The organism is Mycobacterium sp. MS1601 (genome assembly GCF_001984215.1).
Lineage (GTDB): Bacteria > Actinomycetota > Actinomycetes > Mycobacteriales > Mycobacteriaceae > Mycobacterium.
In genome coordinates, this window is record NZ_CP019420.1 from 5,412,463 (window position 1) to 5,527,805 (window position 115,343).

A 115,343-nucleotide genomic window follows, 5' to 3' on the forward strand; every position below is an offset into this window, starting at 1 on the left:
TGCGCTCCACCGGCCTACCCCATGATCTGCGCAAGACACAGCCCTACTGCGGATACCAGGACTACGAGTTCGACGTCATCACCGACGACGCCTGCGACTGCTACGGCCGCTATGTGATCCGGGTCGACGAGATGGCCGAATCGCTGCGCATCGTGTCCCAGTGCGTCGCGCGGCTCGAAGGCCTGGCCGGGGCCCCGGTGATGATCACCGACAAGAAACTCGCCTGGCCCGCCGATCTGGAGCTGGGGCCCGACGGCCTGGGCAACAGCCCGGATCACATCGCCAAGATCATGGGTCGCTCCATGGAAGGCCTGATCCACCACTTCAAGATCGTCACCGAGGGTTTCCGGGTCCCACCCGGGCAGTGCTATGTCGCTGTCGAGTCGCCGCGCGGTGAGTTGGGTGTGCACATGGTCTCCGACGGCGGCACCCGCCCGTATCGGGCGCACTACCGCGACCCGTCGTTCACCAACCTGCAGGCCGTCGCCGCCATGTGTGAAGGCGGCATGGTCGCCGACGTCATCTCCGCGGTGGCCTCCATCGATCCCGTCATGGGAGGCGTCGACAGATGACCCTGGTCGATCTCGCGCTGGGTCCACGCCCCGACGAACCCGGACCGCCCCTGCACGGACCCGCCGCCTACCCGGCCGACGTCGAGACCCGCCTGGCCGCCGACGCCGCCACCATCCTGGGTAAGTATCCGCACCGGCGTTCGGCGTTGCTGCCGCTGCTGCACCTGGTGCAGGCCGAGGACGGGTACGTCAGCACCGCAGGCATCCGCTTCTGCGCCGCTCAGCTGAACCTCACCGACGCCGAGGTGTCGGCGGTGGCGACGTTCTACTCGATGTACCGACGCACTCCCACCGGAACGTATCTGGTCGGGGTGTGCACCAACACCCTGTGCGCCGTGATGGGCGGCGATGCCATCCTGGCCACCCTCGAGGAGCATCTCGGCATCGGCCCGGGCGAGACCACCGGTGACGGTGCGGTCACGCTGGAACACCTCGAGTGCAACGCCGCCTGCGACTACGCACCCGTCATCATGGTCAACTGGCAGTTCTACGACAACCAAACCCCCACCACAGCAACCACACTCGCCAACTCACTACGCACCCCCACCCCCAACACCCCACCCGCGGCACCCCACTACCCACCTTCACCACCACCTGCCGCGCCCTGGCCGGATTACCTGCAGAGGGGGAGTGAGATGCCGCTCGTTTCAGTGCTGACTCGTCATTGGAAGGAACCGCAGTCCTGGACGCTGACCGGCTATCTGCGGCATGCGGGGTACCAGGCGCTGGAAAAGGCACTGGCACTGACCCCCGGCGAGGTGATCACCCTGGTCAAGGAATCCGGTCTGCGGGGGCGGGGCGGTGCAGGCTTCCCGACGGGAGTGAAGTGGTCCTTCATCCCCAAGGACAACAATGCTCCGCACTACCTGGTGGTCAATGCCGATGAGTCGGAACCCGGTACGTGCAAGGATATTCCGCTGATGTATGCGAGCCCGCATGCGCTCATCGAGGGCGCGATCATTGCGGCCTACGCCATTCGGGCGCGGCACGCGTTCATCTACGTTCGCGGTGAGGTGGTGCCGGTGCTGCGACGGTTGCAGCAGGCGGTGGCCGAGGCGTATGAGGCCGGGTACCTGGGCAGCGACATCCTGGGCTCCGGGTTCGATCTGGACCTGATCGTGCACGCCGGGGCCGGGGCCTACATCTGCGGTGAGGAGACCGCGCTGCTGGACTCCCTGGAAGGCCGCCGCGGCCAACCCCGTTTGCGCCCACCGTTTCCTGCCGTCGCAGGCCTGTACGCCTGCCCGACGGTGATCAACAATGTCGAGTCGCTGGCGAGCGTCCCACCGATCCTGGTCAACGGTGTCGAGTGGTTCACCGCAATGGGTTCAGACGACAGCCCCGGGTTCACGTTGTACTCGTTGTCCGGCCACGTGACACAACCCGGTCAATACGAGGCCGAACTGGGCATCACACTGCGGGAGCTCCTGGATCATGCCGGGGGTGTACGCGCCGGGCACGAGTTGAAGTTCTGGACCCCCGGCGGGTCCTCGACGCCGCTGCTGACCGCCGACCATCTCGACGTGCCACTGGATTACGAGGGTGTGGCCAAAGCGGGGTCGATGCTGGGCACCAAAGCTCTGCAGATCTTCGACGAGACCACCTGCGTGGTGCGCGCCGTGCGCCGCTGGATCCAGTTCTACGCCCACGAATCGTGCGGCAAATGCACCCCCTGCCGCGAAGGCACCTACTGGTTGACCCAGATCTATCAAGGCCTGGAAGAGGGAACGGGAACAGCCGAGGATCTGCAGACCCTGCTCGATATTGCGGACACCATGCTGGGGAAGTCGTTCTGTGCCTTGGGAGATGGGGCGACCAGTCCGATCACGTCCTCGCTGAGGCATTTCCGCGACGAGTACGAGGCCCACCTGGGCGGTGGGTGTCCCTTCGACCCCGCTGCCTCCACCCTGTTCGCCGCCGAGGAGGTGCCCGCGTGACCGTCACCGAACCGGAGCGCCAGACCCCTACCGTCGAGATGGTGTCGCTGACCATCGACGACACGCCTATCTCGGTACCCAAGGGCACCTTGGTGATCCGCGCTGCCGAACTGCTCGGGGTGCAGATCCCCCGCTTCTGCGACCATCCCCTGCTCGACCCGGTGGGCGCCTGCCGGCAGTGCCTGGTGGAAGTCGAAGGCCAACGCAAACCCATGGCGTCGTGTACCACCACGGTGTCCCCCGACATGGTGGTGCGCACGCAACTCACCAGCCCCTCCGCCGACAAGGCGCAGCACGGCGTGATGGAACTGCTGCTGATCAACCACCCGCTGGACTGTCCGGTGTGCGACAAGGGCGGCGAATGCCCCCTACAAAACCAGGCGATGGTGTCAGGACGCTCCGAATCACGATTCGACAAGGTGAAACGCACGTACCCGAAGCCGATCCCGTTGTCACCGCAGGTGTTGTTGGATCGGGAACGCTGTGTGCTGTGCGCCCGCTGCACCCGCTTCTCCACCCAGATCGCCGGCGATCCGTTCATCGAATTGCTCGAACGCGGCGCCCTGCAGCAGGTCGGCATCGCCACCGGTGAACCGTTCGATTCGTACTTCTCCGGCAACACCGTCCAGATTTGCCCCGTGGGCGCGCTGACCGGCTCCGCCTACCGCTTCCGGGCCCGGCCCTTCGACCTGGTGTCCACCCCCAGCGTGTGCGAACACTGCGCGTCGGGCTGCGCGCAACGCACCGACCACCGCCGCGGCACCGTCCTGCGTCGGCTGGCCGGCGATGATCCGGACGTCAACGAGGAATGGAACTGCGACAAAGGCCGCTGGGCCTTCGCCTACCCCCGCACCGACGACCGCATCCTCACCCCCCTCATCCGTCACAACGGCCAACTGCAACCCGCATCCTGGCCCGAGGCCATTGCCGCGGCGGCAACCGGACTCGCGGGCGCTGCCGGTGTGCTCACCGGCGGACGTGCCACCGTCGAGGACGCCTACTCCTACAGCGAGTTCGCCCGGAAAGCGCTGCACACCAATGACATCGACTTCCGAATCAGAGCGCATTCGGACGAGGAGCTGGAGTTCCTCGCCACCCGGGTTGCCGGACACGCCATGGAGGTCACCTACGCAGACCTCGAAGACGCCTCGGTGGTGGTGCTGGCGGGGTTCGAACCAGAGGAGGAGGCACCCATCATCTTCCTACGGTTACGCAAAGCGGCTCGCACCCACGGCGTGCCGATCCTGGCCGTCGCACCTTTCGCTTCCCGAGGTGCGGCCAAGCTGGGCGCACAGCTGGTCATGACGACGCCCGGCGACGAAGCCGCCGCACTGTCCAGTCTGGACCTGCCGCTTGGGGCCATCATCCTGGCCGGTGAGCGGCTGGCCGCGGCACCCGGAGCACTCACTGCGGCGGCTCGACTCGCGGACCGGTCCGGTGCTCGCCTGGCCTGGGTTCCCCGTCGGGCCGGTGATCGTGGGGCACTGGAAGCCGGCTGCCTGCCCAATCTGCTGCCAGGGGGGCGCCCTGTTGACAGCTCCCGAGCACGGGACCAGGTGGCGACCGCCTGGCACACCGACCTTCCGGCCACGCCCGGTCGTGACACTGCAGGAATCCTGGCCGCAGCCGCCGCGGGGGAGCTCGAGGCTGTGTTGCTAGGTGCAGTTGACCCCGAGGATCTGCCTGATCCCGCTGGTGCACTGGCCGCATTGGACGTCGCGGCATTCGTCGTGAGCCTCGAGATGCGACACAGCGCTGTTACTGCGCTGGCTGATGTGGTGTTCCCGGTGGCTCCAGTTGCGGAGAAAGCAGGGTCCTTCCTCACCTGGGAGGGGCGCAGCCGGCCGTTCCCGTCAGCGCTGGCGTCTGAGGCGTTGACTGATGCCGAGGTGCTCGCTGCCATCGCCGCTGCCATGGGATATCGACTGACCAAGCCCAACTCGGTTGTCGGAGTGTGGAATGGGCGCCGGCCGTCAATCACCGACCGGTTCTCCGCGCCAACCGGACCGGGTTTCGGTGAAGCCGTGCTGGCGACGTGGAAACCGCTGCTGGATGACGGGCTGATGCAGGACGGAGCAGCACATTTGGCGCAGACTGCGCGCCCGGTGGTGGCGCGGCTGTCGGCGGCCACCGCTGCCGAGATCGGTGTTGGCAACGGTGATCCGTTGAGGGTATCCACTCCAGCAGGCGGCATCATGGCGCCCACGGACATCACCACAATGCCCGACCGGGTGGTCTGGTTACCGACGAATTCGCGACATTGCCACGTGCACCGCGAACTGCGGGTCGGTGCGGGAGCGCTCGTGACACTGAGCCGTGGGGTCCCCTCATGACCTACCCGGATCTGAGTGTGTTCGGTCAGGATCCGTGGTGGTTGATGTTGGGCAAGGCGCTGGTGATTTTTGTGTTCCTGCTGCTGACGGTGCTGGTGGCGATCCTGGCGGAACGAAAGATCTTGGGCCGCATGCAGATGCGCTTCGGCCCGAACCGGGTGGGCCCGTTCGGTTTGCTGCAGAGCCTGGCCGACGGGGTGAAACTCGCCCTCAAGGAGGGTTTGGTGCCGGCGGGTGTGGACAAGCCGATCTATCTGATGGCGCCGGTGATCGCCGTGATCCCCGCGATCATGGCCTTTGCCGTGATCCCGCTGGGTCCGATGGTGTCGGTGTTCGGTCACCCCACGCCCCTGCAGCTGACCGACCTGCCGGTGGCTGTGCTCTACGTGCTGGCGGTGACGTCGGTGGGGGTGTACGGAATTGTGTTGGCCGGGTGGGCATCCGGGTCCACCTATCCTCTGCTGGGCGGGTTGCGGTCCTCGGCGCAGGTGGTGTCCTACGAGATCGCGATGGCGTTGTCGTTTGTGGCGGTGTTCCTCTACGCCGGGACCATGTCCACCTCCGGCATCGTCGCCGCGCAGGCCCAGACGTGGTTTGTGGTCCTGCTGCTGCCCTCGTTCCTGGTCTATGTGACGGCGATGGTCGGTGAGACCAACCGCGCCCCGTTCGACCTGCCCGAAGCCGAAGGTGAGTTGGTGGGTGGCTTCCACACCGAGTACTCCTCGCTGAAGTTCGCGATGTTCATGCTCGCGGAGTACGTGAATATGACCACGGTCTCCGCGCTGGCGACCACCATGTTCCTGGGCGGGTGGCAGGCCCCGTGGCCGCTGAGCATGATCGACGGGGCCAATTCCGGGTGGTGGCCGGTGCTCTGGTTCGTGGCCAAGGTGTGGGGCTTCCTGTTCCTGTACATGTGGCTGCGGGCCACGCTGCCGCGGCTGCGCTACGACCAGTTCATGGCCCTGGGATGGAAACTGCTGATCCCGGTCTCCCTGGCCTGGATCATGACCGTCGCGGTGATGCGGACAGCAGGTGCAGGGGGTGTCTTTCCTGCGCTGATCGCGGGAGTTGTTGTGCTGGGCATTGTTTGGGCAGTTGTACGCCACCGCGCGGCTACGAAGTCGAAGGAGAACTACTATGCGTGAGTATTTGGGAGCGGTAGCGGGTTTTGGGGTGACGTTCTCCTCGATGTTCACCAAGCCGATGACTCAGCAGTATCCCGATACCGACAAGGCCACCGAGCCCCGCTACCACGGGCGTCACCAACTCAATCGGTATGCCGACGGTCTGGAGAAGTGCATCGGCTGCGAACTGTGCGCCTGGGCCTGCCCGGCGGACGCCATCTACGTCGAAGGCGCCGACAACACCGCCGAGGAACGGTTCTCCCCCGGGGAACGCTACGGGCGGGTGTATCAGATCAATTATCTGCGCTGCATCGGCTGCGGGCTGTGCATCGAGGCCTGCCCCACCCGGGCGCTGACCATGACCAACGACTATGAAATGGCCGGCGCCTTCCGCGCCGACCTCATCTACGGCAAAGACAAGCTCTTGGTGGCGCAACCGACTCCCGGATCCGAGGCTTCGTGATGGAGCCGGCCGTGTTCTGGACCACAGCGTCGCTGGTGGTTGCGTGTGCCCTCGGTGTTGTGGTCTCCGCGAAGGCGGTGTACTCAGCGCTGTTCCTGGCCATGACGATGATCCTGCTGGCCGTGCTGTATGTGGGGCAGGATGCGTTGTTCTTGGGGGTGGTGCAGGTGGTGGTGTACACGGGTGCGGTGATGATGCTGTTCCTGTTCGTATTGATGCTGATCGGGGTGGATTCATCGGAGTCACTGGTGGAAACCATTCGTGGACAACGCATCGCCGCAGTAACGGTGGGACTGGGGTTCGGAGCACTGCTTGCGGCGGCGATCGGCAACGTCGCGGTGGGCGGTGTCCATGGGTTGTCACACCGCGACAATGTGGAAGGTCTTGCGGCGCTGATCTTCACCAAGTATCTGTGGGCGTTCGAGATCACCAGCGCCCTGTTGATCACCGCGGCGCTGGGGGCGATGGTGCTGGCGCACCGTGAACGCTTCGAACCCAGGAAGAGTCAACGTGAACTGGCGATCGCGCGATTCCGATCCGGTGCGTACCCGGGAACGCCCCCCGGATCCGGGGTGTACGCGTTGCACAACTCAGTGGACACACCGGCATTGTTGCCCGACGGGCGATTCAGCGAGCTGTCCGTCATCCGGACTCTGGAGCGTGGCGACGTGGTTCTGCGGCTACTCGCGGCGGACGCCACGTCGGGGGAGAGGGCTGCCGGTGAATCCTGAGAATTGTTTGTATCTGTCGGCGTTGTTGTTCACCATCGGTGCCGCCGGGGTGTTGTTGCGGCGCAACGCCATTGTCATGTTCATGTGTGTGGAGCTGATGCTCAACGCGTGCAATCTGGCGTTTGTCACCTTCTCCCGGATGCACGGACAACTCGACGGCCAGGTGGTCGCGTTCTTCACCATGGTGGTCGCCGCCTGTGAGGTGGTGGTCGGGCTGGCCATCATTATGACCATCTACCGCACCCGCCAGTCCGCCAATGTCGATGACGCGAACCTCTTGAGGGGCTGAGGCACCGATGGACCTGCTGTGGTTGATCCTGGCGCCGTTGGCCGGCGCCGCGGTGCTGCTGCTCGGCGGGCGCGCCACCGACGCGTGGGGGCATCTGCTGGGATGTGCCACCATGGCGGCCGCCTTCGGCTGGGCGGTGGTGCAGTTCGTGGCGCTGCTCGCGCGGGCGCCGCAGGACCGGGTGATCCATCAGGTGCTGTTCTCCTGGATACCGGTCGCGGGGCTGCAGCTGGACTTCGGCCTGCAACTCGACGCGCTGAGTGTGTGTTTCGTGCTGCTGATCACCGGGGTCGGCCTGCTCATCCACGTCTATTCCGTCGGCTACATGGCCGACGACCCCGACCGCCGACGGTTTTTCGCCTACCTGAACCTGTTTGTCGCCGCCATGCTGCTGCTGGTGCTGGCCGACAACTTCCTCGGCCTGTACATGGGCTGGGAAGGGGTGGGCCTGGCCTCCTACCTGCTGATCGGGTTCTGGTCGCACAAACCGTCGGCAGCGACCGCGGCCAAAAAGGCCTTCGTGGTCAACCGCGTCGGCGACATCGGCCTGGCGGTGGCGCTGATGGTGATGTGGGCCGATGCCGGCACCCTGTCCTACGCCGGAGTGTTCAACGCAGTACCCGGACTCTCCGATGGCACCGTCACCGCCATCGGACTGCTGCTGCTGTTGGCGGCCTGCGGGAAGTCGGCGCAGTTTCCGTTGCAGTCGTGGCTCGGTGACGCGATGGAGGGCCCCACCCCGGTCAGTGCGCTCATCCACGCCGCCACCATGGTGACCGCGGGGGTCTACCTGATCGTGCGCTGCGGCCCGATCTACAACGCCGCCCCCATCGCCCAAGGCGCGGTGGTGACCATCGGCGCGATCACCCTGTTGTTCGGCGCCGTCATCGGCTGCGCCAAAGACGACATCAAGAAGGCGCTCGCGGCGTCGACCATGTCGCAGATCGGGTACATGGTGCTCGCCGCCGGCCTGGGCCCGGCCGGCTACGCCATCGCGATCATGCACCTGCTGACCCACGGATTCTTCAAAGCCGGACTGTTCCTGGGGGCCGGCTCGGTGATGCACGCCATGGGCGACGAGACCGACATGCGCCGCTACGGCGGACTGCGGACGTACATGCCGGTCACCTTCGTGACCTTCGGCCTGGGATACCTCGCGATCATCGGCGTGCCGCCGCTGGCCGGCTTCTTCTCCAAAGACGCCATCATCGAGATCGCCTTCGCCGCAGGTGGACTCAAGGGTGCACTGCTGGGCGGGGCCACCCTGCTGGGGGCGGGCATCACCGCCTTCTACATGACGCGGGTCATGCTGCTGACCTTCTTCGGGAGAAGCGCTGGCACGCGCAAGCGCATCCGCACGAATCCCCCGCCCTGATGACCGCACCCATGATCATCCTCGCCCTGGGTTCCGTCGGGGCCGGCGCCGCCCTCGCCATCGGCGGCACCCTGACAACCTTCCTCGAACCCGTCGTCGGCACCCACGAAACCCACCACGTCATCCCCGTCTGGGCCATGACCACCCTCACCCTGGCTGTCGTCGCCACCGGCATCACCGTCGCCTACCGCATGTATCTCCGGGAAAAGGTGAGAACCATTGCTTCCGAGTGGGTCTCGGCGGGAACCATAGCCGCCCGCCACGACCTCTACGGCGACGCATTCAACGAGGCGGCGTTCATGCGACCCGGCCAACGGCTCACATCCGCGCTTGTGCGTCTAGACGGCAGCGGCGTTGACGGCGTTGTCGAGGGTATCGCGAGGCTGATCGTGTTGACATCGGCGAGGGTGCGCCGGCTGCAGACCGGGTTCGCCCGCTCCTACGCATTGTCGGTCCTGACGGGTGCCACCTTGGTGTTGGCGACACTGATCCTGATGAGGCCATGGTGAACGGTTTCCCGATCCTGAGTGTCTTGTGGTCGCTGCCGCTTGGCGGTGCCGCTGTGGTGGCCGCGGTGCGTCCCGCCATGGCGAAGTATGTCGCGACGGGGGTGGCGCTTCTGGTGCTGACCGTGGCCATCGTGTTGGCGATCAATTTCGACCCGGCTGGTGAGCGGTATCAATTCGTCGAAACACACAGATGGATACCGTCATTCGGTGCCGGATACCTGCTCGGTGTCGACGGCATCGCAGTGGTACTGGTGGTGCTGACCGCGGTCCTGATGCCGATCATCTTGGTGGCGGCGTGGCACGACACCCCGGCGCCGCAGGCCTATTGTGCGCTGATGCTCAGCGTGCAGGCTCTGGTGCTGGTGTCGTTCATCGCGCTGGACGTGTTGCTGTTCTTCGTGGTGTTCGAGGCGATGCTGATTCCGATGTACTTTCTCATCGGGCGCTACGGAGGTGCCGACGCTGGACGCGCAGCGCTGAAGTTCTTGCTGTACAGCTTGTTCGGTGGTCTCCTGATGCTTGCGGCGATGGTGGGTCTGTATGTCGTCACATCGGGAACCTTCGACTTCCGGGCCATCGTCGCGATGGTCTCTTCAGGAGACCTTCAGGTGAATCCCCTGATCTTGAACGGGATTTTCCTGGGCTTCATGGTGGCGTTCGCAATCAAGGCACCGCTGTGGCCATTTCACACCTGGTTGCCGGGCGCGGCAGCTGAGGCCACGCCGGCGACTGCCGTGTTGATGATGGCCATCGTCGACAAGGTGGGCACCTTCGGCATGCTGCGCTACTGCCTGCAGCTGTTCCCCGAACCCTCCACGCTGTTCCGTCCCTTCATCATCACGCTGGCCGTCATCGGCATCATCTACGGCGCCGTTGTCGCCATCGGCCAGACCGACATCCTGCGTCTGATCGCCTACACCTCCATCAGTCACTTCGGCTTCATCATCCTCGGCATCTTCGCCATGACCAGCCAAGGACAATCCGGCTCTACCCTCTACATGGTCAACCACGGTATCTCCACCGCCGCGCTGTTCCTCATCGCCGGATTCCTTATCTCCCAACGCGGCAGCCGACTAATCACCTCCTACGGCGGCGTACAGAAGGTAGCCCCCATACTGGCCGGCACCTTCCTGGTCGCCGGCCTGGCCACCCTCGCGCTGCCGGGCCTGGCACCGTTCATCAGCGAATTCCTGGTCCTCATCGGTACATTCACCCGCTACCCGGTGTTCGCGGTACTCGCCTCGGCCGCCTTGGTGCTCTCCGCCGTCTACATCCTCTGGCTCTACCAGCGCCTGATGACCGGACCCGTCACCGACGCGAACACCAACGTACGTGACCTCGTTCCCCGCGAAATCGCTGTCGTCGCACCACTGATCGCCCTGCTGCTGGCCCTTGGCATCTATCCCAAACCGGCACTCGACATCATCAACCCCGCTGTCGAACACACCCTCACCACCATCGACCAACAGGACCCCGCGATCGCCGAAGGGGCGGTGCCATGAACGCACCCAGTATCGAATACTCCTTGATCCTGCCGATGCTCATCGTGTTCGGCGCCGCGGTGACGAGTGTGGCTATCGAGGCGGCAGTAGGGCGGCGACGTCGCTACATCACGCAGCTGACGGTGTGCGCGGTAGCGCTCATCTCGGCATTGATGGCGGTGATTGTGTTGGCCGGGACCCGCCAGCAGGCCCTCATGGGCGCCGTCGCTGTGGACGGCCCTGCACTGTTCGCTCAGGGTGTGATTCTGGTGGTCAGCCTCTTGGCTGTTTCCTTGATCGCGGAGGGCCGTGTACGTGCGTTCACCGCACAAGGCGCGGCAGTGCCGGGCAGTGACGCTGAGTGTGCTGCCGAACGAGCCGGCGCGGTGCAGACGGCGGTGTTCCCGTTGCTGATGTTCACCATCGGCGGCATGTTGTTGTTCGCGGCGGCCGGTGATCTACTGACGATGTTCGTAGCCTTGGAGGTGTTCTCGCTTCCGCTGTACCTGCTGTGTGGGCTGGCTCGTCGTCGCCGTGTGCTGTCCCAGGAAGCAGCGTTGAAGTACTTTCTGCTGGGGGCATTCTCGTCGGCCATCTTTCTCTACGGCGTTGCGCTGCTCTACGGTGCCACGGGAGTTCTGTCGCTGACAGCGATTGGTGCGCTGGTGGATCGGACGCCGAGTGTCCTGGTCGGTGTGGGCCTGCTGGCGGTCGGTGTGTTGTTCAAGGTCGGTGCCATCCCGTTTCATTCCTGGGTACCCGACGTCTACCAGGGCGCCCCGACTGCCGTCGCCGCCTTCATGGCCGCCGCCACCAAAGTGGCCGCGTTCGCGGCGATGCTGCGGATGTTCTCGGTGGCACTGCCGGATCTACAGTCCGACTGGCGGCCGGTGTTATCGGCGATTGCAGTTCTCACCATGGTGATGGGCGCCGTATTGGCGGTCAGTCAGACAGACATCAAGAGGCTGCTGGCGTATTCGGCGGTGGCGCAGGCCGGCTTCCTGTTGTTGGGGGTGGTGGCCTTCAGTTCCTCGGGGGTGAGTTCGACGCTGGTTTACCTGGCGGTGTACGGCGTGTGCGTGCTCGGTGCGTTCGCCGTAGTGGGAGTGGTGGGTGAGACAACCGAGATCAGCCGGTGGGCTGGACTGGGGCGTCACTGTCCAGCCCTGGCCGGCTCGTTCGCACTCTTTCTCCTTGCCCTCGCCGGCATTCCACTGACAAGCGGGTTTGTCGGCAAGCTCGCGGTATTCCAGGCTGCGGCAGCCGGGGGAGCTGCCATGCTGGTAGTGGTTGGAGTGCTGGCCAGTGCTGTCGCGGCGTTCGTGTACGCCCGGGTGATCTTGCTCATGTTCTTCACCGAACCACCCTCCGATGCCCGACCGTGGTCCGTTGCAGTCGCATGACCGAGTTGACCATCACCGCCGCCGCAACCATCACAGTGGCGGTGGGGGTGTTGCCGCAGCCCTTGCTCGATCTCGCGGGCGGTGCGGGGGAGTTCCTCCGATAGATCTGTAATCACTTGTGCCGCTTGAGTATCGGCAGTAACATCGCGCGGAGTTTTGTCGGTGCCGCGGTCTAGTTTCGAGTTGTGGGTGAATCAGCGGTGCAGGACAGGGAGGCGATGCTGGCTGACCTGACGCTGATCGAAGCAGCGACCGCGCGGATGAACCGGTACTCCATTGACGGGTTCACCGGTGCCGAGCTGTTGGATGTGCAGCAGCGCCGCGAGGCGGTGGCGCGGTCGCAGCCGGTGCTCGATCACAAGGTCTATCAGAAACTGACCAGCGAAACCTCACCAACCGCTCTGGGCGCCAGCAGCTTCACAAAGGTACTGATGACTCGGTTGCGAGTCAGCAACGCCGAAGCGCAACGCCGGTTGGACGATGCCGAACAGCTCGGGTCGCGACGATCGATGACCGGGGAGTCCCTGGCGCCCAGGATGCCCACCGTCGCTTGCGGTCAGGTCCAGGGCTTGATCGGCGCCGAGCACGTCAAACACATCCGGTGGTTCTTCAACAAACTGCCCGTGAGCGTGGACTTCCAGACCCGCGAAAACGCCGAGGAGCAACTGGCCCACCACGCCTGCGAGCTCGGCCCGGAAGCATTCCGCAAGCTCGCCGCCCACCTGCTCTACCTGCTGAACCAGGACGGTGAGTTCTCCGATGAGGACCGCCAACAGCAGGCCTACCTACGCCGCGGGAGACAGCGTCCCGACGGCCTGATCCCAGTCGACGGGCTGTTGACCCCTGAACTGTGGGCCAGTCTGGAGCCGCTGCTGGAGAAGAACGCCGCCCCCGGGATGAACAATCCGGCCGATGAGTCACCGTGTGCGCAGGGTGAACCCAGCGAGGAGCAGCGGCAGGCCGATCATCGCTCCGCGGGGAAACGCACTCACGATGCGCTGTTGGCGTTGTGCCGCCAGCTCCTCACGACGGCGCCGACGGGCACCATCAACGGTTTCCCGGCGAACATCGTCATCACCGTGAGCCTCGCCGATTTGGAGAAGGGGATCGGGCACGGCTTGACGGCTGGCGGCACTCTGGTCCCAATCTGTGATGTGCTGAAGATCGCCGCGCATTCGCGGCCATGGTTGGCGATCTTCGACGGCAACGGAATCCCATTGCATCTCGGAAGGGCGCGGCGCACCGCGACCCTGGCACAGCGCCTGGTGTTGCTGGCGAAGCACCGGGGTTGCACGATGCCTGGCTGCACGGCGAGTGCCTACCGCTCGCAGGTCCATCACGCCAACAAGGACTGGAAAGCGGGCGGCGCCACCAACATCGAAGATCTGACCCTGGCCTGCGGCCCGGACAACCGCATGGTGGAGACCACCGGCTGGACCACCAGAAACCGAAAGACTGATGGTGTGACTGAATGGGTTCCGCCGCCTGAGTTGGACTGCGGGCAGTCCCGCACCAATCCGTATCACCATCCGGACCGGATCCTCGCCCCTGACGAGGACGACCCGTAACCGCGGGGCACAACACCACCTCGGCTGACGGACTCACGGAAGGTCCGCGGATACGGGTGCTCGCAGAAGCAACTAACGAGCCGAAAGTTCCGCTTTACGGCGCTCCAACAGCCGCAAGACCATCGGGGTGAAGATGAGCTGCATGGCCAGATCCATCTTGCCGCCTGGACAGACGATGGTATTGGGCCGCGACATGAACGAATCGTGCAGCATTGCCAACAGGTAGGGGAAATCGATGCCATGCGGATCGCGGAAGCGGATGATCAGCATCGACTCGTCGGCTGTCGGAATGGACCGGGCGACAAATGGATTCGAGGTGTCGACCACGGGCACCCGCTGGAAGTTGACATCGGTGTGGGAGAACTGGGTGCACATATAGTTCACGTAATCGGGCATCCGACGCAGAATCGTGTCGGTCACCGCTTCCGAGGTGTATCCACGAGAGGCTTTGTCGCGGTGGAGCTTCTGGATCCATTCGAGGTTGATCACCGGCACCACCCCGATCCGTAGATCGGCCTGGCCCGCGACGTCCACCTCATCGGTCACCACGGCTCCGTGCAGACCCTCGTAGAACAACAGGTCGGTGTCCTCAGGCACCGCTTCCCAGGGGGTGAAGGTGCCCGGCGGCTGGCCGTAGGGCTCGGCCTCCTTGTCATCATGCAGGTATCTGCGAATCTTTCCGGTACCGGTTTCACCGTAGGTGGCAAACAGCGTCTGCAGTTCCTCGAACAGGTTGGCATCGGGCCCGAAGTGGCTGAAGGTGTGGTCACCGCGGGCATGGGCGTCGGAGATCGCTGCCTTCATCTCAACCCGGTCGTAGCGGTGGAAGCTGTCGCCCTCGACGAAGGCCACGTGGATTTCCTCACGGCGAAAGATCTGGTCGAACGTGCGCATCACCGAGGTGGTGCCTGCGCCCGAGGAACCGGTGACCGAGATGATGGGGTGTAGACGGGACATCGGTGGTCTCCCTTGGGTTCAGCTGATGCCGGCGCGGAACAGGCCGCGGGTGCCGTACAGCGGTGAGGTGGACATGCCGCCGCTGTCCTCGTGGTGGTATCTCTCGATGCGTTCCACCTCGTCGGCGGCGCCGAAGATGAATGGAACCCGTTGGTGCAGAGACGAAGGCACGATGTCGAGTACGGCGCCGCGGCCGGTACTGGCCATACCGCCCGCCTGCTCGATCAGAAACGAGATTGGACTGGCTTCATAGAGCAACCTCAGCCGTCCCGGCTTCGCCGGATCCTTGGAATCCCGGGGATAGAGGAACACCCCACCGCGGGTCAGGATGCGATGCGTCTCGGCCACCAGCGACGCAACCCAACGCATGTTGAAGTCCAACCGACGCGGGCCCGTTCCGCCGGCCAGGCACTCGTCGATGTAGCGCTGCACCGCCGGCTCCCAGAACCGGCGATTCGACGCGTTGATGGCGAACTCGGTTGTTGCCCTGGGTATCCTGATCGACGGGCGGGTGAGGACGAATTCGCCGAGTCCGGGATCCAGAGTGAAGGCATGCACCCCGGTGCCCACAGTCAGCACCATCATGGTCGAGGGGCCGTAGATCGCGTAGCCTGCGCAGACCTGTCTGGCACCCGGTTGCAGGAAGTCGCCGGGAGCGGGATCGGCACCTGGTGTGGTGGCCCGCAAGATCGAGAAGATGCTGCCCACCGAGACGTTGACGTCGATATTGGACGAGCCGTCGAGTGGATCGAAGATCAGCAGATACTTGCCGCGCGGATAGTGCTCTGGCAGCAGATACGGGTGCTCGAGTTCCTCGGACGCCATCCCCGCCACCTGGCCGCTCCACTCATTGGCCCGCAGAAAGTACTCATTGGCCAGCACGTCCAGCTTCTGTTGAACCTCGCCCTGCACGTTGATCACGTCCGCGGCACCGAGCACACCGCCGAGTTCGCCCTGGGCCACCCGTTGGGCGATGGCTTTGCAGGCCAGCGCCACGCCGAGGATCAGTGCGTTGAGTTCGCCGCTGGCCTCGGGGTGGCGGCGGCGTTCCTCGATGAGGAACTGCACCAACGTGGTGCGATTGGTCAGCATGCGGGAGACTCCCTCGGACATCCACAACGAAAGCGGTTGTCTCACATGCTCCGACCGGGGCGGGGCAGATCCATCCCCGCGTGGGTGGCCCGGTGGGGGGATGCCGGAGATGTTGATGCCGACGGTCTCTCGCGCCCCTACCATCACCGCATGAAGAACACGGTGAACGTGGTGGTCTACAGCGACAACGCGGAGACGCGCAGACGTGTGGTCGACACCGTGGGTCCGCGCCCACACCCAGACCTGGGGACGTTGAGCTACCGTGAGATCGCCACGGCCGCTGCCCTGATCACATATCTGGACCACCACGGGGCCGCTCTGGTGATCCTCGACGGCGAGGCGGCACCTGCCGGAGGTCTGGGCATCGCACGTCAACTCAAGGATGAGCTGTCCGATTGTCCGCCGATCGTCGTGCTGCTCGGCAGGCCCCATGATGCCTGGCTGGCCAGGTGGTCACACGCTGACGCGGCTGTGCGGTGGCCCGCGGACCCGATGACGTTGAGCGCGGTGGTCAGCGGGACACTGCTGGAGCGCAGTGAGCGTGGAGTCCAGCCGGTGTGAGGAAGGTGCGCAACCATCGGTACCAGGCGTCCATGCCCTCGCCGGTGCGAGCGCTCACCGCCAGGATGGTGGCTGTCGGGTTCACTTCGCGGATGTGGGCGACATACTGGTCGACGTCGACGTCAAGATACGGAACCAGGTCGATCTTGTTCAGCAGCACCACGTCCACCGAGCGGAACATCACCGGGTACTTGAGCGGTTTGTCCTCACCCTCGGTCACCGAGTAGACCATTGCCTTGGCATGTTCGCCGACGTCGAATTCCGCCGGGCACACCAGGTTTCCCACGTTCTCGATGATCACCAGGTCGAGTGCGGAAAGGTCGAGGTCCTGCAGTGCCCGGTTGACCATCGGGGCGTCCAGATGGCATTCACCGCCGAACCCGTTGCTGGTGTTCAGCAAAGCGATTTGTGCGCCGCGCCCGTCGAGCTTCGCGGCATCCAGATCCGTGGCGATGTCGCCTTCTACGATGCCGACGGCCACGTCGGCGGCCAGGTGATCGAGAGTGGCCGCCAGGATGGTGGTCTTTCCGGAGCCGGGTGAGCTCATCAGATTCAGCGCACGAACGCCGTTGGCCTCGAACGCATTACGGTTGTAGTCGGCTCGCACATCATTCTCGGCGAAAATCGACTCCAGGACCTCGACGCGCTCGACGGCGGTGGTGTAGCCGCTGTGATCACCGTGGTCATGCGCGTGGTCATCGTCGTGGTCATGCGCGTGGTCGTGGGGATGGTCGTGATCGCCGTCCTCGTGGCGGTGAAATCTGCCCATTGCGACACCTCCTCCTGATCAGGTGACATCCAGTGACGTCACCAGGAATTCGTTTCCGCGCACCACGTCGACGTCGCCACTGCCGCAGTGCGGACAGCGTACCGAGAACCGTGACTCGATCACGCTGCGCTGCTTGCAGGGTCGGCAGATCACCTCCGCGGGCACCAGTTCGAGCCGCAGCTCGGCATCCGGCATGCTCTCGTGGTCGCGAACCAGCGACCAGCAGAACTCCAGAGACTCGGGGACCACCTGACGCAGGGCGCCTACCTGGACGTGCACCACATCAACACGTCGTCCGACGGCATGCGGTTTCACCACCCCGGCGATGGCGTGACACAGCGACAGTTCGTGCACCTGTCCATGCTCGCTTGTCTGCCCACCTCACCGCATCCCATTCGCCTCGGAAATGCGCAGAGTTTCTGTGCCAAATTGTGATTGTCGCCATAGGGGGGCCGGACTAGCCTTGAATTACCCGCTCGCCGTCACCAGCCCAGACGGCGGCGGGCGTTCTTGCTGCTCAGGAGGTTCATGAGGGGCATCAGGAGCGCGCCCGACGCGGTGCGCGTAAAACTCGACATCACGGGCGTGGTCCAGGGTGTCGGGTTCCGTCCTGCAGTTGTGCGAATCGCCGCCCGTTGCGGTGTCAGCGGTCACGTGTCCAACGATGCCGGATCGGTGCACTGCGAACTGCAAGGTGCTCCGTCCAGCGTTGACGCCGCCATCGACGAGATCCGCCGGCACAGTCCGCCCATGGCACGGATCGACGACATCCGGGTCACCGCTGTGCCCCCGCACGACGGCGACGACGGATTCCGGATCCTTGCCAGCGGCGCCGCCGACGACGGACGCACCCTGGTACCGCCGGACATTGCGGTGTGCGCGGACTGTCTCTACGAGATGCATGACCCGGCCGACCGCCGATTCGGCCACCCCTTCATCACCTGCACCAACTGTGGCCCGCGCTACACCGTGATCACCGACCTGCCCTACGACCGGCCCGCCACCACCATGGCCGGGTTTCCGATGTGCGCCGACTGCGCCGCCGAGTACCGCGATCCGCACGACCGCCGGTTCCACGCGCAGACCATCGCCTGCCCGGCCTGCGGGCCCAGCCTGTGGTGGCGCGGTCCCGGATCCGAGTCGAACCCGTTGGTCGCCGCAGTGCAGGCGCTGCGTGCCGGCCTGATCGTCGCCGTCAAGGGGATCGGGGGATACCACCTGGCCTGCCGGGCCGATGACAACTCCGCGGTGGACACATTGCGCAGGCGGAAGAACCGGCCCGCCAAGCCGTTTGCCGTGATGGTGGCCGATCTGGATGCGGCCCGAGCCGTGGTGGACGTCGGTGACGCCGCAGCAGCGGTGCTCACGTCGCCGGTGGCGCCCATTGTGCTGGCCCCACGCACCGGTCGTGGAGTGGCGGCGTCGGTGGCACCCGGTCTGGGCGATCTGGGTGTGATGTTGGCCTACACACCGTTGCATCATCTGCTGTTCGACCGGCTGGGGCCCGTGCCACTGGTGATGACCTCCGCCAATGCCGGCGGATCGCCCATCGTGTACCGCGAGCAGGATCTGGACTGGATCAACGACATGGCCGACGCGGTGCTGGGCCACGACCGCCCCATCCACGTGTCCTGCGAAGACTCGGTGGTGGTGGCCACGGCCGCCACGCAGGTGCTTCCGGTGCGCCGGTCCCGCGGTTACGCGCCGTTGCCGGTCGCCGTCGCCCATGCCGGAGCCGGACCGGTGATCCTGGCGACGGGTGGTGACCTCAAGACCACCTTCTGTCTGATGGGTTCCGACGGGCACGCACACATGTCGGCGCACCTGGGGGACATGGCCGATCCGCGTACCCAACGCAGCTTCGAGACGGCGCTGGAGCACCTGGCGCACATGACCGATCGTCACCCCGAGGTGCTCGCCACCGACCTGCATCCTGGTTATGCCACCACCGGGTGGGCGCAGCGCAGACACCAGCGCACCGTGTCCGTCCAGCATCACCATGCCCACGCGGTGTCTCTGCTCGCCGAACACGGCCGTCTCGGCACGCCGTTGCTGGCGGTGGCCTTCGACGGGACCGGATACGGCACCGACGGCAGCATCTGGGGCGGGGAACTGTTGGCCGTCACCGACCCCGCGACCTTCACCCGGGTGGGCCACCTGTCCGGGTTCTCGCTGCCCGGCGGTGACGGGGCAGTCCGCCACCCCGCGCGGATCGCACTGGATCTGCTGCACCGCGCCGGCATCGACTGGAGCCTGGACCTGGCGCCGGTCGAGGCGGTGGGGGCCGCGGGCCGACACATCCTGGCACAACAGATTCCCCGCGCCCTGGGCTGTGTCCCCACCACCAGCATGGGCCGGTTGTTCGATGCGGTGTCCAGCCTGCTCGGGGTGTGTCAGAACGTCACCTACGAAGGACAGGCAGCGGTGGAACTGGAACACCTGGCCCGCGTCGGTGATCCGCGACGGCGCCTCGAGTTCGGCGAACACCTGGACGTCAGCCCGGTGATCCGAGGTCTGGTGGACGGGCTGCGTGCGGGAGAATCGGCCGCCGACCTGGCGGCCGCCTTCCACCGGGCGGTCATCGATGCGGTGGTCTCGAGCGCCCACCGAGCCGGAATTCGCACCGTGGGGCTGACCGGCGGCGTCTGGGTGAACCGGCTGTTGCTCGACGGCACGCGGGAAGCACTGTTGGACGACGGATTCGAAGTACTGACCCATCGACTGCTGCCGTGCAACGACGGCGGCCTGGCGTTGGGGCAGGCGGTGATCGCGGCAGCCCTGATGGCGGCCGCCGACCAGGAAGGGAGCGGCGTATGTGCCTCGGTATCCCCGGCAAGGTGATCGAGATCTGGGACGAGGCGGGCACCCGGATGTGCACCGTGGACTTCAGCGGAACCACCAAGACGGTATGCCTGGCTTATCTGCCCGACATGGAGATCGGCGAATACACCATTGTGCATGCCGGATTCGCCATCACCCGGCTCGACGAGGCCTCGGCCAACGAGACACTGCAGATGTTCGCCGACCTCGGGGTGCTCGACGAGGAACTGGCAGGCACCGAAGGACAAGGGAGAAGGGAACCGGCATGAAGTACCTCGATGAGTTCCGCGACCCGGTGGCCGCCCGCGCCTTGGTCGACGCCATCAGCCGAACCGCCACCAAGACCTGGACAATCATGGAAGTCTGTGGTGGACAGACGCATTCGATCATCCGCAACGGGATCGATCAACTGCTGGGCGACGCCGTGGAGTTCATTCACGGACCGGGCTGCCCGGTGTGTGTGACGCCGCTGGAGATGATCGACCGGGCATTGGAGATCGCCGCCCGCGACGACGTCATCTTCTGCTCGTTCGGCGACATGCTGCGCGTTCCCGGCAGCAGACACGACCTGTTCAGCGTGCGTGCCCGCGGCGGCGACGTCCGAATCGTCTACTCGCCACTGGATGCCACCAGGATCGCTGCTGACAACCCGGACAAGCAGGTGGTGTTCTTCGGGGTGGGCTTCGAGACCACTGCTCCGGCGAACGCGATGGCGGTGGTGCACGCCCAACGGCTGGGGTTGACCAACTTCTCGCTGCTGGTGTCACACGTCCTGGTGCCGCCTGCGATGACCGCGATTCTCAGTTCGCCGACCAACCGGGTTCAGGGGTTCCTGGCCGCGGGCCACGTCTGCTCGGTGATGGGCACCCGGGAGTACGGGCCACTGGTCGAGCGGTTCGGGGTGCCGATCGTGGTCACCGGGTTCGAACCGCTCGATCTGCTCGAAGGAGTACGCCAACTCGTCGAACTCCTGGAATCCGGTGATGCCCAACTGCGTAACGCCTACCCCAGGGCCGTCAGTGCCGACGGCAACACCGTCGCTCAGCAGACCCTGTCCGACGTCTTCGTGGTGACCGACCGGCAGTGGCGCGGCATCGGGATGATCCCGCAATCCGGCTGGACGCTCTCACCCCGGTACGCCCAGTACGACGCCGAGGTGCGTTTCGGCGTGGGGGACATGCAGGTCCAGGAGTCCGCCGAGTGCCACGCCGGTGAAGTTCTGCAGGGGCTGCTCAAACCGAACGAGTGCCCGGCATTCGGCACCAGCTGCACACCGCGCACACCCCTGGGCGCCACCATGGTCTCCAGCGAAGGCGCCTGCGCCGCCTACTACCAGTTCCGTCGGCTCGGGACGCCTGCACATGTCTGAGACATCCTCCACCGTCGACCCTGCGGACTGGGTGTGTCCACTGCCGCTGCGGGAGACCAAGCGGATAGTGCTCGGGCACGGCGGCGGTGGGTTGCTGTCGGAGGAACTCATCGAGAACCTGTTCGTGCCGGCGTTCGGCTCGAGTTCGGGCCGCGACTCCGCGGTGCTGGCGGACCCGGGCGGTCGAATCGCGGTGAGCACCGATTCCTATGTGGTGCAGCCGCTGTTCTTCCCCGGTGGCAACATCGGTGACCTGGCCGTCAACGGCACGGTCAATGATCTGGCTTGCAGCGGTGCGCTGCCGCTGGCGCTGACGGCCGGGTTCATCATCGAAGAGGGCCTGGAGATCGAGGTCCTCGGCGCCATCGCCGCCACGATGGGCAAGGCGGCTGCCGACGCCGGCGTCCAGATCGTCACCGGTGACACCAAAGTTGTTCAGAAAGGCGGAGCAGACCAGCTTTTTGTGAACACCGCAGGAGTCGGGGTGATCCCCGCCGGAGTGGACATCGGGCCGGAACGGGTCAAGCCCGGTGACCATGTGCTGGTCTCGGGGAACCTGGGCGAACACGGTGTGGCCATCATGAGTGTGCGCGAAGGCATCGATTTCGGCACCGTCGTCACATCCGACAGTGCGCCGCTGCACCGGCTGGTCGCAGCCATGCTGGCCGCCACCTCAGCGGCGGGGAACATCGGCGCACTGCACGCATTGCGCGACCCCACCCGCGGTGGGCTGGTCGCCTCGGTGGTGGAGATAGCCAGGGCCGCCGGTGTCGGCATCGAACTCGACGAGGCGGCGATACCGGTACCCGAAGCGGTGTCCTCGGCCTGTTCGTTTCTCGGGTTGGACCCCTTGCAGGTGGCCAACGAAGGCAAGATGGTGGCGTTCGTGGACCCCGATCACAGCGACGCCGTTCTGGCGGCCATGCAGGCCTGCCCGGACGGGACACACGCTGCCCGCATCGGCACCGTGGTCGGCGCCCATCCCGGCATGGTGGTGGGCCGCACGCCGTTCGGTACCACCAGAGTCATCGAACGTGAGCTGGGCGAACAGCTTCCGCGGATCTGTTGAGCCGTAACAGCCCCCATCGCTGTAGTGCCTCGCCTGCCGCCGCGTCGCCGGCGTCGATGGTGGGGTGGTCTTCGGGATGCGCCCACACCGACGCGGCGGTGGCCCGCACGATCGACAGGTCATCGCAGCCGCGGTCCGCTCCGGTGCTCTCGACCACCACCTTGTGGCCCTCGACCGTCACCCGCCAGGCAGGATGCGGCGCGACGAGGCACTCTTCGGCATCGGTGTGCAACGCCCGCAGGTCGTGCCCGAGGTGGGTGGGCCGCTGATCGGGTGGTGCGTACACCACATCGGCTGCGGTGCCCACGCCGCTGAGCACCAGCAGACTGGGCAACCCTGCGGCATTGGCCCCGGCGACATCGGTGTCGAGGCGGTCGCCCACCACCAGCGGCGTGGTGAACCGACCACGTTGTAATGCACTGTCCAGCAGGGTGATCGACGGTTTTCCCGCCACCCTGGGGGTGCGGCCGGTGGCGGCCTGCAGCGCCGCCACCATCGAGCCGTTGCCGGGGACCAAGCCCTGTTCGGTGGGCAGGGTGCGGTCGGTGTTGGTAGCAATCCAGAGTGCGCCGGAGTTGATCGCCATGGTGGCCTCGGCCAATTCGGGCCACCCGGTGCGCCTGCTGTGTCCCTGCACCACCGCGACGGGCAGGTCGCCGCTGTGTCGCACGGGATGCAGGCCCACCGCACAGATCTCGGCGGCCAGGGCGTTGGTGCCGACCACCAGCACTGCGGAACCGGGGCGGAGCAGCTGCGCGAGCATGTGTGCGGCGGCCTGCGCGCTGGTGACGACATCGTTTGCGGCGGAGTCGAATCCGAGCTGGCACAGGTGTGCTGCCACGTCCGCCGCGGAGCGGGATGCGTTGTTGGTGACGAACAGTGTGCGGCTGTGCGTCCGCGCCAGCGCCTCGACTGCCCCTTCGGTGGGCAGTTGACCGCGAAACACCGTGCCGTCCAGGTCCAGGAGCAGGCAATCATGCTGTCGTGCAAGTGTTGTCACACCGGCCAAGGATACGAACGCCACACTGTGGCGACAATGTGCACTTCTGCGCGGTCGATGTGCGATCCTCACATCGACGTCGGTCAGAACTCCAGCAGGTGCTCCAGATGGCGGCGGGTGAATTCCGTCCGCCACTGCGCCACGATGCCCGACAGCCGCAGCAACCCGGGTTCAAAACGCACATCGGTGAGCTGCAGTCCGTGCGGCAACTCGGGTAGTTTGACGCGGTAGGCGGGGGTCCGGGCGGGCAACAGCCAGCGTCGGTGTCCCACGGTGACCGACCGGGCCGTCAACAGCAACGCCGAACCGTCCAGTTCGGCATCCACTTCGACGTGTCCCAACCCCGGACGACGGGCGAACCGGACACGGGCCACCCCGTCGTCACCGATGGTTCCCGCAAATCGCGGCACCACCCTCGGCAACAGGTCGTCGAGCGCCTCGGTGGGGACGTCGAGGGTCAGGTGCACGGGCGCGGCCATTACTGTCGGGGGAGTGCCGGGCCGGACGTGGACATTGTGCAGAACCGCCGTCGCATGGTCGAAATGAGTTGTCTGCCAATCGATATCGGTGGCAGAAACCCGCACGTCGTCCAGTTGGCCGACCGGCAGCCGTCGGACATCGAGGCTGGATTCCACCTCGGATACCCTCATGGTGATGGGACCGCTGCCGGCGTGCACGGTGACCCGGCGGCCCACCACCAGACGACGCAAGGTGATGAACACGGTGCGGTAGGCCGCGGCGGCTCCCGCGGACACCGGCGGCACCGCCACCGCCGTCGACCACAACGCCGAGACCATGTCCAGCGGCCGGAACGGGTCCCAGCGACGGATCGGGCTTTCTGTGCGCCGAGTGGGCTCCGTCATGGCCCCACTCTATGTTGAACGGTATGGAACACGTTCTAGTTGGCCGGGGCGCTGTGGTGGTCGGAGGCAGCCGCGGCGTCGGCTTGGCCGTCGCAAAGCTGCTGACACGTCTCGGTGCCGGGGTGGTGGTCAACGGCCGGGATGCCGACGCGGTGGCCGCAGCCGTCGACGCCATGGACGGAGCCGTGGGATTCTCCGGTTCGCCCACCGACGAGGCCACCGCGGAAGGCCTGATCGGTCTCTGCCTGAAGCATTTCGGGCAGATCGACATACTGGTCAACTGCGCCGGCATCGCCGAACCGACCGACTCGTCCATTCTGACCGTCACCGGGGCCCAGTTCGACGAGCTGATGGCCAGCCACATCGGGACCGCATTTCACACCTGCCGCGCCGCCGCGCCGCACATGGTGGGGCAGTCCTCCGGCGCGATCGTCAACACCAGCTCGTTCGCCTACTTGGGTGACTACGGCGGTACGGGATATCCGGCGGGAAAAGGGGCGGTGAACGGGTTCACCATGGCCATCGCGGCCGAACTCAAAGAACACGGGGTGCGGGCAAACGTGGTGTGCCCGGGTGCCAGGACACGGTTGTCCACCGGGGCGGACTACGAGGATCAGATCCGCGCTCTGCACCGTCGCGGTCTGCTCGACGAGGTGTCCATGCACGGAGCGCTGGACCCCGCGCCGCCGGACTACGTGGCAGCGCTGTACGGCTACCTGGTCAGTGACCTGGCCCGCGACGTGACCGGTCAGATCCTGATCGGTGCCGGGAACTTCGTCGGTCGTTTCGACAGGCCGCGCCCGGTGCTGCTGGGTTATCGCGATCACGCCTCCTCACCGCCGTGGAGCCTCGACGAACTCCATGCGATGGTTACCGGCTGATCAGCCCACCGGGCGCGGAGTGACGGTGACGGTGCCTGCGCCCGGGGTGGGGCGGCTGGGATCGACGGGAGTGGGAGCGCCGCTGGTACCGGTCTGGATGGAGCCCCCGGGCGGAACCAGCGAGTGGGTATTGGGGGCCTGCGGCTGCTCCTGGCCCGGGGCCAGATCGCAGTTCAGGCGAAGCCGCACGGAACGGCCCGAGGGCTGCTGTTCGATGACCGCACACTGCGACTGTGGAAGATCGTTGCCGATGGCGCCGCCGAAGACGGCCTTGTATCCGAGGTTCTTCAAGATGGCGACTGCACGGCCGTACGGCTCACCGGTGACATCGGGCACCTCGGCATTGGCCTGGCCCGTGCCCATCACGACCATCGTGAATGCGGCACTGGTGCCGCCGACGAAAAGAGCGAGCTTCTTCACATCAAGCTTCTTCAAGACGACCTCTTCTTCGGTGTGGCTGCGGTGTGAACCTATCGCAGTCGCTGATGCGGAGAAACTCCAACCACGACGCCGGGCTTATCGCCGCAACGTCGTCAAACGTTTCCACACCAGTCACAACTGCAGTTCAGCCGCCATTTCCGCGCAGAATGTCCTCGGCGCAGCGCAGCCTGCTGTGCCCGGTCTGCTCCATGCAGATCCGCACCGGTGATTCGGTCTCGAAGGGAACCGGGGTGGTGGGTGAGGTGCTCAGCACCGGGTTGGCGATCTGGCCCGGACTCGTCGACCACAGGTAGCGGTCGGTGTACTGCAGGTTGGCGCAGTACACCGTGGCCCCGTCCGCGGTGACGCCGGTGGCGCCCGCCTCCGAGCACTCGGCCCCCACCGCGGCGGTGGCAGCGGCCGCCGGGGTCGTGTTCGCCGTGCTGGTGGTTGCTGTCGTTGTGGTTGCTGTCGTGGTGGTCGCGGTGGCGGTCTCGGTTTCCGTCTCGGTCACCACATCGGTGTCGGTGGTCACCGGCGGAGGTGGTGGTAGCGGTGCCGTGGTGGTGCGCGCGTCGACTCCGGTCTCCTTGTCGGCGGTGAACTCGCCCACCGCGAACGCCACCGCGACCACCAACAGCAATGCCAGCACCACCGGAACCAGAACCGCGGGCCTGGCCCAGCCGCGCGCGGACGGTTGCTCCTGTGCCGCGGTGGCCAGCCGGGTTTCCTCGGTGGAGCCCGGCCCGCCACTGACGGCAGGCACCGGTGCGGATACCCCCACCTGGTGAGCCAGCGCACGTGCGAAATCCAGGCAGCGGGCGTACCGGTCGGCGGGATCCTTCGCCAGCGCCTTGCCCAGTGCGGAATCCAGGTGTGCCAGCTCGGGTTTGCGCTCGGATACGCTCGGCGGGCGGGCGGTCAGATGCTGGCTGATGACGACGGCCGGGTTGGTGTGCTGGAACGGAGGGGCGCCGGTCAGCAGGTGAAACGCCGTCGCGGCCAGCGCGTACTGATCGGCTCTGCCGTCCAGGGGATTACCCATCAGCTGTTCGGGCGCCGCGTAGGACACCGTGCCCACTGTCATATTGGTGGCGGTAAGGCCGCTGGCCTCATCGGCGCGTCGGGCAATACCGAAGTCCGCCAGCATGATTCGCCGATTTCCCGAATCCGGTGAGGTGATGAGGATGTTGGCCGGCTTCACGTCACGGTGAAGCAACTGTCGGTCGTGGGCGTAGTCGAGGGCATCGGCCACTGCGGAGACGATCGCCACCACGTGCTCCGGAGCCAGCCCGCCGGGTTGGCGGCGCAACAGCACGCCCGCGTCGGTGCCGTCGACGTAGTCCATCGAGATCCACAGCTGGCCCTCGAATTCGCCTCTGTCGTGCACACCGACGATGTGGGGGTGCCACAGTCCGGCAGCCAGGTCGGCTTCGCGTTCGAACCGCTCTCGGAACTCGCGGTCGGTGCTCACCGACGGGGGCAGCACCTTGAGCGCGTCCTCCCGGGGGAGACGCGGGTGCTGGGCGAGGTACACCTCGCCCATCCCTCCTGCACCGAGCAGGCGGATGATCGTGTAGCCAGCGAAGGTGGCACCGTCGGCCAACGGCATGTCGCGCATGGTACAGGTGAATCGACGTGTCTTCCGGGACGACGGTCAGTGCGCGACAAGCAGCCTGGCGGTGTGCTCCCGGACGGTGGTGATCGACTCGTCGGGTACGCCGAGGACCCGTAGGCAGGCGTCGGCCACGCGGTCGACGAGCAGAGACCCGGGTTCGGTGCGCTCACCTGCGTCCGCGGCGCGGATGTTCACCAGTGCCTCGACCAGCCGGAACGGCAGGTCGGCGGTGTCGTCGTCGACGGCAGTGGCGGCTCGGCTGAACTGCAGATAGTGCAGTCGCAGCCGTTCGCGATCGGACCAGAAGGACGCCAACCGGGCCTCGCGCAGTTCCGGCAGCAGATAGAGGGCGCCCAGGTTCCACCGGCCGGTCAGTAGCTGGGTGCCGTCGAAAACCGCCAGCGCATGCAACTGCTGGGCGGGCGTGAGTGCCGGTTGTCGTTCGGTCAGCTGCTCGGCGAAGCGCAGTGACGGCGTGACCGTCTGATGCAGCAGCGCGGAGAGGATGTCGTCCTTGGTCTTGAAGTAGTGGTACAGCGAGGCCTGCCGGACGCCGACGGCTTCGGCGATGGTGCGGGTGGATGTGTTGGCGTACCCGCGAGTGGTGAACAACTCGGCTGCGGCGTCCAGAATCTCGTCGCGGGCGCTGACACCGGGGCGGCGCCGCGAGCTGAGCCTGGGTCTGCCTCGCGTGGTGGTCACCGGTTCATCGTGGCTCAGCGGCACCCTCAAGTGGAGCCTCCCAGTTATCTGTCACACGACAGAAACACGCGCGACCGAAGCAGTTACCTGCGCTCACCGATTGGTTACGCCGGCGACACCAACCGCGTCACCACACTGTGAAAACTGTCAACCGACAGGCTCGCCGGCTCAGAGTTGTGCCACCCGCGCCTGGAACACCGAACCAGCGGGAGTTGATGGATGGCCAGTGCCACCTCCGAGATTCGTGCCACGGCTCCCGGAACCACCCCGGAATTGGTCGCCGACGTCGACGACCTGCGGGTGACGTTCCGGCGCGCAGGCAAGGACGTGCATGCCCTGCGCGGGGTGTCACTGCAGATACAGGCCGGCGAGATCATCGGCCTGGTCGGTGAATCCGGCTCGGGCAAAAGTGTTCTCGGCTTCAGCATGCTGGGGTTGCTGCCCGCCACCGCCCGCATCGACGGCTCGGTTCGGGTGGCCGGCTCCGACATGGTGCACGGCGAGGCCAAGCAACTGCGTGCGGTGCGACGCCTGGACCTCGGCGCCATCTTCCAGGACCCCATGACGTCGCTGAACCCGACCATGCGCATCGGCAAGCAGGTCGCCGAGGCGGCGGGTTCCGACGAAGAAGCACTGCGACTGCTCACGGCGGTGGGTATCCCGGACCCGGCCCGACGGATGCGGGCCTACCCGCACGAACTCTCCGGCGGTCTGCGGCAGCGAGTGATGATCGCCATCGCCATCGCCGGCGATCCCGAACTGATCATCGCCGACGAACCCACCACCGCTTTGGACGTCACCGTGCAGGCGCAGGTGCTGCGGCTGCTGCGTCGACTGCGTGACGAGATCGGCTGCAGCATCGTGCTGATCACCCACGACCTCGGTGTGGCCGCGCAAATCTCGGACCGCATCGCGGTGCTCTATGCCGGGCGGATCGCCGAGATCGGTCCCGCCGCCGACGTCCTGGCGCACCCGGTGCACCCGTACACCCACGGCCTGCTGCGATCGCGCCTGACCCTGCAGACCTCCCGCGAACACCGGCTGGCAGCGTTGGCCGGCGCCGTCCCGAGTGCGGTGACACCGCTGCCCGGCTGCGCCTTCGAACCCCGCTGTGTGTTGTCGACTCCCGAATGTACGAGCACGCCACCGGATCCCGTTGACGTGGCACCTGGACGGGTCAGCGCCTGCATCCTGTCCGGAGAGCAGGTGCAGACCGGCCTCGGCGATACCGCCACCACCACCGCCGAGAGCTTCCCCGAGGCCCCGCCCCACGCCGGTGGGGCGGCCGCGGTGTCGGTGCGCGACGCCACCAAGGTGTTCTCGGTCAAACGACACGGGAAACTGCATGCGCTGCGCGGAGTCTCGCTGGAAGTGGCCCAAGGTGAGGCCGTGGCGCTGGTGGGGGAGAGCGGCTCAGGCAAGTCGACACTGCTGCGGCTGATCGCCGGGCTGGACATCCCCACCACAGGCGCTGTCACCCTGACCGGTGAGACCGGACCCCAGATGGTGTTCCAGGACGCAGGCGCCTCGCTGACGCCGTGGCTGTCTGTCGGCGAGCTGATCGCCGAACGGCTCAAGCGCACCGGGATGTCCCGGCGTGAGCGCGCCGACGCGGTGGCGCAGGTGCTGGAGCGGGTGGGCCTGCCGCAGGATGTCGCGAAGTCCCGCTCGGCACAGTTGTCCGGCGGACAGCGCCAACGTGTTTCGCTGGCCAGGGCGACCGTGGTACCGCCGTCGGTGCTGCTGTGCGACGAGCCCACCAGCGCGCTGGACGTCTCGCTGGCAGCCTCGGTGCTGAACCTCATCGGCGACTTGCGCCGTGACCTGGACATGTCGGTGGTGTTCGTCACCCACGACCTGTCGGTGGCCCGGGTGGTCGCCGACCGGGTGGCCGTCATGTACCTCGGGCGCATCGTCGAGATCGGACCCGTGGACGAGGTCATCGCCCGGCCCACCCACCCTTACACGCAGGCTCTGGTGGACTCCATCCCCGACCTGGGCCGCGAAACCCGGCTGCTGGCAGGTGAACCCGCCAGTCCGCTGTCACCCCCGGACGGCTGCGCCTTCCACCCCCGCTGCCCCATCGCGATCGACGCCTGCAGCGATAGCGCGCTGGACGTCCGCCTCGAGGGGCGGCCGGGCGGAACCCACCAGCTGGCATGCATCGAGAGAAAGGCAAGCTGAATGGCCGTCATCACCGACGCCACCCTGCCCGCACCCGCGGTGGCCACCGGCAAGCCGCGGCGCGCGCTGGTGATGCCGACTTCCCGTGCGATGCTGGCCAACTGGGCCGGCTTCTCTCTGCTGTTCCTCGTGACTCTGGTGGCGCTCGCGGTCCCGCTGATCTCGCCGTACGACCCGCTGGTGCCCGCCGGTATGCCGCTGCAGCCTCCGGGGTCGGCTGACTTCCTGCTCGGCACCGACAACATCGGCCGCGACATCCTGTCCCGCGTGCTCTACGGCGTGCGCTCCAGCTGGTTCGCCGCACTCGTGGTGGTCGCCATCGGGTTGGCGATCGGCGGGCTGGTCGGACTGATCGCCGGCACGGCTGGTGGCTGGATCGACACCCTCCTGATGCGGATCACCGACGCGTTCCTGTCGCTGCCGGCCCCGGTGCTCGCCATCGCCGTGGTGGCCGCACTGGGTCCCGGTTTTGTGCACACCCTGATCGCGGTGTCGATCGTGTGGTGGCCGTTCTACGCGAGGCTGGTCCGCGGTGAGGTGGCCCGGCTGGCAGCGCGTCCGCATGTGGAAGCGGCTCGGCTGGCCGGTGTCGGTCCGTTCCGGTTGGCGTTTCGCCACTTGATGCCCGGCGCGGTGCCCAACGCGCTGGTGGCCGCCAGCCTCGACATCGGCACACTGATCCTGACGCTGGCCGCACTGTCCTTTCTGGGGCTCGGACAGTCCGCTCCCGCACCGGAACTCGGTGCCGACGCCGCCCGCAACCTGAGTTACTTCCTGCAGCAGTGGTGGATTCCGGTGATGCCGGGCCTTGGCGTCCTGGTACTGGCACTGATCGGCAACATCGCCGGCGACAGCCTGCGAAACCTGATGAAGACGGTGTAGTGATGAAATCCTTCGTGGCAACGCGGGTGGTGGCCATGATCGCCATCCTGATCGCGCTGGCGGGCGTGATGTTCATCCTGCAGAACATCTCACCACTGGACCCGGTCAAGGCCCAGCTTGGCGCGCAGGCCTCGGCCGACGCGGTGGCCGCCCGCCGGGAAGCCCTGGGTCTCAACGAACCCCTGCTCACACAGTTCTGGAATTATCTGACCTCCGCCGCCCAGGGCGATCTGGGCACGTCGTACCGGACCAGGCACCCCGTCGCCTCCGATCTGGGGGACTTCCTGCCCGCCACGTTGGAACTCGCCCTCTGCGGCATCGCGGTGGCATTGCTGCTGGCTGTGCTGCTTGCCTTCTCGACCACGCTGAAATGGCGTGGCTCGTCAGTGCTGCGGGCCGTGCTGTTCACCGGGGCGTCGGCGCCGATGTTCCTGCTGGGCATCCTCGGGCTGATCGTCTTCTACCAGCAGCTCGGCTGGGTGCCTGCCAACGGGCGGCTGAGCGTTGCGAATCCACCGACCGGGCCGACGGGGCTGTTGACCGTCGACGGCCTGCTCAGTTTCCGGTTCGACGTGGTGATCGACGCGCTGCACCATCTTTTGCTTCCCGCCTTCGTCATCGCGATCGGCCCCGCGGTGGCCATCGGTCGGGTGCTGCGCTCCAGCCTGCTGTCCGATATCGACAGTGACTACGCCAGAACCGCTCGGGCCAAGGGACTCTCGGAAAGCCGCATCATGGCCCGACACATCCTGCGGAACTCGGTGGGCGCGGCACTGTCGATGACCGGCCTGCAGATAGGCCTGATGTTCTCCGGAGTTCTTGTGGTGGAGCAGGTGTTCGGGTGGCCCGGGATCGGACAGTACATCGCGCAGAGCATCCCTGTGGCCGACTTCCCCGCGATCGCGGGTGTGACGCTGATGCTCGGAGCCCTCTATGTCTTCATCAACACCGCCGTCGATCTGCTGCAGGCCGCCGCGGATCCCCGTATCGCCGGTAACGGAAGTATCTGAAGGAGGGATGATGCCGAAACAGCCACTGATTGTGGGCAATCCGGTTCTGGTTGTCGTCGACATCCAGGAGGGCGGAGCGATGACCGCCGACGAGGCGGGCATCCCGGTGATGCCCGGCCATGCCGAGCGGGTCGAGGTGGCACAGCGCTTGCTGGCTGCTGCCCGCGCGGCCGACCTGCCGGTGGTGTTCTTCCAGGAGGTGCACCGCCCCAGCGGCGTGGATTTCGGGCGTGAACTCGACGGCACCGAGGGTGTGCACTGCGTGGAAGGACAACCCGGCACGGATCTCGAACCCAGCCTGCGGCCCATCCTCGACGGCAGCAGGCCGGAGTTCCATCTCGTCAAGCGCCGTTACTCCGGTTTCATCGGAACCGAATTCGATATCGTGCTGCGCGGTCTCAAAGCCGACACGCTGATCCTGATCGGCGGGCTGACCGACGTCTGTGTGCACTACACCTTCGCTGACGCCCACCAACGCGACTACTACGTCCGCGTGGTCTCCGACTGTGTGGGCGGATCGTCGCAGAAGCGTCACGACGCCTCGCTGGACGCCATGGAGTACCTGCAGACCGGAGCCGTTCGCAGCTCCGCCGAGTTCCTCGACGCATTCGCCAACCTCACCGTTCTCGAAGGAGCCGCTTCATGATCAACCGTCCCCGTGTTCTCGCGGCACTGGCCGCAGGTGCCGCTGTGGTGCTCACCCTCGCCGGGTGCGGCGGATCCGATTCCGGGTCAGGCGAACCCGCCGCTGCGCCCACCGACAAGGTGCTGCACCTGTCGTTTCTGCAGGACCCGGGGCAACCACCTGACCCGGATATCTTCTACGCCGGTCAGGGGCTGCTGCTGACCACCAACCTCTACGAGGGTCTGCTGCAGTACAAGGCGGGCACGGCGACCCCGGAGATCGAGCCGTTGCTGGCCACCGAGTGGACCGAGTCCCCGGACCACCGCGTCTTCACCTTCAAACTGCGCGAGGGCGTCACGTTCCACGACGGCACGCCGTTCACCTCCGCGGCGGTCAAGGCGTCCTTCGACCGCAGGCTGGCGGTGGCGCAGGGCCCGTCGTACATGGTGGCCGACATCGAATCCGTCACCGCCCAAGGCGACTACGACGTCACGGTCACGCTGAAAGCGCCCAACGCCGCGTTCCTCGACTACATCGCCTGCCCCTACGGGCCCCGGATGCTGAGCCCCACCGGGCTGGCCGAACACGGTGGTGACGACTTCGCCCAGAGCTACCTGACCACCAACGACCTCGGCACCGGCCCCTACACGTTGACCGCGGCCGAAGTGGGCTCGCGTTACGCCATGGCCGCCTACCCCGACTACTGGGGCGAGAAGCCGTATTTCGAATCCGTGGAGATCCCGGTGATCACCGATGTGTCGGCCCAGCAGTTGCAGTTCAACAACGGCCAGCTCGCTGCGATTCTGCACGACCTGCCGTCCTCGGCGGTGCAGGAGTACATCAACGACCCCAAGTACACGAACTACTCACTGCCCACCATGATGTCGAACTACCTGTACCTCAATGCGCAGAAGGGCATGCTCACCGATCAGGCCAACCGCACCGCGCTGCTGCAGGCCATCGACGCCGACGCACTGGTGGAGCAGACCTACTTCGGCCGGGGCAAGGTGGCCGAGCAGGTGTACCCGCCCAACATGATGGCGCCGGAGTTCGCCAAGCAGGAGATCACCCACGACCCGTCCAAGTTGTCCGAGATCGCCGCGGGGCTGCCCGCTGATCAGAAGACGGTGGTGATCGGCTACGACTCGTCCAACCCGGACAACCAGCTGATCAGCAACCTGATCCAGACCCAGCTTGCCGCAGCGGGCCTGACCGCGACCGTGCAGAGCTACCCCACCTCGGAGATCTACGGGTGGATCGGGACGGACGGCCAGTCGGCGCCGGACGTGTTCACCGCACTGGCCTGGCCGGATGCGCCATCGCCGTACACCTGGGGACACATCTCGTGGGATCCGGACGGCGGGCTGAACTATCTGGGCTGCTCGGCGCCGCCCATCACCGAAGCGCTGGCGCAGGGTCTGGTCTCGGGTGCGCCGGAGCCGTTCTCGACCGCTGCGCTGGAAGCCACCAAGACCGGCTGCTGGATGAACGTCGCCGATGTCGACGACTTCATGGTGGCGCAGCCCTGGCTCAAGGGTGTGGAGGAATCACACGTGGTGACCAACCCCAACACCCTGCGCATTGCGACGTTGAGCGCCGAGTGAGTCAGCGTCCGTCGGTGGGCCTCGTGCGGAAAAGCAAGGTGCGGCGCATCGTGCTGCTGACACTGGGATGGGAGGATCTGCCCAAATCGGTGTCGGTGCACGGTGCCCCGCACGACATCCGAATGCGGGAACCGGTGCCCGGCGTACTGCTACAGACCGACGGTGGCTGGGTGCTGCTGGATACCGGGTTCAACACCGCACTGATCCGGGATCCCTACCTGCGCAAGCGGTTCTTCCCGTCGGTCGAATACCAACCGCTGCTGCCCGGCCCCGGTGAACCCATCGAGGAGGGCCTGGCCGCGATCGGGGTCGACATCGACGACATCCACGTGGTGGGACTGTCGCATCTGCACGTGGACCATGCCGGCGGGCTGAAGCTGTTCTCCGGTCGGATACCCGTTCACCTGCAGCGACGTGAACTCGAATTCGGATTGTCCAATGACCCTGAGGTGGAAAAGCACGCGATCTTCCGGATCGACTTCGACGACCCGCGCATCGACTGGCAGTTGGCAGACGGGGAAGCCGAGGTGGCACCGGGGATCACGGCGGTGCCCACCTACGGCCACACTCCAGGGCACCAGAGCTTCGTGGTGGAACTCGACGAATCGGTGGCAGACGGCGGACCCGCGGGCTACGTGTTCGCGTTCGATGCCGCCGATCTCACCGAGAACATCGAACACGAGCTGGCCATCGGCGGATACGTTGGCGTCGAGCCGGAGGAGACGGTGGAGCCGATCCGCCGGCTCAAAGCCCTTGCCGCGAAGAAGGATTACCCGCTGATTCCCGGTCATGACCCGCACGTGTGGCCGGAAATGACACAGCACTTTCACCAGCGGTTCGGATGACACCCTTGGACGTCGTACTGCACGCCGAACGCGCCGTCGTCGACGGTGTGCTGCGTCCGGCGTCCGTCGGGGTGGCTGGGGGAGTGATCGTGGCGGTGGACCCCGAACCGGGTGGCCGCGTTGCCCGCGACGTGCACCTGCCGGCCGGGACGGTACTGATGCCCGGTCTGGTGGACACCCATGTGCACGTCAACGACCCCGGCACCGACTGGGAGGGCTTTGCGACCGCCACGGCCGCCGCGGCCGCGGGTGGGGTCACCACCGTGGTGGACATGCCGCTGGACAGCGATCCGGTGACCACCTCGGTGGCGGCGCTGTTGGTCAAACAGTCAGCGGCGCAGGGGCATTGCCGGGTGAATGTCGGCTTCTGGGGCGGAGTGGTGCCGCAGAACGCGGATGCCCCCGATGTGGCGGCCGATCTGCTGGCGGCGGGCTGCCTGGGCTTCAAGTGCTTCCTGGCCGACTCCGGCAATCCGGCGTTTCCGCCGTTGAACGTCGCCCAACTGGGCCGGGCGATGGAGACCGTGGCCACCCTGGGTTCGGTGCTGTTGGTGCACGCCGAGATCCTGTCCGGGAGATCCACGGCGCGGGGCGCGTCCTATCGATCGTTCCTGGACAGCCGGCCCGGTTCGGCCGAGGTGCAAGCGGTGCAACTGGTGATCGACGAGGTGCGGCGCACCGGCGCGCGTGCCCACATCGTGCATGTCTCCAGCGCCGATGTATTGCCGTTGCTGGCCGCGGCCAAGGCCGACGGGCTGCCCGTCACCGCGGAGACGTGCCCGCACTACCTGACGTTCGACGCATCGCAGATACCCGACGGCGCCACCGAATTCGCGGCCTGCCCGCCGATCCGTGGTGCCGACAACCGCGAGCAGCTGTGGCGGGCACTGGCTGATGGAGTGCTCGACATGGTGGTATCGGACCACTCGCCGTGCGCTGCGCACCTGAAGGCGACCGGTGACTTCGGATCTGCCTTCGGGGCATCAGTTCATTGCAGCTCGGGTTGCGGGCGGTCTGGACCCAGGCGAAGGCGCGGGGTGTTGGGTTGGAGCAGGTGTGCCGGTGGATGGCCGAACAACCGGCCGCGCTGGCCGGGCTGACCGACCGGGGGAGGATCGTGGTGGGAGCCAGGGCGGATCTGGTGGTGTTCGACCCGGCGTCATCCGACCGTGTTGATGCGGCACAGTTGCGTCACCGGCATCCGGTGACGCCGTATCACGGTGTGCAGTTGGACGGTTCGGTGCTCCAGACCTGGGTGTCGGGCCACCTGGTGGACAGCGCGGTGCCGGCGTGAAGATCCTGATACTGAACGTCAACATCTCGGCGGGTATGACGAGCGAGATCGATGCGGCCGCACGCTCGGCAGCCGCCATGGGTACCGAGATCGTCACCCGGGCGCCCCTGTTCGGCTCCGAGGCGGTGGATTCGGCGGCCGAGAGCTACCTGTCGGCCGTGGGCGCACTGGACCTGACTGCCCGACTGCTGGATGCGGGCACCTTCGATTTCGACGCGGTGATCCTCGCCGGTTTCGGCGAGCACGGCAAGGACGCACTGCAGGAATTGCTGACTGTTCCGGTGCTGGACATCGCCGAATCTGCCGCGCACATCGCCCATCTGGTCGGACGGCGCTACTCGGTGATCACCACACTGGCCCGCTCCATCCCGGCCATCGAGGACCGCCTGTTGCTGGCCGGGCTCTCCGCCCACTGCGCGTCGGTGCGCGCGTGTGGACTCGGCACCGCCGAGGTGGACGCCGACCTGTCCGGTGCGGTGGACGCGATTGTCGCCGAAGCGCAACGTGCCATCGAGGACGACGGCGCCGACGTGATCTGCCTCGGCTGTGCGGGGATGGCCGGGGTGACAGCGGCGATCTCGGCGCGGCTGGGCGTGCCCGCAATCGACGGGGTGGCCGCCGCGGTGGCACTGGCGCAGGCGGTGGTGGGACTGGGCCTGCACACCAGCAAGGTAGGTGCTTACGCGCCCGCGCCCCCGAACCTGCGCAGCCACTGGCCGGTGTCCGCCGCACTGGGGCTGGGCCTGTGACCGACTACGCGCGCACCGTCGATCTGGCTGCCCGTGCCCTCGGGGCAGCGTGATCGCGGCCAGCGACGAGTCCTTCGGCGCCAAGGAACTGCTGTTGTCGCCGGGGGACCCCGCATTTGTCCCCGGCACCTATGACCTGCGCGGTGAAGTCGTCGACGGCTGGGAAACCCGTCGCCACGCAGGTGCACAGGGGGACTGGGCCGTCGTACGCCTCGGCGCGCCCGGCCGGGTAGTGGCCGTCGACGTCGACACCCGCTTCTTCACCGGCAACCACCCCACCGGATGCCGCGTGCTCGGCGCGGTTTTGGACCAGTCCGCCGACGCCTGTTCCCCGGAGGTGGCATGGATTCCGTTGGTGGGTTCGACGGTGCTGAAACCGGATTCCCGCAATCTCCTCGCGGTGTCCGACCGGCGGCGCATCACGCATGTGAAGTTGCAGTTGGAATCCGACGGTGGAGTGGCCCGGCTGCGGGTCTACGGCGAGGTGATCGTGGACCCGGCGGACTGGGACGGCGTCACGGTGGAGATGTCCGGGATCGAGAACGGCGGCACCGTGGTGTGGTCGAGTGACACGTTCTACTCCGATGCCCGGTCTCTGATCGCTGCCGACCGCCCGGCCACCATGGGTGACGGCTGGGAAACCCGCAGGCGCCGCGACATCGGCCCCGACAGCCATGACGCGGTGATCATCGCCCTGGCAGCAGAGACCGACTTGTGCCGCATCGAGATCGACACCACCTGGTTTGTCTTCAACGCCTCCCGGCAAGTTTGTGTGCTCGGTTCCTGCGACGTACCGGCGGATGGATCATCCTGGTGGACAGTGTCGTTCGACGTCTTGGTGTTGGACCGAGTGGCGCTGCTGCCAGACATGCGCCGGCGGTTCCCGGTGGATGTCCGCGGTATCACCGCGCTGCGCATCCAGGCCTATCCGGACGGCGGCATAGCTCGGGTGCGAGCACTGGGTCGGCCCAGCGTGGCCGGTCTGGCCGCACAGAAACTGCGCTGGGCGGAGGGACTGTGACCGCGGTACGGATGTCGGAGTGCTGCGGTCTGTGGCGGCGCACCCTGCTGATCGACGTCGACGGATCCGAGGACGTCAGCACCGATGTGCGCTGGTTACAGGGCATCACCGCCTTTGTCGACCTGCGAAGACCCGTACCCGCCGCCCCTGATGCCCAGGACGGTTTCGCGGGCTGGTTGCACCAGAGCGGCGACGTGTTCACCTGGGAGCGGTTTGCCGGCCTCCAGCCACAGGGGGAGTTTCCCGACGAGGGCCGGATGCACTGGGAGGGACAGGTGTTGGTCGAGACCGGCGTGCATTCCGCCTACGTCGAACACTGGGTGCGGGAGCCCCTGGCCGGACCCTGCTGGGCGCTGACTCTGGCAGGTCCCAACGATGCGCAGGGCCTCTTGATCCGGGTCGGGGCATTGTTCGGCTGGGCTTCGTCCTCGCCGGCCGGTGTCGAGATCTCCCTGGGAACAGTCACCGACAACCGTTGGGAGATCACCGACTCATCCGAACCCGCGCGTACGGGAGCGGAACTCTTACCACGGGTCCGCGGCAACGAACTGACCGAATCATCAATGCAGACATGGACTGTCGTCGACAGCGAAGGAGATGTGAACCTATGACCGCCGCTTTCACCTCGGTGCCCATCATCGACATCAGCGGGTTGTATTCGGATCAGCGTTCCGACCGGGAAGCTGTGGCTGATCAACTGGGCCGCGCTGCCCGGGAGGTCGGGTTCTTCTACATCAGTGGCGCTCCGATCGACCCAGCGTGTTTTGATGCCTTGCTGGCGGCCACCAAGGAGTTCTTCGCGCTGCCCCTCGAGGAGAAGATGCGGTCCTACATCGGCCGGTCACGCTGTCACCGCGGCTACGTTCCCATGGGTGAGGAAGGGCTCAGCGGCGAGAAGCCGGATCTGAAGGAGGCCTTTGACACCGCACTGGATTTGCCCGCCGACGACCCCGACTATCTGGCGGGCAACCCGATGCTGGGCCCCAACACGTGGCCGGACCTGCCCGGGTTCGCCGACGCGGTCACCACCTACTACACCGCGGTGCTGGAGCTGGGGCAGAAGTTGTTGTGGGCCTTCGCTGTTGCACTGGGGGAGGACCCGGACACGTTCACCCGGCACGCCACCAAGACACCGAGCCAGCTGCGGTTGGTGCACTACCCGTACAACCCCGATGCCGAGGACGCGCTGGGCATCGGCGCGCACAGCGACTACGAGTGCTTCACGTTGCTCAAGCCCACCGCTCCAGGCCTGGAGGTGCTCAACGGCGCCGGTGAGTGGATCGACGTCCCGCCGGTGGAGGGAACCTATGTGGTCAACATCGGAGACATGCTCGAGCTGTGGACCAACGGTGCCTTTGTGGCGACCAGCCACCGGGTGCGCAAGGTGAAGCAGGAGCGGTACTCCTTCCCGCTGTTCTTCAACGTCGACTACGACACCGAGGTCAGGCCTCTGCCGCAGTTCGTCACTGCTGACGCCCCGGTTCGCGCGCCGTTGCGGGCCGGTGAGCACCTGTTCGCGCAGACCGCACAGACGTTCGCCTACCTACGTGCGCGGATCGACAGTGGTGAACTGGCGCTGCCCGAAGGCTCCCTCGCGGTGAATTCCTTCGGACAGCAGGCGCTGCAGGCGCAGGGCTAAGCGCCTGTGGGGACGAACTCCGGCTGGTCCAGGATGCGCAACCAGCTGCCGTCGGCCTGACGTCGAACCACCTGGGCGCGGGCACCCGCACCGTCGCGCGGCGGAGTCGAGGTCAACGCGATATCGCCGATGACCAGCGTCGGCAACGGCTCCTCCTGCTCGAAGTGCGGGCCCTGGTCCAGGACCTTCCGCCAGAGTTCCTGGATGGCGGACCGGCCGACGGTGGTGCTGCCGGGTGGGTAGGCCAGTACCGCGTGGTCTTCGTACAGGCCGGCGACGCCTTCTGCGTCGCCGGCATTGGAGAACTCGACGAACAACCGGGTGATGTCTTCGGGACGATGGGCTTTCGGTCGCATGGCGCGTCCTTTCTCGTAGTGTCTGTTTCCAGGCTGGTGGTTGCTGAATCAGAAGTCCAACAGATTGTTCTTCTGATAACTAGAATCCATGGTTATGGAACTTCGGCAGCTCGAATACTTCGTGGCAGTGGCCGAGGAGGCGAACTTCACCCGCGCCGCCGATCGTGTGCACATCAGCCAGCCTGGGATCAGCGCACAGATCAAGGCGCTGGAGGCCGAGATCGGCCAACCGCTGTTCGATCGGTCCGCGCGGGTGGCACGCCTCACCGCCGCCGGCAAGGCGGCGCTGGAGCCGGCGCGAGCCGCTTTGGCCGCAGCCACGGCGGTGCGTGATGCCGTGGATGCAGTGGCCGGCCTGCTGCGCGGCAACCTGAGCATCGGCATGGTGACCGGGTGCACCATCACCCCACTGTTCGTCGCCGTGGAAGCGTTTCGCGATGCCCACCCGGATGTGAGGTTGTCCATGCGGGAAAACGATTCTGCGACCATGCTTTCCGAGGTGCAGGCAGGTGATCTCGACGTGGCGATCGTCGGGACCGCGGGGGCGCCGCCGGAAGCGTTGGAATCGATGACAATCGTGAGCGAGCCTCTGGCGGCGCTGGTGCCCGGTGGCCATCGATGGTCTGGTCGTAGATCCTTGGACTACCCGGCGCTGGCGGGGCAGCCCCTGGTGACGATGCCCGACGGGACCGGTGTCCGGGCCACTCTCGAAACTGGATGTGCACAGCACGGTTTCATGCCGACGGTGGCAGTGCAGGCCAGCGCGGCTGACAGCATCGCCGACTTGTGCGCCCGCGGAGTCGGGATCGGTGTGCTGTCGGCGTCGATGGCGCAGGAGCACGCCGATCGGTTGGCGGTGGTGCCGATGCGGGGCAATCCGGTGCCTGCCGTACTGGCGGTGGTCTGGCGTCCTACGCCGAGTCCGGCGGTGGCGGCGTTTCTGCCACGGTTGGCCGCGGCGTTCGGGCGCTGACTGAGCTGGTGTGCAGGCGCACAGCGGCGCTGGTGCGGAAACGGTCGCCGGTGGCCAGCAGGTCGAGGAGTGCTCCCCGCAGTACCGCCAGGGCCAGGGTGCGTTCGGCTTCGGCGGCATCCGACGTCGGATCCGGTTGGTGTGCCGCGAGAACTGCAAGCCAGTCACCCACCGTGCTGTGTGCGAAACCTGACCACACCCCCTCTGGATCGACCAGTGAGCGGGTGTAGGCCTCGGCCCACAGTGTGAGAAGGGGGCGGTGGTGGTCGGAGGACAGCCACGTCCACAGTTCGTTGACAGCTCCGTTGAGTGAATCCACCGCATCGAGGTGGTGCAGCAGTTCGAGTTCGTCTTCGCGGGCCTGTGCCAGTAGGGCTTTGATCAGGCCGTCCTTGCTGCCGAAAAGGAACAGCAGTACCCGTGGGCTGGACCCGATGGCGGCGGCCAGTGGGCGCAGCGACAACTCGGCCAGGCCGTGTGTCAGCACGTACCGATAGGCGAGCTGCAGCAGTTCGGCCTGCCGAGCGGATGGGCTTGTGGCCTCCGATGTCACCTTGGTAGCGTAACTGAAACGAGTGTTTCAGTGGAGGTGCGGTGGCGAACGCGGTGAGTTCTCGGGTGTTGCTGCGCAGGGCAAACCAGCCCGGTGACCTGGGCTGGGTGGTGATGGCCAATGGCCAGGAATATCACCGACAGTTCGGCTGGAACACCGATTTCGAGGTGCTGGTGGCAGGCATCGTGGCTGATTTCGCTCGAAGCCACGACACACGGCGGGAAGCGGCATGGATCGCCGAAGTCGACGGTGAGCGGACCGGGTGTGTGTTCCTGGTTGAAGGGTCCAGTCCCGGCGTTGCGAAACTGCGAATCCTGTTGGTATGCCAGGGTGGCCGCGGGCTGGGCATCGGCACCCGGCTGGTGCAAGAGTGCCTGCAGTTCGCCAGGACTGCCGGCTATCGCCAGGTGGAGTTGTGGACCAACGACGTGTTGACCTCAGCGCGAAAAATCTATCAAAGCTTCGGGTTTCGGCTGGTCCGCGAAGAACCGCATCACAGTTATGGCCATCAGCTCACCGGGCAGGACTGGGTACTGGACCTCTGAGCGACGGGGTCTGATCGGCCGCTGACTTGTCTTGTCAACGACCGGCTTTCGCGGCATCTGGGTTGGGGTTGTCGGGGCCGAGGGTGCGTTCTGGGAAGTGCATGGTGTTGGTGCGGGGTTGTCCGCAGTCAGATTCCGGGGGCCGGGCCACGGTCTCCCGGCGTTGCTGAAGCTCCAACAATTCCCCATACGAGAACACCCGGGCGGTCGTTTTCAGCGTTCGATGGGGCGTCATGTCGTGCGGAGTGATACTCAGGTTCGCGGCGTGATGATCAAGTGCATGGCCTCGCTCAACGCAGCCGCCCGCGGATCGGTGAACACCTTCTCCAGTAGCAGCGGCTTGCCCTTCGGATCGCTCAGCGGCACACGCCAATTCGGGTACTCGTTGGTGGTGCCGGGCTGATTCTGTGTTCGTCGATCACCCACGGCGTCGGTGAGTGCGACCGACAACAGCCGCGATGGTGTGCGTCCCAGATAGCGGTACAGCGCAAGGATCGTCTCTTCGACGCTCGGCGGTTCGGTGCCGGGGCCGCTCGGCAGCAGGCCGACCCGTTGTAGCTCGGCGATCCACGCGGCGTTCTCCGCCTTGTCGGCCTCCAGTTCCTCCTCGACCGGCCGTGTCAGCAGCCCAAGCGAATCTCGAAGGTGCACATGGTCCCCGGCGAGGTACCCCGCGGTCGGTGGCAGGTCGTGCGTGGTCACCGAGGACAGGCAGTACTCACGCCACTGCTCGGCGGGCAGCGGACCGCCTGCGCCTTGGTGGTCCATCTCGAACCACAGGATCGACGTGCCGAGCAGTCCGCGATCACGAAGGTAATCACGTACCCAGGGCTCGACGGTTCCCAGATCTTCGCCGACAACGACGGCGTCGGCCCGATGTGCCTCCAACGCGACGATCCCGATCATCGCCTCGTGGTCGTAGCGCACATATGTGCCTTCGGTGGGTAACGCGCCCTTGGGGATCCACCACAGCCGGAACAGGCCGATGATGTGGTCGATGCGCACGCCGCCGGCGTGGCGCAGCACCGCCTGGATGAGCGCCCGGAACGGCTGGTATTCCGATTCGGCCAGCTGGTCGGGCCGCCACGGCGGCTGTGACCAGTCCTGGCCCAGTTGGTTGTACTCGTCCGGCGGCGCACCGGCCGTCACGCCGAGCGCCAGGATGTCCTGTAGTGCCCACGCGTCGGCACCGTTGGGGTGCACGCCCACCGCGAGATCGGCCATTATGCCCAACGCCATCCCCGCCCGCACCGCGGCGGACTGGGCGCCGGCCAGCTGATCATCGAGCTGCCACTGCAGCCAACGGTGGAAATCGACTGCCTCGGAATGTTTTTCAGCAAAAGCGGCGACCTCGGGGGAGCCGGGGTGACGCAGCTCGGCCGGCCATTCGTGCCAGTCGGCGCCGTACTTGTCGGCCAGCGCACACCAGGTCGCGAAGTCGTCCAGCGCGTCGCCCTCGCGGTCCCGGAACGCCTGATACGCGAGCTCACGCCCGGCGGTTCGCTTCACGCCGTGAATCAGCTTGAGCGCCTTGCGTTTCGCCGACCACGAAGCGTCACGGTCGATACCATCGTGCTTACGGGCCCGCTTGCGGACGGCGTCACGCAGCTCGCGCACCTTGCTGCGCTTGCTCAGATCGACGTACTCCGGAATGGCCTCCACCCGCAGATACAGCGGATTCACAAAACGCCGTGACGTGGGCAGGTACGGCGAAGGCTCCATCGGCTTGGTGGGCTCGGCGGCATGCAACGGATTCACCAGCACATAGCCGGCCCCATGCTGGGCGCCGGACCACACCGCGAGATCGGTGAGGTCCGTGAGATCACCGACGCCCCACGACCGGGTGGACCGCACGCTGTACAACTGGGTGGCCAAACCCCAGGTCCGTCGGTTACCCATCCGGGCTGGAAGGCCCAGCCAGCGGGGCGTCATGATCAGGGCGGTGCTCGTCTCGGTGCTGCCGGAACGCAAGTGCACTCGGTGATAGCCCAGCGGCAGATCACCGGGCAACACAAAGGTAGCCTCGCCGATCAACCCGCCGTCGAGGTCGAACGGGGGAGTGAAGTTGTCCACTTGCCGCACGCCGGTACGCACCGTGCCGTCCTCGAGACGCACCCACACGTGGGCGTCGGCGCCGTGGGTGACGTGTGCCCAGAAGGTGGTGTCCGACCCGGCACGCCCGACGATGGTCGCAGGCAGCGACTTGGACCAGTACGCGCGTTCTTGTTCGGTGACGGCCGCCGCGCGTTGCTCTGGAGAGCTGACGTCGACGCCCAGGGCGCCGAGCACCGCCACCAAGGTGGATTCGGGGACGTCGACCATCCGGCCGGTCCAGTCGGCGTAGGCGGTGGCGACACCGAAACGGTTCGCGAGTTCGACGAGTCCGGCATCCACAGCGGTCATGTTCCCCAATCGGCTCGGTTCATTCAGTTACGTCCCGCGACAGCAGATCGTCCCAGGTATCGCGCTGCACCACCAGACGAGCGCAGCTCCCTGAGACGAAGACGACGGGGATGTGCCGGGCCGGCGGCCGGTGCCGACAACTTCGGTGCTCACGGGTATGCCTTGCTCAGCCGCGCATGCCGTTGCAGCACAATGGTTCCACGTGGCTGCCGCATCTGTTGACCGAAACGCTCGCATCGCGGTGGCTCTGCTCTTCCTCACCAACGGCGCGATGTTCACCAACCTGCTACCGCGCTACCCGGAGATCAAAGCGGCGCTGCAGACGTCGAACATGGGTTTCGGTCTCGCGGTGGCGGCCTTTCCGGCCGGTGCGATGCTGTCCGGGCTGGCGGCTGCGGCACTGATCCGGCGTTTCACGTCCGCGCGGGTGGCAGTCGTGAGCAGTGTCATGATCGCGACCTTCACCTTCCTGGCCGGACTGGCGCCCACGGCATGGGCATTTGCCCTGGCGATGTTCCTGGCCGGGCTTGCCGACGCCCAGACCGATGTCGCCCAGAACGCCCATGCGCTGCGGGTACAGCGCAGTTACGGCCGGTCCATCATCAACTCGATGCACGCCGTCTGGTCGGTGGGTGCGGTGCTGGGCGGTGTTATGGGCTCGGCCGCCATTGCGCTGGGGCTCGACATCGTGGTGCAGCTGGCGATCTCGGGACGGTGTTCGGTGTGATCAGCTTGATCAGTTACCGATTCCTGTTGCGTGGGCCTGACCACGACGAGCCCGCGCCCGTCGCGGCAGCGCCCGTCGATACCGGTGGGCAGCGCCGGATGCTGGCATACCTGGTGTTGCTGGTGCTGGCGGTGCTGTCCATCGCCGGGGCGGTGGTGGAGGACGCCGGTCAGTCGTGGGCGACGCTGTATCTGCGCGAAAGCCTGGGTGCGCCCGCGGCCATCGCCGGCTTCGGCTTCATCGCGCTGGTGGGCGGGCAGTTCCTCGGTCGGGTGCTCGGAGATCGGGTGGTGGACCGTTACGGCGAACGTCGGGTGGCCCGTTGGGGTGCTTTGCTGACGGCTGTCGGCATGGGTGCTGCGCTGGCCTTTCCCACGGTGCCGGGCACCATCGCCGGTTTCGCCGCCGCGGGTCTTGGGGTGGCGACGGTGGTGCCTGCCGCGTTCCACGCCGCAGATCAGGTGAAAGGCCTGCCACCCAACACCGGGCTGACAGTGGTCACCTGGCTGATGCGGGTGGGCTTCCTGGGGGCACCCCCACTGGTGGGCGCCGTGGCCGACGCCGTCAGCCTGCGGATGGGCCTACTGATCGTGCCTGTTGCGGGCGTGGTGATTCTGCTGGCCGCCGGGGTCTTGGCTCCGAAAGCTAATGGGCCGCGCCGATGATCTCGATGGTGAGCACTCCGGCCACGATGAAGACGATGCCCAGAGCCATCATCCGGGTCAGCGGTTCGGCGAACAGGTAGCGGGCGATGAGCGCCACCAGCGCCACCCCGCACGCCGACCACACGCCATAGGCGATGCCCACGGGCATGCCCAGTGACAGCGACCACGACATCATCGTGAACGACACGACGTAGCCGAGCATCACCGGGACCAGCCAGATCTTCTTACGGAACCCATTGGAGGCGCGCAGCCCGAGCGTCGCCGCGACTTCGGTCAGGATGGCGCCGGCCAGCGCCAGCCACATCACTGTTTCACCGCGGCGTGCGACCCGAATTCGACCAGCAGCACCCCGATGATGATCAGCCCGATACCGGCGATCACCGGCCAGGTGAACGGGTCGTCGAAGATCACCGCGGCCAACCCGGCCGTCAGCGCGGTGCCGGTGGCCGCCCAGATGCCGTACGCGACGCCGATCGGCATCCCGGCGCGCAGCACGAACGTCAGGAAGACGAACGACGCGACGTACCCGGGGATGACAACGGCCAGCCAGACAGGGTTGTCCTGAAACGCCCGCAACGACAGCGTGGCCACCACTTCGGTCGAGATCGCCCCGGTGAGCAGGACCCATTTCCGCACGGGCGACAAGGCTAGCCGCGACTGTGATCTCCACCCCGATCGGGATCCAAGTTACTGGCCAGTACGTTAAACATGGCGAGGCTTACAAGGAGGTAGCTGTGACAGTCGTCTCTCGCACGATCACCCGACCCGTGATCGACACCGATTCCGGCCCCGTCCGCGGCATCGACGACGGCCAGGTCAAGACCTGGAAAGGGCTGCGGTACGCCGCCGCTCCCGAGGGTGACCTGCGCTGGCGTGCGCCACAGCGTCCAGAACCATGGACCGAGGTGGCCGACGCCGTCGGCTTCGGCTCCATCAGCCCGCAGCCGAAGAGTCCGATCCCGCTGGGCGCAGGCGCCAACACCGCCGAGGACTGCCTGTTCCTCAACATCTGGGCACCCTCGAACGCCGAGCCGGGAAGCACTCCGGTGATGGTGTGGGTGCACGGCGGGGCCTACATCTTCGGATCCGGCAGCCAACCGCTCTACGACGGTAGGGTGCTGGCTTCCGGCGGAGATGTCGTGGTGGTGACGCTGAACTACCGGATGGGCGCGTTCGGATTTCTGGACCTGTCAGGTTTCGGTCCGGATTTCGACACCAACCTCGGCCTGCGCGATGTGATACGTGCCCTGGAATGGGTGCGTGACAACATCTGCGGGTTCGGGGGAGACCCGGCCAATGTGACGGTGTTCGGCGAATCGGCGGGCGCGGCCATCGTGACCACTCTGCTGGCGGCACCCGCCGCCGCCGGGCTGTTCACCCGCGCTATCGCGCAGAGTTCGCCGGCCACCTCGGTGTACGACAGCGCCCGCGCACACACGGTGGCGCAACTGGTGCTCGACCATGTGGGTGTATCAGCAGATGAGGCCCGATCAGTGCCGTTCGAAGTACTGGTGGACGCGTCGATGTACGTGTTTGATCACGTGCCCAGCACCACGCCGGGCACCCTGGCGTTCGCGCCGACCATGGACGGGGACCTGGTGCCGGACTACCCGGTGAAACTCGCCAGGGAGGGCCGCACCCTCCCCGTTCCGCTGCTCATCGGCACCAACAAGGATGAGGCGGCGCTGTTCCGCTGGATGCGCTCGCCGCTGATGCCCATAGCGCCGAACACCATCAGGGCCATGTTCGACGAGATCGCTGCAGAGCAGCCGGGCGTGCAGTTGCCCTCGGAAGCCGAGATCGGCTCGGCCTACTCCGGCATCCGCACCCGCGCCAGGGGCCTGCACGTCGCTCGCGACGTCGGCTTCCGGATGCCCACTGTGTGGTTCGCCGAGGGCCATGCCGCGGTGGCTCCGGTGTACCTGTACCGCTTCGACTGGACCACCCCGATGTTGCGGATGCTGCGACTCGGAGCAGCGCACGCCACCGAGTTGCCGTATGTCTGGGGCAATCTCGTGATGGGAGCTGCGGACATCACCTTCAAACTCGGTGGGCTGAAGCCGGGCACGGCGGTCTCGGAGCGGATGCGGCAGAGGTGGACGGACTTCGCCCACGGCCGCCCGCCGGGCACCGACTGGTTGGGCTATGACGCCGACAGGCGCAGCACGCTGGTGATCGACCGCGACGACGCGGTGGTAGACGACCTCGACGGCGGGATCCGGGCGGCCTGGGGTGATGAGATCCTCAGCTTCCGCTGACCAGAGTTAAGCTCCCCTGATGGACAGCATCGCCGCTGGCGTGGGTGAAGTGTTGGCTGTGCTGCCGCCGCCGATGCGTGATCCGGTGCTGTTCGCGGTGCCTTTCTTCCTGTTGCTGCTGATCCTCGAATGGACGGCCGCGCGCAAACTGGAGCATCTCGAGCAAGACCGGCCGGCGTCCGGCGCCTACCAACGCCGCGACGCCTGGGCCAGCATCTCGATGGGTCTGGTGTCGGTGGCCACCACCGCGGGCTGGAAGTTCCTGGCGCTGCTGGGATATGCCGCGCTGTACACCTATGCGGCACCGTGGCACTTGCCCGCGACGGCCTGGTACACCTGGGTGATCGCACTGGTGGGCGTTGATCTGCTGTTCTACCTGTATCACCGCATCGCCCACCGGGTTCGCATCATCTGGGCCACCCATCAGGCGCATCATTCCAGCGAGTACTTCAACTTCGCCACCGCGCTGCGGCAGAAGTGGAACAACAGCGGTGAGATCCTGATGTGGATTCCGTTGCCGCTGTTGGGGGTCCCGCCCTGGATGGTGTTCGCCAGTTTCTCGGTGAACCTGATCTACCAGTTCTGGGTGCACACCGAGCGCATCGACAAGCTCTGGGCGCCAATTGAATTCGTGTTCAACACGCCCTCGCATCACCGCGTGCACCATGGGATGGACCCGGAGTACCTGGACAAGAACTACGGCGGCATCCTCATAGTGTGGGATCGGCTGTTCCGGTCGTATCAGCAGGAGCTGTTCCGGCCCCACTACGGCCTGACCAAACCAGTGAACACGTTCAACATCTGGACGCTGCAGACCCGCGAGTACGTGGCCATCGGCCGCGACGTCAAGCGCGCGGCCCGGCTCCGGGATCGCCTGGGCTACATCTTCGGCCCGCCCGGCTGGGAGCCCCGCCAGGCCACGGTCCCAGTGGCGCCCGCGTAATCTTCGCTTGTGGAAACCGTCTTCGACCGTCACGTCGACCCTGCGCTGATCGATCGTTCACTGACGGGTGCGCAATTCCGGTCGATGTGGCTGGACCTGCCCCGGCCGGAGTACCCGCGGTTGGATGCGCCACTGCGCTGTGACCTGCTTGTGGTGGGCGCCGGCTATACCGGACTGTGGACGGCGTTGCACGCCGCGCAGCAGAACCCCGGTGCGCGCATCGCGGTGATCGATGCCGAGCGAGTGGGCTGGGCAGCCTCGGGGCGCAATGGTGGTTTTGTCGAGGCGAGCCTGACTCACGGCGCGGAGAACGGAAAGAACCGCTGGCCCGACGAGCTTGCCGAGCTCGATGAACTCGGTCTGGAGAACCTCGACGGTATGCAGGCCGACATCAACGACCTGGGCCTCGACGTCGACTGGGAGCGCACCGGGATGTTGGCGGTGGCCACCGAACCGCACCAGGTGACCTGGCTACGTGAGTCCGCCGCGGAGTCCCACGGCGTGTTTCTCGACCGCGACGCCGTCCGTGCGCAGGTCAATTCACCCACCTACCTGGCCGCGTTGTTCGAGGAGCACACCTGTGCGATTGTGCACCCGGCCAAGCTGGCACTGGAGCTGGCCCGCGCCTGCGCCGAGGCCGGGGTGTCGATCTTCGAGCACACCCCGGCGCGGGCGCTGACCTCGGACCCCGCGGGATGTTCGGTCACCACCCCGGCCGGCGTGATCACTGCCGATCGGGTGGTGTTGGCCACCAACGTCTTTCCCAGCCTGGTGAAGCGCAATCGGATCTACACCGTGCCGGTGTATGACTATGTGCTGTCCACCGAACCGCTGTCCGGTGATCAGCTGGATCGCATCGGGTGGCGCAACCGGCAGGGCATCGGCGACTCGGCCAACCAGTTCCACTACTACCGGCTGTCCTCGGACAACCGGATCGTGTTCGGCGGGTATGACGCCATCTATCATTTCGGCCGTCGCGTCGACCCGGCCTACGAAGATCGGGACGCGACCTACCGCCGGTTGGCGGCGCACTTCTTCTTGACCTTTCCGGCGTTGGAGGATGTGCGGTTCAGTCACCGCTGGGCCGGCGCCATCGACACCAACACCCGGTTCTGTGCGCACTGGGGTACCGCCCACGGCGGACGGGTGGCATACGTCAACGGGTTCACCGGGCTCGGTGTCGGCGCCACCCGGTTCGCTGCGGATGTCTGCCTGGATCTGTTGGATGGTGCCCGTACCCGGCGCACCCAGTTGGAGATGGTGCGTAAGAAGCCACTGCCGTTCCCGCCCGAGCCGCTGGCCAGTATCGGCATCCAGGCCACTCGGTGGTCCCTGGACCGTGCCGACCACAATGCCGGCCGGCGCAACGTGTTGCTGAAAACCCTCGACGCGTTGGGTCTGGGATTCGACTCGTGACCACGCCGTAACTGAAGCTCCGATGCCCCGGCTCCTCGTGGAGCCGGGGCTTTTTGGTGCTTGTACTGCATCGATAACCATTTGGAGTGTTCGACACGCCGTCTGGGTACAGAAGTTTGTAGAGATTCGGTAACGGTTTGTGATGGTGCTGCCGATACCCGAGTGAAAGTTGAAACCGAACCCGATCGGAGCACTCGATGCGTCGCAGTTTTCCCCTGAGGCTCACCAGCTGGGTGCTGATGGTCATGGTCGCGGCTTTGGTATCGGTGAGCGCGGCGCCGTTGGCCGCCGCACAGCCCGGTCCGTTGGTGTATCCGGGGATGGAGATCCTCCAGGGCGTCAACCGCTGCACCCTCGGTTACGTCGATCCCGCGATGCGCATCGCCTTCTCGGCGGGGCACTGCTACGCCAACGCACCGGTGACCGACCGTTCGGGGCAGGTGATCGGCAACGTCGCGATGTTCGAGGACAACACACCCAACGGCGCCATCGTGACCACCGACCAGGTGATCACCGACTACCAGGCGATCGTGCTGGCCGACAATGTCGTGGTCAACAATGTGCTGCCCAGTGGCAAGCCGCTGGATTCGGTGCCGGGCCGCACCGCTGCGCTGGGGGAGCCGGTGTGCCACTTCGGCATCGTCACCGGTGAGAGTTGCGGCACCGTCGAACGGGTCAACAACGGCTGGTTCACCATGACCAACGGTGTGGTGAGTCAGCGGGGTGATTCCGGGGGGCCGGTTTACGTGTACGAGGGTGACCGCGCCGTCGTCATCGGTCTGTTCAACAGCACCTGGGGTGTGCTGCCCGCGGCGGTGTCCTGGCAGGCCACCGGCGATATCGTCCGTGCAGGTATCGGCGGTGTGGTGACCGCTGCCTCGGTGCAGACACCCACGCCCTAGCCTCGAATCGCGAACACCGGGATCGACGGCGCGACACTGCGCATCTCCTCCTGCGTCGAATCCGGTGTCAGCCCACCGATGTGGGTCTTGACCTCCCAGAACCAGTGATCCAGATAGTGCTGCAGCAATGGCGGCTTGTCGGCATCGGCCACTTCACTCAGTTCCACCATCCGGGATCGCCAGCGCGGGCCCAGGCTCACCTGGCCGGCGGCACGGGCATTGCGCGCCCACTGGGTGTTGCCGCGCGGCGACACCAGATAGTCCACACCGTCGACGGTCATCAGGTTGATCACCACCGACCTAACGGTTCCGGTCTTGCGGCCGCGGACCCGCAGCACTTGGGTTCCGGCCAGGCTGATCCCGACTTCGGCGAGCCAGCGGATCACTGTGTTGGCGGTGCGGGCAACGGCATTCGGTTCGTCATAACGGATGGTCATCATATATCTCCTAGTTTAGAGAGCGGTGCTCTCGTTTTAGAGTGACACGAGGCTGCCGGAAAATCAAGAGCATTGCTCTCGTTTTGTGTGACACTGGGTGTATGGGTAAGCGTCAGGAGTCCCGCGATCGCATCGAAGCGCAGATCATCGAACTGGGCCGTCGACATCTGGTGACCGAAGGCGCGGCCGGATTGTCGTTGCGGGCCATCGCTCGTGAGCTCGGCATGGTCTCCTCGGCGGTGTATCGCTATGTCGCCAGCCGCGATGAACTGCTGACGCTGCTGCTGATCGACGCCTACACCGAACTGGCGGATGCCGTCGACGCGGCGCGCGTCAGCCAGCCGGATTGGCGCGCACAGGTTCTGGCGATGGCGCATGCCGCGCGCAGCTGGGCGGTCGCGGCGCCGGCCAGTTGGGCGCTGCTGTACGGCAGCCCGGTTCCGGGCTATCAGGCGCCTGCGGAGCGCACGGTGGGGCCGGGCACCCGGGTGGTCGGTGCGCTGTTCGCCGCAGTGGCCGACGGCGCCGTGGTCGGTGGCGGACAGGTTGTGTCACAACCGCTTTCCGATGACTTCGGCAGGGTTCGTGCCGAGTTCGGCTTCGGCGGCGACGACGCTGTAGTGGCCCGGTGCGTGACGCTGTGGGCCGGGCTGATCGGCGCCATCAGCCTCGAGGTGTTCGGCCAGTACGGTGCGGACACCATCACCGACCCGGAGGCGCTGTTCGACGTGCAGGTGCGACTGCTGGTCGAACTGGTGGCTGGATAGATAAACCTTGACTTATATAAGTTACGGCTTTAGTTTCGGATGGTGCACGCGTTCGATGTCCTGGGCGATCCGGTGCGCCGCCGGATCCTCGAACTGCTCGCCGAGGGGGAGCAGTCCGCTGGTGCCCTCGCCGCGGTGATCGCCGACGAGTTCTCGATCACCCAGCCGGCGGTCTCACAGCATTTGAAAGTATTGCGGGACAACGGCTTCACCTCCATGCGACCCGACGGGCAGCGACGCATGTACACGGTGCAGCCGGACCGACTGCGTGACGTCGACGACTGGCTGGACACCTTCCGCCGGTTCTGGGCGCCGCGACTGGACGCGCTGGAGACAGAGATCGCGCGAGGTAAACGCAACCGTAGAAAGGCTCCATGATGGATGTCAGCCACCACGTCAATGCCGTACAGCGCACGGTCGGCACTCGGACTCTCGAGGCCGGTGAGGCCCGCGTCGTCACCTTGTCGCGCAGCTACGCCACGGACGTCGACGATCTCTGGGATGCCTGCACCAGTCCGGAACGTCTACCCCGCTGGTTCGCGCCGGTGACCGGAGACCTGACACTGGGTGGGAAGTACCAGGTGGAGGGCAATGCCTCGGGCACGGTGCTGACCTGTGACCCGCCGCGAAACTTCACCGCCACATGGGAATTCGGCGGCAGAGTCAGCTGGATCGAGCTGCAGATCACCGAGGACGGCGATGATGGCGCCCGTATGCAGCTCGACCACATCGCTCTGGTCGGTGACGAGATGTGGCCGCAGTACGGACCAGGGGCGGTCGGCGTGGGCTGGGATCTAGCACTGCTCGGCCTGGCCATCCACCTGGAGACCGGCCAGGCGGTGCCCGCCGAATTCAAGGAAGAGCAATGGGCCACCACCGGAGCCGGGCGCGACTACATCCGAGACGCGGGTGAGGGCTGGTACGCCGCCCAGGTGGGCGCCGGCGAGGTGGCCCAGGTGGCCCGTCGGGCCGCGGACAACACCATCGCGTTCTACCGCGGAGACCCGCCCCCGACGTAACTAGAACGTGTTTCAATTATGACCTTCGCTGGGCTATCCTGCGATCGATGAGCGCACCTGTCCAGACTCCCGTCCAGATCGCCTGGGTGACGTCTGACCTCGACGCCACCGAGGCAGCGTTGAGCAACCTGCTCGGAGTACGGAAATGGGTCCGGCTCGCCGAGGTGCACTTCGGGCCGGAGGCCAACACCTACCGCGGCAAGCCCGCAGACTTCTACGCGAGCATCTCGTTGAGCTACCTGCACGACATGCAACTGGAACTCATCGAGCCGGTGCGCGGTGGCGCCAACATCTACAGCGACTACCTGCGACAGCACGGCCCTGGACTGCACCACATCTGTGTCGAGGCCACCGACGCAGCAGCGTTCGATGCAGCGTTGGCCAACGCCACCGCCCACGGAGCCGAGGTGGTGGCCCAGGGTGCCATGCCGGGCGGAATGCGGTTCGCCTACGTCTCCGATGCCGCCGCGGGTGTGCCTTTCCTGGAGATCGCCCAGATTCCCGGCGAGATCAAAGCCTTCTTCGACCACATCAGGCAGGAGCAGTCATGACCATGGTCAACCCGCCCACCGTCAGTGCGGCCGACGTCACGTGGTCCGAGGACACCGACGTCCTGGTGATCGGGTTCGGCATCGCGGGCGGCTGCGCGGCGGTCAGCGCCGCCGAGCGTGGCGCCCGCGTTCTGGTGCTCGAAAAGGCCGCCGCGGCAGGCGGAACCACGTCGATGGCCGGTGGTCACTTCTACCTCGGTGGCGGCACCGCCGTGCAGACCGCCACCGGGCACAACGACTCGGCCGACGAGATGTACAAGTACCTCGTGTCGCAGTCCCGCGAACCGGAGTTGGACAAGATCCGCGCCTACTGCGACGGCAGCGTCGAACACTTCGACTGGCTCGAGGGGCTGGGTTTCCAGTTCGAGCGCACCTACTACCCGGGCAAGGTGGTGGTGCCCCCGGGCACCGAAGGCCTGTCCTACACCGGCAACGAAAAGGTGTGGCCGTTCTGCGAGCAGGCGGTGCCCGCTCCGCGCGGGCATTCGGTGCCGGTGCCCGGTGAACTGGGTGGAGCGTCCATGGTGATCGAGTTGCTGCTCAAGCGCGCCGCCGAACTGGGCGTGCAGATCCGCTACGAAACCGGCGCCACCGCGCTGATCACCGGTGATGACGGCACTGTGGTCGGTGCGCGGTGGAAGCACTTCGCCGAAACCGGTGAGATCACAGCGAAATCAGTGGTGATCGCCGCCGGCGGCTTCGCGATGAACGCCGACATGGTGGCCGAGTACACCCCGGCTCTGGGGCAGCAGCGCAAGACCAAACACCATGGCCTGGTCGCCCCCTACATCCTGGGCAACCCCAACGACGACGGCCTGGGCATCGGGCTCGGTGTCTCGGCCGGAGGTGTGGCGCTGAACCTGGATCAGCTGTTCATCACCGCCGCCGCCTACCCGCCCGAGATCCTGCTCACCGGCGTCATCGTCAACGCCGACGGCAAGCGGTTCGTTGCAGAGGATTCCTATCATTCGAGGACATCGGCGTTCGTGCTCGAACAGCGTGACCAGACCGCGTACCTGATCGTCGACGAAGCGCACATGCAGATGCCCGAGATGCCGCTGATCAAGTTCATCGACGGCTGGGAAACCATCGCGGACATGGAAGCGGCACTGGGCATTCCGGCGGGCAACCTGGCCGCGACGCTGGAGAAGTACAACGCCGACGCCGCCCGCGGTGAAGACCCCGACTTCCACAAGCAGCCGGACTACCTCGCCGCTCAGGACACCGGACCGTGGGCGGCGTTCGACCTGTCACTGGGAGTCGCGATGTACTCGGGCTTCACCATGGGCGGGCTCAAGGTGTCCATCGATGGTGAGGTGCTCCGTGACGACGGCACCCCGGTGCCAGGGCTGTACGCCGCGGGGGCGTGCGCGTCGAACATCGCTCAGGACGGCAAGGGCTACGCCAGTGGAACGCAGCTGGGCGAGGGGTCGTTCTTCGGCCGGCGCGCCGGTGCTCACGCGGCGCGGCGCGCGGGAGCCGGCACAGCAGCCCGCTGACAGTCGCAACGGTGACAGCGAGTCACTTGGTGGCGAAAAAGCGGGCCGGTTTCCGCCCTCAGGTGACTCCCTGTCGGTTTGGGCGGCCACGGTCGACGGGCACGGGAATCCGCGCAGCACGTCAATCCTGGTCTGCCCCCCGCGGCCCCAGCCGCCATTCGCCGCCGCCCAACAACGCCAGCTCCAACTCGCACTGGCGGATCACCGTGCCGCGGTGGGCGACGCTGATCAAGATGGTCTCCGGAAGCTCGCTGCGCACCAGCTGATAGAGCATGGTCTCCAGACCCACATCCAGCGCTGAGGTGGCCTCGTCGAGGAACGCAGCCTTCGGCTTGGTCAGCAGGATCCTGGCGAATGCGACACGTTGCTGCTCACCCGGTGAGAGCACCTTGGCCCAGTCCGCCTCCTCGTCGAGCCGCGCCACCAGGTGCGGCAAAGCCACGCGATTGAGGACGGCGACCAGATCGGCGTCGGCGATCTCTCCTTCATGCCGGGGATAGGACAGCACCTCACGGAGATCGCCGAGCGGGACGTAGGGCATCTGCGACAGGAACATCGTCTCGTTGGGCCCGTCCGGACAACGCAGCGTGCCGCTGGTGAAGGGCCACAGCTGCGCAAGGCTGCGCAGCAGGGTGGTCTTGCCGGTGCCGGACACGCCGGTGATGGCCAGGGTGTCACCCGGGGTCAGCTGCAGATCGATCGGATGGATCAACTGGGTGCCGTCCGGTTTGCGGACCTCGACATTGTTGAACTCGACCGCCCCGCCGGTGCTGGCTGCCACGGCGAGCGTGGGCAGCGCCCGACCTTCGTCGTTGGCCACCACCAGGCCGTGTAGACGGATGATAGCCGCGCGGTACCCGGCGAAGTCGTCGTAGGCGTTACGGAAGAACGACAGTCCACTCAGGATCGACCGGAACGCTCCGGCGGTCTGGCTGAGAGCGCCGAGGGTGATCTCCCCGTTGTAGAACCGCTGGAACTGCACGACATAGGGGATGAGTTCCTGGGCCTGCGTGATGGACACGTTCCAGCCGAAGAACCCCGTCATCCGGTTGACGTACTTCTTGTAGTTGTGCACCACCGGGGCGAACCGGCGCCGCAGGCCGGAGCGTTCGGCCAGTTCGCCGCGGTAGAAGGCGACCGACTCCGAGGCGTCCCGCAGTCGAACCAGCGCATACCGGAAGGCGGCATTGTACTTCTCGTTGTTGAACGACAGCCCGATGATCGGCCGGCCGATCCGGAAGGCGACGATGGTCGCGAACACGATGTAGATGACGCCGATCACGAACATCGCCTTCGGCAGTTCGACCCCCACGAACGGCAGGGTCACCGGACCGGAGAGGTTCCACAGGATCGCGGTGAAGGAGATCATCGACGCGATCGAGGACACCGCGCCGAACAGCAGAGTGCTTTCCGAGCCGTATCCCGGCCGGTTGGGTTGCGAGTTCACCCCCGCGGTGAAGATGTCGATGTCGGTCTGGATGCGCTGGTCCGGGTTGTCGATGGTGTCGTCGATGAAACGGGCTCGGTAGTAGGCCTTTCCGTCCAGCCAGTTGGTGGTCAGCTGTTCGGTGAGCCAGGCCCGCCACCGCAGCATGAATCGCTGCGCGAAATAGAGGTCGAGCATCATCAAGGCGATGTTCACCACCGCCAGGGCCGCGAACACGATCATCGACAGCCAGAAACCGCTGCCGCCGGATTGCCGCACGGCCTCGTCGCCGCTGCCCAGTCCCGACGCGATCACCTGGAAGCTGGTGGACATGTCGTTGCCCTGGTAGCTGAACAGCACCGCCAGGCGAACGCCGGTGATCACCGAGAGCAGCAGGCCTGCCAGCCACACCCAGACGATGACGCTGTCGCGGCCGACGAAGTATCCGCGGGTCACCCGCCAGAACTGCCGGCCCCAGACCGTGAACCGGACGATTCCGACCAGGACCAGCATCGTCGCCACCGCGCTGATCACCCAGGCCTGGGCGATCCACCACAGCGAGGTCCAGAGCTCGTTGCCCCAGTCCAGCGTCGGTGTGAACGTATCCATTTCCACCCGGGCAAGGTACCGCGTCCGCCTGGGATGTGCCGGAGGCCGCTATCTCGACGTGGCGAGCGGTTCCAAGCGCCACTCGCCGCCGCCGAGCAGATGCAACTCCTGCTCATGGTGCTGCTCGACGCTCGGACGGTGGCTCACGCTCACCATGATCAGGTCAGGAAGCTCTTGGCGAACAGTCGAATACATCGCGAATTCCAGGCCCTCGTCCAAAGCGGCGGTGGCCTCGTCGACGAACACCGCTTTCGGTTTGGTCAACAACACCCTGGCAAAAGCCACGCGTTGCTGTTCACCGGGGGAGAGCACCTTCACCCAGTCCCGTTCCTCGTTCAATCGGTGTGCCAGGTGGGACAGCTGAACCTTGGTCAGCGCCTGTTGCAAGTCCGCATCGGGGATGTCACCGGGGGAGGCGGGGTAGGAGACGACAGCTCGCAGATCACCCAGCGGGACATAGGGCACCTGGGACAAGAACATCGTCTCGTTCAGACCTCCGGGGCGCCGCAGCGTGCCGGAGGTGAACGGCCACAGCTGGCCCAGGCTGCGCAGCAGTGTCGTCTTGCCCGAACCGGACACGCCGGTGATCACCAAACCCTGGCCCTGCTCCAGACGCAGATCCACCGGGTTGATCAGGACGTCACCGGTCGGGGTGCGCACCTCGACCCGCTCCAGGGCCACCGAACCGTCGGAGCTGTCGGCGGTGGCTAGTTCCGGAAGCTGCCTGGCCTTCTCGTTGGCCTGCACCAGACCGTCCAGGCGGATGATCGCCGCCTGGAAACTGGCGAACGAGTCGTAGGCGTTGCGAAAAAAGGACAGCCCGGCCAGCACCTGGCTGGTGGCGTTGCCGGACTGGGTCATCTCACCGAAGGTGATATCGCCGTTGAACATCCGCGGCGCCTGCACGATATCGGCCAGCGGCACCGCGGCCTGGCTGGCGGACAGGTTCCAGCCGGTGAAGCCGATGGTGCGCCGCACGTAGTGCCGATAGTTGTCGATCAGCGGTGCAAAGCGGCCTTCGAGTTGTACGCGCTCGGCCCGCTCGCCGCGGTAGAAACCAACCGCCTCGGCCATGTCGCGCAACCGCACCAGCGAGTACCGGAAGGCGGCGTTGCGGGCCTCGTTGATGAAACTCAACCGGATCAACGGCCGGCCGATCCAGAAGGCGACCGCGGTGGCGATCAGCACGTAGGCGACCGCGATCCAGAACAGCGCCCGAGGGATCGTCACACCCAGCAGCGTCAGCGGCCCGGCGAGGTTCCAGAGGATGGGACCGAACGACGCCACCGACAGAATCGAGCTGATGGCGCCGAACAGCAGCACCGAACCGGTGCCGTACTGCGGGATGTTGGGGGTGGGACCGACACCGGTGGTGAAGATGTCGATGTCCTGCTGGATGCGCTGATCAGGGTTGTCGATGGTGTCGTCGATGAACCGCCCCCGGTAATACGACCGATGGTCGAGCCAGTCGGCGCTGAGGCGGTGGGTCAGCCAGACGCGCCATCTGATGATGAAGCGTTGCATCAGGTAGATGTCGAGCATGGTGCGGGCCACGTGCACCGTCGCCAACAGCGCGAACAACTTCATCGCGGTCCAGAAGCCGTCCACACCGGACTGTTTGACGGCGTCGTCGCCCGATGCGACACCTCCGAATGCGACCTGCAGAGCGGTGCTCTGGTCGTTGTAGAAGTAGCTCAGCAACACATCGAGGCGCACCGAGGCCACCACCGACAGCAGCAACAACGCCAACAAACCCCACACCGGCAGGCTCGAGCGGCCTTTGAAGTATTCGCCGCTGACCCGCCAGAACTGTCGACCCCAGGTGGTCAACCGGAGCAACGCGGCCACAGCGGCCAGTGACACGGCGGCGGTCAGCGCGAACACCCACGTGATCCACCACAGCGACACACCGATCTGGTCGCTCCAGTCGATGGACTGCTCGAACAATGTGGCTCCTCGTCAGGCGAAAGTGCAGCGCAGGTGCGCGGTGACGGTATCGGCGGCGGCTGTGGGTGCGATGTCACGGACCGCCAGGCCCAGGTAACCGTCAGGACGGATGACGAAGACCGACAGCCCCCGGGCCCCGTAGGCGCCGGCGAACTGGCCGTCGGTGTCGCGGATGACCGGCAACACGGTGTCGGCGACGCCGGCGTCGGGAGCGGCCACCACGAAGACCTGCGCGGTGTCGTAAGTGGCGTCCGACGCTGCGTCGGCCACGGCTTCCAGAGCGCCCACGTCGGTGAAGCCGGTGCCTGCATAGAGCACGACGGCGTGGTCGCGGCGGTTGAGCAGCGTGAACAGCCGCAGTGGCCCGGTGACCGAATCGCGGTGCAGGCCGGTGGCATCGGGAGCTCGCTCACCGGCGCCGTCGGCGACGATGGGACTGCCGGCGTACGAGATCAACAACTGAGCTTCCCGGCGCATGGCGTAGTCGGGATCCGCCGAGTCCGCCCCGACACCGGCGCGGGCACTGCGGACCGTGCGGCCCACCACCTCCTCGCCCACGGGCCTGCGTTCGGCGTCGTAGGTGGCGAGCAAACCATCGGCGGCCTGTCCGCGGACGGCCAGCGCCAATTTCCACGCCAGGTTGTGGGCGTCCTGGATGCCGGTGTTCATTCCTTGGGCACCCGTCGGCGGGTGGATGTGGGCGGCGTCGCCCGCCACGAACACCCGGCCGGTGCCGTAGCTGTCGACGATGCGGTGGCTGATCCGAAACACCGATGACCACCGCAGGTTGCGGGCCGTCACCGGTTCGGGTGCCAACCGGTCCAGGACCGTCTGGATGTCGGACAGTGCCGGGGTGTCACCGGCGGACAGCTGCGGCGGCACCAGCATCGTCATCCGATAGCGCCCCCGGCCCGGCAGCGGGATGCACACCAGCAGGTCATCGGTGGTGCCGTCGACCTGGTGCGCGGCGCGCAGCGCGTATCCGCGGGGCAGTGACCAGTCCACCTCCAGGTCGCCGAGCATGTACTGCTCCTCGAACGCCCCGCCTTCGAACGTGCACCCCAGAGCTTTGCGTACCGCGCTGTGTGCCCCGTCGGCGCCGATCAGGTACCGGGCGCGCACCCGCTGGGAACCCACCTCGACGGTCACGCCGTCGTCGTCCTGCTGGAAGCCGGTGACCGCCACGCCGCGCTGGACGAACACCCCGCGTCGGACCAGTTCGTCGCGCAGAACCGCCTCGGTGGCGTACTGCGGAATGCAGATGAAACCGAACGGCACATCCGGCGGCAGGCGCAGCTCCAGCTCACCGACGCGGGCGCCGTTGACGTAGACCACCTGGCCGCGCATCGGGATCGACTGGTCCAAGATGGCCTGCAGGATCCCCATGCCCTCGAATACTTCGAGCGTACGGGGTTGCACCCCAACGGCTTTGGCGTATTGAGGGGGCTGGACCACAGGGTCGACGATGTGGCAGTCGACGCCGCGGCGATTCAACTCGACGGCCGCGGCCAGCCCGATGGGCCCACCACCGGCAACCAGGACATCGGTGTCGAAAGCGTCGGTCACCGCGCAATTATGCAGGCCGAATCCCAGTGGACGCGTTTGTCAGGCGGTATTGCTTCGGCGGCGTCAGGACAAGCCTGCCAACGCACGCTCGCGCTGGCAGGGAAGGCAAGTACGGTTGTCGTGTGGCACGGACCTCCTCGAAGACCAAAGCGGATGCGAAGACCAACCCTTCCAAGCCCGGCCGGATCAGCGGCCGGTTCTGGAAGATGCTCGGCGCCAGCGCGGACAAGAACCAGGCCAAGTCACTCGCCGAGGTCAAAGACTCCGCGGCCTTCGACGAGAAGGCGAAGAGCCTGGACGACGAGCAGCTCAGCAAGGCCGCAGGCCTACTCGACCTCGAAGCGCTGGCCGAGTCGAAGGACATCCTGCAGTTCCTGGCCATCGCCCGCGAAGCCGCCGAACGTGCCACCGGTCTGCGCCCGTTCGATGTCCAGCTGCAGGGCGCACTGCGGATGCTGGCCGGCGATGTCGTCGAGATGGCCACCGGCGAAGGCAAAACGCTGACCGGCGCCATCGCCGCAGCCGGATACGCGCTGGCCGGACGTCGGGTGCACGTCATCTCGGTCAACGACTACCTGGCCCGCCGAGATGCCGAGTGGATGGGCCCGCTGCTGCAGGCGATGGGACTGACCGTCGGCTGGATCACCGGCGAGTCCACTGCCGAAGAGCGGAGAGCGGCGTACCAGTGCGACGTCACCTACGCCTCGGTGAACGAGATCGGTTTCGACGTGCTGCGCGATCAGCTGGTCACCGACGTCGCCGACCTGGTATCACCCAATCCGGATGTCGCCGTGATCGACGAAGCCGACTCCGTACTGGTCGACGAGGCGCTGGTGCCGCTGGTGTTGGCCGGGACCACCCACCGCGAAAAGCCCAAGTTGGAGATCATCGAGCTCGTCGGCAATCTGGACCCGAACATCGACTACTCCGCCGACGCCGACCGCCGCAACATCCACCTCACCGAAGAAGGCGCACAGAAGGTCGAGAAGGCGCTCGGCGGCATCGACCTGTACTCCGAGGAGCACGTCGCCACCACGCTCACCGAGGTCAACGTGGCATTGCATGCCCACGTCCTGTTGCAGCGCGACGTGCACTACATCGTCCGCGACGGTGCGGTGCATCTGATCAACGCCTCCCGCGGCCGCATCGCCCAGCTGCAGCGCTGGCCCGACGGACTGCAGGCCGCGGTGGAGGCCAAGGAAGGCATCGAGACCACCGAAACCGGCGAGGTGCTGGACAACATCACGGTTCAGGCCCTGATCAACCGGTACCCGACGCTGTGTGGCATGACCGGCACCGCGCTGGCCGCCGGCGAGCAGCTGCGCCAGTTCTACAAGCTGGGCGTCTCCCAGATCCCGTCCAACACGCCCAACATCCGCGAGGACGCCGAGGACCGCGTCTACATCACCGCCGCCGCCAAGATCGACGCGGTGATCGCGCACATCCAGGAAGTGCACGCCACCGGCAGGCCGGTGCTCGTCGGCACCCACGACGTCGCCGAGTCCGAGGAACTGCACGAGCGGCTGCTCAAACGCAAGGTGCCCGCCGTCGTCCTCAACGCCAAGAACGACGCCGAGGAAGCCGCCGTCATCGCCGAGGCCGGCGCACTCAACGCCGTCACCGTGTCCACCCAGATGGCGGGCCGCGGTACCGACATCCGACTCGGCGGCTCCGACGAGTTGACCCATGACCAGGTGGTCGAGCTGGGTGGGCTGCACGTCGTCGGAACCGGTAGGCACAACACCGAACGCCTGGACAACCAGCTCCGGGGACGCGCCGGACGCCAGGGTGACCCCGGCTCGTCGGTGTTCTTCGCCAGCTGGGAAGACGACGTGGTGCTCTCGCACCTCGACGCGGACAAACTGCCCCACGAGGCCGACGACGAGGGCCGGATCACCAGCCCCAAGGCCGCCACGCTGATCGACCACGCGCAGCGCATCGCCGAAGGCAGGCTGCTCGACGTGCACGCAAACACCTGGCGCTACAACCATCTGATCGCACAGCAGCGCGCCATCATCGTGGAGCGCCGCAACACGCTGCTGTCCACGCCGACGGCGTTGGAGGAACTCAAGGATCTGGCCCCGGAGCGGTACAAGGAGCTGTCCGAATCCATCTCCGACGACAAGTTGGAGCGCATCTGCCGGCTGATCATGCTCTACCACCTCGACCGCGGCTGGGCCGATCACCAGGCGTTCCTGGCCGACATCCGCGAGAGCATCCACCTGCGGGCACTCGGGCGGCAGAACCCACTCGACGAGTTCCACCGGATGGCCGTCGACGCCTTCACCTCGCTGGCCGCGGATGCGGTGGAAGCAGCCCAGCAGACCTTCGAAACGGCCGACATCCTGACCGACGAACCCGGCTTGGACCTGTCCAAGCTGGCCCGGCCCACGTCGACGTGGACCTACATGGTGCACGACAACCCGCTCAACGACGACACGCTGTCGGCCCTGAGCCTGCCGGGGATCTTCCGCTAGGCACGCCGTACTTCGATAGGGTTTACTCCCATGACGCCTGCTCCGGGGGGCACGCGCGACCGGGTTCTGACGGTGCCCAACGCGCTGTCGGTGGTGCGTCTGATCCTCATCCCGGTGTTCGTCTACCTGATGTTGGGCGCCGAGAGCCAGTCGGCCTACTCGTGGGCTGTCGGCATCCTGGTGTTCAGCGGCGCCTCCGATTGGCTGGACGGCAAGATCGCTCGCAGCTTCAAAGACCAGTCGTCGCGACTGGGGGAGTTGCTGGACCCCGCCGTCGACCGGCTCTACATGGTCGCCGTACCCGTCTCGTTTGCGCTGGCGGGCATTGTTCCCTGGTGGGTGATCGGGATCCTGGTGGTGCGCGACGGGCTGCTGGCGGCGATGCTGCCGATCCTGCGCAGCCGCGGACTGTCGGCGCTGCCGGTCACCTACATCGGAAAAGCGGCGACGTTCGCGCTGATGTCGGCTTTCCCGCTGATCCTGTTGGGGGCATCGGTTGCCCCTGGAACAGCGTTGTGGGCCAGCGTGATCGGCGCCTGCGGATGGGGATTTCTGATCTGGGGTGTCTACATGTATGTGTGGGCCTTTGTGCTCTACGTGATCCAGTTGGTGATGGTGGTTCGCCAGCTTCCCAAGGTCCGGTGATGAGCGAACCCGACCGCACACTGGGCGGCTACGACCCCACCGCGGGACTGGACACCGACCGGATCAAGGCCGTGCGCAAGCTTCCGGTGCCGTCGTTGCTGCGTTCGCTGCTTTCCGAGCACCTGGACCCTGGCTACGCCGCCGCCGCCAAGGCCAGAGCCCAATCGTCACAGCCGCCGCCGCGTGCCGCGCGCTGGATGTGGCAGGCGCTGGCGGCTCTGCTGATCGCCTCGGTGTTCGCCGTGGCCGCGGCCCAGGCCCGCTCCACCGCGCCTGGAGTCAGCGAGGCCCAGCACGTCCTGGCCGGCAGCGTCCGCTCCGCCGAGGGCACCACCGATGAATTGGCCACCCGGCGCGACACCCTGGCCGCCGAGGTCGACGACATTCAGCGCCGCCAACTCGCCGACGACGCCGAGGGACAGCAACTCCTGTCCCGCCTCGACGAGCTCAATCTGCCCGCGGGAAGCACCCCGATGATCGGTCCGGGTATCACGGTGTCGGTGACCGATCCCGGCGTCACCCGCGATCTCACCGACGTGTCCAAGCAGCGGGTGCCCGGCAGCCGCCAGGTGATCCTGGACCGCGACCTGCAGCTGGTGGTCAACTCGCTGTGGGCCGCCGGGGCCGAGGCCATCGCGATCGACGGCATCCGGGTAGGGCCCAACGTCACCATCCGGCAAGCGGGCGGCGCGATCCTGGTCGACAATCACCCCATTGCCAGTCCCTATGAGATCGTCGCTCTCGGTCCGCAGAACGCCCTGCGCGACGGATTCGAACGCAGCCCCGCCCTGACGCGGCTGAGGCTGCTCGAGATCTCCTACGGGGTGGGCGTGACGGTCAGCGCAGGCGAAGGCCTGACCGTGCCGACGGGCGCCACCCGCGAGATCGTGTTCGCGACACAGATCGGCCCCTGACATCGAGATTCTGGAGAAGCACCTGTGATAGGGATCGCAGCACTGGTGGTGGGCATCGTGCTGGGCCTGGTGTTCCAGCCCAGCGTGCCGGAGGTGATCCAGCCTTACCTCCCGATCGCCGTGGTGGCGGCGCTGGATGCGGTGTTCGGCGGCCTGCGCGCCTATCTCGAGCACATTTTCGACGCCAAGGTGTTCGTGGTGTCGTTCGTGTTCAACGTACTGGTAGCAGCTCTAATCGTGTATGTCGGCGACCAATTGGGGGTGGGCACCCAGCTGTCCACCGCCATCATCGTGGTTCTCGGAATTCGGATCTTCGGCAACGCCGCCGCCCTGCGCCGCAAGTTGTTCGGAGCCTGATGACCACCCACGATCATGGCAAGCACGAGCTACCGGTCGAGGGCGGCCGCACACGCACGCGCTCGCAGATGGTGTTCGGCGCGCTGGCCGTGTTGCTGTGCCTGGTGCTCGGTGTGGCCATCGCCACGCAGGTGCGCCAGACCGAATCCGGCGACTCGCTGGAATCGGCCCGCCCCGCCGACCTGCTGGTGCTGCTGGACTCTCTGCAGCAACGCGAGGCAGCGTTGAGCACCGAGGTGGCTGAACTGCAGCGGACGCTTGCTGCGTTGCAGGCGGCGGGCAGCTCTGACCAGGCCGCCATCGACAACGCCAGGGCCCGGCTGGCGGCACTGTCCATCCTGATCGGCACCGTGGGCGCCACCGGTCCGGGGGTGGTGGTGACCATCGACGACCCGGCCTCGGGCGTGTCCCCGGAGACCATGCTCGACGTCATCAACGAACTGCGCGCCGCCGGCGCCGAAGCCATGGAGATCCGGGCGGGGGACAGCTCGGTTCGCGTCGGCGTCGACACCTGGGTGGTGGGCAATCCGGGAGCGCTCGAAGTCGACGGCACCGCTTTGGCCCCGCCCTATTCGGTTCTTGCCATTGGCGATCCGCCCACCTTGGCTGCGGCGATGAACATCCCGGGAGGCGCCGTGGACAGCGTCGAACGGGTCGGTGGCTCGATGGCCATCCAACAGTCCGAGCGCGTTGACGTCACCGCCTTGCGGCAACCGAAACCACGCCAATACGCTCAGCCAGTCAAATGAGCAGATCTGTGAACCAACGAGTGTGAGTGAGAACCGAACGTGAGCGAGATCCCAGCCGAGCTGTCCTACACCGCCGAACACGAATGGGTCCGTCGCACCGGCGATGACACCGTGCGCGTCGGCATCACCGACTATGCGCAGTCCGCGCTGGGCGATGTGGTGTTCGTGCAGCTGCCCGATACGGGTACGGAGCTCACGTCCGGCGACACCTTCGGCGAGGTGGAATCCACCAAATCCGTCTCCGACCTCTACGCCCCACTGACCGCGAAAGTGGTTGCCGTCAACGGCGATCTGGAGGCCAGCCCCGACCTGGTCAACTCCGATCCGTACGGCGCGGGTTGGCTGCTGGAACTGCGGGCACAGCCGGGCGAGCTCGACGCCGGATTCGGGCATTGCTGGACGCCGAGGCATACCGCGCCACTCTCACCGAATGAGTTAGTTGTTAGGGTGCCTGCCAGCCGTGTTTCCTGCCGTGCCGGGCACAATCGTGCCGACGGCGCGGTAACGTCGACATCACGACGGTAGGCAGCACAGTTCACCGGCGTTAATCGCCACAGCAGTCCAGTGAGGAGCAGCGTGTGACGGACAAGGACAGCAACCCGGGTGCTGACCAGGTGTCTGAAGAGGTGACGGTCGAGACGACGTCGGTTTTCCGTGCCGATTTTCTGAATGAACTGGACGCCCCGGCGGCCACCAGCGGTGAAGGTGCCGTCTCAGGGGTCGAAGGGCTGCCGGTCGGCTCTGCGCTGCTGGTCGTCAAGCGCGGGCCCAACGCGGGATCGCGGTTCCTGCTGGATCAGCCCAGCACGTCTGCCGGGCGTCACCCTGACAGCGACATCTTCCTCGACGACGTGACCGTCAGCCGCCGTCACGCCGAGTTCCGGCTGGAGAACGCCGAGTTCCAGGTGGTCGACGTGGGCAGCCTCAACGGCACCTACGTCAACCGTGAGCCCGTCGACTCGGCCGTGCTGGCCAACGGCGACGAGGTTCAGATCGGCAAGTTCCGGCTCGTCTTCCTGACCGGCCCCAAGGGCGATGACGGGGGTCCCAGCAGCTAGTGACCGCACCCGATACTCCCGCGTTCGCCGGGATGTCGATCGGCGCGGTGCTGGACGCGCTGCGGCCCGATTTCCCGGACGTCACCATCTCCAAGATCCGTTTCCTGGAGGCTGAAGGTCTGGTGACGCCTGGGCGGACGGCCTCGGGGTATCGGAGGTTCACGGCCTACGACTGTGCGCGTCTGCGTTTCATCCTCACCGCGCAGCGCGATCAGTATCTGCCGCTGAAGGTCATCAAGGCCCAGCTGGATGCCCAGTCCGACGGCGAACTGCCTGATACGGGCTCACCGTACGGAGTGCCGCGGCTGGTGTCCGAAGCCGGTTCCGCCGAGTCGCCGGCCGTGGTGGCGGCCAAGGTGCGGTTGCGCCGCGAGGACGTCATCGAGCAGTCCGGCCTGTCCGCGGCCGACGCCGAGGACACGCTGACGGCTTTGATGAAAGCCGGGGTCATCACCACCGGAGCCGCCGGCTTTTTCGACGAGCACACCGTGCCGATCGTGCAATGCGCCGCCGCCCTGGCCGAGTACGGCGTCGAGCCGAGGCACCTGCGGGCTTTCCGGTCTGCTGCCGATCGGCAGTCGGATCTGATCGCTCAGATCGCGGGCCCGCTGACCAAGGCCGACAAGACCGGCGCCCGCGATCGCGCCGATGATCTGGCGCGGGAAGTGGCGGCGCTGGCGATCACTTTGCACACCTCGTTGGTGAAGTCCGCTGTGCGCGACGTTCTCAACAGGTGAGGACTAGACTTTGTTGGACGGGTTGGTGATTGTTGACCGGGTCGTCGAGCAGCACTGACAGGTGCGGAGGGCAGACACACAATGGGTGAAGTACGGGTCGTCGGCATTCGTGTCGAGCAGCCACAGAACCAGCCGGTTCTGTTGCTGCGAGAGGCTGATGGTGACCGGTACCTGCCCATCTGGATCGGGCAGTCCGAAGCTGCCGCCATCGCTCTGGAACAGCAGGGCGTCGAGCCGCAACGGCCCATGACCCACGATCTGTTCCGCGACGTGATCGCAGCACTGGGGCACTCACTCAAAGAGGTGCGGATCGTTGATCTCCAGGAGGGCACGTTTTACGCCGACCTGATCTTCGACCGCGACATCAAGGTCTCGGCTCGGCCGTCGGATTCGGTGGCCATCGCCCTGCGTGTCGGCGTGCCGATCTATGTGGAGGAGGCGGTGCTCGCCGAGGCGGGTCTGCTGATCCCCGACGAGAACGACGAAGAAGCCACCGGCGCGGTTCGCGAGGACGAGGTGGAGAAGTTCAAGGAGTTTCTCGACAGCGTGTCGCCGGACGATTTCAAGGCCACCTGAGCGGTTGTCGCGAGGCCTGGAAATCGTTTTCAACGCGGAGCGATCACGGATGCGTCTCAACTGGGCGTCCGCGTTCGACACGCCCGAAATGACAACATGTCGGCCCGCAGACGGCCCCATACTGGGTCACGTTGGCGGGTCCAGTAGGCACCGGGGACCTGCCGGGAAGCGTATGCTCAGGGCACTCGGGCTCGGGGCAGGCAGCTGACGACGAGAACGATCGGCGAGAGGAATCACAGGTGGGCGAGCAGCCACGTCAGGGGCAGTTGGATCTTGGCGCCGACGACTCGACGACAAGCCAGGAGCCTGTGGTCACCGAACCGGTGCAGCCAGGGCTGTTCCCGGACGACTCGGTGCCCGATGCCCTGATCGGCTACCGCGGGCCCAGTGCCTGCCAGATCGCCGGTATCACCTACCGCCAGCTCGACTACTGGGCCAGGACCTCGCTGGTGGTGCCGTCCATCCGCGGGGCAGCCGGTTCCGGTAGCCAGCGGCTGTACTCCTTCAAGGACATCCTGGTCCTCAAGATCGTCAAACGCCTGCTCGACACCGGCATCTCGCTGCACAACATTCGCGTCGCGGTGGACCACCTGCGCCAGCGTGGTGTGCAGGACCTGGCGAACATCACCCTGTTCTCCGACGGCACCACGGTCTACGAGTGCACGTCCGCCGAAGAGGTGGTCGACCTTCTGCAGGGTGGTCAGGGCGTGTTCGGCATCGCCGTCTCCGGGGCCATGCGTGAGCTCACCGGCGCCATCGCCGACTTCCCCGGCGAGCGGGCCGACGGCGGCGAATCCATTGCCGCGCCCGAGGACGAGCTGGCCTCGCGGCGCAAGCACCGCGACCGCAAGATCGGCTGACCGAGGGCGCTGTACGCGCCCACCGCGTTATCCACGGGGCTGCTGCGGCAGCCCCTTTTTCATGCCCATGGTCGCTACGGCGCGCAGCCGGACGCCGCTGATGAAACTCATCACACTGGCTGTGTCATGCATTCATTTCAGGCTCGGGCGGCGAGGGGCCGTCTTCCCCGGCGATCGCGACTAGCCGTTATGCGGCTGTGTGCAACAGGGCAACTGAGCAGACAACCGTGCCCGCGTTACCGTTGTGTCACGTCGAAGTTTCCTGCGCTGCAATTAATTTCATGTTTCGGAGCATCTGTTTGACAGATGCAGGCGGTCGCTTTCTACTGTTTGACGCGGTGCAGTGGAATTCGGAATCTTGGCTGAATCGCGTTGGCATCGAAGCCTGCTCGCGAAGACGACAGATCACCGTCAGCCGAAGCCCACTGTGGCGGCACGAGAGGAAATTCAATGGCGGCACTACCGAAGGCGATCGCAGCCTGTGGCCTGGCCAGCATGCTGGTGCTCGCGGCATGTTCCAGTGGCAACGAAAGCGATTCCGGTGCAACGAAACTCATGCTGGCCGTGGAAACCAGCGCGGGTGACCCCCTGGCCGACATGCTGCTGGCCTTCGCCGACGAGGTGGAAAACGAGCTCGGCGACTCGGTGGACGTGACGGTGCAGAGCGGCGGGGCCATCGGTGACGAGGAGGCCGTGCTGCAGGGCCTGCGGGCCGGCGCCATCGACATCGCCGCGGTCAGCGGCTCGGTGGCCAACCTGGACCCCACCTTCACCATCATGGACATGCCGTTCCTGTTCACCGATCGCGACACGGTGACCCAGTTCCTCGACGGCCCCTACGGCGACGAACTCAGCGAATCGCTGGTCAGCTCGGTGGGCGCACGCGTTCTGGCGTTCGGCGAGAACGGATTCCGTCACATCACCAACAACACCCGGCCCATCGTCACCTCAGATGACCTGTCCGGCTTGAAGATCCGCGTACCCGGTAACCCGGCGCGGGTCGCCCTGTTCGAGGCACTGGGCGCCGCGCCCACCCAGATCGACATCGGCGAGACCTACCTGGCACTCGATCAGGGAGTGCTCGACGGCCAGGAGAACCCGCTCAAGGTCATCGACGCCTTCTCGTTCTACGAGAAGCAGCGCTACCTGTCGCTGACCGCCCACATCTACAGCCCGGTCTACCTCACCGTCAACGAGCAGAGCTGGCAGGAACTTTCGCCGGAGATCCAGGAAGGTCTGCAAAAGGCGGCCGACGCAGCCGCCGAGACCAGCCGCTCGGCAGGTACCGCCGCCGACGAGGAGCTGCTGGACAAGTTCGAGGCCGCCGGTGTGGAGATCAACGACGCGGACGTCAACCAGCTGGGGGAGAAGGTCGCCGGCGTGCGTGAGCAGATCGCCGAAGGCATCCCGGGCGACTTCGCCAACCGCGTGCTGGCCGAGTACCGCCAGTGAGCTCGGCACCGCCCTCGCAGCGACCGCGACTGCTGCTGACCGAACTGAACACCGCCACCCGCGTCGGCCTGATCTACATGGCGTCCAGCACCCTCATGGAAGCCGAGATGTATGCGATGGCCACCCCGGCGGCCACCATCCACACCAGCCGCGTCACGCTGCCCAGCGTCACCGTCGCCGGTATCGACGCCATGATGCGTTCGCCCGAACTGCGCACCGCGGTCGAGCTGGTGGCGCAGGCGCCGCTGGATGTCCTGGTGTTCGGTGGCACCAGCGCGTCCTTCCTGCACGGCAGTGCCTGGGACACGATGCTGGTCGAGCAGTTCGAGCAGTGGGCCGGCATGCCGGGGAGGTGCACCACCACGTCCACCGCCAGCATCGCCGCACTGGACGCGGTGGGGGCCGGGCCGATCAGCCTGGTCACCCCCTACCGCCAGGAGGTGATCGACCGGGCGGCCCGCTTCTTCGGCGAGAACGGGCACCCGGTGGTCTCCAGCAGTGGTCTGGACATCACCAGCGATGTCGAACTGGCCGCTGTGCCGTTGGAGAGGGTCTACGACCTGGCCGTGGCCACCGACACCGACGAGGCGACCGCGGTGTTCATCAGCTGCACCAACTTCGCCAGTGTGGGCGCCATCGCCGCGCTGGAGCAGGAGCTCGGCAAGCCGGTCATCAGCGCCGTCTCGGCGTCGTTCTGGTACGCGCTGGAGATCACCGACACCGACGCCGCCCGCGCCGGTTTCGGCACGCTGCTCGACTCCCGCGTGGGCGCCACGGCGGCGGAGGTGACGGCGTGAGCGCGCACAGCGAAGCCCATCCCATCGCCGAACCTGCCGAGGTGGCCGCGCAGTTGGACTCCACCGCCGGGGTGGACCCGATGCCGGACACCAAGACCGTCATCGACCGGGTGCTGGAAGCGCTGGCCGCGGCCAACCTGGCGGCCATCACCGCCATCTTGTTCCTCAACGCAGTGCTGCGTTTCCTGTTCAACTCCCCGCTGGGGTGGACCGAGGAACTGGTCACCGGCCTGATGCTGTGGCTCACCATGCTCGGCTTCACCCTCGGGGTGCGACGCCGGGAGTCGATCGCGGTGCGGGCTCTGGTGGGCCGCTTGCCAATTCGTGCGCAGGTATGGTTGCGCCTGGCCACCGATCTGCTCTCGGCACTGGTGCTGCTGCACCTGGCCTGGTTCGCCTACCTCTACGTCGTCACCTTCGGTGACGATCCCAGCCCGTATCTGCAACTGCCGCGCGGCTTCTTCACCGCGGCCCTGCCCGTGGGTGCGGCGGCCGCGGCGCTGATCCTGCTGCTTCAGCTGCCCGGCACCAGGGCCGCGGTGTTGCGGCAGCTCGAGGAGGAGAAGTCATGACGCTGGCGCTGGCCCTGAGCGTCATCATCGGCCTGCTGCTGCTCGGCACGCCGCTGATCATCGCGATGGCGGCCGGGGTGGCCACCTACGCCACCCTGGGCGGGTCCTGGATGCTGCAGTACCCGCAGCAGGTCACCGACGGGATGAGCAGCTTCATCCTGCTGGCCATGCCGTTGTTCATCCTGGCCGGGGTGGTGATGAACGCCGGTGGCATCGCCGAGCGGGTATTCGCATTCGCCCGTTCGCTGTTCGGCTCGCTGCCCGGGGGCCTGGCGCAGGTGGACGTGTCCACCAGCCTGTTCTTCGGCGGCATGGTGGGCACCTCCGTCGCCGATCTGGCCGGCACCGGCTCCACCCTGATCCCGCAGATGAAAAAGCACGGCTACCCGGCCCCGTACGCGGCGGCGGTCACCGCGTCCTCTTCGGGCATCGGCCCGCTGATCCCGCCGTCGTCGCCCATGATCCTCTACGCCGCGGCCACCGGCACCTCCCTGGGAGCGCTGTTCCTGGCCGGCATCATCCCCGGCTTGATCCTGACCGTGGTGCTCATGGTGGTGGTCGGTGTGCAGGCCAAGCGCAACGGCTGGGGCGAGAAGATCCCGTTCGAGTGGGCCGGCGTGTGGCGCACCATGCGCGGTGCGGTGCTGGCCTTCGGCGTGCCGGTAATCGTGTTGCTGGGCTTGACGCTGGGTGTCTTCACCCCCACCGAGTCCGGGGCGTTCGCCGTGGTCTACGCCATCGTGCTGTCGATGGTGGTGTTCCGGTCGATGGGGGTGCGCCGGTTGTACCGCTGCCTGGTCGAGGCGGCGGTGCTGACGGGAGAGGTGATGCTGATCGTCGGGGTGTCGGTGGCACTCGGCGCCATCCTGGCCATGGCGGGACTGCCGCAGGCGCTCACCGACTTCGCCACCGCCATCGTCCCCGGCGATGTCCAGCTGGGTTACGTCGCGGTACTGACGGTGACCGCGATCGTGGCCGGCATGCTGTTCGACCCCCTGATCCCGGTCATCATGCCGGTGATGCTGCCCACCATGCTCGAGGTCGGTATCGACCCCGTGTACTTCGGTGTCATCATCGTGCTCACCGTGATCATCGGTCAGGTGACCCCGCCGGTGGCGATGTCGCTGGCCGTCGCCGCCAAGATCGCGAAGGTGGACGCCTGGGGCGTGCTGCGGGCCAACACCCCGTTCCTGCTGGCCACCATCGCGGTACTGGTGCTCGTCATCCTGGTGCCTTCGCTGGCCACCTGGCTGCCGTCCGTGCTGGGCGGTCCGTGACCGGGGTGGACCAGCTGCGGGGGATCTCGCTGACGCAGCTGAGATATTTCATCCGGGTGGCCGAGCGCGAGAGCATGACGCGCGCGGCCGAGGACCTGTTCGTCGCGCAGTCGGCGGTGTCCTCGGCCGTGGCCCACCTGGAGAAGGAACTCGGCGTCCAGCTGTTCATCCGCAGACACGCCAAAGGGCTGACCCTCACCGCATCGGGGCGTGAGCTGCTGGTCCGCTCACGCCAGATCCTCACCGCCCTGGCCGAATCACTGGAGTCGATAGCCGGTGAAGCACAGGCATTCTGGGGGCCGTTGCACGTGGTCTGCTTCAGTCCGCTGGCGCCGTTCTATCTGCCCTCCATCATCGCCGGGCTCAAGCGCGAGCACCCCGGACTCGAGGTGCACGTCACCGAGGCGGTGGCCGGGGAGGTGAGCGAGTACCTGGAGTCGGGCCGCGCGGAGGTGGCGCTGACCTACGACCTGGCCCTCGGCGACAGCGTGCACCGCGACGTGCTGGCCGAGATCGCGCCCTACGCCGCGCTGCCCTCCTCGCACCGGCTGGCCGGCGCGACCAGCGTGGCGTTGGCCGACCTGGTGGACGAGCCGATGATCTTGGTGGATCTGCCCTACAGCCGCGACTACTTCCTTGGCGTCTTCACCGATCGGGGAATGTCGCCCAACGTGCAGTACCGCTCCAGCAGTTATGAGACGGTGCGCGCCATGGTCGCCCAGGACCACGGGTTCAGCCTGCTGCACCAGCGACCGGCCACCGACAGCACCTACGCCGGCGGTCGGGTGGTGGCCGTGCCGCTGGCCGACGACGTGGCACCGCTACGGGTGGTGACCGCCAGCCTGTCGTCCATGCGGATGAGCCGACGGGCACAGGCCTTCGTCGAACGGTGCCGGGCGGTGGTCGCCCCGGCCGACGGTGTGCCCGGATAGCCGGACCGCCGCAAAGATGCGATCGCTTCCTGCGATGCCTTGCATCTGTTGAACACATGCAGCACAACACATCTCACTGTTTGCCGATATGCGCCGCGGTGTCTTGAATCGAATGCGTGAGCACACCCGACCCCACCCCGGCCTATCTGCCAACGCCGGTGGGCCGCATGCACGTTGTCGTCGCGGACCCGGGCGCCGGACCCTGGCTGGTGCTCCTGCACCAGACCCCGCGCAGCTGGGACGAATTCGCCGATGTCCTACCGCATCTGGACGACTACCGGGTGGTGATCCCGGATCTGCCCGGGTACGGCAACTCGCCGGCATTGCCCGAGAACACCATCGAAGCCGCCGCGGGTGCCGTGGCCGCCGTCATGGACCAGCTGGGAGCCGGCCGGGCGCACGTGGTGGGGCACCACTTCGGCGGGCTGGTGGCCTACCACCTGGCGGCATCGGCGCCGCGGCGGGTGCAGTCGCTGGTGCTGTCGTCCACACCCTTCATCGACGCCGCAGAGCGGGAGCGACGCCGCGACGCACCGCCTTTCAACGCCGTGACGGCGCGCTCGGACGGCGGACACCTGGCCCAACTCTGGCAGCGCCGCTGCGACTACCTGGCCCAGCTGGATCCGGCGGTGCTCGGCCGCTACGTCCGCGACGTGCTTGCACACCCGGATCCCGATCGTGGTCACGCCGCGGTGGCCGCCTACCACTCCGAAGCCGGTGTCGGACGTTACGCGGGCCCGGTGCTGTGCCTGGCCTCCGCGCGCGACCCGCGGGCTTTCGGCCGCAGGCATGCCATCCTGGCCGCGTTCCCGGGTGCCCGCGAACACGTGCTCGACGCCGGTGACATCTCCAGCCCGGAGACCTGTCCGGTCGAATTCGCCCAAGCCATACTGGATTTCCACGCCGAACTGGCGCTGCGGTGAACGCGGCCCAGATGCGTGCGGCCGTGCTGCGCGAGCGTGGCACCGGCCCGGAGCTGGCTCTGGAGCAGATCCCGGTGCCGGTACCGGGACCGGGGGAAGTGCTCGTCGAGGTGGCTGCCTTCAGTCTCAACAACGCCGAGATACTGCAGACCCGCGGAGCCATGCCGGCCCCGCCGGGCGGTGTGCCCGGCCTGGAGTGCGCGGGCACCGTGGTGCAGGTGGGCACCGAGGTGACTCGCTGGCACCACGGTGACCGGGTGGCGGCGCTGACCAGGGCGGGCTCGTACGCCGAGTACGTCGTGGTGCCCGCGGGCGCCTGCATCGCGGTACCCGACGACCTCGACCCGGTGGTGGCTGCCGCCATTCCGGAGGCTGCGGCCACCGCCTGGTGGAACCTGGTGCACCGCGGTCGCGCAGCGCCGGGGGACCGGGTGCTGGTGCACGGTGCGGCCGGCGGGGTCGGCACCATCGCCGTGCAACTGGCTGCCGCTCTGGGTGCCCAGGTGGTGGGCACCGCCCGCGGCCCGGTGAAGGCGGCGCTGTGCGCGGAGCTGGGGTGTGCCCATGTGCTCGACCACACCGGTGCGGACCTGTTCGCCGAACTGCGTGAGCTGGTGCCCGACGGGGTCGACATCGTGCTCGACAACCAGGGTGCGTCCACCCTCGAGGACAACCTCGCCGTGCTGGCACCGGGTGGACGCCTGGTGGTGATCGGGGTGGCCGGCGGTACGTCGGCGGTGCTGGACCTCGGGGTGCTGATGGCACGCGGCGTGGAGATCTCCTCGTCGAGCCTGGGGCGCCTGGATGACGAGATGAGGGCGGCGCTGTGCCGCGAAGTCGAAGACAACGTGCTACCCCACATCATCACCGGACGGATCCGGCCGGTGCTCGACCAGTGCCATCCCTTCACCGAACTACCCACCGCCATCGCCAGATTCGGCGCCGCCGAGCGCGTGGGCAAGGTGGTTGTCACGGTGGGTCCGGTATCTGCAGATCCGATGCAGCACAACGGAACTATCTCTTTGCATGATGACGAGGGCGGATCCAGGATGAATCTCAGATCCTGCGACCAACGAACACCGAACCCGAGGCAGCCCAATGAATCCCACCCTGACGCCGGTTGACATGCGCGAGTTCGTCCGCGCCATCAGCTGCGCCGCCACCCCGGTCACCATCGTCACCACCCAGGTCGGCGACACCCCGTGGGGGCAGACGGTCTCCGCGGTCAGCCGGGTCTCCGACGAGCCCGCCATGCTGGGGGTCTGTATCAACCGCCGCAGCCCCCTCAACGCCGCCATCACCACAGCCGGGAGCTTCAACGTCTCGCTGCTGGGACCTGAACACGGTAGTGCTGCAGACAGTTTCGCCGGACGCCAACACCTCGGCCGGCCGGCCTTCACCTTCCTTGACCACGAGTGGCGCGCGGGTACCAACGGTCTGCCGATCTTCGGCGCCGGCGTCGCCGCCTTCGAATGTGACGTGCACACCGTCGTCGACGCCGGTTCCCATCAGCTCTACCTCGGCGCCGTGCGGCACGTCGCACACACCGACGCCGAACCCCTGCTGCACCTGCGCGGCAACTACCGCACCCTGGCCGCCCACGCGGCCGACACCAGATCGAAAGGACGCCCCGCATGATCCGCACCGGAGAGCAGTACAAGGAGGCCATCAACACCGGCCGCGAGATCTACATCGACGGCGAGCAGGTCCACGATGTCACCAAGCACCCGATGTTCGCCCCGATCGTCGACATCCGGGCCCGGATCTACGACCTCGCGCACGAGGCGGCCACCCAGGACGTCATGACCTACGTCGACGACACCGGTGAGCGCAACGCGGTGGCCAACAAACTGCCGCTGACCCAACAGGACTGGCACGACAAGCGCGCAGCGGTGGACGTCGTGCTCGACGAGGTGCGCGGCGTGGTCACCCGGGTGGGCGACGAGACGGTGGGCGAGATGTGGGCGCTCTACGACGGCCAGGACGTGCTCAACGAGGTGGACCCCCGGTTCGCCGAGAACATCCGCCGCCATGTGCACAAGGCCGCCACCGGCGACCCGTTCCACATCTCCGCCAACACCGACCCCAAAGGTGACCGGTCCAAGCGTCCCCAGGACCAGGACCCCGACATGCTGCTGCACGTGGTCAAGGAGACCGACGACGGCATCATCGTGCGCGGCGCCAAGTACGAAACCGCCGCCCCCTACGCCACCCAGGCCTACACCAAACCCACCATCGCCAACTGGGGTGACGCCAAGCTCTCCGACTACGCCGTCGGATTCATCGCCGACCTCAACGCCCCCAACCTGAAGTTCATCTGCCGCACCGGTTTTGCCGGCCGGCGCGACGCGGCGGACTATCCGCTGTCCAACCGCGTCGACGAGGTCGAGTCGCTGGTGATTTTCGACAACGTGCTGATCCCGTGGGACGACATCCTGTTCTACCGCCACACCCGCGCGGCCACTTTTGTGCGCAGCTGCCTGCACCGCTACAGCGCACTGCCGTATGTGCACCGCTCGATCCGGTTCGCCGACCTGATGATCGGCGCCGCACTGTTCAACGTCCGACAGACCGGGCTGGACCAGAACCCGGCTGTGCAGGAGAAGCTGGCGGCGCTGGCCTGCTACCGGGAGGGCATCGAGGCGCACCTGACCGCGGCGATCGCCACCGCCGAAACCAGCCCGGGCGGGCTGCTGATGCCCAACCAGTCACTGCTGTACGCCGGGCGGGTGTGGGCCCAGACCCAGCTGCCCCAGATGATGCACACCGCCCGCGAACTGTGCGGCGGGCAGATCTGCATCACCCCGGACTCCGCCACCTTCGGCATCCCCGGCGCGGCGCCGTGGCTGGAGAAGTTCTACTCCATCAACGACGACTGGCAGGCCGACGACCGGCGCAAACTGCTGGCCTTCGCCCGCGACCTGCTCAACAGCGACTACGCCGGACACCGGCTGACGTTCCAGTTGTTCGCCCAGGCACCACCTTTCGCGCACTACCAGGCGGTGTACCGCAACTTCGACTTCGACGGGCCGCTGGCGCTGGTGAAGTCCGCCGCAGAGCTCTCGGACCGGGTGAACGGGACCGAGCCCGCGTGAGCCACCGCCGTATCCGTCCGTTCAACACCAGGGACACCTACCCCGAGCAGAACCTCGACAACGACCTGTGCCAGGCCGTCGTCGCCGGTGACACCATCTACTTGCGGGGGCAGATCGGTCAGGACCTCGATACCTCCGCCAGCGTCGGGGTCGGGGACGTCACCGCCCAGGCCGAGCAGGCCATGGCCAACATCGCCACCCTGCTCGCCGAAGCCGGCTCCGGACTCGAGGACATCGTGAAAGTCACCGTGTACCTGGTGGATCCGCGTTACCGCGAGAGCGTCTACCGGGTGATGGGGCGATGGCTCAAAGGTGTGTACCCCGTTTCCACCGGCCTGGTGGTCAGCGCGTTGGCCCGCCCCGAATGGCTCGTCGAGATCGACGCGATCGCGGTGCGGCAGGTGGCCTCATGACCTTCTCGATGGCAGCGCTGGACCGGGACACCGGTGCGCTGGGCATGACCATCGCCTCCTCGTCTCCCGCGGTGGCCAGCCGATGCCTGGGCATCCGCCCCGGTCTCGGCGCCGCGGCCACCCAGAACGTCACCGACCCGCGCCTGTCCGGGCTGCTGCTGGATCGCCTGGCCGCCGGTGACGACGCCCGGACCGCACTGGATGCCGTGGTCGACGGCCACCACCTGCGTGACTACCGGCAGCTGACAGTGCTGGACCGCGCCGGGCGGACCGCGGCCTTCAGCGGCGCCGGTGCGCTGGGCACCCATCACCACGTGGCCGGCGACGGGGTGGTGGCCGCGGGCAACATGCTGGCTGGTCCGGCCACCATCACCGAGCTGATCCGCGGCTACGAGAGCTCCGGTGCCGCTGAATTCGAGGCGCGACTGCTGGCGGGTCTGAACGCGGCCCTGACCGCGGGTGGCGAGGAGGGGCCGGTCTACTCGGCCGGCCTGCTGGTCTACCGCGAGGTCGCCTGGCCGGAAACCACCCTGCGGGTGGACTACTCCGAGGACCCCTACGCGGCGCTCGCGCAGCTGTGGACGGTGTGGGCACCCCAGCGCGACGACTACGTCCGGCGCGCCCTGGATCCGTCGGCGGCACCGAGCTTCGGGGTGCCCGGTGATCTCTGAGGCCAAGGCGGCGGCGCGGCGGCACCTGGGACAGAACTGGGACCTGGTCCGCGGTATCAGCACGCAGTTGCACGCCGATCCGGAGCTGGCCTGGAACGAGGTCAGAGCTCATCGTCTGCTGACCACGGTGCTGGCCGAACGCGGTTTCAGCGTTGACAATCGGGCCGGTGGACTGGACACCGCGTTCCACGCCACCGCCGGCACCGGACCGGTACACGTCGCCTTCGTCGCCGAATACGACGCGCTGCCGGGCCTGGGCCACGCCTGTGGACACAACCTGATCGCGGCGTCGGCCATCGGCGCCGCGCTGAGCACCCGCGCCGCCGACCTCGACGACACGTTGACCGTGCACGTCCTCGGCACACCCGCCGAGGAGGGCGGCGGAGGCAAGATCCTGATGCTGGAGGCCGGCCAGTTCGACGGGCTCGACGCCGCGTTGATGATGCATCCCGGGCCGGTCGACGCGCCACGGGCGGTGCCCATGGCGGTGGCGCACTGGCGCGTCACCTACCGCGGCGTCAGCGCCCACGCCGGGGCCTACCCGCATCTGGGGGTCAACGCCGCGGACGCCTTCACCGTCGCCCAGGTGGCCATCGGACTACTGCGCCAGCAGCTGCCGTCGACCGTGCGTGTGCACGGGGTGGTCACCTCGGCGGGCTCGGCGCCCAACGCCATCCCGGACATGGCGTCGGGACGCTGGTATGTGCGGGCCGAGACGCTGGCGCAGCTCACCGGCATCGAAGCCCGCATCCGAGCCTGTTTCCAGGCCGGAGCCACCGCCAGCGGCTGCGACCTGGAGATCGAACTGGAATCCCCGCCTTACTCGGAATTCCGCACCGACGACGAGATCCTGGACGACTTCGTCACCAATGCGGCGCTGCTGGGCCGCGACATGACCGCCGCGCCGCCGTCCGGTGCTGCGGCCATGGCGTCGGCGTCCACCGACATGGGCAATGTGTCGCAACTGGTCCGGGCCATCCACCCCTACCTGGGCATCGGCTCCCTGCCCGCGGTCAACCACCAACGCGAGTTCGCCGACGCCGCGGTGGGCGACGGCGCCGAGGCGGCCCTGCGCGACGGCGCGACCGCGCTGGCCTGGACGGCACTGGACCTGGCAGCGCGCTAAACTGACAGGCGCATCGCCCTCGCGCGGGAGAGCTCTGTGGCCGCCAGTCACAGGCGCCGAAGGAGCAACACCTCTCCGTCAACCTCTCAGGCCCCAGGACCGCGACAGGCCACGATGCCTCTGGAAAGCGGTGCATGCACCCGCCCATGGGGAAAGGCCCGGACCGGGCCGAATCTCTCAGGCAACCCGTTGCGGGTCGACGACAGAGGGGGAGGACGCACCGGCTCGTCCTGCCTAGGAGTACACCATGGTCCTCTACTCGTCTGGAATCGGCGAACGTGTGCCGCTATTCGCCGACCGGCACATCGGCCCCGGTTCCGCCGACATCGACACCATGCTCGGGGTCATCGGGGTGCAGTCCCTCGACGAGCTCGCCGCCAAGGCCCTGCCCGCGGGCATCCTCGACGCGCTGAACTCCGACGGGCTGGCACCCGGGCTCGACGTGTTGCCGCCCGCGGTCTCCGAACACCAGGCGCTGGCCCAACTGCGTGCCATGGCGGACAGCAACACCGTCGCCGTCTCGATGATCGGGCAGGGTTACTACGACACCCTGACCCCGCCGGTGCTGCTGCGCAACATCATGGAGAACCCCGCCTGGTACACCGCCTACACGCCGTATCAGCCCGAGATCAGCCAGGGCCGGCTCGAGGCGCTGCTGAACTTCCAGACCATGGTGGCCGACCTGACCGGCCTCGACATCGCCAACGCCTCGATGCTGGACGAGGCCACCGCCGCCGCCGAGGCCATGACCCTGATGCAGCGCGCGGTGCGGGGCAAGGCCACCCGGCTGGTGGTCGACGCCGACGTTTTCACTCAGACCGCCGCGGTGCTGGCCACCCGCGCCCAGCCACTGGGCATCGAGATCGTCACCACCGACCTGCGCGACGGGCTGCCCGAGGGCGACTTCTTCGGCGTCATCACCCAGCTGCCGGGAGCCAGCGGCCGCATCACCGACTGGACCGCGGTGATCGAGGCGGCCCATGAGCGCGGCGCGCTGGTGGCCGTCGGCGCCGACCTGCTGGCCATGACCCTGCTGACCCCGCCCGGAGACCTGGGCGCCGATGTCGCCTTCGGCAGTGCGCAGCGCTTCGGCGTGCCGATGGGCTTCGGCGGCCCGCACGCCGGTTACCTGGCCGTCGCCTCCAAGCACGCCCGGCAGCTGCCCGGCCGTCTGGTCGGGGTGTCGGTGGACTCAGACGGGGCCCCGGCCTACCGCCTGAGTTTGCAGACCCGTGAGCAGCACATTCGCCGCGACAAGGCCACCAGCAACATCTGCACCGCTCAGGTGCTGCTGGCCGTGATGGCCGCCATGTACGCCAGCTACCACGGTGCCGAGGGCCTGGCCGGTATCGCGCGGCGGGTGCACTCGCACGCCGAGCGGATCGCCGCCGGCCTCGGTGACGCCGTGGTCCACAGCATCTTCTTCGACACCGTGCTGGCGTCGGTCCCGGGCCGCGCCGACGAGGTGGTGGCCGCAGCCAAGAACCTCGGTATCAACCTGTGGCGCGTGGACGCCGACCACGTGTCGGTGGCGTGTGACGAGGCCACCACCGACGCCCACGTGGACAGCGTGCTGCAGGCCTTCGGCGTCACCGCCGCGGATGCTGCACCTGTCGAGATCGCCACGCGGACAAGCGAATTCCTGACCCACCCGGCGTTCACCACCTACCGCACCGAGACGGCGATGATGCGCTATCTGCGCTCGTTGGCCGACAAGGACCTGGCGCTGGATCGCACCATGATCCCGCTGGGCTCGTGCACCATGAAGCTCAATGCCGCTGCCGAGATGGAGTCCATCACCTGGCCGGAGTTCTCCCGTCAGCACCCGTTCGGACCCGCGGGGGACACCGCCGGGCTGCGGGCGCTGATCGCCGACGTGGAGAACTGGCTGGTGGCGATCACCGGTTACGACGCGGTGTCTCTGCAGCCCAACGCCGGCTCGCAGGGTGAGTATGCGGGCCTGCTGGCCATTCACGACTACCACGCCAGCCGCGGGGAGAGCCACCGCAACATCTGCCTGATCCCATCCAGCGCCCACGGCACCAACGCCGCCTCGGCCGCGCTGGCCGGGATGAAGGTAGTGGTGGTGGCCTGCCGCACCAACGGCGACGTCGACCTGGATGACCTGCGGGTCAAGGTGGCCGAGCACGCCGACAACCTGGCCGCGCTGATGATCACCTACCCGTCCACCCACGGCGTCTACGAACACGACGTCGAGGACATCTGCGCAGCCGTGCACGACGCCGGCGGGCAGGTCTACGTCGACGGCGCCAACCTCAATGCCCTGGTGGGCCTGGCCCGCCCCGGCAGGTTCGGCGGCGACGTCAGCCACCTCAACCTGCACAAGACGTTCTGCATCCCGCACGGCGGCGGCGGCCCCGGCGTCGGCCCGGTGGCGGTGCGCGCGCATCTCGCCGAGTTCCTGCCCGGGCACCCGCTGGCCGACGAGCTGCCCGCCGGGCACGTGGTGTCCGCCGCGCCCTACGGCTCGGCGTCGATCCTGCCGATCACCTGGGCCTACATCGCGATGATGGGCGCCGAGGGCCTGCGGGCGGCGACACTGACGGCCATCGCGTCGGCCAACTACATCGCCCGCCGCCTGGACGAGTACTACCCGGTGCTCTACACCGGTGAGAACGGCATGGTGGCCCACGAGTGCATCCTGGACCTGCGCGGCATCACCAAGGCCACCGGCGTCACCGTCGACGATGTGGCAAAGCGCCTGGCGGACTTCGGCTTCCACGCGCCCACCATGAGCTTCCCGGTGGCCGGCACGCTGATGGTGGAGCCCACCGAAAGTGAATCGCTGGCCGAGGTGGACGCGTTCTGCGAGGCGATGATCGCCATCAAGGCCGAGATCGACAAGGTGGCCTCGGGTCAGTGGAACGTCGAGGACAACCCGCTGCGCAACGCTCCGCACACCGCCGAGTGCCTGCTGGTGGACAAGTGGGAACACCCGTACACCCGCGAAGAGGCGGCCTACCCGCTGGGCAAGAACTACCGACCGAAGGTATGGCCGCCGGTGCGCCGCATCGACGGCGCCTACGGCGACCGCAACCTGGTGTGCTCATGCCCGCCGGTGGAGGCCTTCGCCTGACGACGAGGCGCCGTGCGGGCACCCCCAGCTTGCGAGGGGGCGGACGAGGCGGGGAGGAGCTCACGCGAGCAACCCCGCCTAGGCCCTTGCCGGTCAGTTGAGCAGCGTGTCGACCGCCGCCCCGAATTCCGGCGACGACGTGCTGGACACGTTCTCGTAAGTGCCGCCGCTGAGCTGCGCCACCGCTTCCCAGGTAGCCCGGTCGGGGTCGTCACCGACGTTGATGACGTTGACGGCCACCGGACGTGCGGGGTTACCGGCCCGGATCAGGTCCTGCAGTCCGTCCGAGCCCAACGACTGGTCGGTGTGGGGACCGGCGGTGATCACCAGGACGGAGTTCGGCTGGTCCGGTCGGAAATTGGCCCTGGCGTCGCCCAGCACGTTGCGCAGCGTGGTGAACGACACCGCACCGGAGGCGCCGGGGGTGAGGCCGTCCAATGCCGCGGTGAGCGTCTGCGCGTCCTCGCTCAGCGGCCCCGGCTCCGCGGCGGTGCTGCTGGCGGCGCCGTCGAACGTCGTCAACCCCACCACGGCGTTCGGAGCCAGGGCGGCGATCCGTTGGGACAGCGCGTCCCGCAGGGGTCCGAGGTCCAGCGAGCGGTCCAGCATGATCGACACCACGGGTGCCGTGGCCGGCGCCGTCAACGCGTCGGCCAGGTCGACACGTTGCTGATCGTCGACGGACAGCGGCTCGGAGAGCTCGGCGAACGGAGTCACGTCGGTGGCCGGCGGGGTGCCCTCGGTGGTCCGGAAGCCGGCGGCGCGCAATTCCTGCTGCTGCTCAGGGTCGCGCAGGAACCGCTCGAATTGACTTGCCGCACTCACCTGTTCGTTGGACAACCAGTCACCGCCCAACAGAACGGCGGGGAAGTCCGCGACGGGAACCGGACCGGACGGCAGCCAGGCTGCGACGGCTTCGGCCGCGTCGGGCAGCTCAGTGCTGCGGGTGAACAGCTGCTGTTCGGTGATCGCCACGGCGTGCACGTCGGCGGTGGCCGGGTTGGCCGCATCCAGCAGGGCCGACATCGCGGTGTCGGCCGAATTGTCGGCGAGCTCGGGCTGTCCGGACCGCAGCGTGCGTACCGCGGCGGCGCCATCGGGAGCGCCGGCAGCGGCAGCTTCGGCCGCCAAGTAACCGGCATCGCTGTCGCCGGCGGTGGGCAGGGCCAGGCGCAGCGACCCCCAACCCGGGAGGTCGATGCCGTCCGGATTGGTCTGCAGCCCGGGCAGGTCGTCCCAACCTCGGCCGTCGACTGCGGGTTTGAGCTCGGGGCGCACCGCCAGTACCACCGGTGAGGTGACCAGCGATGTGCTGGCGGTGATGGTCCGCGGGTCGACGGCGGCGGACAGGCGCGCCTGCGACACCGAACTGCCGGGGATCCACAGGGCGGGCTTCTCACCGAGGTCACCCGGCCACTGTCTGGACAGACCGTCGATGACGGCGTCGGAGTCCGCGGGCTGAACGGCGACCTTGACACAGTGATCGCCCACCGGGCTGGCCGAGCCGTTGAACTTCTCGACCAGCGGGCCCAGCGGGGTGGCGATCGCCGGGTCGGCCACCACCGACACCGTCATCTCGCCCTCCAGGCAGCTGGCTGCTGCCGCATCACGGCGGCTGTCGAGGGCATCACCGAAGAAACGCCACAGGATCACTGCCCCGACCACCACCACCACGGTCACGAGGGCGGCGATCACACCGACGCTGACACCCCGCCTGCCCTGCGTGACGGTGCGGTGGCTGCCCGTCCACTCACCCTCGTTGCGGTGCCCGCCCGAGGTCTGCCCGGTGGTCCTGATGACAGCGGTGGTCTCGTTGTCTGCCGCAGGCTCGTACGACGGGGTGCGGAAATCGGTTGTGCTCGAAGTGGGTTCGGCACGATAAAGATCATCCCGGTCTGCAGGATCGCCTCGGTCTTCTTCGGAGTCGTCGTGATCCGAGTACTCCGGCGGGACGTAGACGTCATCGTCGTCGTCGGGCCCGGGCTTGCTGTGTCTACCCATGCCCTGACTCCACCGCACCTCTCCTTAAACCAGTCTCAACGCCGGGCTGTTACGAGCCCGGCGCTGAGTCTAGTCATTGACCGGCGGCTGCCTTGAACTCGCGGCGGCGGCGGTGCAGGATCGGTTCGGTGTAGCCGTTGGGCTGGGCACCGCCTTCGAGGATCAGTTCCTGGGCGGCGGCGAAGGCGATGCTCTGGTCGAAGTTCGGCGCCATCGGCCGGTAAGCCGCGTCACCTTCGTTCTGCCGGTCCACCACCGGAGCCATGCGTTCCAAGCTGGCCCGCACATCGGCGGCGGTGATCACGCCGTGGCGAAGCCAGTTGGCCAGCAACTGACTCGAGATGCGCAGCGTGGCACGGTCTTCCATCAAGGCGATGTCGTGGATGTCGGGCACCTTGGAGCAGCCGACACCCTGGTCGATCCAGCGGACCACGTAGCCGAGGATGGACTGGCAGTTGTTGTCGACCTCCTGGTGGATCTCATCCGGGGACCAGGTGAGCGAGGAGTCGGCCAGGGGGATGGTCAGCAACTCGTCGAGGGTGCTGCGGGTCTTGCCTTCCAACTCCTTCTGCACCGCGAAGACGTCGACCTGGTGGTAGTGCAGGGCATGCAGTGTGGCCGCCGTCGGCGAGGGCACCCAGGCGGTGGTGGCACCGGCCTTGGGCTGGCCGATCTTCTGCTCGATCATGTCGGCCATCAGATCCGGCATGGCCCACATACCCTTGCCGATCTGGGCTTTGCCGGACAAGCCGGCGGCCAGGCCGATGTCGACATTCTGGTTCTCGTAGGCGGTGATCCACGGCTGGGCCTTCATGGTGCCCTTGCGCACCATGGGGCCGGCTTCCATCGACGTGTGGATCTCGTCGCCGGTGCGGTCCAGGAAGCCGGTGTTGATGAACACCACACGGTCGGCGGCGGCCTTGATGCAGGCCTTGAGGTTGGCGCTGGTGCGGCGTTCCTCGTCCATGATGCCGACCTTGAGGGTGCCCTGCGGCAGTCCGAGGACGTCTTCGACGCGGGAGAACAGCTCGCAGGTGAACGCCACTTCGTCGGGACCGTGCATCTTGGGTTTGACGATGTAGATGGAGCCGGTGCGGCTGTTGAGCAGCGGACCGTTCTCCTCGGATTCCTTGAGGCCGTGGATGCCGATCAAACTGGTGAACAGAGCGTCGAGGATGCCCTCGGGAACCTCGGATTCTTCGTCGGAACCGACGCTGAAGGTGATCGCGTCGTTGGTCATCAGGTGACCGACATTGCGGACGAACAGCAGGCTGCGCCCGGGCAGCGTGAGCTCGCTACCGTCCGGTGCGGTGTAGACGCGGTCTGCGTTGAGCACACGGGTGAAGGTCTTGCCGCCCTTGCTGACCTCTTCGGCCAGGTCGCCGCGGTTGAGGCCCAGCCAGTTGCGGTAGCCGAGCACCTTGTCGTCGGCGTCGACGGCCGCCACCGAATCCTCGAAGTCCATGATCGTGGTGATGGCGGACTCCAGCACGACGTCCTTGATGCCCGCGGAGTCGGTGGACCCGATGGGGGAGTCGGCGTCGACGAGGATCTCGATGTGCAGGCCGTGGTTGGCCAGCAACACCGAAGTGGGCGCTTCGGGTTCGCCGAGGTAGCCGGCGAACTGATCCGCGGTGGCCAAACCGGTGGTGGTGTCCTCGCCTAGGGCGACCACCAGAGTGCCGTCAGTGACGGTCAGCTTCGTGGCATCGGTCCAGGATCCGGACTCCAGCGGGGTGGTGTCGTCGAGGAACTTGCGGGCGTAGGCGATGACCTTGTCCCGCGGACAGGGTTGTATTTTCCGCCGGACCCGGCCCCTTGTTCGGCGCCGTCGTCCTCGGGGATGACATCGGTGCCGTACAACGCGTCGTACAGCGAGCCCCAACGTGCGTTGGACGCGTTGAGGGCGAAGCGCGCATTGAGAACCGGCACCACCAGCTGAGGTCCGGCGGTGGAGGTGATCTCCGGGTCGACGCCCGAGGTGGTGATGGTGAAATCCTCGGGTTCCGGTAGTAGGTAACCGATTTCGGTGAGGAACGCCTTGTACGCCTCGGGATCATGCGGCTCGATGACACGGTGGCGATGCCACTTGTCGATCTGGGCCTGCAGTTCGTCACGACGATCGAGCAGGTCAGCGTTCTGTGGTGCCAGATCGGTGATGACCTTGTCCACGCCCGCCCAGAAGCTGTCCGGGTCAAGATCGGTGCCCGGCAACGCCTCGTTGTTGACGAAGTCGTGCAGCACCTTGGCGACCCGCAAATTGCCCACGGTCACGCGCTCAGTCATTGGTCCTCCTCGGCCGGCAATCCATCCATCCTACCCGTCAGTAATCGCCCGTTCTCGCAGCGGCGCTATCAAGGAGCAGGTCACAGCGTTCTTGCAGTGAATATCGAAGCAAGGCGGCGCGTTGCGACAACTCGCGCTGGCAACGCACGTACTCGGCCCGCCCCACCGGATCCTCGATCCGGATCGGTGTGAAACCGTACCCGGCGAGGTCGTAGGGGCTGGCCCGCATATCCAGTTCCCGCGCGGCCGCCGCCAGTTCCAGGCAATCCAGGAGCAGATCACCGTTCACCAGCGGGCCCAGCTTTGCGCACCATTTGTACAGATCCATCGCGGCATGAATGCATCCGGGTTGTTCTTGATCGATTTGGGAACTCCGGCTCAGCGCGACGGCATTACGCGGTGCGGCGTCCTGGGTGAAGAAGCGGAACGCGTCGAAGTGTGTGCAGCGCAACGGCATCGACTCCACCACGGCATCGGTGTCCGCAGCACCCAGGCGTAGCGGCACCGCACCATGGCGGATCTCGGTGCTGCGGTAGACCATCGCCCATTCATGCAGGCCGAAACAGTTCAGTTGCGGTGTCCGTTGGGCGGTGGCGGACAGGAGTTCGGCGATGAACGTCACGGTGTCGCGTCGCCCGGCCAGGTACTCGGCGCTCACGGTCACCCCGTCGGGATGCGCGACGTAGCCGGCCCGGCCCAGGAACTCTGCGCCGCCGGCGAGCACCACGCCGAAGCCCGGGTTCCAGCGCGCCACCTGCCGGGGTTTGAGGCTGTAGTAGGTGAACAGGAAGTCCCACACCGGGTGTGGCACTCCGGCGGCGGCCCGCTGTCGGTGCGGTGCGAGGAAGGCCTCGGCGCGGGTGCGGTGCCGATCGGCGCTGACCCGCCAGTGCGCTTCCGGCAGAACCCGGGTCACACCGTGGCACACGGCGCCATCAGACACGGTGGGTTCCGTCGCGCACGGTGCCCACCAGGTCCTCCACCAGGTCTTCGAGGGCCACCATGGCCACCACCGGTACGTTCGGTCCGCCTTCGCCCTGGGTGACCAGCGCCAGGTGGCTGTTGCTGCGGCGCAACCGCGACAGCGCGTCGGGCAGCGGTAGCCGTTCGGGGACGTGCGGCAGCGGCCGGATCACCGACAGGTCCACCACGATGTCGGGGTCGTCGCCCAGCGCAAGCACGTCCTTGATGTGCAGGTAGCCGATGTAGATGCCGTCGACTCCGGTCACCGGGAACCGGGAGTACCCGGTCTCCACCAGGGCCTGCTCCACCGCGGCGATGGTGGGTCCGCAACCCTCGGCCGCCACGGGCACGGCCCGGATCTCCGGCAGCCGCACCGCCACGTCGGAGACCACACGATTGCGGATCTGCAATGCCCTGGTCAGCCGGGTGTGCTCTTCGGGATCGAGCAGCCCCTCGGACACCGATTCGGCGATCATCTCGGACAGCTCGACGGTGGACACCGTGATGTCCAGCTCGTCCTTGGGCTCAACCCGTACAGCGCGCAGCGTGATGTTGGCGCACCAGTTGTAGAACGCGATGAGCGGTTTCACCGCACGCACGTACACCAGGTAGACGGGGATCAGCAGCATGGCGGTGGATTCGGGCCCGGCGATCGCGATGTTCTTGGGCACCATCTCGCCCAGCAGCACGTGCAGCGTCACCACGATGGCCAGCGCGATGATGAACGACACGGTGTGCAGCACCGCATCCGGAATGCCGACCAGCCCGAACGGGCCCTCCAACAGGTGCGCCACCGCGGGCTCTCCGACACGGCCCAGCAGGATCGAACAGATGGTGATGCCGAGCTGTGCGCCGGCCAGCATCAGTGACAGGTGCTCGCCGGCGCGGATCACCGTGACGGCCCGCTTCTTGCCCTGTTCGGCCAGCGCCTCCAGGCGGTCCCGGCGCGCGGAGATCAGCGCGAACTCCGATCCGACGAAGAATGCGTTGGCGGCCAGCAGGAAAACGGTCAGCAGCACGCCGAAGATGTCGCCACCCATCAGCGCTCATCTCCGCCGTCGGAGCTCGACCCCAGGTCGGTGAGCTCGAGTTGATCGATGCGCCTGCCGTCCATCGCCATCACCGTGGCGCGCCAGCGGGCAGGCTCGTCGAGCGGGCGGTCGGAGTCGAAGGCCCGCAGGTTCACCGATTCGCCGACCTCGGGAATGTGGCCCAGCTCCTGCAGCACCAGACCACCGATGGTGTCGTACTCGCCGTCGGGCGCGCGGTAGCCGGTGGCCGCGGCCACCTCGTCGATACGCAGCAGGCCGGAGACCTGCCAGCCGCCTGGGGCCTCCACGACGTCGGGGGTGGCGTCGTCGTGCTCGTCGCGGACGTCGCCCACGATCTCCTCGATCAGATCCTCGACGGTCACCATGCCCGCCGTACCTCCGTACTCGTCGACCACCAGTGCGGTCTGCAGGCCGTTACCGCGGATCTGGGAGAACACCGCATCGCCATCGAGCGTCGAGGGCACCACGGCAACCGGCTGGGCCAGCGTGGACAGTTTGGTCGATCCCCGCTGTGGGCGCGGGATCTCGAAGACCTGCTTGATGTGCACGATGCCGATCGTCTCGTCGAGGTCGCCGTCGATGATCGGGAACCGGGAGTAACCGCTCTCGGCGGCGGCGCTCACCAGATCGGCAACGGTCTCCTCGGCGTCCAGGGCGACGATCTTGGATCGCGGAGTCATGAGCTCCTCGGCGGTCAGTTCACCGAACCGCAGCGACCGGTCCACCAGGGTGGCGGTCACGGCGTCCAGAGAACCGTGGCGAGCCGAGTTCCGAACCAGGGCCACCAGTTCCTGCGGAGACCGCGCCGACGCCAGTTCGTCGGCTGGTTCGATACCGAGCCGTCGCAGGATCCAGTTGGCGGTGCCGTTGGTGGCGATGATGGCCGGTTTCAGCAGGAGCGAGAACATCAGCTGCGGGCCCGCCGCGATTCGGGCGGTGGGCAGCGGACGGGCGACGGCCAGGTTCTTGGGCACCAATTCGCCGAACACCATGGACAGCGACGTGGCGATCAGCAGCGACAACACCAGCGCCACACCGCCGACACTGCCCTCGGGGAGACCGACCGCGCGCAGTCCCGGGGCGATCAGCCTGGCCACCACGGGCTCTGCCAGATAGCCGGTGGCCAGTGTGGTGATGGAGATGCCCAGCTGGGCGCCGGAGAGCTGGAACGACAGCGTGCGGTGTGCGCGCTGGACGAACTGGTCGCGCCGGTTGCCCGAACGCGCGTTGGCTTCGACAGTGCTGCGTTCCAGCGCGGTCAAGGAGAACTCGGCGGCGACGAACAGTGCCGTGCCCGCGGTGAGGACCAGGATCGCAAGAACAGACAAGACGGTGAACCACACACTCACGGTTGTGTCACCACCGCGTGGGCGCCGGGCCGAAGGCCCGGCTGTCTAGAGGATGGCTCGGCGTCCTGGGCTTCGGACGCGGGGTCTTGTACGACAACCACCGTGCCGGCGTCACTGGGTGCCTGAGGCACTCGTTCCCTTTCGTTCAGTTGGCGGACAATCCGCATAGATTCCACATATTAACTGCCGTTCGATCACCAGCCAGCCGGCAGTGGATGTCCCTCGGCGAACCCGGCGGCGGACTGCACTCCGAGCACCGCCTTGTCGTAGAGCTCGGCCAGCGTGGCCGCGCCGACGTAGGTGCAGGTGCTGCGCACCCCGGAGGTGATGTGGTCCAGCAGGTCCTCCACGCCGCCGCGCTCGGGATCGACGGCCATCCGCGACGTCGAAATGCCTTCCTCGAACAGGGCTTTGCGGGCCCGGTCGAAGGCGCCGTCGGCGGCGGTGCGGGCGGCGACCGCCCGTTTGGACGCCATCCCATAGCTCTCTTTGTACAGCCGGTCGTCCCGATCACGCATCAGGTCGCCGGGGGATTCGTAAGTGCCGGCGAACCATGAGCCGATCATCACGTTCGACGCGCCTGCCGCCAAGGCCAGCGCCACGTCACGCGGGTGCCGCACACCCCCGTCTGCCCATACATGAGCACCCAGTTCCCTTGCCGCCGTCGAGCATTCGTAGACCGCGGAGAACTGGGGCCGGCCGACGCCGGTCATCATCCTGGTGGTGCACATGGCGCCGGGGCCCACGCCCACCTTGACGATGGAGGCACCGGCATCGATGAGGTCACGAGTGCCGTTGGCGGAGACCACGTTGCCCGCAGCCAGCGGCAGGCCGAGATCCAGGGCGGCGACTGCGGAGATGGCGTCCAGCATTTTCTGCTGGTGTCCGTGGGCGGTGTCGACCACCAGGACGTCGGCGCCGGCTTCGGCCAGTGCGGTGGCCTTGGCGGCCACGTCGCCGTTGATGCCCACGGCGGCGGCGATGCGCAAGCGTCCCTTGGCGTCGACCGCGGGGGTGTAGATGCCGGCGCGGACGGCGCCGGTGCGGGTCAGGACACCGGCCAAGCTACCGTCGGCTTCGGTGAGCACCGCCACGCCGATGGGTGCGTGTTCGAGTAGGTCGAAGATCTTGCGGGGATCCGTACCCACCGGCGCGGTGACAAAATCGGCCGCCGCGACGTCGCGTACGCGGGCGAAGCGGTCGACGCCGACGCACGCCGACTCGGTCACCAGCCCGACCGGGCGGCCGTTTTCCACCACCACGGCCGCGCCATGGGCACGTTTGTGGATGAGCGCGACGGCATCGGAGACGGAATCCTCGGGTGCCAGCATCACCGGGGTGTCGGCCACCAGGTCGCGGGTCTTGACGAAGTCGACGGTTGCCCGCACCGCCGAGATCGGAAGATCCTGGGGTAGGACGACGATGCCGCCGCGGCGGGCGACGGTCTCCGCCATCCGCCGTCCGGCGACCGCGGTCATGTTGGCGACCACCACCGGGATGGTGGTTCCGGTGCCGTCGGCGGTGGACAGGTCCACGTCGAAGCGGGACGCCACGTCACTGCGGTTGGGCACGACGAAGACGTCGTCGTAGGTCAGGTCATACGGGGGCTTGTGGCCTTCGAGAAACTGCACGTACCCCACCCTACGTCGACCAGCAGACGCGAACTCGGGTGAATCCGCGTGGAATCACCCGAGTTGACGTCTGCTCGCGATCGAAACCAGGTCCGTTCAACCTGGCCCGGTCTCCCCGGGCTCGTCGACCAGGCTAGGCCTCGACCTCGGTGCGGTCACCGCTCCACAGGGTGTGGAACCGCTTGCTGTGGTCGGTGTCGATGCGACCGTAGGTGTGGGCGCCGAAGAAATCGCGCAGCCCCTGCGTCAACGCGGCAGGCAGCCGCTCGGTGCGCAGCCCGTCGTAGTACGACAAAGCCGAGCTGAATCCGGGGATCGGGATGCCCAACTCGGTGGCCTTCACCACGACGCGACGCCAGCTGTCGATGGCCGCCTCGATGGCGTCGCGGAAGTACGGGTCGACGATCAGCGTGGGCAGGTCGGGATCGTTGTCGAAGGCGTCGGTGATCCGGTTCAGGAACTTGGCTCGGATGATGCAGCCGCCCCGCCAGATCCTGGCCATGTCGCCGGGCTTGATTCCCCAGTTGTACTCGTTGGAGCCGGCCTGGATCTGGTTGAAACCCTGCGCGTACGCGATGATCTTCGAGGCATACAGTGCCTGGCGGATGTCTTCGGTGAATTGCGCTGCATCGCCGGGTTTTTCACCCAGATCGCCGGACGCCAGCCCAGTGGTGGCCTTGCGCTGGGCCACCGATCCCGACAGGGCACGGGCGAACACCGCCTCGGCGATACCGGTGACGGGTACACCCAGATCGAGTGCGGACTTCACGGTCCAGCGGCCGGTGCCCTTCTGCTCGGCCTCGTCGAGGATCACGTCCACCAACGGCTTGCCGGTCTTGGCGTCGTTCTGGCGCAGCACCTCGGCGGTGATCTCGATCAGGAAGCTGTCCAGATCGCCTTTGTTCCACTCGGCGAACACATCGGCGATCTCGGGTGCCGACTTGCCCAGCCCATCGCGCAGCAGTTGGTAGGCCTCGCCGATGAGCTGCATGTCGGAGTACTCGATGCCGTTGTGCACCATCTTCACGAAATGGCCCGCACCATCGGGACCGATGTGGGTGCAGCAGGGCACGCCGTCGACGTGGGCGGAGATCTCCTCGAGCAGCGGGCCCAGGCTCTCGTAGGACTCGGCCGGGCCACCCGGCATGATCGAGGGACCGTTGAGGGCGCCCTCTTCGCCGCCGGAGATTCCGGCGCCGACGAAGTGCAGGCCGCGCTCGCGGATGGCCTTCTCACGGCGGATGGTGTCGGTGTAGAGGGCGTTGCCGCCATCGATGATGATGTCGCCGGGTTCCATGGCGTCCGCGAGCTCGTTGATGACGGCGTCGGTGGGGTCGCCAGCCTTGACCATGATGATCACGCGGCGTGGCTTCTCAAGTGCGGCAAGGAATTCCGGGATGGTTTCGCTGCGGACGAAGTTGCCGTCCGAGCCGTGCTCGGCCAGCAGTGCGTCGGTCTTGGCGATGGATCGGTTGTGCAGGGCGACGGTGTAGCCGTGCCTGGCGAAATTGCGCGCGAGATTGGAACCCATCACAGCCAGACCGGTCACGCCGATCTGCGCGGTGCCTTCGGTGGAAGGTTCGGACATGAGGCGCCTCCGTTGTTCAGTTCTTAGACGACCAAGAGCCTAGCTCGGTCGCCGATGCGGGTGAGGGACGAGGCCGGGGAGGGCGGGCCGAGCTACAAGTATCTAGCTCGGTCGCCGATGCGGGTGAGGGACGAGGCCGGGGAGGGCGGGCCGAGCTACAAGTATCTAGCTCGGTCGCTGATACGGGGGAGGGACGAGGCCGGGGAGGGCGGGCCGGGCTAGCTGGAGAACAACCGCTCCAGCTCATGCAGCCACGGCACCGCGACGGCGATGGTGGGCACCACCAGAATCGCCACCGCGCTCAGGTAGGCCGCGACGGCCAACGGGGTGCTGTTGGGGCGACCGGCAAGCCGGCGCACCCGGATGACGGTGGTGGGACCTCCGGCGGCCAGCGCTCCCTTCGGAGCTTGGCCCGCCGCGCACGCCACCAGCGCACGGGCCAGGGGAGTGGGGCCGGCGGCGCGCACGGCGGCATCGTCGGCCAGCAGCTCGATCAGCAGCCGCACCGCATCCAGGGCGTTGCGGCTGCGGACCAAGCGGGGAAAGGCGACGTAGACGGCGATGAACGCTTCCAGCACCAGGTCGTGGCGGGCCCGCAGATGGGCGCGCTCATGGGTGAGGATGGCCGTCACCTCGTCGTCGGCCAGAGTGCTCAGGGCGCCTTCACTGACGACGACGCGTCCGCGAACGCCGGGAAGGCAGTAGGCCAGCGGCTGTTGGACGTCGAGGATGCGCAGCTCGCTGGCCCTGGTGCAGGCCTGCGCGGCCGCACGCTCGTGGTTGACGCCGAGGATGTCGACCAGGGTGCGGTGGTGGGCTCGACGGCGGCGCGTCGAGATGAACACCTGGGCGCCGGCGACAATCAGACGCGCCCCGATCAACAGCGTCAGGCCGAAGACGGTGATGTAGGCCAGCCACAGCGGCCAGCCCAGCTGATCGATCTCACCGACCAGCGTGGTGGGCCTGCCGTCGGGGCCCGGCACAAAAAGCCTGCTGGCGATGGCGATTCCGGCCGAGAACGCCGAGAGTACGGCGGCCACCGCAATGGACTGCCACAGCACCACCGCTGCCCGCGGAGCTCGTAGTGGCCACGTCGATCGCGCCAGCATGGCAGGCACAGGGCCTACCAGAAGCAGCGCGAGAACGGAGAAGGCCAGCGCGGACACGCTGACAGTATCCGTCAGGCAGTTGTGGCGTCGCCAGCCGAGGTGGTCAGACCGTGTTTTGCTTCCAGTTCGGCGAGGGCGCGACGCAGGGCGTCGGCCTCGTCGGCTCCCACCCGTTCCACGAAGTGCACCAACGCCGCCTGTCTGCTTCCGGTGTCCGACGCCTGGTCCAGCGCGTCGACCATCAGGCCGGCGACCAGCTCGTCGCGGCCGTGCGTCGGTGCATACCTGTGGGCCCGGTCATCGCGATGCTGAACCACCAGGTGCTTCTTGGCGAGGCGCTGCAGCACCGTCATCACCGTCGTGTACGCCAGATCGCGGCGTTCCGACAGCGCCTCATGCACCTGCCGCACGGTCTGCGGTTCGCCCGCTGACCACAGACGGTCCATGACCGCCTGTTCCAATTCCCCTAAACGAGCCACCTTGGCCATGTTCCGTTCATCTCCGAAAACGATGTCGTCAGACTACTCGCGTTTACTACCGGTCGTCGTATCCATCCTCGCGGCCTGTAACCAAGGCCACGTGCCGATGCTTCCTGTCCGTCGCGATTGCAGTCTGTGAGTGCGGTCACCTGGATCGCCAGGCCCCCTCGTGCTTTTATGGTTAGGCTTACCTAAGCATACGAGGAGGTGCCATGACTGTTGTGATCGACGACCCGCTCATCGCGGGGATGACGATTCGCCGGGTATTGCCCCTGCATGAGTCGAGCAGGCGGTTGCGGGCGCTCTATCCCGAGTGTCCGCGCGTGTACGGCGTGGCGGTCATGGGGGACCTGTCGAAACGTCGGTGGTGGCCGCTGGCCGCTGCCGTGACCGGTGATCGTCTCGAGACGATGTTCACCGCCGCCGCCGAAGAGATGGACAGCCGCACCGCCGCCGCCCAGCAGCTGGCCGCGACGTTGGCGCACGCGGTGATCGGCCGTGTTGTTGCCCTGGTGGTCCTGGAGGGACGCGCCTGGGACACCGGGCTGGAGAATCTCTGGGTGCATGTCGACTCCGAAGGGGCCATCGACTGGCTCGGCGTGGTCGATCCGACGGTGCGTGTGCTGCCCGACGATCCGTGCGCCCGCAACGGCAGGCCCGCCGAAGGAGTGGTGGAACTGCCCAGTGAGGCGGCCCTGGCGACCTGGATCGCGCACCGGTGCCACCGTTCGTTGTCGCCGCTGTTCGCCAAGCTGCATCAGGTCAGTGGTGGCGCGGTGAGTGTCGAGTCCATGTGGCACACGGTCGGCACGGCGATCGTGGTGGCGGCCACGCAGGTGCCGATGCTCGCCGGGTACAGCGAAGCGGTGGGGATGCGCCGCGGGCAGGCTGTGCTGGACGCGTTGGTGGGTTTCGGGCTGCCGGTGCGCGGTCAGTCGCGGCTGCGTCGGCCCGGAAGCTCCTTTCTTCGGCCGAACCGCAACGAAGGTCTTGCAAAATTAGGACAGCCTTGCCTATATTGAACAGGTCGAGCTAACGGACCGAGCCGGAGTCCTGAGGGCTGCAGAGACCCCCGGTCCACTCGAAAAGGCGAGCCCCGCGCATCACGCGCGGGGCTCGCCGACTTTTTTCCCCAACCTTCAGGTGGCGCGAAAGCGCCGGCGCGCCGGGTGTAAACAGAACGTGTGCAAGAAACTCCGTCGGCCGTGTCCGACTTCTCCGCGCCGTTCGACACCACGATCGGGCTTGTCTACACCGAGCTCACCCCGGACGGCGCCAAGGCCGAGCTCGAGGTGAAGCCGTCACTGCTGCAACCGATGGGCATCGTCCACGGCGGTGTGTACTCCTCGATCATCGAGAGCATGGCCAGCGTCTCGGCCTACACATGGCTGGCAGCCCACGGCGGCGGCAACGTCGTTGGCGTCAACAACAACACCGACTTTCTGCGCGCCATCTCCTCGGGCAAGGTCTACGGCCTGTCCGAGCCGCTGCACCGCGGGCGCCGTCAGCAGCTGTGGCTGGTGACGGTCAAAGACGAAAAGGATCGGGTGATCGCGCGGGGCCAGGTTCGGCTGCAGAACCTGGAAGCCGAACCAGCTTGAGCGATAACGCTCATAGCGCGGCGTCGCCCCGGAGATGGCAGGATCGATCCTCATGCGTTTGAGCCCGCATGAACAGGACCGGCTACTTCTCTCCTACGCGGCTGAGCTCGCCCGGCGCCGTCAGGCGCGGGGTTTGAAGCTCAACCACCCGGAGGCGGTGGCGCTGATCACCGATCACCTCCTCGAAGGGGCCAGGGATGGTCGCACCGTCGCCGAGCTGATGAGTTCAGGCCGCGAGGTGTTGACCCGAGAGGACGTGATGGAGGGAGTCCCCGAGATGCTCTACGACGTCCAGGTGGAAGCGACATTCCCCGACGGCACCAAGCTCGTCACCGTCCACCACCCGATTTCATGATTCCCGGCGAATACCTCTTCGGCGACGGCGGCATCGAACTCAACGCGGGCGCCGCACGTCTGGAACTCGAGATCGTCAACACCGGTGACCGGCCGGTCCAGGTGGGCAGCCATGTGCACCTACCCCAGGCCAACGCGGCACTGTCGTTCGACCGCGCCGCCGCCCACGGTTACCGATTCGACATTCCGGCCGGTACCGCGGTGCGTTTCGAACCGGGTGTGGCGCAGACCGTCAGCCTGGTCCCGCTCGGCGGCACCCGCGAAGTCCATGGTCTGTCGCTCACCCCTCCCGGAAAGTTGGATGCCTGATGGCAGAGTTGTCCAGGTCCCGGTACGCCGCGCTGTTCGGGCCCACCGCCGGTGACCGGATCCGGCTGGCGGACACCGATCTGCTGATCGAGATCACCGAGGACCGCAGTGGCGGACCCGGACTCGCCGGCGACGAAGCGGTGTTCGGCGGTGGCAAGGTGCTGCGCGAATCGATGGGTCAGTCGCGGGCCACCCGCGCCGACGGCGCCCCCGATACCGTCATCACCGGTGCGGTGATCGTCGATTACTGGGGGATCATCAAAGCCGACATCGGTATTCGTGACGGCCGCATCGTCGCCATCGGCAAGGCGGGCAATCCCGACGTCATGTCGGGAGTGCATCCCGATCTGGTGGTCGGACCGTCCACCGAGATCATCGCCGGCAACGGGCGCATCGTCACCGCGGGTGCCATCGACTGCCACGTCCATCTGATCTGTCCGCAGATCATGGAGGAGGCGCTCGGCGGCGGCATCACCACCATCGTGGCGGGCGGCACCGGTCCTGCTGAGGGCAGCAAGGCCACCACCGTCACACCCGGCTCCTGGCATCTGGCCCGCATGCTCGAGGCGCTGGATCACTGGCCGCTGAACATCGCGCTGCTGGGCAAGGGCAACACCGTCAGCCATGAGGCCATGTGGGAGCAACTGCGGGGTGGCGCAGCCGGATTCAAGCTGCACGAGGACTGGGGCACCACCCCGGCCGCCATCGATGCCTGCCTCACCGTCTCCGATGCAGCCGGGGTGCAGGCCAACATCCACACCGACACCCTCAACGAGATGGCGTTCGTCGAGGACACCCTGGCCGCCATCAAGGGTCGATCCATCCACGCGTACCACACCGAAGGCGCGGGCGGCGGCCACGCGCCCGACATCATCACCGTGGCCTCGCACCCCAACGTGCTGCCCAGCTCCACCAACCCCACCCGGCCGCACACCGTCAACACCCTCGACGAACACCTCGACATGCTGATGGTGTGCCATCACCTCAACCCCAGCGTGCCCGAGGACCTGGCCTTCGCGGAGAGCCGGATCCGGCCGTCCACCATTGCCGCCGAAGACCTTCTGCACGACATCGGGGCCATCTCGATGATCGGCTCCGATGCTCAGGCGATGGGCCGCATCGGCGAAGTGGTGATGCGCACCTGGCAGACCGCGCACGTGATGAAGAAACGCCGCGGTGCGCTCGAGGGGGACACCAAGGCGGACAACAACCGCGTCCAGCGCTATGTCGCCAAGTACACGATCTGCCCGGCCGTCGCCCATGGCATGGGTTCCGAGATCGGTTCTGTCGAGGTGGGCAAGCTCGCCGACCTCGTGCTGTGGGAGCCGGCGTTCTTCGGTGTTCGCCCCCACGCCGTCATCAAGGGCGGCATGATCGCCTGGGCGGCCATGGGTGACGCCAACGCTTCCATCCCGACACCGCAGCCGGTGTTGCCCCGGCCGATGTTCGGTGCCGCTCCGACTGCCGCCGCGGCCACCTCCGTGCACTTCGTGGCCCCGCAGGCCATCGAAGATCGGCTGGCCGACCGGCTCAACATCGGGCGCAAGCTGGTGGCCGTGGAGAACGTCCGCAAGATCGGCAAGGCCGACATGCCGCTCAACGACGCGATGCCGTCCATCGAGGTCGATCCCGACACCTTCACGGTGCGCATCGACGGTCAGGTGTGGGAAGAGCAGCCGGCGGTGGAACTGCCGATGGCACAACGGTATTTCCTCTTCTAGACCATCATGCCCACCCTGACCACCCTGCTCAATTTCGCCGACTCCCGGTTGCCCACCGGTGGGCACGTGCACTCCGGCGGGATGGAGGAAGCCGTCGTCAGCGGCCTGGTCACCGATGTGGCGACCCTCGACGCATTCCTGCGGCGACGGATCCGCACCTCCGGTCTGGTCACCGCGTCGGTGGCGGTAGCCGTCCACACTGGAGCTGTCACACCAGAATTGGGCGATCTGGAGACCGACGCCCGCACCCCGGCGCCGTCGGCGCGGGCGGCGTCTCGTGCCCAGGGGCGTGGCCTGCTGCGACTGGCCAAGAGGGTGTGGCCCGGTGACTGGTCGGGACTGGGCCGGGCTCCGCACTTGGGTGTCGTGGCCGGCGTCGTCGGCCGGGTGAGTGAGCTGAATCCTGAGCACACCGCGTTGTCGCTGGTGTACACCACGATGACGGGGTCGGCCACCGCCGCGCAGCGCCTGCTGGCCCTTGACCCCGCCGACGTGGCCGCGGTGACGTTCAGATGTGCGGACCTGTGTGACCACACCGCCCTGGAGGCAACCGCGGGCCTCGCCGATCTGTCCGATCCGCTGCTCGACGTGCTGGCTCAGCGCCACGCCGCACGCGACCGGCCGCTTTTTGTTTCGTGAGTCGAAAGGTCAACCATGCCACCACATTTCATCGACGGACAGCCGCACGGTCACAATGACCGACCCAAGCGGGTGCGGCAGCCCGGCGAGCCGCTGCGCATCGGGGTCGGGGGACCGGTGGGGTCCGGCAAGACCGCGCTGGTGGCTGCGCTGTGCAGGCAGCTGCGCGACGAACTCTCACTGGCGGTGCTGACCAACGACATCTACACCACCGAGGATGCCGACTTCCTGCGCCGCCACGCAGTGTTGCCCGATGACCGCATCGCTGCGGTGCAGACCGGTGGATGCCCGCACACCGCCATCCGCGACGACATCACCGCCAACCTCGACGCCATCGACGACCTGATCGCCGGGCATGAGCACCTTGATCTGATCCTGGTGGAATCCGGCGGTGACAATCTCACGGCGACGTTCTCCTCGGGCCTGATCGACGTGCAGATCTTCGTGATCGACGTCGCCGGTGGTGACAAGGTGCCGCGCAAGGGTGGCCCCGGCGTGACGTTCTCGGATCTGTTGGTGATCAACAAGACCGACCTGGCGCCGATGGTGGGTGCCGACCTGGACGTGATGCGACGCGACGCCGGGGCGGTCCGGGACGGCAGGCCGTTTGTGCTCATCAGCCTCACCGACGACCCGGCGGCCACCGATGTGCTGGCCTGGGTACGCGACCAGCTCAAGGTGACCCAAGCCGTCTGATGCATTCGCAGGTCGTGATCGTGGCGCAGGCCGGACGGATGCCACGGATGGAATGCCTCGGCGGGATCGCGGCGCGGTCGACCATGGCCGAGACGGTGCACCTGGTGTCGTCCGTGGCGACCCCGCTGGGTGGGGACACGATCTCGATCCGAGTGGTCGTGGAACCCGGCGCCCGACTGGCGCTGCGCAGTGTCGCGGCGATGGTGGCATTGCCGGGGCGGGCGGACACCACATCCAGGTCGACGATGCACCTCGAGGTGGCCGGCCACCTCGATCTCGACATGGAGCCGACGGTGGTGGCCGCCGACGCCCGCCATCTCGCCTCGATCACCGCGGATATCGACGCGGCGGGAGCGCTGCGGCTGCGGGAACGGGTGCAGATCGGTAGAACCAATGAGCGCCAAGGATTTTGGAGCGGAAGTCTGCGGGCGGACGTGAAAGGTCAACCGTTGCTGCGCCACCGAGTCGAGTTGGGTGCCGGGGCGGTGGCCGATGACGCACTGTCGGCGCCGCGGGCGTGTGTCAGCGAGTTGACCTATCCGGGCTCAGACAGCACCGCCGGCGAGCTGCAGGGAAGTGTCTCCCTGAATCTCGCCGGCGGCGGAGTCCTGACAACGTGGCAGGGCGAAAAGCTCTGACCGAGCAGTGCACCGCGTACTGCGTCAGCTCGCCTGTTTTTCGTCGTCGATACTTGCCGCGAGCTCCTCGAGCTGCTCGATGCGTGTTCGGGCGTAGGCCTGCTGCTCGGTGATGGTCAGCTGGCCGCGCTGACGGCCGAAGAACGTCACCGCCCACGACAACAGCGTGGCGATCTTGGTCTTGAAGCCCACCAGGTAAATCAGGTGCAGGCCCAGCCACGCCAGCCAGGCGAAGAAGCCGCCGAACTCGAGCTTGCGGGAACCGATCGGGATCTGCGCGACGGCGTTGTACTTCGACACCGTTGCCATCGAGCCCTTGTCGAAGTAGCTGAACGGTTCGCGCGGCTTGGGGATGGTGCCGTGCTCGCGGGCCTTCTGCTCGTTGTGCACTATCTTGGCCACGTATTTGCCGCCCTGGATCGCGCCCTGTGCCATACCGGGAACACCGGGCACAAACGCCATGTCACCCACGACGAACACGTTGGGGTGACCCGGGATCGACAGATCCGGGTTGACGATGACACGACCGGCACGGTCGATCTCGGTCTCGGACTGATTGGCCAGGTCCCGGCCGAGCGGACTGGCCTGGACGCCGGCCGACCACACCTTGCAGGCGGCTTCGATCCGACGGGTGCTGCCGTCCTTTTCCTTGACCGTGATGCCGTTGCGGTCGACGTCGGTGACCATGGCGTTGAGCTGAATCTCGACGCCCATCTTCTCCAGCCGTTCCTTGGCCTTGAGGCCCAGCTTCTCGCCCATCGGCGGAAGAACTGCCGGAGCGGCGTCGAGCAGGATGACGTGTGCCTCGGTGGGATCGATGTGCCGGAAGCTGCCCTTGAGCGTCTGGTCGGCGAGTTCCTGGATCTGGCCGGCCATCTCCACACCCGTCGGGCCGGCGCCCACCACGACGAACGTCAGCAGCTTGCGGCGGCGTTCCGGGTCGCTGGAGCGTTCGGCCTGCTCGAATGCGCCCAGGATCCGGCCGCGCAGTTCCAGTGCGTCGTCAATGGTCTTCATGCCCGGGGCGAACTCGGCGAAGTGGTCGTTACCGAAGTAGCCCTGGCCGGCGCCGGCGGCGATGATCAGCGTGTCATAGGGGGTGCGGTAGGTGTGCCCCAGCAGGACCGAGTCGACCATCTTGTGCTCGAGGTCGACGTGGGTGACCTCACCGAGCAGCACCTGCGCATTGCGCTGTTTGCGCAGGATCAGCCGGGTGGGTGGCGCGATCTCACCTTCGGAGATGATGCCGGTGGCCACCTGATAGAGCAGCGGCTGGAACAAGTGATGCGTGGTGCGCGCGATCAACTTGATGTCGACATCGGTGCGCTTGAGCGTCTGGGCGGCGTTCAGTGCACCGAAGCCCGAACCGATGATGACAACCTTGTGCCTATCCGACGCCGTAGCTCCGGGGTGGCTCATTTGTGCTCCTTGACGGATGACCGCTTCCTACAACAGGTACAACGGACAGGTTAGTCGGCGGCCTTCCGCTGAGCGAAGTGAGATGCCTCGCCCGCCCGAGGTTCACCCGGCGAGCATGGGTTTAAGAGCGTCGGCGACAGCTGTGATGGTGCCGGGGGTGTAGCTGGGCATGTTGAAGATGACGCCGTCGATGCCCTTGTCGAGCACCTTGGTCTTGATCTGCTCGGCCACGGCCTCGGCGCTGCCGACGGCGGCGCGCACCCGGCGCACTTCGGGCACATCGTCGATCGAGGCGGAGTCATCGACCACGACCGTGAGCAGCATGCTGGTCTCCAGCGTGGCGGGATCGCGGCCGATGTCCTCGCAGCGGGCCTTGATCACGTCGAGTTTGCCGGTGAGGTCGTCAAAACCCGCGATGACGTTGAGGTGGTCGAAGTGCTTGACCGCCAGCGGGATGGTCTTCTTCTCGCCGCTGCCGCCGATCATCAGCGGGATGTGGCCGCGGAAGCGGGGATTGGCGAATGCCTCCTTGGCCCGGTAGTAGGTGCCCTCGAGGGTCACCTGTTCGCCTTCGAGCATGGGCAGGATGATTTGCAGTGCTTCGTCGAGTTTGTTGAAGCGGTCGGTGAAGGTCCCGAACTCGTAGCCCAGTGAGTCGTGTTCGAGTTCGTACCAGCCCGCACCGATGCCGAGGATGGCGCGGCCCTGGCTGATCACATCGAGGGTGGTGATGGCTTTGGCCAGCAGGGTGGGGTTGCGGTAGGTGTTGCCGGTGACCAAGGTGCCGAGTTGGACCTTCTGGGTGGCTGTGGCCACTGCGCCGAGCGCGGTGTACGCCTCCAACATCGGCTCCTCGGGCGCTCCGAGGCCGGGCAGCTGATAGAAGTGGTCCATCACGAAAACGGAGTCGAAGCCGGCTGCCTCCGCCTCCTGGGCCTGCGCAATGACGGTGGGGAACAGCTGCTCCACACCGGTGCCGTAGGAGAAGTTCGGGATCTGGTAGCCGAGCTTGATCGTCATGACCGACTTTCGTTGAGAATGGGCAGCAGCTTCTCGGCGACCGCGGTGATGCCGCCGGGTTGGTAGCCGTTGATGGTGGTGACCGGCGACAGGATCACGCCGTCGACGCCGGCGTCGAGCACCTTGGTTTTGAGCTGGTCGACGATCTGCTCCGGCGAACCGAACACGGCCTGCTGACGGAATTCCTCGGGAATGAAGTCCGCGGTGATGTTCTCGTCGATGACGGCGAGGGCGAGGATGCTGGTCTCCAGTGTGGCCGGATCGCGGTTGATCTTCTCGCAGTTCTCCTTGACCACCGCGACCTTGCGTGGCAACTCGTCGAAGCCGGCAATGATGTTGAGGTGGTCGAAGTGCTTGACCGCCAGCGGGATGGTCTTCTTCTCGCCGCTGCCGCCGATCATCAGCGGGATGTGGCCGCGGAAGCGGGGATTGGCGAATGCCTCCTTGGCCCGGTAGTAGGTGCCCTCGAGGGTCACCTGTTCGCCGGCGAGCATGGGCAGGATGATCTGCAGTGCTTCGTCGAGTTTGTTGAAGCGGTCGGTGAAGGTCCCGAACTCGTAGCCCAGTGAGTCGTGTTCGAGTTCGTACCAGCCGGTGCCGATGCCGAGGATGGCGCGGCCCTGGCTGATGACGTCGAGGGTGGTGATGGCTTTGGCCAGCAGGGTGGGGTTGCGGTAGGTGTTGCCGGTGACCAGGGTGCCCAGCTGCACTTTTTCGGTGGCCGAGGCAAGCCCGCCGAGGGCGGTGTAGGCCTCCAGCATCGGCTCCTCGGGCGCTCCGAGGCCGGGCAGCTGATAGAAGTGGTCCATCACGAAAACGGAGTCGAAGCCGGCTGCCTCCGCCTCCTGGGCCTGCGCAATGACGGTGGGGAACAGCTGCTCCACACCGGTGCCGTAGGAGAAGTTCGGGATCTGCAAACCGAGTTTGATCGTCACGAATTCGACCCTAGCCACGCCTAAGCGGGGCGGGAACCCCGTTTCGCTCGGCGCGAACGGGGGAATATTCGCGGGCGCAGCCGCCCGCGGTTCACTCAGCCGAAGGCGGCCAACGCTCCGGTGCTGACGTGCAGGGTCTGGCCAGTGACGTGGCGGGCCCCCGCGGTCGAGAGAAACAGAGCCAGTCGGGTGATCTCGGCGGCGGTCGACGGAGCGGTGCTGGACAGCCCGTCGTAGCCGGGCTGCGAGCCGCGGCCGGCGGCGACGACGTTGATGGTGATTCCGCGGGTGCCGTATACGGCGGCCTGGTCGGCCGTCCATGCCGACAGCGCGGCCTTCACGGCGGCCTCGGCACTGCCGTCACGGGGGCTCTCGGGAACGACGTTGACAACCGAACCGCCCGCGCGCAGATGGTCACCGATGGTCTGCAGGGTCAACGCTGCCGACAGCACCGTGGTGTCGAGTGCGTTGTGCCACGCGGCTGCCTGCTGGGACAGGCTGAAGGTGCGGGGATCACCCTCCTGCCAGCGTGGCGCAGGCACGTGCACGATGGCGTCCAGGTGCTGCGGGAAGGCAGAGCGCGCCTCGGCGAGACTGGCCGGCGCCGTGGTGTCGCAGACGATGGCGTCGATATCGAGCTCTTTGGCTGCGACTTCCAGTTCGTCGCGCCGGGCACCCGAGATGACCACGCGGTGGCCCTCGTCGCGGAAACCCTCCGCGATTGTGCGTCCGAGCTCGGTATCGCCGCCGGTGACGAGCACCTCCATGGCTTGACCTCCTAGTCGTTCAGCGTTGAACCACGCGTGAAGTCGCGTCGGTCGAGAGCTTATGTTACTGGACAGTAGCTATGTCGGGAAACTCGACGCGGGAACGACATGGAAACAATTTCGGCGCCGCGCGCGACACATTGACAGTGGCGCCCAGCCGGGCGTTGACACGACCCACCAGTGACCAGGCCACGCTTGCGTCACCCGAGTAACACGGTAGGTTCTTCGCCATGGATGAGCCGGAGCAGAAACTGAAACGGCGCAAGGGTAAGTGGGCTTCTCTGGGTATCGCCGCGGCAGCCGGTGCCAGTGCCATCACCCTGGTTCTCCCCACCGCCGTCGGCCACGCCGAGCCAGTGCCGGCACCCGCGCCGGCGCCCACCACGGCGGCACCGCCGCCGGCTGACCCGAACGCGCCGCCGCCTCCGGCCGATGCGAACGCCCCGGCTCCGCCACCGGCGGATCCCAATGCGCCGCCACCGCCGGTCGACCCCAACGCGCCTCCTCCGGCGGATCCCAACGCTCCTCCTGCGCCGGAGCCGGGTCGTGTCGACAACCCGGTGGGCGGGTTCAGCTTCGTGCTGCCCCCGGCTGGGAGCAGGGTGACGCAGCGCGGCTGAACTACGGTTCGGCGCTGCTGGTCAAGTCGGACCCATCGGCTACCCCCGGCCAACCCGCGGCAGTGGCCACGGACACCAGCATCCTGTTGGGCCGGCTGGACCTGAAGCTGTTCGCCGGCGCCGAACCCGACAACGCGAAGGCTGCCAACCGGCTGGCCTCCGACATGGGCGAATTCTTCATGCCGTTTGCCGGCACTCGCATCAACCAGCAGACCGCGGCCCTGGACGCCAACGGCATGCCGGGTGCGGCCTCCTACTACGAGGTGAAGTTCACCGACACTTCCAAGCCCGACGGCCAGATCTGGGCCGGCGTGGTGGGCACCCAGAGTGTCAATGCCCCGCGCGGACAGCGCAACGAGCGGTGGTTCGTGGTGTGGTTGGGTACCGCCAACGATCCGGTCGACACCGGTGCCGCCATCGCGTTGGCCAACTCGATCCGGCCGTGGAGCCCACCGCCTCCGCCGCCGCCCCCGCCGCCGCCGGACCCCAACGCACCGCAGCCTGCGGCGGATCCGAATGCTCCGCCACCGGATCCCAACGCGCCGCCGCCACCGCCGCCGCGCGCGCAGGTGGGTGTGCCCGTCCCGGTCACCACTCCGGTGCCCGAGATGCAGCCACCGCCTGCCTGATCAACTCGGCATTACAGAACAGCCCCGACCACGCAGGTCGGGGCTGTTCGCGTTGTGATGACAAACCGTTGCCGAATTGAAGGCGCAAAAGTGGTCAGATGTGGTTATACCGAAAGCATGGATACAACTCTTGTTGCGGAATCGGTGGACATCCTGGCCCGCTCCACCACGACCACCAGCGTCGGGTTGATCGGCTACATCATCATCGGCGGCCTCGCCGGGTGGGTGGCCAGCAAGATCATGAAAGGCGGCGGGTCCGGCATCCTGATGAACATCGTCATCGGTGTCATCGGCGCACTGCTGGGTGGCTTTCTGCTCAGCTTCGCCTTCGACACTGCCGAGGGAGGCTGGTTCTTCACCTTCCTGACCGCACTGCTGGGCTCGGTCATCCTGCTGTGGATCGTCGGCAAGGTCCGAAAAGCCTGACTAGACAGCGGTAGCGCCTTCGAGCCGCTGCAGTACCTCCGCCAGTGGACGGCGTGGGGTGGCAGGCAGCGGGTCAGCGTTCAACGGCGCCCATCCGACACGCAACAACATCTGCGGGAAGCCGTCGCCGCCCAGCACCAGCGACCGCACGGCCTCGCGGGTGCTGTCGATTTCCAGTGGTTCGGTCAAGGGGCAGCTCGACAGGCCCAGCGCGGTGGCGGTCAACAAGACCGCACCCGTCGCCTCGCCGGCGCGCAGAACCGCCAAGTGGTCGTCGGTGGCGGTGCCCAGTGCTAGTAGCACCCCCGCGTCATCAGTGGAATGCGCTCCGCGGGGTTGCGGCAGAACCGGGTTGGCGAACACCCTGGCCGAAAGATCGCCCTGGCTCGGCGCGGGGGTGTTGCGGGCGGGCACTCCGGCTACCGAGCCGTATCTGCCACTCCACCGCGACAATTCGCTGAGGTAGCCCTCGTCCACGGCGTGGTGGTGCACCGCATTGGCGATGACTCCACTGAGCTGTCCTGGGAAGGCGACGCGGCGCACCGACACCCCGCAGCGGGCCGCGCGTGAGGTCATCAGGGCAATGTCGCCACCCGGCACCGGCCAGGAGCTGTACCAGCGGCGGTCGGTCCGGCGGCGGGGGATCGCGGCGGCCAGGGCGATCTGCTGCTCGCTGCCACCGTGCCCACAGATCTCGATGCTGGCCAGGTGGTCGGGTTCGGAGGCGTTCGGCAGGCGGTGCACGTGGGTTTGCCACCCCAGTGCCGCCAGCGCCACGGTGAAGTGCTGCAACGCGATGCCGCAGCTCAGCAAAAGGTCGCGACGAGCAGGGTCGGTATGGGGCAGATGCCGCGACGGGTCCGCATACAGGTGCACCGACTGGTCGCCGACCCGCCACAACCAGGGCTGCGAATTATGGATCGAGGGAGCTCGCACCGCCAAGGCGACGGCCGCACGGAGGGTTTCCTCGTCAGGGTGGGTGTCCATGCCGTCCACTGTGGCACCGGCCACCAGTGGTGGGGCCGGAGAAAGGACCCCGATCGCGTGCCATTGGTCCCTACTTGACGTCCGGGCTGGACGCCGCAGGCGCTGATCAGGTGCTGGCGTGCCACACCAGGGCCGCGGCCAGCGCGCCCAAGCCGTTGAGTGACCAGTGCAGTGCGATGGGCGCGATCAGGCTGCCGCTGCGCCGGCGCAGCCAGGTGAAGACGAAGCCGGCCATCCCGGTGGCCACCACGGCCAACACCACTCCGGCGATCATGCCTGCGACACCACCACCGAAGATTCGCGTGAAGCCAACATTGCTGCTGGTCAGGCCCAGCGATGTGGAGATGTGCCAGAGGCCGAACAGCAGTGAGCCTGCGGCGGCGACACCACGGAATCCCCAGGCTCGGTTCAACGCGCCGTGCAGCACCCCGCGAAACACCAGCTCCTCGGGATGACGGTCTGCAACGGGATGATGATCATCGACGCCAGCAGGGCGCCCGATACGGTGGCGTAGTTGTCGTTCATGAACATGGGCCGCGTCCACGGCAAAACCGCGCCGATCGCGATGACGGTCAACACCAGTCCCACCGACGCCGCGGCATACCCGGCACCTGACCGCCACTGCTCGCGTCCCAGCCCGAGTTCGGACCAGCACAACCCGCGGGACCGCACCAGCACCAGCAGTACCGCTGCCGCGGCGGGCACGGTCGCGATGCTGGCCCACGGAGTGGTGAAGTGCGCGATCAGGTTGGTCAGGGCCAGCACCACCACGACGATCGCGATGTCGGCGTAGATCCGGAAATGGTGGATCGCCGACAGCTGCGCCAGCAGCGGGTGGGGACGCGCGTCCACCGCGCTGACATCTGACATAACTCGCGCAGTCTACCCGCGTCGGCTGGGTGTCTCTCGAGATGAACATCGTGTGCAGACCTGCGCGCCGAGCGGGGTACGGGCAAGGATGGAAGCGAACAAACCAGTCGGGAGGAGAGTTCGAACATGACAACCGCGTGGCGTACCGCCGAGGTGACAGCGCTCGATGACCAGACCGTGGCTCAGCTGGACGGGTGGTGGCGCGCCGCCAACTACCTGTCGGTGGGTCAGATCTACCTGTTGGACAACCCGTTACTGCGCACCCCGTTGACGCGCGACGATGTCAAACCGCGCCTGCTCGGACACTGGGGCACCACACCTGGCCTCAATTTTCTCTACGCCCACCTCAACCGCGTCATCAAGGAGCGCGCGCAGTCCACCATCTACGTCACCGGCCCTGGGCACGGCGGCCCGGGCCTGGTGGCCAACGCGTATCTCGACGGCACCTATTCAGAGGTGTACTCCGACATCACCCAGGACACCGAGGGACTGCGCCGATTGTTCCGGCAGTTCTCCTTCCCCGGTGGCATCCCCTCACATGTGGCGCCCGAGACGCCGGGGTCGATCCACGAAGGCGGTGAGCTCGGGTACGCGCTGTCACATGCCTATGGAGCGGCGTTCGACAATCCCGATCTGCTGGTGGCCGCGGTGGTGGGTGACGGTGAAGCCGAGACCGGTGCGCTGGCCACCAGCTGGCACTCCAACAAGTTCGTCAACCCGGTCCATGACGGCGTGGTATTGCCGATCCTGCACCTCAACGGTTACAAGATCGCCAATCCGACTGTGCTGGCCCGCATTCCGGAAGGCGAACTGCGTTCGCTGATGGTGGGCTACGGGCACAATCCGTACTTCTTCGAATATCGTGACGACGACGGTAGGAGCGATGAGGCCCACGACGACGCCCATCGACGGTTCGCCGAGCTGCTGGATACCGTGCTCAACGAGATCGCCGACATCAAGGCCCGCGCCGCCGACGGTGACGAAAGTCGCCCGTGCTGGCCGATGATCGTGTTTCGGACGCCGAAGGGATGGACGGGTCCGGACTATATCGACGGCAAGAAGACCACCGGCTCCTGGCGGGCCCACCAGGTGCCGCTGGCCAGTGCCCGGGACACCCCTGAGCACCTGCAGGTGCTCGGAGACTGGCTGGCGTCCTATCGCGCCGAGGACCTGTTCGACGAGGCCGGACGCCTCGATGCCTCCGTTGCCGCACTGGCGCCGGCGGGTTCGCTGCGGATGAGCGACAATCCGCACGCCAATGGTGGTGTGCTGCTGAAGGATCTACGGCTGCCGGACTTCCGCACGTACGGCGTCGACGTCCCGGTGCCGGGCGCTACGGTGGCCGAGGCCACGAAAGTGCTGGGCCAGTGGCTCACCGACGTGGTGCGCCTGAACCCGGACAACTTCCGGATCTTCGGACCGGACGAGACGGCCTCCAACCGTTTGCAGGCGGTGTACGCCGCCACCGACAAGCAGTGGAACGCAGGCTTTTTCGGGCCGGAGGTGGACGAGCACCTGGCGCGGGCCGGGCGGGTGCTGGAGATGCTGTCCGAACACCAGTGCCAGGGCTGGCTGGAGGGCTACCTGCTGACCGGCCGCCACGGCCTGTTCAACTGCTACGAGGCGTTCATCCACATCATCGACTCGATGATGAACCAGCACGCCAAGTGGCTCAAGGTCACCAACCACATCCCGTGGCGCCGGCCTATCGCCAGCTTGAATTATCTGCTGTCCAGCCATGTCTGGCGGCAGGACCACAACGGCTTCAGTCATCAGGATCCGGGCTTCATCGACCATGTGGTGAACAAGAAAGCCTCGGTGGTGCGGGTGTACCTGCCACCGGATGCCAACACGCTGCTGTCCACCTATGACCACTGTCTGCGCTCGCGTCAGTACGTGAACGTGGTGGTGGCGGGTAAGCAGCCGCATCCGAACTTCCTGACCATGGATCAGGCCATCGCACACTGCACCCGCGGTCTCGGTATCTGGGAGTGGGCAGGTAATGAGCAACTGGGCACCGATCCTGACGTGGTGATCGCCACCGCCGGTGACGTGCCCACGTTGGAGGGTCTGGCCGCCGTGGACCTGCTGCGCCAACACCTGCCGGAGTTGAAGGTGCGGTTCGTCAACGTCGTGGACCTGATGCGCCTGCAGGATGACACCGAGCATCCGCACGGGTTGTCCAGCCGTCAGTTCGACATGATCTTCACCACCGACAAGCCGGTGATCTTCGCTTACCACGGCTATCCGTGGTTGATCCACCGCCTCACCTACCGCCGTACCGGGCACAACAACATCCACGTACGCGGCTACAAGGAGGAGGGCACCACCACCACGCCGTTCGACATGGTGATGCTCAACGACCTGGACCGCTACCACCTGGTCATCGATGTCATCGACCGGGTGCCGTTCCTGGGGTCGTCGTGTGCGACGTTGCGACAGACCATGGTGGACAAACGAATCACGGCCCGCGAATACACCAGGGAGTTCGGCGATGACCTCCCCGAGGTCAAGGACTGGGTGTGGCCTGCGGCGCGCAGCCTGGGCACAGCTGTCGGCGGGGTGTCGGACACCGGGGGCGACAACGAGTAGCTGACCCACGGTTGGCACCGTGGTGGCAACCCGAACGGCATAGTGGATACTGTGACGATGCCCACGGTGGACACCTGTCAACTTTTGCAGGCGGTGCGGGTGCTGGACCTCGCTGCCGGCGGCGTGGACATCGTGTCGCGCCTGCTGGCCGACCTCGGCGCCGACGTGTTGAAGGTGGAACCCCCCGGCGGATCTCCCGAGCGCACGGCGCCTCCCAGCCTGGGTGGCACCGGAATCGCGTTCGCCCTGCACAACGCGAACAAGCGCAGCGTCGTCCTCGATCCGGCTGAGGCGGCTGACCGCAAACGCCTGGTGGAACTGGCCGCCGGCGCCGACATCGTCGTCGACTCGGGTCTGCCCGGCCAGGCCGCGGCATACGGCATCGACGCCGCCGAGTTGGCCGACCGGTTTCCCCAGCTGGTGGTCATCGCCGTCACCGATTTCGGTGTGGCCGGCCCCCGGGCGTCGTGGCAGGCCAGCGACGCGGTGCTGTACGCGTTGTCGTCGGCGCTGTCGCGTTCCGGTCCGCCGGTCGGGGCGCCGGTGCTGCCGCCGGACGGGATCGCCACCGCCACCGCCGCCGTGCAGGCAGCCTGGGCCGTGCTGGTTGCCTACTACCACCGGTTACGTTGTGGCCAAGGCGATTTCATCGACTTTTCTCGACTGGAAGCGGTGGTGTCGGCCCTGGACCCACCGTTCGGTTCGCACGGTCAGGCGGCTGCCGGGATGCGCCGGGGCGAGCGCTGGCGGGGCCGGCCCCAGAACCAGGACGCCTACCCGATCATCGCCTGTAGGGACGGCTACGTCCGCCTGGTGGTGATGGCACCACGCCAGTGGCGCGGGTTGCGCGCGTGGATGGGGGAGCCCGAGGAGTTCCAGGACCCCCGCTTCGACGTGATCGCCGAACGTTTCGCCGAGTGGGACCGCATCGGAGCCGTGCTGGCAGAGCAGTTCGCCGGGCAGTCGATGGCCGAGTTGGTGGCGGCGGGGCAGTCGCACGGAGTGCCGATCGCGGAGGTGCTCGATCCCACGGAGGCACTGGACTCCGAACACTTCCGCGCCGTCGGCGCATCCACGGTGGCGGAGTTGACGCCGGGGGTGCAGGCCACTGTGCCGCTCGGTTACTACACCGTCGACGGCGCGCGGGCGGGTCTGCGTACACCGGCCCCGAGTGCCGGTGCCGACGAGCCGCGCTGGTTGCATCCGCCCACCGCCACCTCTGCGCGCAGCGATGCGGGGCTGCCGTTCGAGGGGCTGCGCATCGTCGATCTCGGCATCATCGTCGCCGGCGGCGAGCTGAGTCGCCTGTTCGCCGACCTCGGTGCCGAGGTGATCAAGGTCGAGAGCCGGGCCTACCCGGACGGTCTGCGTCAGGCGCGGGCCGGGGACCTGATGAGTGAGTCGTTCGCCTGGACGCACCGCAACAAGCTGGGCCTCGGGCTGGAACTGCGCAGCGAGGCCGGGGCCGACGTGTTCACCCGCCTGGTGGCTGACGCCGATGCCGTGTTCGCCAACTTCAAGCCGGGAACGCTTGCCGCGCTCGGCTTTTCCTATCACCGGCTGCAACAGATCAATCCCGACCTCGTGCTCGCCGAGAGCAGCGCATACGGGGACACCGGCCCCTGGAGCACCCGGATGGGCTACGGACCGCTGGTGCGATCGGGCACCGGTGTCACCCGGCTGTGGACCGCCCCACCCGGGCACGGCGAGCCCGTTTCGCAGCGGCACCGTTTCTTCGATGCCACCACGGTGTTCCCCGACCATGTGGTGGGCCGGATCACCGCGATCGGCGCGCTCGCCGCGCTGATCCACCGCGATCGCACCGGAACCGGTGCACGACTGCATGTTTCCCAGGCCGAGGCTTGCGTCAGCCAGCTCGACGCCGTCTTTGTCGCGCAGGCAGCCGGCGCTCCCGTCGTCCCCGATCCCGTGCACCACGGCGTCTACCCGTGCGCCGGGGACGACGAGTGGTGTGTCATCTCCCTGCGCGACGCGGATCGAGACACGCTGGCCGGCCTCACCAGTGGAGCAGAGCTGTCGCAGTGGACCGCCGCCCGTTCGCCGGTGGAGGTGGCCGAAGCGCTCCAGGCAGTGGGTATCGCCGCGGCGCCGATGCTGCGTCGGATGGAGCTGCTGGAGGACCCGCAACTGGTCAGCCGGGGGTTCTTCCAGCCGATGCACCACCCCCTGTTCGACATCGCGTTGCCCAGCGAGACCGGGCCCGCGCCGTTTCGCGCCATCGGACACGCACCCACCCGCCCGGCGCCGTTGCCCGGGCAGGACACCCGCGAGATCTGCCAGAAGACACTGGGTTTTGACGACGTCACCATCCAGCGCCTGATCGACGACGGCGTGTTGTTCAGTTCCGACCCACCCGAGGAGAGGTCCCGATGAGGGCACAGGTGTACATCGGCGGCACATTCCGGTCCACCGGAACCCACCCGGTGATCGAGGCCGCCACCGGTGAACATCTCGGTGACGGCGCCGCTGCCACCGTTGCCGACATCGACGCCGCGGTGGCGGCGGCCCGGGCGGCGCTGCCGGCCTGGTCGGCCACCCCGGTCCAAGACCGCGCCGAGGTGCTCAGGGCGCTCGGGGCTGCGCTGATGGCGC

The 115,343-nt window shown here is 66.8% G+C and carries 101 protein-coding genes, 10 pseudogenes and 2 riboswitches (2 of these 113 only partly in view); of the genes and pseudogenes, 78 read left to right on the forward strand and 33 right to left on the reverse strand.

What is annotated here, in order from left to right:
• The 12 genes and pseudogenes from nuoD to BVC93_RS25920 all read left to right on the forward strand — a co-directional run.
• A protein-coding gene (gene nuoD, locus BVC93_RS25870) for an NADH dehydrogenase (quinone) subunit D (RefSeq protein WP_083739929.1) crosses the window boundary here: on the forward strand, positions 1-572 show its 3' end. It extends 799 nt beyond the left edge of the window; the window shows 572 of its 1,371 coding nt (coding positions 800-1,371); its start codon lies off the left edge, out of view; its stop codon occupies positions 570-572.
• A pseudogene (gene nuoE / locus BVC93_RS34190) lies at positions 569-1,045 on the forward strand (NADH-quinone oxidoreductase subunit NuoE); the annotation flags it as partial. The gene nuoD and the pseudogene nuoE, both read left to right, overlap by 4 nt.
• A gap of 162 nt (positions 1,046-1,207) precedes the next feature.
• A complete protein-coding gene (gene nuoF / locus BVC93_RS25875) occupies positions 1,208-2,509 on the forward strand; it encodes an NADH-quinone oxidoreductase subunit NuoF (protein ID WP_236950502.1) in 1,302 nt (433 codons plus the stop codon).
• A complete protein-coding gene (locus BVC93_RS25880; RefSeq protein WP_083739931.1) occupies positions 2,506-4,842 on the forward strand; it encodes an NADH-quinone oxidoreductase subunit G in 2,337 nt (778 codons plus the stop codon). Before nuoF ends, BVC93_RS25880 begins: the two co-directional genes overlap by 4 nt.
• Positions 4,839-5,954, forward strand: a pseudogene (nuoH, locus tag BVC93_RS25885) (NADH-quinone oxidoreductase subunit NuoH); the annotation flags it as partial. The gene BVC93_RS25880 and the pseudogene nuoH, both read left to right, overlap by 4 nt.
• A gap of 25 nt (positions 5,955-5,979) precedes the next feature.
• A pseudogene (gene nuoI, locus BVC93_RS25890) lies at positions 5,980-6,393 on the forward strand (NADH-quinone oxidoreductase subunit NuoI); the annotation flags it as partial.
• A gap of 35 nt (positions 6,394-6,428) precedes the next feature.
• Positions 6,429-7,160, forward strand: a complete 732-nt coding sequence (locus tag BVC93_RS25895) for an NADH-quinone oxidoreductase subunit J (RefSeq protein ID WP_083739934.1) — start codon at positions 6,429-6,431, stop codon at positions 7,158-7,160.
• Entirely contained in the window at positions 7,150-7,449 is a 300-nt protein-coding gene (nuoK, locus tag BVC93_RS25900) for an NADH-quinone oxidoreductase subunit NuoK (RefSeq protein WP_083739935.1), read from the forward strand. The genes BVC93_RS25895 and nuoK overlap by 11 nt, the downstream gene beginning before the upstream one ends.
• 7 nt (positions 7,450-7,456) lie before the next feature.
• A pseudogene (gene nuoL / locus BVC93_RS25905) lies at positions 7,457-9,333 on the forward strand (NADH-quinone oxidoreductase subunit L).
• Complete coding sequence (locus BVC93_RS25910) at positions 9,327-10,835, forward strand: NADH-quinone oxidoreductase subunit M (protein WP_083739936.1); 1,509 nt, start codon at positions 9,327-9,329, stop codon at positions 10,833-10,835. Before nuoL ends, BVC93_RS25910 begins: the two are co-directional and overlap by 7 nt.
• Positions 10,832-12,321: pseudogene (nuoN, locus tag BVC93_RS25915) on the forward strand (NADH-quinone oxidoreductase subunit NuoN). The gene BVC93_RS25910 and the pseudogene nuoN overlap by 4 nt, the downstream one beginning before the upstream one ends.
• A gap of 81 nt (positions 12,322-12,402) precedes the next feature.
• A complete protein-coding gene (locus BVC93_RS25920; protein ID WP_157517085.1) occupies positions 12,403-13,785 on the forward strand; it encodes an HNH endonuclease signature motif containing protein in 1,383 nt (460 codons plus the stop codon).
• A gap of 72 nt (positions 13,786-13,857) precedes the next feature.
• On the opposite strand, the gene BVC93_RS25925 is transcribed toward BVC93_RS25920, so the two are convergent.
• Positions 13,858-14,742 (reverse strand): phosphoribulokinase, encoded by an 885-nt coding sequence (locus BVC93_RS25925; RefSeq protein ID WP_083739937.1) that lies wholly within the window; start codon positions 14,740-14,742, stop codon positions 13,858-13,860.
• A gap of 18 nt (positions 14,743-14,760) precedes the next feature.
• Positions 14,761-15,834 (reverse strand): class 1 fructose-bisphosphatase, encoded by a 1,074-nt coding sequence (locus BVC93_RS25930; protein WP_083741346.1) that lies wholly within the window; start codon positions 15,832-15,834, stop codon positions 14,761-14,763.
• Positions 15,835-15,984: 150 nt separating this feature from the next.
• On the opposite strand from BVC93_RS25930, the gene BVC93_RS25935 reads away from it, so the two are divergent.
• Complete coding sequence (locus tag BVC93_RS25935) at positions 15,985-16,395, forward strand: hypothetical protein (protein WP_083739938.1); 411 nt, start codon at positions 15,985-15,987, stop codon at positions 16,393-16,395.
• On the opposite strand, the gene hypB is transcribed toward BVC93_RS25935, so the two are convergent.
• Together hypB and BVC93_RS25945 are read right to left on the reverse strand one after the other, a co-directional pair.
• Positions 16,346-17,164, reverse strand: coding sequence for a hydrogenase nickel incorporation protein HypB (gene hypB, locus BVC93_RS25940; protein ID WP_083739939.1), 819 nt, complete (start codon positions 17,162-17,164; stop codon positions 16,346-16,348). The two genes, BVC93_RS25935 and hypB, sit on opposite strands and share 50 nt — an antisense overlap.
• 18 nt (positions 17,165-17,182) lie before the next feature.
• Complete coding sequence (locus BVC93_RS25945) at positions 17,183-17,518, reverse strand: hydrogenase maturation nickel metallochaperone HypA (protein WP_083739940.1); 336 nt, start codon at positions 17,516-17,518, stop codon at positions 17,183-17,185.
• 174 nt (positions 17,519-17,692) lie between these two features.
• On the opposite strand from BVC93_RS25945, the gene hypF reads away from it, so the two are divergent.
• The 4 genes from hypF to hypE are packed head-to-tail and all read left to right on the forward strand — an operon-like array spanning position 17,693 to position 22,422.
• On the forward strand, positions 17,693-20,005 hold the full coding sequence (hypF, locus tag BVC93_RS25950; protein WP_083739941.1) for a carbamoyltransferase HypF: 2,313 nt from the start codon (positions 17,693-17,695) through the stop codon (positions 20,003-20,005).
• On the forward strand, positions 19,978-20,253 hold the full coding sequence (locus tag BVC93_RS25955; protein WP_083739942.1) for a HypC/HybG/HupF family hydrogenase formation chaperone: 276 nt from the start codon (positions 19,978-19,980) through the stop codon (positions 20,251-20,253). Before hypF ends, BVC93_RS25955 begins: the two co-directional genes overlap by 28 nt.
• On the forward strand, positions 20,250-21,353 hold the full coding sequence (gene hypD / locus BVC93_RS25960; RefSeq protein ID WP_083739943.1) for a hydrogenase formation protein HypD: 1,104 nt from the start codon (positions 20,250-20,252) through the stop codon (positions 21,351-21,353). Before BVC93_RS25955 ends, hypD begins: the two co-directional genes overlap by 4 nt.
• The gene (gene hypE / locus BVC93_RS25965; RefSeq protein WP_083739944.1) at positions 21,346-22,422 is read left to right on the forward strand and encodes a hydrogenase expression/formation protein HypE; all 1,077 of its coding nucleotides are present in this window, start codon (positions 21,346-21,348) and stop codon (positions 22,420-22,422) included. Before hypD ends, hypE begins: the two co-directional genes overlap by 8 nt.
• On the opposite strand, the gene BVC93_RS25970 is transcribed toward hypE, so the two are convergent.
• Together BVC93_RS25970 and BVC93_RS25975 are read right to left on the reverse strand one after the other, a co-directional pair.
• The gene (locus BVC93_RS25970) at positions 22,379-23,422 is read right to left on the reverse strand and encodes an HAD-IIA family hydrolase (protein WP_083741347.1); all 1,044 of its coding nucleotides are present in this window, start codon (positions 23,420-23,422) and stop codon (positions 22,379-22,381) included. The genes hypE and BVC93_RS25970 overlap by 44 nt on opposite strands.
• A gap of 83 nt (positions 23,423-23,505) precedes the next feature.
• Positions 23,506-24,285: an LmeA family phospholipid-binding protein gene (locus tag BVC93_RS25975; protein WP_192860108.1), complete on the reverse strand. Its 780-nt coding sequence runs from the start codon at positions 24,283-24,285 to the stop codon at positions 23,506-23,508.
• 23 nt (positions 24,286-24,308) lie between these two features.
• Between BVC93_RS25975 and BVC93_RS25980 the strand changes: the two genes are divergently transcribed.
• Positions 24,309-25,166 (forward strand): SDR family NAD(P)-dependent oxidoreductase, encoded by an 858-nt coding sequence (locus BVC93_RS25980; protein WP_157517086.1) that lies wholly within the window; start codon positions 24,309-24,311, stop codon positions 25,164-25,166.
• Here the strand turns inward: BVC93_RS25980 and BVC93_RS25985 are convergent, their stop codons facing one another.
• From BVC93_RS25985 to BVC93_RS25995, 3 genes are all read right to left on the reverse strand, one after another.
• Positions 25,167-25,586 (reverse strand): PASTA domain-containing protein, encoded by a 420-nt coding sequence (locus tag BVC93_RS25985; RefSeq protein WP_083739946.1) that lies wholly within the window; start codon positions 25,584-25,586, stop codon positions 25,167-25,169.
• Positions 25,587-25,731: 145 nt separating this feature from the next.
• Positions 25,732-27,198: a serine/threonine-protein kinase gene (locus BVC93_RS25990; RefSeq protein WP_083741349.1), complete on the reverse strand. Its 1,467-nt coding sequence runs from the start codon at positions 27,196-27,198 to the stop codon at positions 25,732-25,734.
• A 45-nt stretch (positions 27,199-27,243) separates the two neighbouring features.
• Positions 27,244-27,906: a TetR/AcrR family transcriptional regulator gene (locus BVC93_RS25995; protein ID WP_083741350.1), complete on the reverse strand. Its 663-nt coding sequence runs from the start codon at positions 27,904-27,906 to the stop codon at positions 27,244-27,246.
• A 219-nt stretch (positions 27,907-28,125) separates the two neighbouring features.
• Between BVC93_RS25995 and BVC93_RS26000 the strand changes: the two genes are divergently transcribed.
• Genes BVC93_RS26000 through BVC93_RS26050 form a run of 12 tightly spaced genes read left to right on the forward strand, consistent with a single transcriptional unit; the run spans position 28,126 to position 39,759 of the window.
• Positions 28,126-30,090 (forward strand): dipeptide ABC transporter ATP-binding protein, encoded by a 1,965-nt coding sequence (locus tag BVC93_RS26000; protein WP_083739947.1) that lies wholly within the window; start codon positions 28,126-28,128, stop codon positions 30,088-30,090.
• Positions 30,091-30,972, forward strand: a complete 882-nt coding sequence (locus BVC93_RS26005; protein ID WP_083739948.1) for an ABC transporter permease — start codon at positions 30,091-30,093, stop codon at positions 30,970-30,972. It abuts the gene before it with no gap.
• 2 nt (positions 30,973-30,974) lie between these two features.
• Positions 30,975-31,982: an ABC transporter permease gene (locus BVC93_RS26010; protein ID WP_083739949.1), complete on the forward strand. Its 1,008-nt coding sequence runs from the start codon at positions 30,975-30,977 to the stop codon at positions 31,980-31,982.
• A gap of 10 nt (positions 31,983-31,992) precedes the next feature.
• Complete coding sequence (locus BVC93_RS26015; protein WP_083741351.1) at positions 31,993-32,628, forward strand: cysteine hydrolase family protein; 636 nt, start codon at positions 31,993-31,995, stop codon at positions 32,626-32,628.
• Positions 32,625-34,211, forward strand: coding sequence for an ABC transporter substrate-binding protein (locus tag BVC93_RS26020; RefSeq protein ID WP_083739950.1), 1,587 nt, complete (start codon positions 32,625-32,627; stop codon positions 34,209-34,211). The genes BVC93_RS26015 and BVC93_RS26020 overlap by 4 nt, the downstream gene beginning before the upstream one ends.
• A 14-nt stretch (positions 34,212-34,225) precedes the next feature.
• The gene (locus tag BVC93_RS26025) at positions 34,226-35,056 is read left to right on the forward strand and encodes an N-acyl homoserine lactonase family protein (RefSeq protein WP_083741352.1); all 831 of its coding nucleotides are present in this window, start codon (positions 34,226-34,228) and stop codon (positions 35,054-35,056) included.
• A complete protein-coding gene (gene allB, locus BVC93_RS26030) occupies positions 35,053-36,156 on the forward strand; it encodes an allantoinase AllB (RefSeq protein WP_250638132.1) in 1,104 nt (367 codons plus the stop codon). The genes BVC93_RS26025 and allB overlap by 4 nt, the downstream gene beginning before the upstream one ends.
• Complete coding sequence (locus BVC93_RS34440) at positions 36,123-36,350, forward strand: amidohydrolase family protein (RefSeq protein WP_250638133.1); 228 nt, start codon at positions 36,123-36,125, stop codon at positions 36,348-36,350. Before allB ends, BVC93_RS34440 begins: the two co-directional genes overlap by 34 nt.
• A complete protein-coding gene (locus BVC93_RS26035) occupies positions 36,347-37,099 on the forward strand; it encodes an aspartate/glutamate racemase family protein (protein WP_083739951.1) in 753 nt (250 codons plus the stop codon). The genes BVC93_RS34440 and BVC93_RS26035 overlap by 4 nt, the downstream gene beginning before the upstream one ends.
• A 49-nt stretch (positions 37,100-37,148) precedes the next feature.
• Positions 37,149-38,120: an allantoicase gene (locus tag BVC93_RS26040; RefSeq protein WP_157517088.1), complete on the forward strand. Its 972-nt coding sequence runs from the start codon at positions 37,149-37,151 to the stop codon at positions 38,118-38,120.
• Positions 38,117-38,731, forward strand: a complete 615-nt coding sequence (locus BVC93_RS26045) for a hypothetical protein (protein ID WP_236950124.1) — start codon at positions 38,117-38,119, stop codon at positions 38,729-38,731. Before BVC93_RS26040 ends, BVC93_RS26045 begins: the two co-directional genes overlap by 4 nt.
• Positions 38,728-39,759: an isopenicillin N synthase family dioxygenase gene (locus BVC93_RS26050; protein ID WP_083739952.1), complete on the forward strand. Its 1,032-nt coding sequence runs from the start codon at positions 38,728-38,730 to the stop codon at positions 39,757-39,759. Before BVC93_RS26045 ends, BVC93_RS26050 begins: the two co-directional genes overlap by 4 nt.
• Here BVC93_RS26050 and BVC93_RS26055 read toward each other — a convergent pair.
• Complete coding sequence (locus BVC93_RS26055; protein WP_083739953.1) at positions 39,756-40,115, reverse strand: YybH family protein; 360 nt, start codon at positions 40,113-40,115, stop codon at positions 39,756-39,758. The two genes, BVC93_RS26050 and BVC93_RS26055, sit on opposite strands and share 4 nt — an antisense overlap.
• A gap of 94 nt (positions 40,116-40,209) precedes the next feature.
• Here BVC93_RS26055 and BVC93_RS26060 point away from each other — a divergent pair, with 94 nt between their 5' ends.
• Complete coding sequence (locus BVC93_RS26060) at positions 40,210-41,088, forward strand: LysR family transcriptional regulator (RefSeq protein ID WP_083739954.1); 879 nt, start codon at positions 40,210-40,212, stop codon at positions 41,086-41,088.
• Here the strand turns inward: BVC93_RS26060 and BVC93_RS26065 are convergent.
• Entirely contained in the window at positions 41,027-41,641 is a 615-nt protein-coding gene (locus tag BVC93_RS26065) for a TetR/AcrR family transcriptional regulator (RefSeq protein ID WP_083739955.1), read from the reverse strand. The two genes, BVC93_RS26060 and BVC93_RS26065, sit on opposite strands and share 62 nt — an antisense overlap.
• Before the next feature lie 41 nt (positions 41,642-41,682).
• On the opposite strand from BVC93_RS26065, the gene BVC93_RS26070 reads away from it, so the two are divergent.
• Positions 41,683-42,186 carry a GNAT family N-acetyltransferase gene (locus tag BVC93_RS26070; RefSeq protein ID WP_236950125.1) on the forward strand — a complete coding sequence of 168 codons (504 nt, stop codon included), beginning with the start codon at positions 41,683-41,685 and terminating at the stop codon, positions 42,184-42,186.
• Positions 42,187-42,438: 252 nt separating this feature from the next.
• Here BVC93_RS26070 and malQ read toward each other — a convergent pair whose 3' ends face one another.
• Positions 42,439-44,589: a 4-alpha-glucanotransferase gene (malQ, locus tag BVC93_RS26075; RefSeq protein WP_083739956.1), complete on the reverse strand. Its 2,151-nt coding sequence runs from the start codon at positions 44,587-44,589 to the stop codon at positions 42,439-42,441.
• A 271-nt stretch (positions 44,590-44,860) separates the two neighbouring features.
• On the opposite strand from malQ, the pseudogene BVC93_RS26080 reads away from it, so the two are divergent.
• Positions 44,861-45,981, forward strand: a pseudogene (locus BVC93_RS26080) (MFS transporter).
• Here BVC93_RS26080 and BVC93_RS26085 read toward each other — a convergent pair.
• Positions 45,962-46,285, reverse strand: coding sequence for a DMT family transporter (locus tag BVC93_RS26085; protein WP_083739957.1), 324 nt, complete (start codon positions 46,283-46,285; stop codon positions 45,962-45,964). The pseudogene BVC93_RS26080 and the gene BVC93_RS26085 sit on opposite strands and share 20 nt — an antisense overlap.
• Positions 46,285-46,617 carry a DMT family transporter gene (locus BVC93_RS26090; protein ID WP_083739958.1) on the reverse strand — a complete coding sequence of 111 codons (333 nt, stop codon included), beginning with the start codon at positions 46,615-46,617 and terminating at the stop codon, positions 46,285-46,287. Before BVC93_RS26090 ends, BVC93_RS26085 begins: the two co-directional genes overlap by 1 nt.
• A gap of 98 nt (positions 46,618-46,715) precedes the next feature.
• On the opposite strand from BVC93_RS26090, the gene BVC93_RS26095 reads away from it, so the two are divergent.
• The 4 genes from BVC93_RS26095 (at position 46,716) to BVC93_RS26110 (ending at position 51,500) form a co-directional block, all read left to right on the forward strand.
• Positions 46,716-48,239: a carboxylesterase/lipase family protein gene (locus tag BVC93_RS26095; RefSeq protein ID WP_083739959.1), complete on the forward strand. Its 1,524-nt coding sequence runs from the start codon at positions 46,716-46,718 to the stop codon at positions 48,237-48,239.
• Positions 48,240-48,258: 19 nt separating this feature from the next.
• Positions 48,259-49,182: a sterol desaturase family protein gene (locus BVC93_RS26100; RefSeq protein ID WP_083739960.1), complete on the forward strand. Its 924-nt coding sequence runs from the start codon at positions 48,259-48,261 to the stop codon at positions 49,180-49,182.
• 9 nt (positions 49,183-49,191) lie between these two features.
• Positions 49,192-50,598, forward strand: coding sequence for an NAD(P)/FAD-dependent oxidoreductase (locus BVC93_RS26105; RefSeq protein WP_083739961.1), 1,407 nt, complete (start codon positions 49,192-49,194; stop codon positions 50,596-50,598).
• A 197-nt stretch (positions 50,599-50,795) separates the two neighbouring features.
• Complete coding sequence (locus BVC93_RS26110) at positions 50,796-51,500, forward strand: Rv1815 family serine proteinase (RefSeq protein ID WP_192860109.1); 705 nt, start codon at positions 50,796-50,798, stop codon at positions 51,498-51,500.
• Here BVC93_RS26110 and BVC93_RS26115 read toward each other — a convergent pair.
• Positions 51,497-51,937 (reverse strand): nitroreductase/quinone reductase family protein, encoded by a 441-nt coding sequence (locus BVC93_RS26115; RefSeq protein ID WP_083741355.1) that lies wholly within the window; start codon positions 51,935-51,937, stop codon positions 51,497-51,499. The two genes, BVC93_RS26110 and BVC93_RS26115, sit on opposite strands and share 4 nt — an antisense overlap.
• 101 nt (positions 51,938-52,038) lie before the next feature.
• Here BVC93_RS26115 and BVC93_RS26120 point away from each other — a divergent pair, with 101 nt between their 5' ends.
• Genes BVC93_RS26120 through BVC93_RS26140 form a run of 5 tightly spaced genes read left to right on the forward strand, consistent with a single transcriptional unit; the run spans position 52,039 to position 55,773 of the window.
• Positions 52,039-52,704, forward strand: a complete 666-nt coding sequence (locus tag BVC93_RS26120; RefSeq protein WP_083739962.1) for a TetR/AcrR family transcriptional regulator — start codon at positions 52,039-52,041, stop codon at positions 52,702-52,704.
• Between the two features lie 42 nt (positions 52,705-52,746).
• Positions 52,747-53,082, forward strand: coding sequence for an ArsR/SmtB family transcription factor (locus BVC93_RS26125; protein WP_083741357.1), 336 nt, complete (start codon positions 52,747-52,749; stop codon positions 53,080-53,082).
• Positions 53,079-53,723 (forward strand): SRPBCC family protein, encoded by a 645-nt coding sequence (locus tag BVC93_RS26130; RefSeq protein WP_083739963.1) that lies wholly within the window; start codon positions 53,079-53,081, stop codon positions 53,721-53,723. The genes BVC93_RS26125 and BVC93_RS26130 overlap by 4 nt, the downstream gene beginning before the upstream one ends.
• 47 nt (positions 53,724-53,770) lie before the next feature.
• A complete protein-coding gene (locus tag BVC93_RS26135; RefSeq protein WP_083739964.1) occupies positions 53,771-54,274 on the forward strand; it encodes a VOC family protein in 504 nt (167 codons plus the stop codon).
• Entirely contained in the window at positions 54,271-55,773 is a 1,503-nt protein-coding gene (locus BVC93_RS26140) for an FAD-binding protein (protein WP_083739965.1), read from the forward strand. The genes BVC93_RS26135 and BVC93_RS26140 overlap by 4 nt, the downstream gene beginning before the upstream one ends.
• A 121-nt stretch (positions 55,774-55,894) precedes the next feature.
• On the opposite strand, the gene BVC93_RS26145 is transcribed toward BVC93_RS26140, so the two are convergent.
• The 3 genes from BVC93_RS26145 to BVC93_RS26155 are packed head-to-tail and all read right to left on the reverse strand — an operon-like array spanning position 55,895 to position 61,321.
• Positions 55,895-57,808, reverse strand: a complete 1,914-nt coding sequence (locus tag BVC93_RS26145; protein WP_083741358.1) for an ABC transporter ATP-binding protein/permease — start codon at positions 57,806-57,808, stop codon at positions 55,895-55,897.
• A gap of 48 nt (positions 57,809-57,856) precedes the next feature.
• A complete protein-coding gene (locus BVC93_RS26150; protein ID WP_157517089.1) occupies positions 57,857-59,755 on the reverse strand; it encodes an ABC transporter ATP-binding protein/permease in 1,899 nt (632 codons plus the stop codon).
• A gap of 12 nt (positions 59,756-59,767) precedes the next feature.
• Positions 59,768-61,321, reverse strand: a complete 1,554-nt coding sequence (locus tag BVC93_RS26155; RefSeq protein WP_083739966.1) for an FAD-dependent monooxygenase — start codon at positions 61,319-61,321, stop codon at positions 59,768-59,770.
• Between the two features lie 206 nt (positions 61,322-61,527).
• Between BVC93_RS26155 and secA2 the strand changes: the two genes are divergently transcribed.
• The 23 genes and pseudogenes from secA2 to gcvP all read left to right on the forward strand — a co-directional run bounded on the left by secA2 (position 61,528) and on the right by gcvP (position 84,049).
• Complete coding sequence (gene secA2 / locus BVC93_RS26160) at positions 61,528-63,798, forward strand: accessory Sec system translocase SecA2 (protein WP_236950503.1); 2,271 nt, start codon at positions 61,528-61,530, stop codon at positions 63,796-63,798.
• 30 nt (positions 63,799-63,828) lie between these two features.
• The gene (locus tag BVC93_RS26165; RefSeq protein ID WP_083739968.1) at positions 63,829-64,443 is read left to right on the forward strand and encodes a CDP-alcohol phosphatidyltransferase family protein; all 615 of its coding nucleotides are present in this window, start codon (positions 63,829-63,831) and stop codon (positions 64,441-64,443) included.
• Positions 64,443-65,357 (forward strand): DUF881 domain-containing protein, encoded by a 915-nt coding sequence (locus BVC93_RS26170; protein ID WP_083739969.1) that lies wholly within the window; start codon positions 64,443-64,445, stop codon positions 65,355-65,357. The genes BVC93_RS26165 and BVC93_RS26170 overlap by 1 nt, the downstream gene beginning before the upstream one ends.
• A 24-nt stretch (positions 65,358-65,381) precedes the next feature.
• Positions 65,382-65,714 (forward strand): small basic family protein, encoded by a 333-nt coding sequence (locus BVC93_RS26175; protein ID WP_083739970.1) that lies wholly within the window; start codon positions 65,382-65,384, stop codon positions 65,712-65,714.
• The gene (locus tag BVC93_RS26180; RefSeq protein WP_083739971.1) at positions 65,714-66,463 is read left to right on the forward strand and encodes a DUF881 domain-containing protein; all 750 of its coding nucleotides are present in this window, start codon (positions 65,714-65,716) and stop codon (positions 66,461-66,463) included. The genes BVC93_RS26175 and BVC93_RS26180 overlap by 1 nt, the downstream gene beginning before the upstream one ends.
• Positions 66,464-66,502: 39 nt before the next feature.
• Positions 66,503-66,897: pseudogene (gcvH, locus tag BVC93_RS26185) on the forward strand (glycine cleavage system protein GcvH).
• A gap of 144 nt (positions 66,898-67,041) precedes the next feature.
• Entirely contained in the window at positions 67,042-67,521 is a 480-nt protein-coding gene (gene garA / locus BVC93_RS26190; protein WP_083739972.1) for a glycogen accumulation regulator GarA, read from the forward strand.
• Entirely contained in the window at positions 67,521-68,258 is a 738-nt protein-coding gene (ftsR, locus tag BVC93_RS26195) for a transcriptional regulator FtsR (RefSeq protein WP_083739973.1), read from the forward strand. Before garA ends, ftsR begins: the two co-directional genes overlap by 1 nt.
• Positions 68,259-68,339: 81 nt before the next feature.
• Positions 68,340-68,834, forward strand: a complete 495-nt coding sequence (locus BVC93_RS26200; protein WP_083739974.1) for a bifunctional nuclease family protein — start codon at positions 68,340-68,342, stop codon at positions 68,832-68,834.
• Positions 68,835-69,073: 239 nt separating this feature from the next.
• Positions 69,074-69,694 carry a MerR family transcriptional regulator gene (locus tag BVC93_RS26205; protein WP_083739975.1) on the forward strand — a complete coding sequence of 207 codons (621 nt, stop codon included), beginning with the start codon at positions 69,074-69,076 and terminating at the stop codon, positions 69,692-69,694.
• Between the two features lie 450 nt (positions 69,695-70,144).
• Positions 70,145-71,146 carry a TRAP transporter substrate-binding protein gene (locus BVC93_RS26210; protein ID WP_083739976.1) on the forward strand — a complete coding sequence of 334 codons (1,002 nt, stop codon included), beginning with the start codon at positions 70,145-70,147 and terminating at the stop codon, positions 71,144-71,146.
• Positions 71,143-71,943 (forward strand): maleate cis-trans isomerase family protein, encoded by an 801-nt coding sequence (locus BVC93_RS26215; protein WP_083739977.1) that lies wholly within the window; start codon positions 71,143-71,145, stop codon positions 71,941-71,943. Before BVC93_RS26210 ends, BVC93_RS26215 begins: the two co-directional genes overlap by 4 nt.
• Positions 71,940-72,515: a TRAP transporter small permease gene (locus BVC93_RS26220; protein ID WP_083739978.1), complete on the forward strand. Its 576-nt coding sequence runs from the start codon at positions 71,940-71,942 to the stop codon at positions 72,513-72,515. Before BVC93_RS26215 ends, BVC93_RS26220 begins: the two co-directional genes overlap by 4 nt.
• Positions 72,512-73,792 carry a TRAP transporter large permease gene (locus tag BVC93_RS26225; RefSeq protein ID WP_083739979.1) on the forward strand — a complete coding sequence of 427 codons (1,281 nt, stop codon included), beginning with the start codon at positions 72,512-72,514 and terminating at the stop codon, positions 73,790-73,792. Before BVC93_RS26220 ends, BVC93_RS26225 begins: the two co-directional genes overlap by 4 nt.
• Positions 73,789-74,724 (forward strand): LysR family transcriptional regulator, encoded by a 936-nt coding sequence (locus BVC93_RS26230; RefSeq protein ID WP_236950126.1) that lies wholly within the window; start codon positions 73,789-73,791, stop codon positions 74,722-74,724. The genes BVC93_RS26225 and BVC93_RS26230 overlap by 4 nt, the downstream gene beginning before the upstream one ends.
• A gap of 116 nt (positions 74,725-74,840) precedes the next feature.
• Positions 74,841-75,647, forward strand: coding sequence for an alpha/beta fold hydrolase (locus BVC93_RS26235; protein WP_083739980.1), 807 nt, complete (start codon positions 74,841-74,843; stop codon positions 75,645-75,647).
• Positions 75,644-76,771 carry a zinc-binding dehydrogenase gene (locus tag BVC93_RS26240; protein WP_083739981.1) on the forward strand — a complete coding sequence of 376 codons (1,128 nt, stop codon included), beginning with the start codon at positions 75,644-75,646 and terminating at the stop codon, positions 76,769-76,771. The genes BVC93_RS26235 and BVC93_RS26240 overlap by 4 nt, the downstream gene beginning before the upstream one ends.
• A complete protein-coding gene (locus BVC93_RS26245; protein WP_083739982.1) occupies positions 76,746-77,285 on the forward strand; it encodes a flavin reductase family protein in 540 nt (179 codons plus the stop codon). Before BVC93_RS26240 ends, BVC93_RS26245 begins: the two co-directional genes overlap by 26 nt.
• Positions 77,282-78,742 (forward strand): 4-hydroxyphenylacetate 3-hydroxylase family protein, encoded by a 1,461-nt coding sequence (locus BVC93_RS26250; protein WP_083739983.1) that lies wholly within the window; start codon positions 77,282-77,284, stop codon positions 78,740-78,742. The genes BVC93_RS26245 and BVC93_RS26250 overlap by 4 nt, the downstream gene beginning before the upstream one ends.
• Positions 78,739-79,155 carry a RidA family protein gene (locus BVC93_RS26255; RefSeq protein ID WP_083739984.1) on the forward strand — a complete coding sequence of 139 codons (417 nt, stop codon included), beginning with the start codon at positions 78,739-78,741 and terminating at the stop codon, positions 79,153-79,155. Before BVC93_RS26250 ends, BVC93_RS26255 begins: the two co-directional genes overlap by 4 nt.
• Positions 79,152-79,826, forward strand: a complete 675-nt coding sequence (locus BVC93_RS26260) for a DUF1028 domain-containing protein (protein WP_083739985.1) — start codon at positions 79,152-79,154, stop codon at positions 79,824-79,826. The genes BVC93_RS26255 and BVC93_RS26260 overlap by 4 nt, the downstream gene beginning before the upstream one ends.
• On the forward strand, positions 79,819-80,952 hold the full coding sequence (locus tag BVC93_RS26265) for a M20 family metallopeptidase (protein ID WP_442929106.1): 1,134 nt from the start codon (positions 79,819-79,821) through the stop codon (positions 80,950-80,952). The genes BVC93_RS26260 and BVC93_RS26265 overlap by 8 nt, the downstream gene beginning before the upstream one ends.
• Positions 80,953-80,966: 14 nt before the next feature.
• Positions 80,967-81,064, forward strand: a riboswitch (glycine riboswitch).
• Positions 81,065-81,168: riboswitch (glycine riboswitch) on the forward strand.
• A gap of 31 nt (positions 81,169-81,199) precedes the next feature.
• Positions 81,200-84,049 carry an aminomethyl-transferring glycine dehydrogenase gene (gcvP, locus tag BVC93_RS26270; RefSeq protein WP_083739987.1) on the forward strand — a complete coding sequence of 950 codons (2,850 nt, stop codon included), beginning with the start codon at positions 81,200-81,202 and terminating at the stop codon, positions 84,047-84,049.
• 93 nt (positions 84,050-84,142) lie between these two features.
• Here gcvP and BVC93_RS26275 read toward each other — a convergent pair whose 3' ends face one another.
• The 9 genes and pseudogenes from BVC93_RS26275 to BVC93_RS26315 all read right to left on the reverse strand — a co-directional run bounded on the left by BVC93_RS26275 (position 84,143) and on the right by BVC93_RS26315 (position 96,516).
• Positions 84,143-86,050, reverse strand: a complete 1,908-nt coding sequence (locus tag BVC93_RS26275; RefSeq protein ID WP_083739988.1) for a substrate-binding domain-containing protein — start codon at positions 86,048-86,050, stop codon at positions 84,143-84,145.
• A 73-nt stretch (positions 86,051-86,123) separates the two neighbouring features.
• A pseudogene (locus BVC93_RS26280) lies at positions 86,124-88,336 on the reverse strand (malate synthase G).
• Between the two features lie 37 nt (positions 88,337-88,373).
• Complete coding sequence (locus BVC93_RS26285; protein WP_442928979.1) at positions 88,374-89,279, reverse strand: 3-methyladenine DNA glycosylase; 906 nt, start codon at positions 89,277-89,279, stop codon at positions 88,374-88,376.
• A complete protein-coding gene (locus BVC93_RS26290; RefSeq protein ID WP_083739990.1) occupies positions 89,272-90,339 on the reverse strand; it encodes a hemolysin family protein in 1,068 nt (355 codons plus the stop codon). Before BVC93_RS26290 ends, BVC93_RS26285 begins: the two co-directional genes overlap by 8 nt.
• Positions 90,339-91,700, reverse strand: coding sequence for a hemolysin family protein (locus BVC93_RS26295; protein ID WP_083739991.1), 1,362 nt, complete (start codon positions 91,698-91,700; stop codon positions 90,339-90,341). The genes BVC93_RS26290 and BVC93_RS26295 overlap by 1 nt, the downstream gene beginning before the upstream one ends.
• Before the next feature lie 194 nt (positions 91,701-91,894).
• A complete protein-coding gene (locus tag BVC93_RS26300) occupies positions 91,895-93,331 on the reverse strand; it encodes a GuaB1 family IMP dehydrogenase-related protein (protein WP_083741361.1) in 1,437 nt (478 codons plus the stop codon).
• 133 nt (positions 93,332-93,464) lie between these two features.
• Complete coding sequence (gene gndA, locus BVC93_RS26305) at positions 93,465-94,919, reverse strand: NADP-dependent phosphogluconate dehydrogenase (protein WP_083739992.1); 1,455 nt, start codon at positions 94,917-94,919, stop codon at positions 93,465-93,467.
• 218 nt (positions 94,920-95,137) lie between these two features.
• Complete coding sequence (locus BVC93_RS26310) at positions 95,138-96,085, reverse strand: M56 family metallopeptidase (RefSeq protein WP_083739993.1); 948 nt, start codon at positions 96,083-96,085, stop codon at positions 95,138-95,140.
• Between the two features lie 14 nt (positions 96,086-96,099).
• A complete protein-coding gene (locus BVC93_RS26315; protein WP_083739994.1) occupies positions 96,100-96,516 on the reverse strand; it encodes a BlaI/MecI/CopY family transcriptional regulator in 417 nt (138 codons plus the stop codon).
• A 203-nt stretch (positions 96,517-96,719) separates the two neighbouring features.
• Here BVC93_RS26315 and BVC93_RS26320 point away from each other — a divergent pair, with 203 nt between their 5' ends.
• From BVC93_RS26320 to BVC93_RS26355, 8 genes are all read left to right on the forward strand, one after another.
• Positions 96,720-97,529 carry an iron reductase gene (locus tag BVC93_RS26320; RefSeq protein ID WP_083739995.1) on the forward strand — a complete coding sequence of 270 codons (810 nt, stop codon included), beginning with the start codon at positions 96,720-96,722 and terminating at the stop codon, positions 97,527-97,529.
• A gap of 183 nt (positions 97,530-97,712) precedes the next feature.
• Positions 97,713-98,108, forward strand: coding sequence for a PaaI family thioesterase (locus BVC93_RS26325; RefSeq protein ID WP_236950127.1), 396 nt, complete (start codon positions 97,713-97,715; stop codon positions 98,106-98,108).
• Positions 98,109-98,160: 52 nt separating this feature from the next.
• Complete coding sequence (locus BVC93_RS26330) at positions 98,161-98,463, forward strand: urease subunit gamma (protein ID WP_083739997.1); 303 nt, start codon at positions 98,161-98,163, stop codon at positions 98,461-98,463.
• Entirely contained in the window at positions 98,460-98,771 is a 312-nt protein-coding gene (locus BVC93_RS26335) for an urease subunit beta (protein ID WP_083739998.1), read from the forward strand. The genes BVC93_RS26330 and BVC93_RS26335 overlap by 4 nt, the downstream gene beginning before the upstream one ends.
• Entirely contained in the window at positions 98,771-100,492 is a 1,722-nt protein-coding gene (locus BVC93_RS26340) for an urease subunit alpha (protein ID WP_083739999.1), read from the forward strand. The genes BVC93_RS26335 and BVC93_RS26340 overlap by 1 nt, the downstream gene beginning before the upstream one ends.
• A gap of 6 nt (positions 100,493-100,498) precedes the next feature.
• Entirely contained in the window at positions 100,499-101,131 is a 633-nt protein-coding gene (locus tag BVC93_RS26345; RefSeq protein WP_083740000.1) for an urease accessory protein UreF, read from the forward strand.
• Between the two features lie 15 nt (positions 101,132-101,146).
• Positions 101,147-101,827: an urease accessory protein UreG gene (gene ureG / locus BVC93_RS26350; RefSeq protein ID WP_083740001.1), complete on the forward strand. Its 681-nt coding sequence runs from the start codon at positions 101,147-101,149 to the stop codon at positions 101,825-101,827.
• Positions 101,827-102,465 (forward strand): urease accessory protein UreD, encoded by a 639-nt coding sequence (locus BVC93_RS26355; protein ID WP_083740002.1) that lies wholly within the window; start codon positions 101,827-101,829, stop codon positions 102,463-102,465. The genes ureG and BVC93_RS26355 overlap by 1 nt, the downstream gene beginning before the upstream one ends.
• 24 nt (positions 102,466-102,489) lie before the next feature.
• On the opposite strand, the gene BVC93_RS26360 is transcribed toward BVC93_RS26355, so the two are convergent.
• The 4 genes from BVC93_RS26360 to BVC93_RS26375 form a co-directional block, all read right to left on the reverse strand.
• Positions 102,490-103,884, reverse strand: coding sequence for an NAD(P)/FAD-dependent oxidoreductase (locus BVC93_RS26360; protein ID WP_083740003.1), 1,395 nt, complete (start codon positions 103,882-103,884; stop codon positions 102,490-102,492).
• Between the two features lie 102 nt (positions 103,885-103,986).
• Positions 103,987-104,904 (reverse strand): LLM class F420-dependent oxidoreductase, encoded by a 918-nt coding sequence (locus BVC93_RS26365; RefSeq protein WP_083740004.1) that lies wholly within the window; start codon positions 104,902-104,904, stop codon positions 103,987-103,989.
• Entirely contained in the window at positions 104,901-105,839 is a 939-nt protein-coding gene (locus BVC93_RS26370; protein ID WP_083740005.1) for an LLM class F420-dependent oxidoreductase, read from the reverse strand. Before BVC93_RS26370 ends, BVC93_RS26365 begins: the two co-directional genes overlap by 4 nt.
• 95 nt (positions 105,840-105,934) lie before the next feature.
• Positions 105,935-106,606 carry an SDR family oxidoreductase gene (locus BVC93_RS26375; RefSeq protein WP_083740006.1) on the reverse strand — a complete coding sequence of 224 codons (672 nt, stop codon included), beginning with the start codon at positions 106,604-106,606 and terminating at the stop codon, positions 105,935-105,937.
• 230 nt (positions 106,607-106,836) lie between these two features.
• On the opposite strand from BVC93_RS26375, the pseudogene BVC93_RS33675 reads away from it, so the two are divergent.
• Positions 106,837-107,855: pseudogene (locus BVC93_RS33675) on the forward strand (APA family fibronectin-binding glycoprotein).
• 117 nt (positions 107,856-107,972) lie between these two features.
• A complete protein-coding gene (locus tag BVC93_RS26385; protein ID WP_083740007.1) occupies positions 107,973-108,281 on the forward strand; it encodes a GlsB/YeaQ/YmgE family stress response membrane protein in 309 nt (102 codons plus the stop codon).
• Here the strand turns inward: BVC93_RS26385 and BVC93_RS26390 are convergent, their stop codons facing one another.
• Positions 108,282-109,268 (reverse strand): Acg family FMN-binding oxidoreductase, encoded by a 987-nt coding sequence (locus BVC93_RS26390; protein WP_083741362.1) that lies wholly within the window; start codon positions 109,266-109,268, stop codon positions 108,282-108,284.
• Positions 109,269-109,374: 106 nt separating this feature from the next.
• A pseudogene (locus BVC93_RS26395) lies at positions 109,375-110,138 on the reverse strand (CPBP family intramembrane glutamic endopeptidase).
• A gap of 126 nt (positions 110,139-110,264) precedes the next feature.
• Between BVC93_RS26395 and BVC93_RS26400 the strand changes: the two are divergent.
• The 3 genes in view from BVC93_RS26400 to BVC93_RS26410 are tightly spaced (at most 57 nt apart) and all read left to right on the forward strand, a layout consistent with a single transcriptional unit that may run on beyond the window.
• Positions 110,265-112,730, forward strand: a complete 2,466-nt coding sequence (locus BVC93_RS26400; protein ID WP_083740008.1) for a phosphoketolase family protein — start codon at positions 110,265-110,267, stop codon at positions 112,728-112,730.
• 57 nt (positions 112,731-112,787) lie between these two features.
• Entirely contained in the window at positions 112,788-115,124 is a 2,337-nt protein-coding gene (locus BVC93_RS26405; RefSeq protein WP_083740009.1) for a CaiB/BaiF CoA-transferase family protein, read from the forward strand.
• Positions 115,121-115,343: the 5' portion of an aldehyde dehydrogenase gene (locus BVC93_RS26410; RefSeq protein WP_083740010.1), read on the forward strand. 1,199 nt of this gene lie beyond the right edge of the window; 223 of the gene's 1,422 nt are visible here — the first part of the coding sequence; it begins with the start codon at positions 115,121-115,123; its stop codon lies beyond the right edge, outside the window. The genes BVC93_RS26405 and BVC93_RS26410 overlap by 4 nt, the downstream gene beginning before the upstream one ends.

Coding starts and splice junctions, on each gene's coding strand:
- nuoF (WP_236950502.1), top strand. CDS start 1,208: ATGCCGCTCGTTTCAGTGCTGACTCGTCATTGGAAGGAACCGCAGTCC.
- BVC93_RS25895 (WP_083739934.1), top strand. CDS start 6,429: ATGGAGCCGGCCGTGTTCTGGACCACAGCGTCGCTGGTGGTTGCGTGT.
- BVC93_RS25910 (WP_083739936.1), top strand. CDS start 9,327: ATGGTGAACGGTTTCCCGATCCTGAGTGTCTTGTGGTCGCTGCCGCTT.
- BVC93_RS25925 (WP_083739937.1), bottom strand. CDS start 14,742: ATGTCCCGTCTACACCCCATCATCTCGGTCACCGGTTCCTCGGGCGCA.
- BVC93_RS25930 (WP_083741346.1), bottom strand. CDS start 15,834: ATGCTGACCAATCGCACCACGTTGGTGCAGTTCCTCATCGAGGAACGC.
- BVC93_RS25935 (WP_083739938.1), top strand. CDS start 15,985: ATGAAGAACACGGTGAACGTGGTGGTCTACAGCGACAACGCGGAGACG.
- hypB (WP_083739939.1), bottom strand. CDS start 17,164: ATGGGCAGATTTCACCGCCACGAGGACGGCGATCACGACCATCCCCAC.
- hypF (WP_083739941.1), top strand. CDS start 17,693: ATGAGGGGCATCAGGAGCGCGCCCGACGCGGTGCGCGTAAAACTCGAC.
- BVC93_RS25955 (WP_083739942.1), top strand. CDS start 19,978: ATGTGCCTCGGTATCCCCGGCAAGGTGATCGAGATCTGGGACGAGGCG.
- hypD (WP_083739943.1), top strand. CDS start 20,250: ATGAAGTACCTCGATGAGTTCCGCGACCCGGTGGCCGCCCGCGCCTTG.
- hypE (WP_083739944.1), top strand. CDS start 21,346: ATGTCTGAGACATCCTCCACCGTCGACCCTGCGGACTGGGTGTGTCCA.
- BVC93_RS25975 (WP_192860108.1), bottom strand. CDS start 24,285: ATGACGGAGCCCACTCGGCGCACAGAAAGCCCGATCCGTCGCTGGGAC.
- BVC93_RS25980 (WP_157517086.1), top strand. CDS start 24,309: ATGGAACACGTTCTAGTTGGCCGGGGCGCTGTGGTGGTCGGAGGCAGC.
- BVC93_RS25990 (WP_083741349.1), bottom strand. CDS start 27,198: ATGCCGTTGGCCGACGGTGCCACCTTCGCTGGCTACACGATCATCCGC.
- BVC93_RS26000 (WP_083739947.1), top strand. CDS start 28,126: ATGGCCAGTGCCACCTCCGAGATTCGTGCCACGGCTCCCGGAACCACC.
- BVC93_RS26005 (WP_083739948.1), top strand. CDS start 30,091: ATGGCCGTCATCACCGACGCCACCCTGCCCGCACCCGCGGTGGCCACC.
- BVC93_RS26010 (WP_083739949.1), top strand. CDS start 30,975: ATGAAATCCTTCGTGGCAACGCGGGTGGTGGCCATGATCGCCATCCTG.
- BVC93_RS26015 (WP_083741351.1), top strand. CDS start 31,993: ATGCCGAAACAGCCACTGATTGTGGGCAATCCGGTTCTGGTTGTCGTC.
- BVC93_RS26020 (WP_083739950.1), top strand. CDS start 32,625: ATGATCAACCGTCCCCGTGTTCTCGCGGCACTGGCCGCAGGTGCCGCT.
- allB (WP_250638132.1), top strand. CDS start 35,053: ATGACACCCTTGGACGTCGTACTGCACGCCGAACGCGCCGTCGTCGAC.
- BVC93_RS34440 (WP_250638133.1), top strand. CDS start 36,123: ATGGCCGAACAACCGGCCGCGCTGGCCGGGCTGACCGACCGGGGGAGG.
- BVC93_RS26050 (WP_083739952.1), top strand. CDS start 38,728: ATGACCGCCGCTTTCACCTCGGTGCCCATCATCGACATCAGCGGGTTG.
- BVC93_RS26055 (WP_083739953.1), bottom strand. CDS start 40,115: ATGCGACCGAAAGCCCATCGTCCCGAAGACATCACCCGGTTGTTCGTC.
- BVC93_RS26060 (WP_083739954.1), top strand. CDS start 40,210: ATGGAACTTCGGCAGCTCGAATACTTCGTGGCAGTGGCCGAGGAGGCG.
- malQ (WP_083739956.1), bottom strand. CDS start 44,589: ATGACCGCTGTGGATGCCGGACTCGTCGAACTCGCGAACCGTTTCGGT.
- BVC93_RS26085 (WP_083739957.1), bottom strand. CDS start 46,285: ATGTGGCTGGCGCTGGCCGGCGCCATCCTGACCGAAGTCGCGGCGACG.
- BVC93_RS26100 (WP_083739960.1), top strand. CDS start 48,259: ATGGACAGCATCGCCGCTGGCGTGGGTGAAGTGTTGGCTGTGCTGCCG.
- BVC93_RS26110 (WP_192860109.1), top strand. CDS start 50,796: ATGCGTCGCAGTTTTCCCCTGAGGCTCACCAGCTGGGTGCTGATGGTC.
- BVC93_RS26115 (WP_083741355.1), bottom strand. CDS start 51,937: ATGACCATCCGTTATGACGAACCGAATGCCGTTGCCCGCACCGCCAAC.
- BVC93_RS26120 (WP_083739962.1), top strand. CDS start 52,039: ATGGGTAAGCGTCAGGAGTCCCGCGATCGCATCGAAGCGCAGATCATC.
- BVC93_RS26130 (WP_083739963.1), top strand. CDS start 53,079: ATGATGGATGTCAGCCACCACGTCAATGCCGTACAGCGCACGGTCGGC.
- BVC93_RS26135 (WP_083739964.1), top strand. CDS start 53,771: ATGAGCGCACCTGTCCAGACTCCCGTCCAGATCGCCTGGGTGACGTCT.
- BVC93_RS26140 (WP_083739965.1), top strand. CDS start 54,271: ATGACCATGGTCAACCCGCCCACCGTCAGTGCGGCCGACGTCACGTGG.
- BVC93_RS26145 (WP_083741358.1), bottom strand. CDS start 57,808: ATGGATACGTTCACACCGACGCTGGACTGGGGCAACGAGCTCTGGACC.
- secA2 (WP_236950503.1), top strand. CDS start 61,528: ATGCTCGGCGCCAGCGCGGACAAGAACCAGGCCAAGTCACTCGCCGAG.
- BVC93_RS26165 (WP_083739968.1), top strand. CDS start 63,829: ATGACGCCTGCTCCGGGGGGCACGCGCGACCGGGTTCTGACGGTGCCC.
- BVC93_RS26170 (WP_083739969.1), top strand. CDS start 64,443: ATGAGCGAACCCGACCGCACACTGGGCGGCTACGACCCCACCGCGGGA.
- BVC93_RS26180 (WP_083739971.1), top strand. CDS start 65,714: ATGACCACCCACGATCATGGCAAGCACGAGCTACCGGTCGAGGGCGGC.
- BVC93_RS26200 (WP_083739974.1), top strand. CDS start 68,340: ATGGGTGAAGTACGGGTCGTCGGCATTCGTGTCGAGCAGCCACAGAAC.
- BVC93_RS26210 (WP_083739976.1), top strand. CDS start 70,145: ATGGCGGCACTACCGAAGGCGATCGCAGCCTGTGGCCTGGCCAGCATG.
- BVC93_RS26225 (WP_083739979.1), top strand. CDS start 72,512: ATGACGCTGGCGCTGGCCCTGAGCGTCATCATCGGCCTGCTGCTGCTC.
- BVC93_RS26245 (WP_083739982.1), top strand. CDS start 76,746: ATGAATCCCACCCTGACGCCGGTTGACATGCGCGAGTTCGTCCGCGCC.
- BVC93_RS26250 (WP_083739983.1), top strand. CDS start 77,282: ATGATCCGCACCGGAGAGCAGTACAAGGAGGCCATCAACACCGGCCGC.
- BVC93_RS26260 (WP_083739985.1), top strand. CDS start 79,152: ATGACCTTCTCGATGGCAGCGCTGGACCGGGACACCGGTGCGCTGGGC.
- gcvP (WP_083739987.1), top strand. CDS start 81,200: ATGGTCCTCTACTCGTCTGGAATCGGCGAACGTGTGCCGCTATTCGCC.
- BVC93_RS26275 (WP_083739988.1), bottom strand. CDS start 86,050: ATGGGTAGACACAGCAAGCCCGGGCCCGACGACGACGATGACGTCTAC.
- BVC93_RS26290 (WP_083739990.1), bottom strand. CDS start 90,339: ATGGGTGGCGACATCTTCGGCGTGCTGCTGACCGTTTTCCTGCTGGCC.
- gndA (WP_083739992.1), bottom strand. CDS start 94,919: ATGTCCGAACCTTCCACCGAAGGCACCGCGCAGATCGGCGTGACCGGT.
- BVC93_RS26315 (WP_083739994.1), bottom strand. CDS start 96,516: ATGGCCAAGGTGGCTCGTTTAGGGGAATTGGAACAGGCGGTCATGGAC.
- BVC93_RS26320 (WP_083739995.1), top strand. CDS start 96,720: ATGACTGTTGTGATCGACGACCCGCTCATCGCGGGGATGACGATTCGC.
- BVC93_RS26330 (WP_083739997.1), top strand. CDS start 98,161: ATGCGTTTGAGCCCGCATGAACAGGACCGGCTACTTCTCTCCTACGCG.
- BVC93_RS26335 (WP_083739998.1), top strand. CDS start 98,460: ATGATTCCCGGCGAATACCTCTTCGGCGACGGCGGCATCGAACTCAAC.
- BVC93_RS26340 (WP_083739999.1), top strand. CDS start 98,771: ATGGCAGAGTTGTCCAGGTCCCGGTACGCCGCGCTGTTCGGGCCCACC.
- BVC93_RS26345 (WP_083740000.1), top strand. CDS start 100,499: ATGCCCACCCTGACCACCCTGCTCAATTTCGCCGACTCCCGGTTGCCC.
- ureG (WP_083740001.1), top strand. CDS start 101,147: ATGCCACCACATTTCATCGACGGACAGCCGCACGGTCACAATGACCGA.
- BVC93_RS26355 (WP_083740002.1), top strand. CDS start 101,827: ATGCATTCGCAGGTCGTGATCGTGGCGCAGGCCGGACGGATGCCACGG.
- BVC93_RS26360 (WP_083740003.1), bottom strand. CDS start 103,884: ATGAGCCACCCCGGAGCTACGGCGTCGGATAGGCACAAGGTTGTCATC.
- BVC93_RS26365 (WP_083740004.1), bottom strand. CDS start 104,904: ATGACGATCAAGCTCGGCTACCAGATCCCGAACTTCTCCTACGGCACC.
- BVC93_RS26375 (WP_083740006.1), bottom strand. CDS start 106,606: ATGGAGGTGCTCGTCACCGGCGGCGATACCGAGCTCGGACGCACAATC.
- BVC93_RS26385 (WP_083740007.1), top strand. CDS start 107,973: ATGGATACAACTCTTGTTGCGGAATCGGTGGACATCCTGGCCCGCTCC.
- BVC93_RS26390 (WP_083741362.1), bottom strand. CDS start 109,268: ATGGACACCCACCCTGACGAGGAAACCCTCCGTGCGGCCGTCGCCTTG.
- BVC93_RS26400 (WP_083740008.1), top strand. CDS start 110,265: ATGACAACCGCGTGGCGTACCGCCGAGGTGACAGCGCTCGATGACCAG.
- BVC93_RS26405 (WP_083740009.1), top strand. CDS start 112,788: ATGCCCACGGTGGACACCTGTCAACTTTTGCAGGCGGTGCGGGTGCTG.